Origin of the sequence: Shewanella livingstonensis, assembly GCF_003855395.1 — a bacterium.
Classification (GTDB): Bacteria; Pseudomonadota; Gammaproteobacteria; order Enterobacterales; family Shewanellaceae; genus Shewanella; species Shewanella livingstonensis.
Genome location: NZ_CP034015.1, coordinates 2,994,526 through 3,109,868, shown reverse-complemented (window position 1 = coordinate 3,109,868; position 115,343 = coordinate 2,994,526). Strand labels below are relative to the sequence as shown.

Genomic DNA, 115,343 nt, shown 5'->3' with positions numbered 1-115,343 from the left:
ATTTACAAGTCGATGGTTACGCGGCTTATCAGCAGGCAAACAATAAACTGGTCGGTTGTTGGGCTCATGCGCGGCGTAAATTCAAAGAAGCGCTAATAGCACAAGGCAAGCCCAAAGTAGGCAAAATCAGTAAAGCGGATATGGCGCTGAGCATGATAGCCAAGCTGTACCGTATTGAAACCCAAATACAAGCACTGAGCCTGGAAGAGCGATTGTATTTTAGGCGCACCCACTCACGTGCTCAGCTGGGGTTATTTAAGCAATGGTTGGATAAATCAGTGCTGCAAGTATCAAAGGAAAGTCCGCTAGGCAAAGCCATCCATTACAGCCTCAATCAATGGTCAAAGCTGAGTTGTTACACGCAAGACAGTCGCCTCAATATCGACAACAACCGCGCAGAGCGGGCAGTAAAACCGTTTGTGATAGGGCGTAAAAACTGGCTATTCAATCACAACCATCGCGGCGCTGAGGCGAGTGCAATTTTGTACAGCATCATAGAAACGGCTAAAGCGAATGGACTCATCCCGTTCGATTACATCGAACACTGCTTAGAACAATTATCCTACCCTGATTGTGACCTCAACAGTCTCTTACCCTGGCAGGTTAAGCTAGACAAGGCGTAGTTCGCCGGACGCATACAGTGTTGCAGCTGAACAGTGTCAAAAAAGTTTAATTAATGCTCCCGAGAAGCTTGAACTCTGGTGTGAAAAAGCCATTGGTATGGGGTATTGGAGAGGTTTGGTTCCACTTAGTTTGCACACAGGTAATGGTGTTCGGTTAGTTAAGGAAGCAACAAAAAGAGTTAATGAAAAAGACCCTATGGCATACTCTACACTAGCTTGGCTATATGAAAGTGGTATGTTTATAGCGCAAGATATTAATCATGCTATTTCACTCCATAAAGAGTTTTTAGCATTGGATGTTGAGCTACCTAAATCGTCAGTTACTGCTGCTCATGAAGAGTTAGCAAAGCTGTATAAAATACAACAGAATTGGCTAGCGGTTAGTGATCACGCCCAGTACGTTTTTGATAATACTACGTTTGAGTTTAATAAAAAATATGCTGCTCAATTGATTAAGATCGCACAAGATAAATTAGTCGAGGAAGGGCATTCTAAGCATTAATAAAAAACAAACTTATTGATAGGTGTATATGAAGTTTACATTAATTATTTTTGCAGTCTTATTATTGACAGCGAGTCATTTTGCAGTTGCTTCTGATTGTATTCAAATAAAAGTGATAAAGCCTATAACAGTTCAATTTAATAGTGATGATGTTAAGTCAAAAAGGTTCGATGAAGTTAAACTTTTACATGAAGATAAATCGGGTATTTGCTTACCGACGCTTGATACCTATGTTTTAGCATATGATATGGGCTGTCTCTTGATCAGATCTCATAAGCTCTCGCCATCAGCAATCATTTCTTTCGCGACTCGGTAGCCTACAACATGAGACTGTAATGTACTCCAACCTTCCCAAACCGCCGTCCAGCTTGCGATCCCTGTTCGTTTGGTATCGGTGAAACCACCCAGCTTTGCGATTGATTGATACGCCCACTTCAGACTCGGCGCTCCTTTATCTTTATGCCCTCTAGGCTTATTAAACCGCATTAGCACCTTCCATTCATCTTCTTCGAGCACCGTGTCACAGCGTTGAGCCTCCACTGCTTTGGCCTCCTCAAGCAGCCCTTTTTTACGTAAATAATAAGGGAGGGTGATGGCTTCTCTGAGTTGCAGTAAACGGACGCCGATAAACGCTAAGATTGAAACCGCTCTTTCTAAATTCTTAGGCTCTGTCATTCTTTGGCGCTCAGCTCCTGCACCCGTTTTCCATGCTTTATGAAAATCTTCAATTCGCCATCTTGCGGTGTAAATATCAATAATATGAAGTGCTTGAATTAACGTATCGATTGGCTCTGTTGTTAATAACACCCAGCGCAACGGCTCGGTCACGTTTTTTGATGTTTTTTCTTGAGCGTACACCACATTGACAGGCTGAGTTTCACCTTTTGCTTTGAAGGTAACCTGTGCCACTTTAATTGTTAGCTTGGCTTTTCTGGCTACGCGGTTTACAGGCTTCCCTTTACTATTTTTTGTCCCTTTCTGGGCGATATCTATAGTGTATTCACCCAGTTCTGCTTGTGACTCAAGGTGTTCAAATAACTTAGGTCCTGTCTCAACCAGTGCTCTTGAATGTTTCGCTCGAACAACGAAACGTTCATTATGCTTCTGCTTATCTTGAATATAACTCAATATATCTGCTTCTCTGTCACACACTGAAATGACCCGTGACATGATGTCTCCCAAGCGTTGACGGCAGAAATAGGACGCTTCTGACCACTTACCACTTTCTTTTTCGTCAGCATCTTCAGGGTTATTAGGACGAAGCCAGTATTCTTGATGAATAAGCCCGATAGTCTGAGTCGTGAAGCTGTCTAATAGCAGGGTTGAATGAACCCACCAACCACGTGATTTATCTGTCGTCGTCCCAAGTTTGCCAAGCTCTTGTGCTACTTGGTGTTTGTAACTCAACGCAGTGGTGTCATCAATGGCTAATATCTCAGCATAGGGCTGGGCAAGCTCTGCAGTATGTTGAAAACCAGAAGCTCTAATCACTTCTGGAGAAATGTTGTCATTACGGATCAATCGATAAGCCCCTTCAACTTTAGCTTCATTACCTCGACATGATAAAGCGATTGACTTACCGCTACAACGCGCCATGTCGGCAGCAACTTCGATGACACGGTCAGTGCGACGTGAGTCACCAAATGAACCGTTTTTAAAGTGATTGTATGACCATTGCTCTGCGTTGAAAATAGACATTATTAATCTGCAAATTGATTGAGTTACCAGATCTGATCATCGATTTGTCACAAAGTTCATTTTGCTTCAGATTTGTGTAGAAGAGTCAGTGATATGGGTGTTCCGTATATTGCTGCTCGTTTGAAGGGGCATACACCAGACATCACATTAATAAAAAAAGATGAAATAGAGTATGTTTTGATTAAATATCATACTGGAAATAAGCTTCAAGTATTGAAAGGATACCAATATATTGACTCTACTCTAGTTGAAATCCCAAACTTGACGTTAAGTAGTAATTTAAGCGAAATCAATATCGTAAATGGAAGCATTGAAGTTAACAATAGCGAATTTGTTAAAGATAAGGTGATAAATAAATTGTCGTACTATGATTTTGATTTAACTGGCATACATAAAAAACATTAACAGAATATCCTTGCTAATCACCTCAGTGGTTATGCTGTCCAGGTTAACCGTATGAGTTTGTTTTTTATTCACAATAAATGATTACAACACTCATTTACGTCCAATGAATCATTAAGCGATTACTTACTGAAAAATTCAGTTTTAACAACATACTATAAGTGTAACGGTTCGCAGTACAAACAGAATAAGTATGATGTTAAATTGCAGAAGGCATTTGAAAAATATGACAAAAAGTAAATTCTCTAACGCTTTGTGGGTTTTACCCTTTTTTTTAGTTGCATCGTGTAGTGCTTCTCAGCTTGATAAGGCAGAAATTATATTTAAATGCCACGCTGATCAGCCTAAATCGATAGATGTTGTTATTAGTAAAATGGATAACTCGTTTAAATTAGCGCAATTCAATATTGAAAATTCAAAGTTTACTAATGCAGCATTAATTAGTGATATGAGTAAATCGAGCTACCATCGCTCTTTAGTTACAGAGCACAGTATGACTTTCACACACGGCGACAGTGAAGTTATCGTGAGTGACTACTACAGCGAAGAACTTAATATGATTACTAAAGAAACATCAGTAACAATACAAAAAAATGGTAAAAAAGAATATTGGCTTTGTGATGAGTCAGGTTTTAGTCAGTTGGGGTCTATTGAAGATTTCTAGTAAATTCAAATAGTAGTTATGATGTTTTTATTCGTTGGCCATAATTCTAAAGGTATAGGTAAAACAGTTATACCTTTAGCATTAAACATCTTAAACCAGACATCACATTAATAAAAAAGACGGAATAGAGTATGTTTTGATTAAATATCATACTGGGAATAAGCATCAAGTATTGAAAGGATACCAATATATTGACTCTACTCTAGTTGAAATCCCAAACTTGACGTTAAGTAGTAATTTAAGCGAAATCAACATCGCAAATGGAAACATTGAAGTTAACAATAGCGAATTTGTTAAAGATAAGGTAATAAACCAATGGTCATACTATGATTTTGACCTGACGGGCATACATCAAAAGCATTAACAGAATATTCTTGCCAATTACCTCAGTGGCTTTGCTGCCAGCCAATAAGACCGGTTAATGAAAGAGCATGGTGAAACTGAGATACACTATTGTTCGCTAAGATGATATTTCTTAGTATCACTGTTGTTCGCAAGGGGTGATTATTTGTTTAGTACCAGTATTAACTCAATAAACTTATCACTATAATATCTGACGCCTAATTTTATACCGAAATTAGCCTAAATCAACACCATCAACAACGTAAAGGAATACTATGCACGATATATTTGGCGAAATTAGACGCGAATTTTACACTCAAACAATCAAGGAGTGGTTAGGTTGGATTGTGGGGACATTTTTGCTAGTTGTGGTAATTAAATGGTTTGCTCAGCAATATGACGTTCCAGAATTTGAGTTTCATGTTTGGGTTTCAGCGACTCTTTATCTCTGGTATGTCTCTACTATTAGCTTATTAATCGGTAGTACCTACTTTATCGCCCGTAATGCTCAAACTATGTTAGAGAGGCGAGCCACACACCCTCAAAAGCCCGACAGTATAGATTTAACCAATGATTTAGTCAGGGTTAAAAAAATCAAGATTAAAGCCGCTATTATTGCCGTAGTTGCGCATCTTATTAATGCTAGTCTTGTTTACTTTATCACAGGCCACGTTCCAGGCATGACGTCTGAATATCAATTGTATGCTGTGATAGGTGTGTTTGCGATAGCTGCCATTAAACCTGCGATGTTAGCGGTAAATGCGGTTCGGATGGAGATTTTTGGCATGATTGAAGAAGCGGATTACCCACAACAATCTGTTGCTGATTTATGGCGAGTGGTGAATGACTTTACCGATTATGAAGATCGATTAGAAAAAGTATTTGAACGTGTAGAAGAGGTTAAGCAGGAGTTTAGCAGTGAAAAAGAGATTGCGATTGCTGATATTGTTGAAAAATTAACAGTATATAAAGCAGAATTACACGGGGTATTTGATGAGAAAATAACACTTTTCTCATCATCAGATAGCGCAAGAGAAACGGCTTATCATGCGTTAAAAGAAGCGCAGGCACCACTCAGTAAAGAAGTCTGTAAAATATTGGCGGAACTACAAAACTTACAAGGCTTTGTGATTGATTTACGTGATAAAAATATCAAGGGAGAGCAATTGATGTCAGCATTGAAAGAATTTGGTATTGAGTCATTGGCTGATTTAAATGTGAGCTTTCAAAAATCGATAGTGACGCATAATCCTCCCTTACGAAGTGTCCTATCGCCAATAGTAGATGAAGACATACGCAGCTAAGTGTTGTTTGGTTTTACTATCGACTTAGTGATGATGGACCACGGTACTTTACTCTAAAAATTGAATAACTCCTTAGTATAGAGAACATTTTGAGTGTTAATTCGATAATATACCTAATGGTTTTTTGCGAAATACGTTGTTAGTAGTTTAATAAATGGATAATCAAAAAGCAGGTAAATTACCCGTTAATGCACCTGCTTTTTCTGTTGGTCAAGTATTGCTTATACCCTAGACAATATCTTTATCTAAGGATTTGCCCTAGTGATTGAAGCTGGTCATATTCCACCTCATCCCTAATGGTAAAATAGTTTTTTCATTAATAACTTGTTATTGTTCTGTTTGGCTTGAATAAGCTTTTTATCGTGTAGTTTGCGACGGTTGATCTATGGTTTATTAATGGCATATGTGGATATTAGATGATAGATGCGGTTTGCACTTATGGTGGCGAAAGACATATATTCTCAATTTTAAAATTTCAGACGTTATCTGAAAGTGAAATTGAACAGTTTAGGCCGTTTTTAATGTGTCCTGTGTGTAAAGGCAAAGCGTATTATCGTAAGAAAAGCTCAGACGGTAAAGCAGCATGTTTTGGATCTCGATATCACATTGCAGGATGTGATGAAGGCTCATTATCTACTCAGCGGGAGCGGGAAGTTAGCCATAGTCGTGAAGTGAATCAAATCATTGCCAGCGCTGATGTGATTAGTATTGATTTCCTACTGTCAAAATCGATCAAACAAACTAAAGATAGGCCAAGCCGCGATAAGCAAATCACTGCCGTTGCGCTAAATCCAAAAGCCTATTCTAACCTTAAGCCTGAAAACATAAATCAACTAGACGCTAAAGCAAAACCGGCAAGTAATATTAAGACGTTAGGTTTAGATAAAATACTGAATAGTCTAATGCGCGGTAGCGATTTAGCCCAGTCTACAACCTTGATTGAACTTGATGTGGGTTATACATTCAAAGCCAAAAATTTGTTTGTTAATTTTGCTGATGCTGAACCTTGTGACAGTGTAAAACAAGCTAAGCCTAAAATGTACTGGGGTACTATTTCGCATCTCGACAAAGAGCTTGATTGGTTAAACCCATCTGATTGCAACGACGTTGGTATACTTCTGTCCAAATATAAATCAGCAATATTATCTCATTTCAACATATCAGAACCAAGACAGTTGGAAGGCGCAGGTATTATTGTATTCGGTAAGTGCTTTTGGAATGCCAAGAAAACTCGCAAAATCATTGAACTGTGGAATGCGGAGCGAATATTTATTTCAGTATTAGAAGAATGATTCAATAACCTTTATTTTTATCTTCTCTTCCCCTCCGCGTTATGCACAATTGATCAAAAGAAGCCGGGGTGCTTATCGCCATACCACTATGTGTTGCTGACAAAAATGAATTAACTTAATGATGAATAAAACTTTATTGTGTCCGGTCATACTTACAGGTTTTAGTTGTGGAATATTGCGTTGAGCTTTTAGTTTATGTTCTCTTATTTATCGCCGATCATCAGCGTGATTAGCGACGTGTGAAATTTTTTTTGGCTAATGTCATGCTAGCTATAGAGCTGCAAAAATGCACTTTGGATGTGGCTGCAACTAGATTGGTTTTGGTTGAACTGCACATAGTAATTTACTTTTATTCAAAGGTTATTGGTTACTTAATAGACTTGGCTTGGCAGAATCATATTTCACAGGAAGAGATATTAAGGTTAAAGACTATGATTTTGATTACTTAATATGCAGAGGTTCTGGCTATTATCTAAATATAAAAAAGCCCCAAGCGGCATCACTTTGGGGCTTTAATCGTGCTAGTTGAGGACAGGTTTAACTTGCCAACTCTAACCTTGTTTAAATACGTACCATACGTTTAAACATTAACAACCATAATATAGGCAGTAGCAAGATATAGAAAAACATTGCTTTAGCGCCGATATCGCCATAAAACAAGGTGTTGTTAATAAATCTCACTATACCCATAGGATCCCATGGCATGTAATGGATATTACCGTGTAAGAACATGGTAGCCACAATCATAATCGTAATAGCTATCCATTGTCTTGCTGGCTCATAACTGCGCACTACAAAAGTAGGAATGAATGCCGCTAGGCCAATGCTAATAAAGTTTTGCGCTAAGTGCATTGCGGTAGGATATTGACTACTATTAAACCACCACAATAGATTACCAGCAGCAGACTGACCAATTGCTATAATAGTTAACGCATAATAACCAATGCTAATGCACAGGCTGAACAGTACTAGTTTAATAAAATTCATTTAATTCCCTTAATCTAACATTCCATACAAATATTTATTGGCTGTATTTAAGCTTAAGCTACTGATTAATTACCGCATTATAACGCTCAAATGCAGCATCTAGATCGGCGATTAAGTCATCGGCATCTTCAAGCCCAATATGCAGGCGCAATAATGGTTTACTACTATCCCATTGGGTGGCGGTGCGGATATTGTTAATGCCAAATACGCCTAAAATCAAGCTTTCGAACCCGCCCCATGAAAAGCCCATTTTAAAATGAGCCATGTTTTCTACAAAAGCGGTCACTGACGCTAAGTCGCCTTGCTTAAGTACAAACGAGAATAAGCCATTACCACAGCTAAAGTCGCGTTTAAAAAACTCATGCCCAGGACATGTATCAAATGCAGGGTGGCGAACGTGATCGACTTCTGGACGAGAGGCTAACCAATTAGCCACTTTTAGAGCATTTTTGTTATGCTGCGCCATACGCACACCTAAGGTACGTAAACCGCGAGCGGCTAAATACACATCATCTGGTGAGGTGGTTTGGCCCATTACGTAACTATTTTCGCGAAGCTGCTCCCAATATTGCTCATTGGCTGTAGCTGTGCCCATCATGACATCGGAATGGCCAACTATGTATTTAGTTGCTGCTTGAATAGAAATATCGACACCCATATCAAAGGGGCGAGAATTAATCGGCGATGCCCAAGTATTGTCTAACATAACAATCATATTATGTTGGTGAGCAATACGACTGAGTGTCGGCACATCTTGCACTTCCATAGTGATTGACCCAGGTGATTCTAAAAATAACACTTTAGTGTTTGGGCGAATTAATTGGCTAATGCCAGCGCCTATCATGGGATCATAATAGGTAGTTTCGATACCAAAGCCCGCGAGCATTTTATTGCACAAATCGCGGGTGGGTTCGTATGCCGTGTCGACCATTAATAAGTGGTCGCCACTTTTTAAGAATGACAGTAAGGCGCTGCTAATGGCCGCTGCCCCAGAAGGATATAATGCGGTACCGGCGCCGCCTTCAAGTTCGCATATTGCTTGTTGAAATGAAAAATGGGTTGGGGTGCCACGACGACCGTAAAACATTTCACCATTAGTTTTGTTTTTAATCGCAAAACGCATTTCGTCCATGGTGTCGAATACCACGGTAGAGGCACGAAACACCGGCGGATTAATAATGCCTTTGGTAAATTTTTTATCACGCCCTAGGCTAACAATTTGGGTGGCGAGTTTATCGTCTTTGCTCATATCGTTTTATTTCCATTTTTAGCAGAGTTTATGCAGGTATTTTGGCTAAATATCATTGGTTGAATATTATTAATTAAATGTTATTCGCCAAATATCAATGGCATGGATAAATGCGCTGCAGTAAATTATTTGCGATTGATTGTTATCCTAGCACCAACACGCACAAATAAAGCGCCTAAATGTTGAGGTTGATTATTTTTCATCACTCAATGGTAAACTCAAACAAATTTCTACCCCTTCAACACCATTATCGATGATGTTTATAGCCTTAATAGTACCATGGTGAAAATCAGTGACTAACCGAGCAATATAGAGGCCTAAGCCCAGATGTGGCTTGCCGTTAATACCTTGTGGCCTAATTGACACCATAGATTCAAAAATTTGGCTGTTCATGTCTTTAGGCAGTAAAGGACCAATGTTACTAACCTTTAATAACGCTTGTTTTTGATATTGATTCAGGGTGACTGTAATAGCGCTAGCGGGTTGACTAAATTCGATAGCGTTGTTGATCAGCTTATCCATTAACTGGGCAATATATTCAGGCACACCGTCGCAATACATCGTTTTATCTTCTATGTGGACGGTAAATACTTGGTCTGGGTAGGTAATCTGATAGCCTTGCATACAGCCGCTAATGACTTTTTTTAATGAAAAGTGGCAGCTTTCTGCTTGTGTTAAACTGGCTTCTAAACGGGTTGCTTCGCTTAAGTTATTCAAAATAAGGTGCAAGCGACTAACGCCTTCTTGTGCGCGATTAACATACTTTTGCGATTGTTCATCAAGCTGCTGCAAGCCTAAATGTTCAAGTGAGCTACGTACTACGGCTACGGGGGTGCGCAGCTCGTGTGACAAGCGTGACGACATGTTTTCTAAATAATGTGTGTATTGACCTAGGCGGCTAACAATATTTGAAAAACTGCGCGATAAGTCGCCAATTTCATCACGATTTTTTGAGGCAATAATTTGTTGTTTTACACGTCCTTGGCTGTCGATGGCTAATTCTGCCTGATCGCGCAGACGACGTATCCGACTCGAAATACTCGAAGCAAAAATAAACAAGGCTAACGTGCCCATGCTCATAATGGTTAAAATGACGTTAAACAGTTTTTCTAATGCGCGGTTACGTAAACTTCGAATACCGTGAGTGGTTTCTTCTGCTATCACCACGCCCATTACCTTGTCGTCAATCCAAATAGGGCTGGCCGCAGCGAGTACTACGGCTTTATTGTCTGGCGTTAAGCGCCATGTAGATCCTTGCTTACCGCTTAACGCTTTTTCTATGTGGCTGCCAGTAAGTTCGGTTGAATCTTGCAGTGAATCGATAAAATCTTGTGGTGGACGAGTTAATATTTTGTAGTACAGCGGCAATATGTATTGCTGCTTAACGTGCTGCCAAAGCGTATCAGATTGATTGACGTCTAGGTCATCTGCCCATGTATTGGATGATGAACGAATATCACCAGACTTTGCTAATACACGGCCATGATTGTCGACGACCCAAATACGAGAGCTGTTGTGGCTCATGCCTTTAATGATGCTTTCAATTTCAGGCGAGGGCACCAGTACTGTGCCTAAGCTGGCAACTGAATCAGTGGCAGATGTGCCGATAATATTAACTAATTGCCTGGTTGTTTCATCGTTAACATTATGAATAGCAAAGCCTAATTTACTGCCGACCATTTCCAGTGGTAGCCTGAATTCAATATTGTAACCCTGGTCTGTTTTTAGCCATTGGCCTTGAATACGAGATTCTGGGGTAACTGGCATGGATTGGCTCGGATCGGCGGGTAATTCAAATGCACTTAGCCAGCCACTTTGTGTGTTGGCAATAATATAGCGTCTAAATTGCCCATCTGGCGATTGAGTGGCCATGACCAGGTGATCATTTCGGTCAATTCGCAAACTTTTACGGCTACGAAAAATAAGGTTTTGATCCGTGACATTAAAAAACCCATAAAGATACCCACCGTATTTACCCACCATATGGTTAAAACTAATATCGACTGGCTCGATTTCACTGCGTTGATAAAGCACATGTTCATTGGAGTAATTTAGGGTGCGATGTTGATATAAGTCCCAGTCACCTAGTTTGCCATCAAGTTGAATCGCGCCTGCTAATGGGTAAGCGTATAAGTCGCGACCTTTTTCAACTTGGTTTAAAAAGCTGGCTTGGTTATCAAATAATTTCGGCCGTTCATGCAGTGCGGTTGCAAGAGCTTGGGTGGTACCTTCAAGAGTCTTTTCTTGGCCATAGCGTAAGTACTTTTCCATTTCCCAGACATATTCATACCCAAGCCAAGGTAGGCAGAGTAGAAACAGCGACAAAATGACAACTTTGGCCCGCAGCCCTATGGGTAAATTCATCGATTAAATATTGTCCCAGCGATAACCCATACCATACACGGTATCGATACAGTCAAACTCAGTGTCGATAGCGATGAACTTTTTACGAATACGTTTTACGTGCGAAGTAATAGTACTGTCGTCGACGTAAATTTTGGCTTCTTGCATTAAATCTTGCCGACTGCGGACATGGCCAGGATGTTTTGCCATGGCGTGTACCATCCAAAACTCGGTAACGGTTAGTTCTATTGGTAGCGACTTCCAATATACCTGAATACGATTGCCATCAATAGTGAGATGGCCGCGCTCAAGTAAGTTGTCTTCAATTGGGCTTGAGCCGATTAATTCAGAACGACGAAATAAAGCTGCAATACGAGCTAGAAGGTGAGGAAAACTGACATCTTTGGTTAAGTAGTCATCCGCGCCTAAACGTAGGCCGCAAACGGTGTCAAAATCACTGTCTCTGGCGGTTAAGAAAATAATCGGCAAGCTGCTCGACATCGCCCGTAGTGACTGACATAAAGTAAATCCACCGTCAATTTCATGCTCTAAACCAATATCAATAATAGCTAAGTCAGGTAAACGTGCATTAAAGGCTATCATCGCGGCGGGTCGATTAGCGTAAGCTTGCACGCTATACCCTTGCTGTTGCAGGACATCTTTATAGTTTTCGCGGATAGCGGCTTCGTCTTCAACAATGGCAATTCGTTTCATGGGATGATTTCAATTAATTGGCTGATAAATAGGTACAGTGCTGACTATACAGGATTTTTTGGCCCAAAAAAGCCGTAAAAGGTAATTGCCATATTGTTGCCACATTTGATCGCCACATTGCCATTTTTGCTCCCCAATAAAGCCACCTATGAGGTGTTTAATAGCGACATAGAGTTAATCACCGCACATTAACTCATGTATTGATGATGACATTCATTTTTAAACTACCGCTTAAAGGGATTCTTTATGAAAAAGCAACTTATTGCCGCAACAATTATTTCTACCATGATGATTTCAAACGTCAGCTGGGCAAGTGACACGACGATGGCTGATGAACGTGAACACACAGAGGAGCTGGTTGGCTTGAGCTCAGGGATTATTCTTGGCGCTGTAATTGGCGGACCCGTAGGTGCTTTTATTGGCGCGTTAGCCGGCACCTTTGTGGGGAAATCTGTCGGTGACGGTGCAGAGTTAAGTGAGCAGAAACAGCAATTAGTGGAACAAGAACAACAATTGACTCAAACCAATGAGCAATTAATGGCCATGAGCACTAAGCAGCAATCGTTAGAGCAGGTGTCTGAAAAGTATTATCAATTACAGTCAAATCTAGCAGAGCAAAAAGCGAATCAACTGCAAACACTTAATGAATTAACCATTGGTATGAATGTGCAGTTTAAAACCGGATCGAGCCATATTGAGCCGTTATTTGAACAACAATTAGATAATGTGGCTTACATGATGAGCTTATCACCAGAGTTGACTATTGATTTAACCGGTTATGCCGATCGCCGTGGCGATAATGATTTTAATCAAGCATTGTCTGAGCAGCGTTTGGCTGAAGTAACTCAATACTTGGTTGTACAGGGTATTGAGCGAGAACGTTTGCACGGACAAGCTTATGGCGCGACCTTACCAATGCATCAAGAGCAAAATTTTGAAAATGACTTTTTTGATCGTCGCGTGACGCTCAAGTTAATGGCGCCAGGCTCTGAGCTCGCGGCGAACTAAATTCAAGGTTCATTATCTTTAAAAGTCGTTTTTACCTTTTTTGTTTATCATTTATTCATGTAGGCGCAAACAATGATGTTGTCGTTTACATGGGTAAGGAGCCACTATGCGCCCGTTTTATTTGATGCCACATGTTTCTGTAAAGCATATCTATAAATTACTGTGTTTCGGTTTACTATTTGTCATTTATGCCTGTATTACAAAGGCATTTGCATCACCGTCTGGATATCAAGATAACGATATCACTCAAGGTACCTTAGTGTATTTTACGCAAAACCAGGTGGTACAAGCCTTAGCACTTGATACACATGTGAGTATGGATGTGTCGGGTTTACTCAATCGCGTCACAGTTAAGCAAGTGTTTATCAATGATTCTGATCAGTGGGTTAATGGTCGATACCTATTTCCGCTGCCAGAAAATGCAGCAGTTGATAGCATGACGTTGCGTATTGGCGACAAGGTGATCGCTGGTCAAATTCAATCTAAAAAGCAAGCATTACAAACATTTGAAACTGCTAAAAAACAAGGCAAGCAAGCGAGTTTGTTACAGCAACAGCGACGTAATTTATTTTCTTCTGATGTTGCCAATCTTGGTCCACACGAGCAGTTAGTGGTTGAAATTAGTTACCAGCAAAAGATTGAATACCGTGACGGGTTATTTAGTTTACGTTTTCCATTAGCGATTACGCCGCGCTATACACCACAAACGGGACATGACTCAGAGCCGGCGCAGCCGCAAACTATGCCGGCTAATCACAATCAGGTTATGTCTAATGTTCAAGCTCATCCTCAATTAATGGTTAATATGCGAGTGAGTATTGATGCAGGATTTGAACTGAGCTCGTTAGATAGCTTGTATCATCCAATAAAACAGTCTAACAACGGTCATCGTTATAATGTGAGCTTTGCCGGTAAACACATTGCCGATCGTGATTTTGTGCTGCAATGGCAGGCTAATGTAGGTGCATTACCGCAAGCTGCAACGTTCTATCAAACGGGCAAAACCCACGTAGCTGACAATAATATTGGTCTTAAAGATACCGCTAATGTTGTAGGTACTGAGCAAAGGCAAGTGAGTTCCGAAGATAACAATTTGTACTCGTTAGTGATGTTAATGCCGCCCAGTGTTGAGGTGAGCGAGCAACATCTTATTGCTAGAGAGCTGATTTTAGTTATTGATACTTCAGGTTCTATGTCCGGTGAATCAATCTCGCAGGCCAAACAAGCGTTACAGTTTGCACTTGCCGGTCTGCGTGATATCGACAGCTTTAATATTATCGAATTTAATAGTGACGTGAGTATGCTGTCTGCAACACCATTGGCTGCTAATAGCCGTAATATTGGCCGAGCTAATCGTTTTATTCAGTCATTGGACGCTGATGGCGGCACCGAAATGCGCAGTGCATTACAAACTGCGCTGGTGGACAGCGTACAGCAAGATGCAGATCAAACCGATGCTCACAGTGAAATATTACGCCAAGTGATTTTTATGACCGACGGTGCCGTTGGCAACGAACAAGAGTTGTATCAGCTTATTAACGATCAGTTAGGTGACAGCCGATTATTTACCGTTGGTATTGGCTCAGCGCCTAATTCTGACTTTATGCGCCGAGCTGCGACTATGGGGCGAGGAACATTTACCTATATTGGCGATGCGACTGAAGTACAGCAAAAAATTGAGCAGTTGTTACATAAAATTGAGCAACCAGTACTAACCAATATTGGCCTATATTACCTTGATGGCAGCGTACCGGATTACTGGCCAACTACCATTAACGATTTATATCAAAACGAGCCACTTTGGGTGAGTATTAAATCGGCGTCACATCAGCAACAACCGATTATTGTCTCTGGTAATATTAATGGCCAATATTGGCAGCAACAACTTGATTTTGACGATAACCAAGCAGCAAAAGGCATTGATCTTTTGTGGGCGAATGCGCAAATCACCTCACTAGAGCTGTATAAAGACAGCAGTAATCGCCAGCGTGTTGATAAACAGGTGGAAGCGTTAGGTATCTTGTACCATTTAGTGACCAGCCAAACGAGTCTGGTTGCAGTGGATGTTACTCCGGTAAATCCATTAATTGATAACCCTATTGATGTTCAGTTACAAAATCATCTGCCTCATGGTTTACAAGCGGCACCGTCGTCGCAAGTGTTGCCACAAACGGGCACCGCCAGTCGGTTATGGTTATTAATTGGTTTTAGCTTATTGAGCTTAGGTTTATTGCACTATTTATGGTTAAGACAACGCTTGCCAGGTCAAGTTTTAGTGATTGAATCAAATGAATAAACAGGAGCATATTGATGTCGCAAACCATATCATCGACCAAACATTGGGTTGTTATTGTGCTCATGAGTGTATTGGGATGTGGACTATTAATGCAGGGAGGTTATATGCAAGCTAAAGCCCATTTTGCCCAATTTTTGATTGAACGCGCTTTTGAACAAACCTTGGTTGATAACCAACCTCATAAACCTTGGTCTTGGGCTGATACTCATCCGGTCGCTAAAATGCGCGTATTGCAGCAGCAAACAGATGGTTTACAACCTTTAGGTAGTGATTTGTATGTGTTAGCAGGAGCCTCTGGGCGTAATTTAGCCTTTGGTCCGGGATTGATGTTAGGTGGTGCAGCGCTCGGTGAGCAGGGACATACTATTATAGCAGGCCACCGAGATAGCCATTTTATGCGTTTACAACATGTTAAATTGGGCGATATCATCGAACTTTATAGTACAGAAGGGGAGCGGATGTTGTATCAAATAACCGCCACCCACGTGGTTCATGAAACAGACCTTGAAGTGCTTGCCCCTACGGCAGAAAAACACTTAACCTTAATAACCTGTTATCCGTTTGATCAGCTCTCTGGCAATGCCGAGTATCGTTACATTGTGGAGGCTAAACCAATCGATAAAAAACCACGATACAGGGTGAGTTAGCTATTTATGGCCACTTGTCTTAATTGCTAATAAAAAAGCAGAGTCCAATAGGGCTCTGCTTTTTTTCAGATAACCTGTGATTAGGCTCTCATTGATTTTTCACCCCGAGCTAAACCCACCACACCAGAACGTGATATCTCAATTACTTTGGTCATGTCGGTAATAGCATGGATAAACGCATCAATCTTATCGCTGGTTCCGACCATTTGGATCGTATAAATATTGGCGGTAACATCAACGATTTGACCACGAAAAATGTCCGCGGTACGCTTGACTTCTTCACGTTGATCGCCTTGGGCTTTCACTTTAACTAAGGCAATTTCGCGTTCAATATAGGCTGATTCGGTAATGTTAGCCACTTTTAGAATATCGATAAGTTTGTGCAATTGTTTTTCAATTTGCTCAAGAATATTGGCATCAGCAATCACGGTAATATTTAAGCGTGACAGGGTCACATCTTCAGTAGGTGCGACGGTTAAGCTTTCGATGTTGTAACCGCGCTGAGAAAATAATCCCACCACTCGTGACAAAGCGCCCGGTTGGTTTTCAAGTAACACAGAAATAATACGACGCATTAGCTTTTCTCCGTTTTGCTTAGCCACATTTCGTTCATCGCGCCGCCGCGAATGAGCATCGGGTACACATGTTCAGTCTCGTCTACGCTGATATCGACAAATACTAACTTATCCTTCATTGCCAATGCTTCAGCCAGCTTAGACTCTAATTCATCTGGATGGTTAATGTTCATTCCCACATGGCCATAGGCTTCAGCAATTTTGGCAAAATTAGGTACAGAATCCATATACGAATGTGAGTGACGACCTGAATAAATCATGTCTTGCCACTGTTTTACCATGCCAAGAAAACGGTTGTTCAAGTTAATGATTTTAACTGGAGTATCGTATTGCAACGCGGTTGAAAGCTCCTGAATATTCATTTGGATAGAACCATCACCTGTAACGCACACCACGGTAGCTTCAGGGAACGCCATTTTAACGCCCATTGCGGCAGGCAAACCAAAGCCCATAGTGCCTAAACCACCTGAGTTAATCCAACGACGAGGTTTATCGAATGGGTAATATAAGGCGGCAAACATTTGATGTTGACCCACATCTGAGGCCACATAAGCGTCACCATTAGTGAGTTTGTACAAGGTCTCAATCACTTGTTGGGGCTTGATTCTATCGGTTGTGCGATCAAATTCTAAACTTTTACGTGATCGCCAAATTTCAATATCGCTCCACCATGCTGCTATAGCAGTAGCATCATTAGTATCGTTAGACTCATCAAGTAGCTCTAACATGCTGTCTAAAATATTGTCGGCAGAGCCTACTATTGGAATATCGACCCTAACAGTTTTAGAAATAGAAGAGGGATCAATATCAATGTGTAAAATGGTAGCGTTAGGACAATATTTTTCAACATTGTTAGTCGTGCGATCGTCAAAGCGGACCCCGATGCCAAAGATTAGATCGGTGTTATGCATCGCCATATTGGCTTCATATAATCCATGCATTCCTAGCATACCTAAACTTTGCTTATGGGTACCAGGAAATGCGCCTAATCCCATTAGTGTGCTGACTACGGGGATGTTTAAGCGTTCTGCAAGGGCAAGGATTTGTGCATCACAACCGGAAATTATTGCGCCACCGCCGACGTATAACACCGGTTTTTTAGCGGCTAATAGAGCGTGCAAGCCGCGACGAATTTGGCCTTTATGGCCAACGGTAGTTGGGTTGTATGAGCGCATTTTAACGCTGTCTGGATAAAGGTAATCATGCAGTATATCTGGACTTAAACAGTCTTTTGGTAAATCAATAACCACAGGACCAGGACGACCAGTGGCGGCAATGAAAAAGGCTTTTTTGACTGTTTCTGGAATGTCTTTCGCATCGGTTATCAAAAAGCTGTGTTTTACGATAGGTCGCGAAATACCAATCATGTCACATTCTTGGAAGGCGTCATTACCAATCAAGTTACTTGGTACTTGACCAGACAATACAACCAGTGGAATTGAATCCATGTACGCGGTGGCAATACCGGTAATCGCATTGGTAGCACCAGGCCCAGAGGTCACTAACACTACGCCGACTTTACCCGTAGCACGGGCGTAACCATCTGCCATGTGCACTGCAGCTTGTTCATGACGGACTAAAATGTGTTCAATGCCGGATATTTTGTGCAGAGAATCGTAGATGTCTAGCACCGAGCCGCCGGGGTAACCGAAGATATGGCTGACACCTTCATCTATTAATGAGCGCACGATCATACTCGCGCCAGAAAGCTTTTCCATGAGTTAAATCCTTGTTAAGTTACCGTATGGTAAACAGTATCTTGTATACAACGACGGTAATCGTTTTAATCAATAAGTTTGAAGGGTAATTCAAACTCGAAGATTGAATATTGCTGTCGTAATATTCAATGGCTGGTTTCATCGTTACTGAAAAAGTAATTAGCCTCCATCTTATGTAAATTTATTTTTACTGCAACCCCTTTGGTTAATTATTTTTCTAGGTTGAAATAGTTTCATGTTTATGAGCTTGTTTTGTAATATTTGAAAGCCGTGAGGGTTTATCAGTAAATTTCTGCAGTATTTATAACCAAGTTAACATTTGAAATTAATGGTTTAGTATTCTGACTAGAAGGTTGAATAGGTAATCGCAGCAATATAATGAAGTGTATGGACATGAAGCACGAGTGCAATTAAGTTTCAGCTCTTTCATGAAAATAGTTTGTTTGATCAGCCTTGCGTTTGCCGGTGTGATGACGATTTTGCTTCGAGCCGTTGTTATCATCGGGGCTGAACCGGGTATTGATGAGTTAACATTCAGTACTTGGATAATGGGCTATATGTTGGGTGGTATGTTTGGTGGTTTTTTTATTACCAGTTGGATGAGTGCTGCGATTTCCTTTGGTGTTTATTCACTAATATGTAACAAACAAAAAGGTCAAAGGGTAACTGGAAAATTTGCAGTTTTAGTAAAAAGCGCTAGCAAGGCAATCTAAATTAACAGTATTCCTAAGTCGTTTAAGCGAAGGGCTGCGTTGCTTTGGCTTTTATGATGAATAAAGCTATCAATATCAATATCAATAGCTTTGTTCATCATAAGACTCTGTGAGTTAGATGGTATTGTTTTTCGATAGGGTACTTTGAAAGAACTGACACAGGCCAACTAATAATATTGCGCCAAGCATCAAGGCTGCAAAAGGTATTGCGCTACCGTCATAAAAATATGCCAGTAAAGGTCCAGCAACAGCACCAAAACCAAATCTTAGGGTGCCGATAACGGCAGTTGCGGTGCCAGTTTCTTGTTTAAACTTCATTAATACGATGGCGTCAGCATTGACCGACATCACCCCTAATGAACCCATTAATGGGATAAGCATTAATACGGTAAAGTGATAACTTAACTCAAGTAAATTAACCGAGAGCAAGCCCGTTGCGGCAATAATCCCAAAAAATGTCGCCACATGTAACATGCGTTTTGAACCGAACCGAGTCACTATTCTGGAGTTTACAATATTGGCGAGCATTAAAGCGCCCACATTGGTGCTAAATAAAATGGCAAATAAGGATTTATCTAAATTAAACACTTCCATGTAAATAAAGGGAGAGGCTGTTAAGTAGCAAAAGAAGGCAAATGAGGTTAACACACCACTGGATAAATTTAGTTTGACCCCATTTCGAGCAAATACAGTGTAGTACCCTCCTAAAAATGACTTTTGGCTACGACTACCTAGGTCTTTATCGCTGGGCATTTTGAGCTTAAATAATACTAAAGCTAATAAGGTAATGGCATAACAACTTTGGCTTAAAAAGATCAGGTGCCAATCGCCTAACTCCAAGATTAAACTGCCTAATGTGGGTGCTAAAAGCGGCGCTAACATCATAATAAGACTGACATAAGACATGCCTTTGGCGGTATTGTCGCCATAAATTTCTTTGATGTAACCGGGTACTACAACGGTGGCAGCAGCACCAATGAGAGCTTGTGCAAAACGTAATATCAAAAACTGTTCAATACTGGTACTGAGTGCAATCAATAAACTAATAATGGTGAAACCGAGTAAGCCAAAAATAACGAGGGGTCTTCGACCAATTTTATCGGCCAGTGGGCCAAAAATTAGCATGCCTAATGCATAGCCCGCCAGATAAATACTGAGTGATTGCTGCACTGTGGTGATGTCGGTATCAAATCCTAGCGCCAATATAGACATTGCCGGTAAGTACATGTCGATAGCTAAAGGTGTAATGGCGACAATAGCAGCAAGCATGGGGATTAGCATCGCTAAGTGGGGAATACCCACTGAAGCTGGAGATAAGTCTGACTTTGATGACGATACCACTTGGACCTCGTGTGCTGTAGGTGTAACTGCAGAAGATGTTAAATTAAGCAGACGCTAGTTTAGCATGATACAAGGCAAATATTGACGTTGATTTTGTAATGAATAATGTGTGCGGATAGTGGCTAAAAAAAGCTAAGTGATGAGTTTACCTGCATACATTTGACAAGAATTATATTACCAAATGTATATTCTAATAGCCTTATTCGTCATAGGAGTAGGCTGAGTTTAAGTCGTATTGATTACTTTTTTAGCATAAATATTTATTTATAACTCGTGAATGTGTCGTAATTATTTTGAAATAAAACTATGATAACCCCCTATATTATTGCTATTGAGGTTGTTGTGTTACTGAGTCGGTTGTATGAATTTATGCCTGGTCTAGAGACTTTTTCTCGTTACGAGCGAAACTGGCTTAAGGATGATGTACGTGCAGGTTTATCTGTTGCTGCAGTCGCTTTACCCGTGGCAATTGCTTATGCGCAGTTAACCGGCGTGAATGCCGCGGTAGGGTTATATTCATGCGTGTTACCGATGCTAATTTACGCCTTATTTGGCACCTCACGACAACTCATTGTTGGCCCTGATGCTGCAACTTGTGCGGTTATTGCTGCCGTTGTGACCCCTTTAGCGGCCGGAGACAGCCTTAAACATTGGCAATTAGTCATGACCATGACCGTAATGACCGGTTTTTGGTGTTTAATTGCCAGTCGATTTAAATTAGGTGTATTAGCTGACTTTTTATCAAAGCCTATTCTAATGGGGTTACTCAATGGCGTCGCGATTACCATTATTGTTGGTCAATTCTCAAAAATATTCGGTTTTACCTTTGATGAGAAGTACCTGCTTGAGCGCCTAGGTGGTGCACCGAATTATCTATCGCAAACCCATGTCCCCACACTCTTGATGGCTATCCTCACGGTGATTGTCTACTTTGTGATGAAACGCTTAAAACCGACTTGGCCGGCCTCAATGTTTGCTATCGCAGTGGGCGGTGGATTAGTGTGGCTTTTTCACTTAACCGATTATGATATTGCTGTCATTGGTAGTGTTGCAGGCGGTTTACCATCATTTCAAGCTCCGGTGTTTAACCTTGGTATTGCACGTGAATTAGTTATGCCTGCACTCAATTTAGCCATGGTGAGCTTTGTGAGTATGATGCTAACAGCCCGTAGTTTTGCGGCTAAAAATGGTTATGATATTGATGCAGACAAAGAGTTTAAAGCGTTAGGCTTAGCCAATATTGCTTCGGCTTTATCGCAAGGCTTTGCTGTTAGTGGCGCAGATTCTCGTACCGCAGTTAACGACGCTAATGGTGGCAAAACCCAATTAGTGTCAGTGATTGCTGCGGTATTGATTGCCATTGTTGCAGTCTTTTTAACTGCGCCGTTAGAGTATATTCCCAGCGCAGCATTAGGCGTTGTGCTCGTTATTGCGTCGGTACACCTTATCGACTTAAAAGCAATTTGGGGCTTACGTTTACGTGATCGCCAAGCTTTTTACTTAGCGTTGACAACTTTTCTTGCTGTACTGTTTATAGGGGTTATCCCTGGGATTACCCTAGCCGTTTTATTAGGCTTATTTCAGTTCCTTAGAACCGTTATGCGACCGACAGATCAAGTGTTGGGACTGGATGGCAAAGGTATTATTCGTAGTTTAGACAGCAGTGATAAAGCCGCATCTGTGCCTGGGGTGTTTATTTATCGGTTCAATTCTCCGCTGACCTATTTTAATGCTACCTATTTTAAGCGCCGTCTACTGGAGCGCTTTGCTCGGCAGAACCAACTTGAAACGGTTGAATGTGTGATTATCGATGCGGTTCCATGCTTTACCCATTTAGATATAAGCGTGATGGCAATGTTAACCGACATAGATGTGTTGTTTAAAAAGCGTGGGGTTAGCCTAGTGTTGGCTGGACGTAAACGACAGTTAATTAGCTGGTTTGAGCAAACCGATATGGTTTCAGGAGAAGAAGGGATCACCATTCGTTCAGACTTATATTTAGCATTAAAAATGCACCAAAGTCATGTTGCAGCTTATGAGGCACAATTGATCGATGAGAATCATGATGCCGAATCCACTGAAGCGGTACTCACACACAGTCAGATTTAACCTTTGGGTTAAGAGTTATTATGTACTAGCTTTAATTAAGCTTATGAATTTTAATGCTTTTAATAAGTGTTGTTCACGGCGGTTTTATTCTATAGAATCGCCGAAAATAATCAAGGTATGGCAATCATACTTTGTAATGACGCCTCCTCGAAAATCAGGCTCTTAATTTTCTTTCAGAGCCCTTGAGTAAAGTAAAAAGCGTAGTCTTTCTGTTGGATGTGGCATATATGGTTTCGCAAGTAAGTGAAGCAATGCTGGATGTGATCGCAGATGCGTTAGTCGATAAAGGGTATATCCTTTTATCTGATATCATTCCCGATTATCTAAGTTTAGCCTTGCTTGAAAAAATGCAAGCTGAGCAAGATATTGATTTTAAAAAAGCGGCTATCGGTCGAGGTCTGGAACAACAAATCAATGCCGAAATTCGTTCAGATAAAATTAGTTGGTTAAATAACCAAGATCATATTGACCGTGAATACCTATCGATTATGAGCCAATTAAAAGATGGCCTAAATCGTCGTTTATTTATGGGGTTATTTGATTTTGAAAGCCACTATGCAGTCTATGAACCCGGTGCATTTTATAAAAAGCATCTCGATGCACTGCACGGTAGCCAAAACCGTATTTTATCGACCGTTTTTTTCTTAAACCCTGACTGGCAAGAAAACGACGGCGGTGAATTAATTATTTATGATGAGTATGATTTACCATTAGAAGTCGTTAATCCACACATTGGTACCTTAGTGTTATTTTTAAGTGAGCGTTTCCCTCACGAAGTCAGGCCGACGATGAAAACTCGTAATAGTATTGCTGGATGGTTTAGAGTAAGTAATGCTAATCACGGTTTTTAATCATACTGGCTGTTGAACGCCATACTGAGCAAGTATTTTTGGCAATAAGCCTTAGCGACAATATTAAACTATATTTTGGGGATATGTTTTTAGGATATGAAGAGAAACATTGCCTCTGTTGGCTATAAATCTATATGCAGTTAAGGTAATGTAGTCTTTCAATAAAAGAAGTATTACCTTAAGCTTGGATTATTGTTACTTCATTACACATTTAATCCCTAGAATGCCATAGCGGTTGAACGCAGAACTGATTGGTATAATCATGTTTGCGAATGCGATTGAGTGCTAAGTAAGATGGCATTCTACGCAATCACAACACTTAGGTTGTTAGTACTGTTCGAGACAGTTGTATTTTCGATTATTGAAGCACAATAGCCTAGAGTTGAGCCATTTTTAATCTCTTTTTAGCGCATTATCAATCATTAACTTTATCTCCAAATTTCTAAAAACGAAGGGAAACAACCATGAACAAATCTGCTATGTGGGTTTTAACATTATCGGCACTGTGTGTCAGTATCACTGCACATGCAGAAGATGCTGCAGAAAAGGCATTTACTGATGAACTGCTTGAATGTGCAGCGTATTATCAAATTAGCTCGGAAGCGATTGCTGCGATGAATGCCCCGCAAATGAAAGCGGTGGGTGAGCGTTTAAAAACCTCCGCAATTGATGCCGTGGCGATAGCGGGTAAGTACCGTGCCCCTGAGCAAGTTGAAAAAGATGTTGTTGCAGCTAAACAAAAGCAAATTGATAAGTTAGCAGGGTCGAATAACTTAGGCGCATTGATGTCAAAGTACAAAGACTCTTGCAAATCAATTGTAACAGACCCACAGAAGCGCTTAGATTATTGGATTATGGCAACCATGTAATGGTTTGTTAGATGTAACGTAACCACGTAGAGGCAACTCTCGTGGTTATTTTTTTAGCCATCGTCCTTGTGGCGTTTGGATCATATGCCCAGGTTCAGCCGCTTCCATCACCTTTTGCGCCGCAAGAGTCGCGACTTTATCAAGGCTAATATCATGTCTTTTAGCGATGGTTTGATAGTAGTGTTTACGTTTTGCATTAATCGATAGTACTAACTGTTGTGTTTCGGGTGAGCTTATTACCATGCCTAAATAACCGTTTGTTTGCTCACCTACTAGTCTGGCTGTTTTGGCTTCTTGTAATGTCATTGCCCAAGCTGTACTACTCCATAATAAACTGGTTAAGCATAGTACGGTGGCTAAAGTGAATGTCGATTTCATCTTGATAACCTCTGCTTAAAATAACTCATCATTTTCAAGTAGATTATTGAGCTCTTTTTCTACTTTGATTTTTATTTCATGTTCGATTTTAACATTTAAGTTAATGACAATTGGTTTGTCTGGAGGCTCTATCTTAACGGTGGGTGTGCAGGCTGATAACCATAATGATGTCATTATGGTGCTGATGCTAATTACATATATCGATGAATGTTTCACGTGTATTATCCTTTTATGCTGCTATTGGACTTTTGCTTCAATTTTGTTTTGTAGCTGAACGCCTATCTGAGTGCTTTTGTATAATTGCATTAAGTTTTCTTGGTGAGTGTAATTGAGGTGAACAGGTCGCTCAATGCCGCGGCTATTACCTTTTACGCTAAGGTTAATTACGGCATCTCCGTTGGTTGTCATGTCAAACGAGCTTGATAATTCACTGTAGTTAAGATGTTCAAGTGCGGTAAAGACTAATCCAAGGTAGGGTTGAGATAATTCTAGTTGATCAATGGCTGGATTTCCGGCTACTTCAATTAATCCTTCCGGGCTTCCGTGCCGCGAGTTTTCCACCTGTTATAGTTACTTTACCGTCAACGAGTTTTGCAGGTAATACACCATCAAATAAGCCATTGGCTTTAACACCCACTTGCGGTTGCTCTTCTAAGAACTTTTCTAGACTCAACCCTTGTAATAATAAATATCCATAAGATTTATCATGCAGTTTTAACACAAACTCAGGTAATAAAAAGCGTCCATCAAGCATGTCGCCGCTGGCGGTAAGGTTGATATTAGTTTCGCTTAACCCTGTCACTTGCTGTAACCAATTAGTCGGTGTTTTGTTGCCGTCTTTGTTAAGTTCGATATCTGCATTCAAATTCAAATTTGTTAGTGACAAACCAAGTTTAGCTTGCTGTAAACTGATTGCCGTTTGTGGACAGACTAATTGACTGTGGGCAAAGTGTTTTTCGACTGCTGGCGTATTGGGACCATCGTGAGTTTGTTGCCAGTTAAATTGGCATTGAGCAAACACGTCACCGCCATTAAATGATTTATCCTGCCATTGACCAGACAAGGATGACAATTGCTGTTGAATTTTCATTTCAAACTGACTGGTGTTGCCTATTTCGCTTAATGCAAAGCCTGCTATCACCTTGCTATAACCTTGAATAGAAACATCACTGGGCAAGGGTTGAACTTTTTGTAATGTCTTCAGAGCAGTTTCAATGTCGGTATTAAATGTCCATTGTCCAGCTAATGATAATGGGCTTTTTTTATCAGCAAATTTAAGTAAGTGATAACTGCCTAATGTGAGAGTGTCGAGTTGCCATTGCTCACTACCGACCAGTAACCCTTTAGATAAATTGAGTTGCTGAGTCACCGTAATCTTATCCAGTGCAAGTAGTGGTTGGCGGCGACTTTTTCCTAGTTGCTTGGTGATATCGAGTTTATTGATACGCCAAGTGATGTCGTTGGTTGCAGGGGTTTGTAACCAACGTTCTAGCGACTTGTCGATAGGCTCATTCTGAAGTAACGCTAGGGTTATGCCTTGATTGATAGCAATATCGGTTTTTTTAACCGAGGCTAGTGTAGTCGATAGCTTACTGTTTTCCACTTGGGTAGCTTGCTGAGCAATGAGTTGGCCAATTTGCAGCGTTAACGGAGATAGATTGAGTTGAGTCTTATTTGGTTTGAATGACATGGTCGAGGCGTCATTTAGTACAAGCCCGAATGATCCTAATTGTGCTGAGGTTTTTTTTGTCTGCTTGGTATGTTGTTCATTCTCACTGTTAATACTGCGCAATATACTTGTATTGTTGACAGCTAGGCTGGAGCTTGGCAGTAATGATAGTTCGAGTTGATTTTGTTGCCACTGCGATATTTGACCGACTAGACTCACTTTCGCATCAGACAACGACAACAGTTCTAACGGGATCTCAGGGAATAAGGCTTTGATATTAATAAGACTTGGAGCCGTTGTGGTTACAGGTGTTGGTTCGGGGATATTCTCACTGGTCGTTACGGTTATGTCGTTTGTGGCGAGTGTATTGATTGACTGTTGTTGTGTCTTATCAGTTGCTTCCAGAGACGACAATGCCATATCCCAATCGAAATAACTGTTAAATTGTTGATGACTGTTGAATGTAGTGTGCGTCAGTGTTAATTTGCTTTGGAGCAATAACCCTTCAATGCTGACGCTTAGGTCAGGAATTGACACTTGCATTGGTAGATCATCATTTTGTAGCGGGATAACGACTTCAATAGAATAAGCCATATCGACATCGATACTGGCTAGCTGAGAAGTCGATTTAGGGGTTAGTTTGTCAATAATATGAATTATTTGATTGGCACTATCACCCGTTAACAATGTAATTAATTTACTTCTGTCATCTTGTGAGGGCGACAGCTGATAATTTAGCGGCGCAATACCTAGCTTTATCGCGAAGGCATCCGTGGTTTTACTGTTGTCTAGTGAGCCGGTTACAGGATAATTGCCCAAATTCAGCATTGCTTTAATGGGTTGTTGCGGCGAAAAATAAACACTGGGCCACAGTGGAGAATGCAATGATAATCCATCTATCGATTGTTGACTGCTCATCTCACCGCTGATTAAGTCAATTTTACTATTTGCAGTCCATTGCCCTTCGATGGTCAATTGCTGCTGACGAATGGGTTGCAATATTTGTGATAATTGTTTGTGTAAACCGTGAAGCATATTATTAGTTTGTGCTTGTTGTTTGCTATTTAGTAAGTCTAAATATTGCTCCAACGATTCAAGACCCTTATAGCTTAATCCTAGATCAACTAAGGTATTAAATTGCCATGCACGTTTTTCTAAGGTGGCATCTAGACTAAATAATGGAAAATCATTAAAGCGCCATAGCGTATTTAACTGACCTTTTTGGGTTAGCGTAAGTTGGTCCATTTTTAAGGTATGTTGTTGCGGATCCTTTTTATCAAGTACTGGAAGCTTAATATTGATTTCACCGAGTTCAATCATCGGTAATTTAGCTAGGTTGAGCTGTAATGCCGCTGGATTTTCTTCTGTTTGCTGAGATTGGCGGATAAAAAAACTATCACCTAAATCAACATAAACACTTTTTGTTTTGATACTAACAATATCGTCAGCGCTAATCTGTTGGTTTTTAAGAATCTGCAGGCTGTCTCGTAGTTCAAGGTTAAAATCTTGGATCGCGATATGACTGTCTTCAATTTTTAACACCAATCTAGGTATACGGATGTGATTAAACGACACATATTCGGCATCAAAATTAAGCACTTCTATATGGTTATCGGCTAATAAGTTGTTGAGTATTTTGACCGTAAGAGGCTTGGCATTTTCGATAATGGCCCACACTAACGCGACCGTAAAAAATACGACAAGGAGTAAGATCTTGTTAAAGGTCGATATTCGCAATAGTGACTCGCTTTACGTTTGCTTGTTCATCGATAACGATATGGTCGTTAATAATGTGTTGTTATATATGTCAAAAGTGAGTGCCTGTCATAATAATGCTATTGATCATTTGATCTCCTGACGACATAAATTTCTTATTTAGCGCAACTTAAAGATGGAATCTTATCAGAAGATAAAAAACTCAATAAGCAAAATAAACCATAACTTTTAAATGCTATAACCTAGAAGACGATTAATGCTAAGACCACAAAAATCAATCAAATACGAGTTAGCTTAGCATGGTATTAACAGCAGATTGTTAAAGTATAATACATTATTAATCTAGGGTTAATGTAGTATTAATCCTAATAAAAAAGGCGCTGATTAGCGCCTTTTGTTTGTTAGAACAGACTTGTTATCATTTTTAGATAATAAGTTTACGGTTAGTTATCCAAGCAATGGCTCTACAACAACATGTTGTAGTTCAATTGGTGCTATTGCATGCAGAGCATCCATAGCCGCACCCACTAAGCTGATTTTGCCAACAGATGATTCCGCTAATACAGCACGTTTAATTTCGCTGTATTGGCGGTTATTACGAATAAGGTTGGATAATGCCATTTGCATAGGTTGCATTGATGGATTAAATGCCGCGTTTTCAGCATAACGGCCGCAGAAAGTGGCTCCGTCGTTAGTTTCTAGTACCACTGCCGCATTGCAATTGGTATAGGGAGCATAACTTAGTCCCATTTGGTCAATGGCTTCGATGATCATCGGATCATCTGAATCACAGCAAAACTCTTGTTCTCGTTTGCATAATAGTGGCACCGTAATGCCTAAGTCGGCAGGGCTAAACCCATAGGGTAAATAATGCGCCAAGGTTTGAATTTCTTGTTGGGGCAGATGGATTTTAATCTTACTGCCGTTGAATAATTCATTCATAAATTGACGACAGTGGCCACAGGGACTGTAATTAATAATAATATCTAAAATTTCTGTTTCGCCGCTTAACCATGCGTGACTGATGGCACTTTGTTCAGCATGTACACTGTGAAATAACGCTTCACCGGGTAATTCTAAATTAGCACCCATGTACAAGTCACCGCTGGCACCTTTTACGATAGCACCAACATAAAATTCACTGATAGGAGCAATGGCTAGTGATGCCGCTATGGGCAATAGCGCCATAACCACTTGCTGTTCTGTTTGACCACTTGCTTTCACAAGACTTTGAAATTGTTCAGTAGTAATATGACCACAAAACTGCTCATCTAGTAATGGCACAAGTGCTGTAGCCAAAGGTTTATCTAGTTGAGTAATGCTGTCTAAAAATCTATTTTGCATTCCCTTAATCCTTAAATGAAATAAATTGGGCAAAGTGAAAATTCACTATAATGATTGTAAATATTGATATAGGGCTTTTAATAGCTTTTGTTTGTGTTCATTCTCGCTGGTTTCTTCAACCAGGTTTTCGAGTTTAATCACATAATCGGCATCCGATAAACGTTGTTGACAGAAATCTCGCCATTTACGGGCTTCGCTATCACTTAATGTTTCAGGATAGTTACGAGCCCTAAACCGAAATAACATTTCAACGATCCGCGGATCATCAAATTGTAATGCTAATGCCGCTAAATTATGTGGTGCAGTATGGCAAATAATGTCCATTTTTGACTTATCTGCATGACTAAAAAAACCACCGCTATAGAGCATCAAATCAGGATCGGTAATCGGTTTACGATCTGATTCAAGTTCAAATACTTGATTAAGTTTTTCTCGCAATTCGGGGTGGTTTTTTAAGCGTTTATATTGTTCACGTGCAAATGCTTTATCAAACTGTAATTTTGCAGCCACCTCGTCGTCAAGTAATTTTGGTGAACCGATAAAAGGACACTTGTTTAGATGGATTTGTTTCAGTGGTATCGCAAGCTCATTTTCAGCTAGATCTTGACGAGAGGTATACATTCGGTCATTGATTTCTTGAGCCGACAATGTTAAGAGTGGTGAAATATCCATCGCCAAATTAACACAAATGACGGCATTTTTATTGGAAGGATGATAAGCCACTGGAGCTATCATCGTAGTACAACCTTGGAGGGCACTAATTTTTGAACTGACATGAACCAAAGGCTGCATTTTTAACACATCAATATGATCAGCAACCGCTTGTTTTCGTCTTAAATTAAAATAATATTCGTACAATTTAGGCTGTTTTTGCTTAATCAGTTTAGCCATGGCAATGGTGGCATAAACATCTGACATAGCATCATGCGCTTTTTCATGACTTAATCCATTAGCTTGGGTGAGTAATTCCAGCTTAAAACTGGGTGAGCCATCTTCTTTCTTTGGCCAGTTAATGCCGTCTGGGCGAAATGCATAGCAAGCTCGAACTAAATCAATGATATCCCAACGTGAATTACCGTTTTGCCATTCTCGTCCATACGGGTCTATAAAGTTACGATAAAAACCATAACGACTGACCTCATCATCAAAGCGTAATGAGTTATAGCCCACCACACATGTGTTATGCTGGCTAAATAACGCATTGATGCGCTTCATGAAATCTGCTTCTGGCATGCCTTTAAGATTAGCCAGTTGTGGGGTAATACCCGTAATGAGTATGGCTTCAGGAGACGGTAAATAGTCAGGCGCAAGTTTGCAATAAAATGTTTCAGGTTCACCGATAATATTCAACGCTAAATCGGTTCGTATTCCCGCAAATTGTGATGGACGATCTTTGCTTGGGTTTGCCCCGAAAGTTTCGTAATCATGCCAGAATAAAGTGGGTTGAATTGCGTTAGCCATAGTAAATTTAAGATCCTTTTCGCGATTAAAATCATGTTAACATTTATCAGCATGAAAAAATGATAATGAGGTAGAGTTCAATAAAATTAATTCTAAAATTGACTTGTTTACTAATGATTAATGAGGGTTTTCTGGTTAAAAATTAACGACGTATTAAAGGAATATTCTATGCATCATCATGTATTTACTCAACCTTGCGTTAGTGAAATAGTGCAACCGACTGCGTTAACACTTCGCTTACCTGACACTGTGAGTGATTTATTAGTATTATCTGCGATGAATAATCCTTTAGTTGAGTTTGTTGTAAGCCAAGTTAATCATACTCAAGCGACACTTATTATTCGTATACAGCCATTTTTGACCTTTACTTTTGAACCTATGCAACGGTTATTAGAAACACCTATTCAACGTAGATGTTTAGGGCAGGGGATTAAGTTGTATCCTTCAATGGGCGTGGCGCCTCGAGTGTGTATTGAGCAGCTAAAAAAGGGTATAACCATTAATCTTAATACTGATGGTGACGTGTATTTTAGCTTATCAACTGAATCTCGTTTTGAACTGGTAACCTTAGAAAATGACTTACGAATTTTGAGTGAACCTCAAGCTTTAGTGATGGCTAAAGCGATATTAGGACGTAAGTTCGATTATAATGAGCCCTCGAATATGCTTGCTGTTCATATTAGTGAATTAGAGCAGGTTCGACGAGAGTTACGTGATTACCTTGGTGGTGAGTTGGGTAAAATCCACCCAGGTGTTTCAACCGAGCTATTAAAGCTTGATCATTTATTGCAAAATAAGCACCAATGGTTGTTGCGGTCGTATCATCAGTCATTAGAGCGGACTAATTTAGGCCGTTCGTCAAATGAACAACTTTTTAATAATGAACAATTACAACGTAAATTAGATTTTTTCGAACTATTAGCTCCTAAAGACGTGTCGGAAATGGTCAATAGGCTGTGTGAAGACGATCTTTAATTTTTCAGTAACTCTAGAGTCCCATCCATGTCTTATATTTGCCCTATTTGTAACGCCCCGTTAGTAGAACAACAAAATGCTTGGCAATGTGAACAACGTCATCAATTTGATTGTGCGAAAGAAGGTTACGTTAATTTATTGCCAGTACAAAAAAAGAAAACTAAAGATCCTGGCGATAACAAAGAAATGATGTTTGCTCGACGAGAGTTCCTTAATCAAGGTTTTTATCAACCGTTGAGCGACAAGGTAAATCAGTTAGCGCTGGAGTATGCTACAGAGGCTAATCAGATACTCGACATTGGTTGCGGCGAAGGCTATTACAGCCATCGATTATTTCAAACATTACAATCTGTCACTCAAACTAACTGTGAACTCTATGGACTTGATATTTCAAAGTCTGCTATTCGTTATGCGGCCAAACGGTATTCAACACTGCATTTTTGCGTTGCAAGTGCGTTTGAAATGCCATTTGCAGACAATAGTGTTGATTTAGCTATTCGTATTTATGCCCCCTCTAAAATTGAAGAATTACAAAGAGTGATAAAACCTGGGGGAGTATTAATTACCGTTTCACCGGGACCTATGCATCACTATGCGTTAAAAAAGAAGATTTACAGTGAGCCTAAACTCCACTCTGAAGAGTCTATAATTTTAGATGGCTTTAGATATTTGGCACATGAAGCACTAGGCTATTCTTTGTCGTTAACGCGAGCTGAAGATATCGATCATTTTCTTAATATGACTCCTTATGCTTGGAAGTTGAGTGACTCGCAGAAATCGCAGATAATAGAGCAAGGGCTTGAGTGTGAAATAGATTTTAAAATCGAAATTCACCAGCGCGAACAATAAACAATCAGGTCATTGATATAAATAACTATCTGATGCTCAAAGATAAACCGTTTTGTTAAGTCACCAAATAATTACCATTGTTTAGTTGATGTTTGTTGACTTATTTTTTAAATGGTTTATAGTCTACTCAGCTTGAAGGTTGGGCTTATATTTATCAATACGACAAGTTTCGTCCTGTGAACATAAGTAATACCGGCATTTTCCAGCTTTACCGCCGTTAAGGCTTTAATTATTTTTTTACAGGATTTATATTATGTCTCAAGTTACTGGTGTTGTTAAGTGGTTTAACTCTGATAAAGGTTTCGGATTTATTGAGCAAGAGTCTGGTCCAGACGTATTTGTTCACTTCCGTGCTATCAATTCAGACGGTTTCAAAACTCTTGACGAAGGTCAGAAAGTGTCTTTCACTGTGACTCAAGGTCAGAAAGGTCCTCAAGCTGAGAACGTTTCAGTAGTTTAATTTTTAGTTTAAACTAAAAGTTAGGACTTAAAACTGTAGCATTTATGCTGCAGTTTTTTTTGCATTTTATTCTATAATTTTGCACTGTACTTATATTGTTATCATGCCAATCACCAATCACCAATCACCAATCACCAATCACCAATCACCAATCACCAATCACCAATCACCAATCACCAATCACCAATCACCAATCACCAATCACCAATCACCAATCACCAATCACTACCCATATCAATCACTCTGCCTTCTATTAATCTCTATTGTTCATCATTTTTAATTACAGCTACACTCAGTGATATCTATCCCTTATTGACGCTGAAACAATGGCAGACCGCATTAGAATTTGCTCTTTTAGCGAAAATTATCAGTGCGGTATTCGAGGTAGCCTTTTGAAGACATAGTCGTTCTCGGCAACGGCTCCTGCATTGCTCTACCTCCTGCATCCATCAATGCAGTCGTACGTTAAGAAAGGCTAACAAAGAAGACCTCGCTAATAAGTTCGCCCTTCGGGGCAGTGTCACAACCCCCATTACTGCTTCAAATGACTTTGCTGTAGACGACTAGACCTACAGTCATTTTCATTGTACTGGGCCTAGTGACGTAGCCTAAATTAGATCATATTCTAATAAGGATTGGTATAAATAGAATAAACAATTTAGTTATCACTGAGAGAATAAAAATGAATCAAAGGAGTTAGGAGTTAGCCGAATTGTTTGCCTAACATACACCCACTTTTGGATATCTTTCGTTAAATCTATTATTTCGCTTAACTCGCTTGAGGATGCTAGAGCGAATGACAGTCTTAAGGGCGTTGTTGCTTAGAACGTGAAAGGCCACATGGTGTGAGGTTTAGTTGTTGATTGCTGTTACTGAAAACTAAATAAATAAAATTTTACTGGTTCAAGCACTTATTGATTAACTGGGCCGATTGATCCCAAATTAATCAACAAAGTGATTGTATGTGCTATTAAAATGACAGTTTATGAGTCATTTTTTGATTGTGAGCCATATCAATGAATATGAGTAACACACTCATTGATATTTATAGGTTAAGAAAATAAGGTCTCTTCTAGGGTTCGACCTTTCAGCAATGATTTATATTGCCACTGGTTAGCAGTAAATAGTTCAAATAACTGTATTTCAATGGCAAAGCTGGATTGCTTCTGGTACTCGATAACATATTGCTCATCACCGATACGCCTTACTTCAATAATGTCATTAAGTCCCAATAATTGCTGATGAAGGCTATCCATATCACACTGTTTCATTGTCAGCGTGATAAAGTCAGTCGCTTGACTGGCTTTAATTGATACAGATTGTTGTAGCTTGCCGTGTTCAAGATAGATCACTTGATCACATAACTTCTCTAGTTCGTCGAGGTTATGTGAACTGATCACAAATGTGGTGTTGCCTGATAAATCTTTAACTATTTGGCGAATTTTTTTCGCATTAGCAGGGTCAAGACCCGCAGTTGGTTCATCGAGTAAGACAATCTTGGGAGAACCCATTAACGCTTGCGCTATTGAAACCCGCTTGCTCATGCCGTGGCTTAAGCTTTTAGGTTTAGCTTCAGCGGATTCGGTTAAATCAACAAGAGCAAGTACTCGTAAAGCTTCTGTCTTGGCCGCCTTTACTGTCATGCCTTGTAATTGAGCAAAAAACTGCAGTTGTGACACTATAGTAAAATTAGGATCTAATGCAGCATCTTGTGGTAGTGCCGATAATAACCCTTGCAACGCTTTGCTACCGGGTTTATGGCCTAAAATGCTAATACTGCCACTAGTTGGTTGGATATAACCGCAGAGTAAACTGAATAGCGTTGTTTTACCGGCACCATTGGGGCCAACTAATGCTATAGGAGCGCCTTGTGTAAGCGTTAACGATACCGTGTCGAGCGCAAGTTTATTACCGTATTGTTTAGAAAGGTTGTCACATTGAATGATACTCATAGCGCACTCCTACTCATTAAGACTTTACCAGCAAATAAAATAACCACCGTTTGCAGTAATGGAATGGGAGCGTATACAAATGAGCCTAATCCTTGAGTATTAATCAAATTGCCTATTTGCGAACCAGGCAGTATCCAGTTCAACCAGCTTAATTGGGGGAAATTCATATTAATTAATGCAATAAATATTGATACTACAGCCCACAAGATAACCGCAAAAATACTGGCTTGTCTTGCTGAGTTTGCATGTAATGACAGCACAGCCATAGCAGCAGTGTAGGGTAATAATACGATTACTAGGTTAACCATTACGATTAAGCTAGTTGTTATTGATGGCAATAACAAAGATATATCACGAGATAATGCTAATGCGATGGTTGCCAATAACGTTAAGATGATCAACATCAATTGGATAAACATTTGCCCTAAGAAACGACCAAAAAATAAACTTGAACGACTGACTCTTAAGGTTAGAAATCGCAAACTACCACGTTGTTTATCTGAACTAAATTGATCTGCGGCGATAAAAATACTGAACATGGGAAAAAGGTACAGTGCAGTTAACCAGAACACGGCAAACTCTTCAACTGGCCATTCGAACAGATGGCGCAAACTTCCTGGTCCAAAGAGGGCTTCAGTAAAGTCTTTAAAGTTAGGCTGCATAATAAATTCAGATGCACTCTTGATAGGGTACAACAATAAAATAGCCCAAATTAACATAAAGGCGATTAATGAAATCATGCCGCTTTTGTTAGTAAAACGTTTGGTTAACTCATATTTTGCTAATAACCAAATATGAGTCAGTGTCGATGGAGAGGTGGTACTGTCCATAATAATATCCTTGCTTAACCGATTATCGGTAAGCATAAATTAGTTTAATAAACTTTCTAGTTGTGCGAATTTTTGTTCGAGTAATTCGACTCTTTGTTCTAATTCGGCAATCCGAGAGTCTTTTTGTAACGTTTGCTGAGTGTGAGTAGAGATCAAAACGACATCACTATTGTTGACATCATAGTCGTCAACATTGCCACTAAAGCATTCAAGGAAGCGACAATCACGTTTATTCGCTTCTCTAACAAGTTGTACCACTAATGGTTTCTCACGCTGGCTTAATCCGAGTAATGCCGTTTCGACTTGAGATACATCAGTAAATTCGTGAAGTCTATTAGCGCGGGTTTTAAGTTCGCCTGGCGTTTGTGGACCACGTAATAACAAGACACAAATTAATCCGACTTCAGCATTGGTGAGCTGCAACTCACTGAATTCAGTATTACAAAAACGATGCTTATATTTTACCACGCGGCTACCAAATCCTGATTGCTCACTGATTAAGCGTTTTTTGGTCAGGTCATCTAATACTGTTTGTACTTGAGATTCACTCAATGACATAACCGGTTCACGGCTACTTTTTTGATTACAGGCTAAGGCAAGTGAGTTTAATGACAGGGGATATTGATCAGGAGTTGTGAGTTCTTTTTCGAGTAAGCATCCGATAACTCTAGCTTCTAGCTGGGTTAATTCCATACACAGTATCCTTTAAATAAAAAGCATGATTCTATTACTTTTATAACAGAGCCATGCTTTTTCTCAAAGGATTGCACTAGTTTATCTAGGTTAATCGATTATTGTTCACACAGTTAAGCGAATACCATCACTTTCAATAGTGATTTCACCTGCTTTAAATAAGCCACCAATTGATTTTTTGAAGGCTTTCTTACTCATGGCAAGTTTGTCATAAATAACATCAGCATCAGTTTTGTCATGTAGTGGTAAAAAACCATTAGCGCTGCGCAGTTTATTGATGATTAAGCGAGCATTTTTATCTAACTCGTCTTTATCGCCTTTTTGCAGCACTAAATCAATCTTGCCATCGCTGCGAATCGTTTTAATAAAACCAGTGACCTTTTGACCGAAGCGAAGTTTCTGAAATACTTCATTTTGGTATATCACGCCCCAATGCAGATGATTAATAATGGCTTTATAACCTAAATCTGTGGTGCCACCAATGATCAAGTTAACTGGTTCACCTTCGGTATAGTGAGCTTCTGTTTTGTCGACAAACTTGTCCAGTTTAGACGATGCCATAATGCGTTCATCGGCATGGTTAGCATGTACATAAACTAAGTATGAATGACCTTCCTCAGCCGGTTTATGTTGCTCACCAAAGGGTAATAATAAATCTTTGTCTAATCCCCAATCTAAAAATGCACCAAATGGGCCAGTGGCAATTACTTTCAAATAAGCATATTCACCTACTTGAGCCAGCGCTTTTTGGGTGGTGGCAATCACAATGTCTTCAGAGTCTAAATAAAGAAACACATCGACCATATCACCGACATTACAACCGGTAGGGACAAATTTATTAGGAAGCAAGACTTGTCCAAGCTCTTGAGCATTTAGATAAACCCCAAAGTTAACTTGTTTAACGACTTCTAATGAATAACGTTTACCGATTTGTATCATGAATGACTCTACTTTAATTAAAATGAAAAGATGATCTTAGAAAAAACACCTAATTATACACGTAAATTTAGCTCACGTTGTGTCAATTAATCGCTATCGAAAATCATTTGTGCTTATCGTCTGGTTTATTGCCGTTTTTGACATTGATTGTGGACGAAATATTATGGTAATTAATCGGTAATTTGCTTGCATTACACGTCATTGCAGGTTTTAATTGCGCCGTTTTTATCAAGGTCGAAAATGTTGCTAGTTATCCATTATAAAGTGAACTAATAACAAGTTTAATCAGTAAAATACTTGTTACAGCTGTGTGCCCATTTTCAGCTAGCAAAATTTGCATGCTTTATGAATATCCGCGTAAGATGTTCAATATAAAAGATGCGAAAGACGATAAAAAAGACGATATAATAGCAGGCAATTTTATAATGCCTTTATTTTGTCCGTCACAGGTTTTTCAGCCTCAATGAACGTGCTGGATAAACCATTATTCTATCTAAGATAATCATGTTGTATTATCTAGATTTTAACTGGCAGAAGCCACCTTAGGCGGCGCTGCTAACTTTGATACAAATACGGAAAATAATTATGTCTGATTGGTCTATCGAAGATGCTCGCTCGGGTTATAACGTGACTCACTGGAGCCAAGGTTTTTATGGTATTCGTGAAGATGGCGAAGTGACTGTGTCACCTAACCCACAAAATCCTGATCATAAAGTTGGCTTAAATGAATTAGCCAAAAGTATGGTAGAAGCTGGCGTTTCGTTACCGGTATTAGTCCGTTTCCCGCAGATTTTGCACCATAGAGTGGAAAGTTTATGCGAAGCATTTAATGATGCAATTAAGAAGTACGATTATCAAAATGATTACTTGTTAGTTTACCCAATTAAAGTAAACCAACAGAAAACGGTAGTTGAAGAGATTTTAGCTAGCCAAAAATCGAAAGAAGTCCCTCAGTTAGGACTTGAAGCCGGTAGTAAACCAGAGTTAATGGCTGTACTTGCTATGGCACAAAAAGCCAGCTCGGTGATTGTATGTAATGGTTACAAAGATAAAGAATATATCCGTTTAGCGCTTATCGGCGAAAAGCTTGGACATAAGGTTTATATTGTTCTGGAAAAAATGTCAGAACTTAAAATGGTCTTAATCGAAGCTGAAAAGCTTGGGATAACGCCGCGTTTAGGTTTACGTGTGCGTTTGGCTTTCCAGGGTAAAGGTAAGTGGCAAGCCAGCGGTGGCGAAAAGTCAAAGTTTGGTTTGTCTGCGGCACAAGTGTTGAAAGTTATTGCTGAATTGAAAAGTGCAAATATGCTTGATTCTCTGCAGCTATTACATTTTCATTTAGGTTCGCAAATTGCCAATATTCGTGATATCCGCCAAGGCGTAAGTGAAGCCGGTCGTTTTTACTGTGAATTACGCCAACTTGGTGCCAGCATTGATTGTTTCGATGTCGGCGGTGGGTTAGCGGTTGATTACGACGGTACTCGTAGCCAAAGCAATAACTCAATGAACTATGGTTTAAATGAGTATGCTAACAATATCGTCAACGTATTAACCGATTTATGCAATGAGTACGAGCAACCAATGCCGCGTATTATTTCTGAATCTGGTCGCCATTTAACGGCACATCATGCGGTGTTAATTACTGATGTTATTGGTACTGAAGCGTATCAACCTGAAAATATTCAAGAACCAAGTGAAGATGCGCCGCAATTGCTCCACAACATGTGGCAATCTTGGTTAGAAATCAGTGGTCGATATGATCAACGTGCGATTATTGAAATTTATCATGATAGTCAGAGTGATATTTCTGAAGCACACTCATTGTTTGCTGTGGGTCAATTAAGTTTGGCTGACCGAGCTTGGGCTGAACAAGCTAATTTACGTGTTTGTCATGAAGTGAAGGGATTATTAAGTAACAATAACCGTTACCACCGCCCAGTGATTGATGAATTAAATGAAAAGTTAGCCGATAAGTTTTTCGTTAACTTTTCTTTATTCCAGTCATTACCTGATGCTTGGGGTATTGATCAAGTGTTCCCTGTGTTGCCTTTATCTGGTTTAGATAAAGCACCAGAACGCCGTGCAGTAATGTTAGATATAACTTGTGACTCAGACGGTATTGTTGATCAATATGTTGACGGTCAAGGAATTGAAACTACATTACCAGTACCAGCATGGAGTGCAGATAGCCCATACTTAATTGGTTTCTTCATGGTTGGTGCATACCAAGAAATTTTGGGTGATATGCATAACTTGTTCGGTGATACTAACTCTGCGGTTGTGCGTATCGATGAAGATGGATTAAGCCAGATTGAATCTATTTTAGAAGGTGATACAGTCGCTGACGTTTTACGTTATGTGAACTTAGATGCGGTTGACTTTATGCGCACCTATGAAGAACTTGTGAATCAGCATATTGTTGAAGAAGAGCGGGCTAGTATTCTAGAAGAGCTACAGTTAGGGCTTAAAGGCTATACCTACTTAGAAGATTTTTAATCGACTCGACTAAGTTAACTTGTTATCCAAAAAGCCTAGCGACCTCAGGTTGCTAGGCTTTTAAGTTGCTAAGATGTTTTTTGAAGGTTCAGAGAAAAAGTTAGAGATAATTGTTAATATAGCCGCGCCTAAATTACGGTCTTTAGATCGAACCTTTTGGCTGGGGCTTGTTGCTGCCTCAAATGCAGACATTTTATCTAGCATAAGTAATGATTATTGTGATGCTTATTTATTGAGTGAATCGAGCTTATTTGTTTGGGATGACCGTATCGTTATGCTCACTTGCGGGGCGAGCACTCTGGCAGAATCAGCCTGCTATTGTATTGAACATATTGGTGAGCAAGCGATTGCATATGTGTGTTATCAACGTAAAAATGAATACTATGCTCATTTACAAGCCAGCTCTTTTAGCGATGATGTGGTTAAATTAAGACATTATATTGCGGGGCAGGCCTATCTGATGGGCCATTTAGACAGCCATCATCACTATATCTTTACCACCGACAAAGATTATTTGGCCAGCAAATTTGATACTACCAATGAACTGTTGATGTATCATATTTCGGGTACAGTTGCAGATTATTTACGCGGCCAACAGCAATCAACTATTCAAATTAGTCAGATGTTACAACTAGAACAGTTGTTTAATGGTTTTAGTTTTGATGAGCATTTATTCAGTCCGTTTGGCTATTCTATTAACGGTATTCGAGGCACTGAATACTTTACAATACACATTACACCACAAGAAAATAGCTCTTATGTGAGTGTTGAAACCAACATCGATATAAGCTCAACTCAGGTTGATATTTTTGCTGAGCTGGTCAGATTATTACAGCCTAATAGCTGCGACGTTATTGGTTTTAATAGTCATATTGCCAATAAGCCTTTCTCAAATTATTTGTGTTTAAGTCATTGCGCGATGACAATCGAGCAAGGTTACAACATACACTTCAGTCACTATCAACAAGATTGCGTGGAAATACTGGCCCCTACTTTATTGTAATTATCGGCAGTTGCCATATCTGGTATTGTCTAAAACAACTTTCGCATAAAAATCTGATTATTCGCTTTATTCAAACGTATTTGGCTATGTACACCAACCGCTTAATGTTAAACCAATTGAATCAGCCGCTGATGTTGTAGTGATTGGTTAACCTTTTGGCATGGCATGGCAGAGGCTCGTTGGTCTTGGAATTTCAGTTTATGTAAAAGTATTAGTGTTGTTGTTTTTAATGCTCACAGATACTTATGACTAAGGCGCTAAATAAGGCCTGATTCGATGTTTACCATGCTCCACGTGAAAGATTAATTGATGTTGATCATTTAATCTAAATGGGCATTCGCAGGGAATATAGCAAAGAATGCTATTATTTTAAGGTGATTGATGCCACTAACGTCAAATACTTAACCGCGCAACAGATTGTTGAGCAAGTACTTGCTCGTGTTGGTGATATGCCTTTATAGATTGCGTTTGATATTTATTTTGTCGAGCTCGCTTTCGCAGCGGTACGAGTACACCACTACGTACTGGTTTAACCCGTGATAAAATGATGCAAATTATTCATGGATTACACGGTATTAATGTTGTTGGTATCGAAAGGGGTGAAGTGACACCATCTATGATTGTGCTGTAATAACGACCTTGCACGTGCTATACCGGGCCTTGAGATGCTGCATGTTTGAGCAGATGGTAAAGGCTTAATTAAAAAGTAATTTCAACTTTGTAATTAAACACATTAGCCAACGCGTTGACGTTAGCTTTTTTATGTCTGCTCAGCGTAGAATAGATCCAGCAAGCTTTAATGAGGAGCCAATATGAGTGATTTAAGTGATATTCGCCGTGAATATACCCAAGGTGGATTAAGAAGAGCTAATTTGCCTACTAACCCAATGGATCTATTTGAACAATGGATGCAACAGGCTAAAGATGCCCAACTTTCCGATCCAACCGCCATGTGTGTCGCCACGGTTGATGAAGATGGTCAGCCATTTCAACGTATTGTGTTGCTAAAGAAATTTGATGATAACGGGTTTGTATTTTTTACTAATCTAGAAAGCCGCAAAGCAAAACAGATAGCGGTTAACAGCAAAATTAGCTTATTGTTTCCCTGGCATCCACTAGATCGTCAAGTAGCTGTATTAGGTCAAGCAGAGCCGTTATCTATGTTAGATGTGGCGAAATACTTTATGTCTAGACCCAAAGACAGCCAAATTGCCGCATGGGTATCTAAGCAATCTAGCAAAATTAGCGCAAGGCAGGCGTTAGAAGGCAAATTTGCCGAAATGAAAGCTAAATTTGCTCAAGGTGAAGTGCCTTTGCCTAAATTTTGGGGTGGATATTTAATCCGTCCAGCCAGTATTGAGTTTTGGCAGGGAGGCGAACATCGGTTACACGACCGATTTATTTACACTAAAACCGATGCGGATTGGAATATTGATCGGTTGGCACCTTAATGAGTGTTAATGAAGTGGAGCATTTAGCGGTGATAACCAATAAAATCTGGGTTGATGCAGATGCCTGCCCCAACCCTGTCAAAGACATGTTGTTTCGGGCATCTGAGCGTAAATCAATTCAGCTGGTATTAGTGGCTAATCAAATGATTAAAGTGCCAATATCACCATTAATTAGCATGATCAGAGTTAGTTCAGGTTTTGATGAAGCAGACAACTACATTGTTGACCAAGTCGTCAAAGGGGATTTAGTTATTACTGCTGATATTCCTCTGGCATCAGATGCTGTAGATAAAGGCGCGCTGGTATTAAACCCTCGTGGCACTGTATATACAGTTGAAAATATCAAACAGATATTAACTATGCGCGACTTTATGGAAGAAATGCGCAGCAGCGGTATACATACTGGTGGTCCGAATAGTTTTTCGCAAACGGATAAGCACGCGTTTGCACAAGCGTTAGACAAATGGCTGGCTAGATTGATCCCCAGCAAGATATAACCACAGATTACTCTATACTTAATCTGACTTTTTATACAAAGGACTTTATGATGAAAAAATGGTTACCTTTTTTAGCCGCGAGCTTGTTAAGTACATCTGTAATGGCAGGCGATTGGCAAGTCAATCAAGATCACTCTCGGGTGAGCTTTATTTCTATTAAGAAAGCAGATATTGCCGAAGTGCATCATTTTAAACAAGTTGCAGGTTCATTAACTGATGCAGGAGCATTTTCTTTATCGATTGACCTTACCAGCGTTGATACTGGTATTGAAGTTCGCGATCAGCGTATGCAGACCGTGTTATTTGAAGTTGCCCAGTTTCCAAAGTTAACCTTAGACGCGGTAGTTAATCCTAAATTGCTTGCAGGATTAAAAGTGGGTGACACGTTAACCACCCAAGTTGAAGCAACCATTAAATTACATGGTCAGAAACAGCAAAAGAGCTTTGATGTATTAGTGGCTAAATTGTCTGACAACAAAATGGTGATCTCAAGCTTAGCGCCAGTGATTGTACAAGCAAATGAATTTAACCTCGTATCAGGTGTCGAAAAACTTAAGGAAATGGCGGGGTTACCGAGTATCAGCTTAGCGGTGCCAGTGTCATTTGTGCTAACCTTAGCGCAATAGTTATTAGTGTTTAAAATGGCTTTCGATCATAAAGATTGACCGCCATTTTAGTTAAATCGATTTAATAAAGGTGAGACAAAATGGTTACTGACAAAGACGGGTACATACATTTAATTCAGTATTTAACTGAACATTTAGGCTTATTTGAGGCCTCTGAGAATAATGTAGCTGCAACGGAAACTGTCATGGAACTGTTTGAAGAGCAATTGTCTGCTCAGATCATTATGGTATGTGGACAAAACCCGCAATTATCATTTGCTCAGCGTAATATGGTGATCCGTGAAATTGATGCAATAGTGTATGACTTAGAAGAGATTTTAGCCTCAGTAGCTAATCAGCTAGCCACCCCAGAACAAAGTATCTTTATTACTGAGTTTTCAGGTTTAATTAAAAATTTATTTGATCAAGAAGTTGATCATTTATTGCGATAAACGCACATGAACTGACCGCTATTAAAGTGGCTTGTGGATTTTTTGGAATTGATCATGTTTAAAAGAATTGCGATTTCAACTGTATTATTTTTTCTTTCTATATCTGTGTTTGCGAGTGATAAAATTGTGTTAAATCAGGTGGAAACCCTGACAGTTGCTAAGTCTGGACTACTGTATAAAGCCCGCATTGATACTGGTGCCGTTAATACGTCGTTACACGCGGTTGATTTAGACATTATTGGCGGTGAATCCGAAAAAATGAAAAGTAATGTCGGTAAGATTGTTGAATTTACCACTGAAAATGAACGTGGTGAGAAAAAACGCATTCAAGCTGAAATTGTTAGTACATCAACGGTGAAAAATTCTCAAGGAATTGAAACCCGTTACATGGTGAAGCTTGATGTCGGCTTTTCCGATAAGTTGCACAATATTCATGTTAATTTACGTGATCGCAGCCATATGAATTACAAGTTACTTATAGGTCGTAATTTTTTAAAACGTAATTATATAGTGGATGTGTCAGAAAAAAAGACTATTGGTCCTTTAGCTGAGTTGAGTGTTAAGCAAACAGGTTTAATGTACAACACACGTATTGATACTGGTGCTGTAGAGAATTCATTGCATGCTGTTAATATTAGAGTTGAGAAAGAAGACACCATAAATATTGAAAACAACATAGGTAAGATGATTACGTTTACTACGGCCAATGAAAAAGGTGAACAAGCCGACGTACGCACCAAAATTAGGGGTACTTCGTTAATTCGCAATGCACAAGGTACCGAAAGGCGTTATATGGTGAGGTTAAGCGTTGGAGAACCTCGTCATGAGTTTGTCGTTGATGTAAATCTCAAAGACCGTAGTAAAATGGGTTACAAATTGTTAATTGGACGAAATTGGTTACAAGGCCATTATATGGTTGATGTATCTAAAAAACATTAACTGCGTTTATGCTAAATTATCTGTCTATACCGCTCGCATTGAGCGGTATTTTTTTATGTTTTTTTCTCAAATTCTGCAACATAATTGCAACCTAACTGTCATCGGTTATCGATATAGTAAGACCCGATTTAGGATATAAATTTATAAAAAGATGTTAACGATATACATCAGTTAACGAACATTATGGATAATAATAAGGGTCTAACATGTTAAGTAATAAAACCTTGCTTGCGGCATCAATTTCAATATTGATGGCCTTTCAAGTCAGCGCACAAGATTTACTTATCTCAGAATATGTCGAAGGCAGCAGTAATAACAAAGCCATTGAGTTGTATAACCCAACAGATGCCACTATAGCGTTAAGCGATTATGTATTATCATTTTATTTTAATGGCAATACTACAGCGACAAGCAATATTACCTTGAATGGTAATATTGCTGCTTATTCAACATTTGTTATTGCAGATAATGACGCTTCAGCAGAGATCCTCTCAATTGCTCAACAGATTAGTACAGCGAGCTTTTTTAATGGTGACGATGCCATTGTGCTAAGCCATAACGCCAATGTTGTTGACTCGTTGGGCCAAGTCGGTGTTGACCCTGGATCTGAGTGGGGCAGTGGCAACTTATCAACTCAAAACAATACTATTCGACGTGACACACATAACTTAACGCCAGATCAAGTGATTGACGATGAAATCACGTTAGCGGGTTGGCAAGGTTTTGCTCAAGATGATATTAGTGATTTAGGTCAATTTTCTGCTAATGGTTCAACGGACCCTATAGATCCCATAGACCCTGTTGATTCGGTGGAGTTTGTTTGTGGCCAATCTGCTGTTGCCATTCACGCAATACAAGGCAATGCCGAAGCTAGTATTTTAATAGGCCGTTCTGTGGTCGTTGAAGCTATCGTTACTAGCAATCAGCAAGTGGGCTTAAAAGGCGTATTCTTGCAAATGACCGATGCAGAAGCGGATGGTGACATAGCAACTTCGGAAGGCATATTTGTTTATAGCGGTAATCAACCTCTGGATGTAAATGCTGGTGATAGAATCCGTTTGCAAGCCTCAGTTGCAGAATACCAAGGCACAACTCAGTTAGCTAATATCACCCAGTTTGCTTTATGTGGTACAAATCAGTTATTACCAGTTGTGGCTAGCATTAACTTACCAATAGCAGACAATCAACAACTTGAACGTGTTGAAGGTATGCGAGTGTATTTCGACCAAGCATTAGTGGTCAACGAGGTATACAACTTAGGCCGCTACGGTGAAATCTTATTAGGCAGTAGCCGCCATTTTATTGGAACTCAAGTAGCTAATCCAGGAGCTGATGCGCTTGCTGTGACTGCTGACAATGCCCGTGACAGCATTATTTTAGATGATGGCAATACTAGCCAGAATCCGGAGGTTATTGTGTATCCTGCACCAGGATTATCTGCCGATAATACCATGCGGGTCGGTGATAATATCACTGCACTTGAAGGTGTGATGCATTATGGTTTTAATCAGTTCCGCATTATGCCTACCAGTTTAGTCAACGTTATCCAAAGTAATCCACGTCAAATGGCGCCAGAAATTGTGGTCGATGCTGATTTACATATAGCCAGTTTCAATGTGCTCAATTACTTTAATGGCGTTGGTGATGGTAATGGTTTTCCTACCGCACGCGGTGCAGATACTATTACTGAATTTGAGCGTCAACGTGCAAAAATTATCAGTGCAATGCAAATCATTAATGCTGATGTGTTTGGTTTAATGGAAATTGAAAATGATGGCTATAACACCAACTCAGCCATTAGCGATTTAGTTTCAGGTTTAAATGTGGCAATGGGTGCAACAATTTATGCGTATGTTGTTCCTAGCGTGGCACAAATAGGTACGGATGCGATTACCGTAGGGATGATTTATCGCACTGATAAACTCGCTCTTTCAGGTGATGCTCGTATATTATCTTCAGTCAACTCTCCAACCGATGATAATGGTACCGCATTGTTTGACGATGGTAAAAATCGCCCAATGCTAACCCAGCAGTTTATGATTAAGGGCTCTGAAGAAAATGTGGTGGTTGCTGTTAATCATCTTAAATCCAAAGGCAGCAACTGTGATAGCCTGAACGATCCTGACTTGCAAGATGGCCAAGGTAACTGTAATCAAACTCGTACACGGGCAAGTGATGCAATTGGCCAATGGTTAGCCATGCAATATCCCGACAGTAAAGTGTTAGTCATGGGTGATTTAAATGCTTATGCTAAAGAAGATCCGTTAACCATGTTAGCAAGTCATGGTTATAATGAATTAGCCCACTATATAGGAGCGCCAAAGCCATACTCATATGTGTACTCAGGCGAGTCTGGCCAGCTTGATCATGCCTTGGCTAATAGTGCATTACTCAGCAACGTTGTGGGTATTACTCAATGGCATATTAACGGCGATGAGCCTAGTGCACTTGACTACAACGAAGAGTATAAATCGGCAATGCAACGACAAGAATTGTATCAAGCTGATGCATTTCGCTCCTCTGATCACGACCCTGTGATTATCTCATTCAAATTTACGCCATCAAATGTGTTGCCTGTGGCCAGTTTTGAGCAACAATTAAGCGCCGGTGTATTGCAGGTTCAGTCAACATCAACCGATAGTGATGGTCAAATTACCCAGTATCAGTGGGACTTTGGTGATGGTGCTGTGGAGTCAGGCATGACGGCTTCACATCAGTATTTGCAGTCAGGCGATTACCAAGTACAGTTAACTATTACCGATGATAAAGGTGCGGTGGCAACCAGTATTCGCACCGTCAGTATTGTAGTGGAGGCAGTAAATTTAGTACCCATAGCTCAAATTCAGCGAGTGAATTTATGGTTTATGCAGTTGTTTATTTCAACAAGTTATGATCAAGACGGTGTTATTAAACATCATCAATGGTTATTTAATAATGGCCGTAAAGCGCGTGGGCCAGTGGCATTTAGTTTTAGTCGCCGTGAGCATGCCGTAGCGTTAACTGTAGTTGATAATGATGGCGGAAAAGGCTCTGTATCTGTGCATTTTAGATAATAAATATTGCCATAGATTCAGTCATTTTTATCTGATTTGGTATAAATCAAACGGCGCATAATGCGCCTTTTTTATTGCTCAATTATGTACGTTGAATTGTGACTTGCAGACAAAAATTCCCTTGCTGTTACTAAGAATGATGCATGATGTGCAATCATGACCAGCCTACAAGACGAAATTGTAGGTAAATACAACTATTTGGCATTAAAAAGTCCAATAATGACTAGTAAAATGGCAGTCGCTAACGTAAAATTTCACTCTTTATTTTTAAGCTTAGTTTTAGCTCTTTGTGGCTTTTGACAAGAGTTAAGCTACCGCGTCGTCACTATCGATTTTACGCTAGTCGGCCAGACGCCCAATCGCATTGATATGCACAAATGCAGTGGATGATAACATGCAGCAGTTAACCGAGATCGTAGAACAAGCCTTAGAGGTCATCGACAAGGCCAGTGATCTAAAGACATTGGATGATATCCGTGTCGATTACCTTGGTAAAAAAGGTAAAATCACTGACATGATGAAAATGATGGGGTCATTAAGTGCAGAAGAAAAACCTGCCTTTGGCGCCGCCGTCAATCAAGCAAAGCAAGCCGTTCAACAACAGTTGACTGAGCGTATCGATGGATTGAAAGCATCAGAATTAGAAGCAAAATTAAGTGCTGAAAATATCGATGTGACTTTACCCGGTCGTACCTTAGATATTGGTGGCTTACATCCGGTTACGCGTACTATCGAACGTATTGAAACATTCTTTGGTGAACTCGGCTTTGTTGTTAAGCAGGGCCCTGAAATTGAAGATGATTTCCATAATTTCGATGCGTTAAATATTTCAGAGCATCATCCTGCTCGTGCCGACCATGACACGTTTTATTTTAACCCAAAAGTAATGTTACGCACGCAAACATCGGGTGTGCAAATTCGCACCATGGAACATGAAAAACCACCTTTGCGGATCATTTCTCCAGGCCGTGTTTATCGTAACGATTACGACCAAACTCATACGCCAATGTTTCACCAAGTTGAAGGCTTAATGGTTGCTGAAAACGTTAATTTTGCTGAGCTTAAAGGTATTTTACATGACTTTTTACGTAATTTCTTTGAGCAAGATTTAGAAGTGCGTTTCCGCCCATCTTATTTTCCATTCACAGAACCTTCTGCCGAAGTAGATGTTATGGGTAAAAACGGTAAGTGGTTAGAAGTATTAGGCTGCGGCATGGTACATCCAAACGTTCTGCGCAGTGTAGGTATAGACCCTGAAAAATACTCTGGTTTTGCTTTTGGTATGGGCGTTGAGCGTTTAACCATGTTGCGCTATGGCGTAAACGATTTACGTGCCTTCTTCGAAAACGATTTACGTTTTCTTAAGCAATTCAAATAACGGAGCTAAAATCAGATGAAATTCAGTGAATCTTGGCTTCGTGAATGGGTTAACCCATCAGTAAGTCGTGACGCATTATCACACCAAATTACTATGGCCGGTCTTGAAGTTGACGGTATTGATGCTGTAGCCGCCGATTTTAGCGGCGTGATCATCGGTGAAGTGGTTGAATGTGGCCAGCATCCCGATGCCGACAAATTACGCGTCACCAAAATCAATGTTGGCGGCGATGAGCTCATCGACATTGTTTGTGGTGCACCAAACTGTCGTTTAGGCTTAAAAGTTGCTGTAGCAATGGTTGGCGCTGTGTTACCTGGCGATTTTAAAATTAAAAAAGCCAAGTTGCGCGGTCAACCGTCAATGGGCATGTTGTGCTCGTATGGCGAGTTAGGTATCGACATCGAAAGCGATGGCATTATTGAGCTACCGATTGATGCACCAATCGGTGTCAATGTGCGTGAATTCTTGCAATTAGATGACGCCATTATTGATGTTGATTTGACGGCTAACCGCGCTGATTGTTTAGGCATGGCAGGACTTGCACGTGAAGTGGGTGTATTAAATCGCCAAGCAGTGACAGAACCTTCTTGGGACGCGGTAACGGCCACGATTGACGCGCCATTTAGCATTAATGTTGTTACACCAGATTTGTGCCCACGTTACTTAGGCCGTGTGGTTAAAAACATCAATGTTAAGGCTGCTACGCCATTATGGATGCAAGAAAAATTGCGTCGCAGTGGTATCCGCTCAATCGATCCGATTGTTGATATTACTAACTTCGTATTGATTGAATTTGGTCAGCCAATGCATGCGTTTGACTTAAATACCTTAAACGGCGGTATTACCGTTCGTTTAGCTGATGGTGTTGAAAAGTTAACTTTGCTCGATGGTAACGAAATTACTGTACCCAGCGATACCCTCGTGATTGCCGACGACAAACAAGCTGTTGCACTTGCCGGTGTTTTTGGTGGCGAAAGTACTGGTGTGAATAAAAACACCCAAGACATTCTTTTAGAATGTGCTTTCTTTTCTCCATTAGCGATTATGGGTAAATCTCGTCGTTTAGGCTTACACACAGACGCGTCACACCGTTTTGAGCGTGGGGTTGACCCTGAGCTACAACATAAAGTAATGGACCGTGCTACCCGTCTTGTATTAGATATCTGCGGCGGCGAAGCTGGCCAAGTGATTGAAGCGGTATCGGCCGAGCATTTACCGCAAGCGGCAATCATTACGTTACGTCGCAATAAATTAGATAAAACCTTAGGTCACTTTATTCCAGACACTGATGTGGTTGAAATTCTAGAGCGTCTTGGTTTTAACGTGAACGTTGACGGCAATGATTGGGTGGTTACCACAGCAACATATCGTTTTGATATGGCGATTGAAGAAGATTTAATCGAAGAAGTGGCCCGTATTTACGGTTACAACAACATTCCTAACATTGCTCCAATGGCTGCGTTAAGTATGCCAGATCACCAAGAAGCTGATATTTCGCTTAAACGTGTTCGCAGCATATTTGTTGCTCGAGGTTTCCAAGAAGCGGTGACCTACAGTTTTGTTGATCCTAAAATGCAAAATATTGTTCATCCAGGCGAAGAAGCCATGGTGTTGCCAAACCCGATTTCAGTCGAAATGTCAGCCATGCGTTTATCAATGTTTACTGGTTTATTGACCGCAGTAGGTTATAACCAGAGCCGTCAGCAAAATAGAGTGCGTTTATTTGAGACCGGTTTACGCTTTGTTCCTGATGCACAAGCAGATTCTGGCGTTCGTCAACAAGCCATGCTGGGCGCGGTCATTTCAGGTACCCAAAACGAAGAACATTGGTCAATGGAGTCGAAAACTGTCGACTTCTTTGATTTAAAAGGTGATTTAGAATCAATAATCGGCTTGACAGTTGCCTCTACAGAATTTAGTTTTAGAGGGGCAACACATCCTGCGCTGCATCCAGGTCAATGTGCTGAAATATTACGAAATAATCGAGTCATTGGTTACATCGGTGCTATCCATCCTAGTTTGGAAAAGCCGTTTGGCCTCAATGGCAAAACAATTGTTTTTGAGTTAGAACTGGATGCATTATTGCACGCCCGTTTGCCGCTAGCCCAAGCTGTATCTAAGTTTCCTGCTAACCGACGCGACATCGCAGTGGTAGTAGATGAAGCTATTTCGGCAACTGATGTTATGAATGTGATAAGAAAAGTTGGCGAAAATCAGTTGGTTGGCTTAAACTTGTTCGATGTATACCAAGGTAAAGGTGTTGAGCCGGGTAAAAAGAGCCTAGCCATCGCACTTACGTTACAAGACACTACTCGTACACTTGAAGATAAAGATATTACTGAGACTATGGAATCAGTAGTATCGGCTCTAAAGACCGAGTTCAACGCATCGTTGAGGGATTAAAGTATGGCACTTACCAAAGCCGAAATGGCAGAACATCTTTTTGAAACATTAGGCATTAACAAACGTGTGGCTAAAGAGATGGTCGAGTCTTTTTTTGAAGAAATTCGTGAAGCACTCGAAAGTGGTGAGCAGGTCAAGTTATCTGGCTTTGGCAACTTTGACCTTAGGGACAAGAATCAAAGACCGGGAAGGAACCCGAAAACTGGTGAAGATATTCCGATTTCTGCACGTCGTGTTGTTACCTTCCGTCCTGGACAGAAGTTAAAATCACGAGTTGAAGCGGCAAATTCGGGTAAAAAATAATTCACTAGTTAATACGCCAATCCGATCGGATCTGTATTACGAAGGGCCACTCTTAATTGAGTGGCTCTTTTGTTTTTGAGTTTGGTGAATATACCGTTTGTATAATACCCAGCTTATTTATATTGTTATTTTCATATCGAACAATGTGTACTAAAACCATATTATAAATAAGGATACGGAACTGGGTTGCACTGTTTTTTGCAGTTGTCTTTTATAATTTTTTTTTCGCACTTATTAATCGCTAGGGGCTGTTGATCTTTCAAGGTTATTTTTGCAGCGAATTATTGGCCATTACTCACATTTACAACTGCGCGGCAGAGACTTCGAGGTGTAGTTATTCTACATAAAATGTCGATAACGCAGTAAAAATGGCCAACAAACGCTGCCCGGAGGGTTCGGCTAAAAACGTTTTACTCTTTGTTGAATGAACTTTGCTTAGATGACTAGGCATCAATCCATTCGCCTCGATTAAAACGTTTTTAACTCGAACAAAATTCAACCAGCAAAGATCAACAACCCCTAGTATAATACCACTGTTATAATATAATTTTTCGCCGTGGTTCTCGGTCTGTGTATTTGGAGTTTCTTTTGGCACGACAAGCAAAATATTTTGATACTCGTTTTAATAAATCACTGTTGCATCCTCGTTACTGGGGAACATGGTTAGCTATCGCAGTGCTGTTTCTATTTGGCGTGTTACCCGCAAGTGTTAGAGATCCCATTGCTAGGTTGTTAGCTCGTGTGGTAATGAAAGTGGCTAATAAGCCAATACGGATTGCAAAGATAAATATTACGCACTGCTTTCCAGATAAGTCTGCTGCAGAGGTAGATGAGTTAGTGAGACAGAATGTTGAGACATTTGTGATTACTTTATTGTCGCAATCTGAGCTGCTTTTTCGTTCTAATACCCACTTAAAACGCCGCATTCAACTTAATGGCTTTGAAAATGTAAAGGCGGCTCGAGATGCCAAGCAACCGATTATTTTTATCATGCCTCATGTCTGGCCGATGGAGTACGCAGGTCTGAGAATTAACATGGAAATTCCGTTAGTGACTATGGCCAAAGCGCATCGCAACGGACTATTTAACTGGTTTAGTAATCGGATGCGCAGCAGTCAAAATGGCCGTGTGTATATGCGCGAAGCAGGGATCCGAGCTTTGTTAGCAGAGTTAAAGAATGATAATAGTTTTTTCTATTTACCTGATGAAGACTTAGGTCCAGATCATAGCGTATTTGCGCCTTTTATGGGCACCGTTAAAGCCACTTTACCGGTAGTAGGGCGGTTAGCTCAAGCCGGTAATGCCCAAGTTATGCCCGTTAAGATAGGCTATAATCAGCAAGCTAAGCAATTTATTATGACGGTGATGCCTGCGATTAACCCAGATGAGATGATTGGCAAAGAGAACGAGGCTATTGCGTTAAATAAAGTAGTCGAGGAAGTGATTAATGCCTACCCAGAACAATATATGTGGTTTTTGAAATTACTCAAAACCCGCCCTCCAGGCGAACCCGATTTTTACTAGAATATAACCATTACCTTGGTGTGAACACAATAATAATAAGAGGTTTATATGGATTTTAATCAAATGTTAACGGCCATGTCTTTTGTGGTATTTACATACGATGATAGCCCAATCACTTTACTGCAGTTGTTACAAGTGCCTTTATACATATTTTTAGCTTGGTTTATTATCACTCGTGCAGGGCGATTGATCGTGAGTGCATTAAAACGCCGTAATGTTGGCGCAGATGCCATCCACTTATTCACTCGGATGTATTTTATTATCAGTATTGCCGTATTGGTGTTCACCAGTATGGAAATTTTAAATATTCCCTTAACCGCGTTTGCATTTGTGTCGGGTGCGATAGCGATTGGTGTCGGTTTTGGTGCGCAGAACATTATCAATAACTTTATCAGTGGCTGGATTTTAATGTGGGAGCGTCCCATCCGCATTGGTGATTTTTTAGAAGTAGGAGAGGCGCGTGGGGTAGTAGAGTGTATTAACACTCGCTCAACCTTGATACGCCGTAATGACGGAGTGCACATGTTGGTGCCAAACAGTCAGCTGCTTGAAAATACGGTGACTAACTGGACCTTGATTGATAAGAATGCCCGTACCTTTATTCGCGTTGGCGTGGCTTATGGTTCCGATGTGATCAAAGTGCGAGATTTGATTTATCAAGTCATTGGCGAGCGCGATGATATTTTACCGCAACCTAAACCCTTGGTATTGTTTGAGGACTTTGGCGACAATGCGTTAATTTTTGATTTAATTTTTTGGGTAAGCGCCGTATCTGAAACCGATATTCGCCGTCGTCGTAGTGAAATTCGTTTTAGAATGTATGAGCTGTTTAACGAGCATAATGTGGTAATCGCTTACCCACAACGCGACTTGCATGTGGACGGTAATTTAACGATTACTCAAAGTCCTAAAAACTAATTCAGCACTATTTTGCACGACTAAAAAAGACGCCGCGGCGTCTTTTTTAGTCACTTAACTTAACCAACATAAACGTTATTGACTTGAACCAGATCCGTTGGCTTTGGTGTGACGGTCTAACAAATTCTTATTAATATCTGCCATCGACAAACCCTGATCTTCAAGTAACACAATTAAGTGATACATTAAATCAGAGGCTTCGTTGACTAACTCTTCTTTATCATGGGTTGCTGCGGCAAGGGCGGTTTCTAAGCCTTCTTCGCCAACTTTTTGCGCCATGCGTTTAGTACCACTTTCAAATAGCGACGCGGTATAGCTTGAATCTGCACTTTGCCCTTTACGTGAAATAATCAACTTAGTCAGATTGTCGATAAATGGATGGGCGTTACCATCTGGCCAGCAGCTTTCTGTACCTGTGTGACATGTTGGACCGTTAGGAATGACTTGTACTAAAAAGCTGTCATTATCGCAGTCTTTATCGATAGCAATAAGATCAAGAGTATTGCCAGAGGTTTCGCCTTTGGTCCATAAACGCTGTTTTGAACGACTAAAAAAGGTCACTTTGTTAGTGGCTAAGGTTTTCTCTAAGGCTGCTTTATCCATGTAACCTAGCATAAGCACTTTACCGGTTAGGTGGTGCTGTACAACTGCTGGGATTAACCCTTGTTGCTTGTCCCAATCTACGCTTGTGCTATCAAATATTATGCTTGTCATGTGTTATCTCTTACTGGTAATAACCAAAATGTATGTATCTTATAAACGAATTGCGATGTTATTGGTATGCAGGTATTGCTTGAGCTCACCAATATCAATAATGCCTTTATGAAATACGCTTGCCGCTAATGCCGCGTCAACCTTGGCAAGTTCAAACACTTCTTTAAAGTGCGCCATGGTGCCTGCACCGCCAGATGCAATTAACGGTACATCGCATATTGCCCGCACCATGCTTAATTGCTTGATATCGTAGCCGCCGCGCACGCCGTCTTGGTTCATGACGTTAAGTACTATTTCACCACAGCCTCGCTTTTGCACTTCTTCAACCCAATCTTGAGTATACCAATGGGTGTCTTTAGTGGCGGCTTCATCACCGGTAAACTGTTTGACTTTATAGCTGTCACTGGCAGCATCGTAAAAAGAGTCGATACCGATAACAATACATTGGCGGCCAAACTCGTCTTGCAACCGTGATATTAAGCTAGGATCACTTAATGCCGGTGAGTTTATCGATATTTTATCGGCACCAAATGCCAATTTTTCACGCGCTTGTTCGATGGTTTTAATTCCACCAGCAACGCAAAAAGGGATGTCAATTTGCTCCGCGACGCGGCTGATCCAAGACTTGTCGATCACCCGATCGTGAGCACTGGCAGTAATATCATAAAAGACTAATTCATCAGCACCTTCAAGGGCGTAACGAGCCGCCAGAGGCACTATGTCACCGACAATTTCGTGATTACGAAATTGTATTCCCTTAACCACTTTACCGTCGCGTACATCAAGACAAGGAACTATGCGTTTGGCCAGCATTGGATTGCCTCCTTAACGGTAAATTGATTAATGAGCAGTGCTTTACCGATAATGATCCCCGATGCTTTACTGTCGCGCACCGCTGCTACGTTATCCAGCGTTGCAATACCACCAGAAGCTTGCCAAAGGATGTCTGGATAAGTAGACGCAAGCTCAGTATAGAGTTCAGTGTTCGCGCCTGTTAGGGTGCCATCACGGCTAATATCGGTGACTAAAGCATGTTTAAGGCCGACAGTTTGAAATTCAGCCACCAGTGATTCTAGCGACTTACCGCCGCCAGACTGCCAGCCAGAGACCGCAACAATTTTTTCCCCCGTGTCACTGATATTGACATCTAGGGCTAAGCAAATCGCTTCGCTACCGTATTTCATAAACCAGCTCTTCACTAATTCAGGCTCTTTAACCGCTAATGAGCCAATTACCACACGGGTTACGCCAATATCGAGCAGCTCGACAACTTGTTCCTCGGTGCGAATGCCGCCGCCGACTTGAATCTCGACATCAAGTCCTGCAGCTAATTCACTTATCAGCTTAGTTTGACGTTTATTAGGATCTTTAGCGCCGGTTAAGTCAACAATATGCAGTAATTTAGCCCCTTGAGCTTGATAAGACTGCAATTGCGCCAATGGGCTTAAGTCAAAGGTGGTCTGCTTGTCGTAGTCACCTTGGTATAAACGCACCACTTGGCCGTCAATTAAATCAATGGCAGGAATAATCACTGTGGTGTCCCCATATGTAAAAAGTTTTGTAAAATCTGCGCACCTACTTTGGCGCTCTTTTCTGGGTGAAATTGCACCCCAAAAAAGTTACCTTTACCAATGGCTGCACTGAATGACTCGCCATAGGTGCTGCTGGCTAGCGTGTATTCACTGATTGGCGCGCGGTAGCTGTGAACAAAATACACGTAGCTTCCATTTTCAATGCCAATAAATAAAGGATGGTCGCTGACCTCAATTTGATTCCAGCCCATGTGAGGTAAAGGCAGTCCTTGGCTGTCTAAGTCACCAATATCAGTGGGAACCAGGCCTAAGCAAGTAATACTTTGCTCGCTGCGACCGCCATGTTCATTCGATATTGATGCCAGCATTTGCATACCAAGACACACGCCCATTACTGGTTGCGTTAAGCTTTTTATTAACTCGACTAAGTTTTTTTGTTTTAAGGCGTCCATGGCCGCGCCTGCGGTGCCAACACCGGGTAATACCACTCGTGCTGCGCTGCGAATAACGTCAAAGTCCGCACTGACAATGACATTAGCGTTAAGGCGCTCAAAGGCAAATCGTACAGAGCTTAAATTAGCACAGCCAGTATCAATAATAACCGTAAGGTCATTGGCCGTGCTGGTAGAAGCCGTTGTCGAGTTAGCTGAAGAAACTGATAGTGCTGTCACATAAACTCCTTACAGTACGCCTTTGCTTGATGGCAGTATGTCGCCTTCAACTTTCACCGCTTGGCGAAGCGTACGACCTAGTACCTTAAACAATGCTTCTACTTTGTGGTGATCGTTATCGCCATTAGAGCCAATATGCAAGGTGCAGCGCAGGCCGTCAGCAAACGAGCGGAAAAAGTGTGGCACCATCTCAATGGCCATTTCGCCAACCATTTCACGCTCAAAATCAGCATTGAACTTTATAAATGGGCGACCTGAAATGTCCATCAGGCATTCACCGCTGGCTTCATCCATTGGTAAGCTAAAACCGAAACGGGCAATACCACGTTTATCACCTAATGCTTGGCGAATAGCATCACCAATAGCCAGTGCCGTGTCTTCCACGCTGTGGTGGTCGTCGATTTCTAAATCGCCATCAACGTGCACGTCCATTTTAAAATTACCGTGGGTTTGAATTTGATCGAGCATGTGGTCAAAAAAGCCTATGCCTGTGTCAATTTCGCCTTTGGTTTGACTGTCGAGATCGATAGTCACTTTAATGTTGGTTTCTTTGGTGGTTCGTACCACAGTGGCAATACGGCCTTTGCTCAATAACGCATTAGCAATGTCGTCCCAGTTTAGCTTTTGACGATCGTATTTAAAGCTTTTAATGCCCATGGCATTGGCAAGCTCAACGTCGGTTTCGCGATCGCCAATCACCGCTGAAGTGGTAAAGTCCACTTTACCTTGGGTTAAGTAGTCTTTTACTAGCCCCAGTTTTGGCTTACGACAACTGCAGTTTTGATCGTTAAAATGAGGACAAATCACCACATCGTCAAACTTCACCCCTTGGCTAGCAAAAATCTGCATCATCATGTTATGCGGCGCATCAAAGTCGGCTTTTGGAAACGAATCGGTACCCAGGCCGTCTTGATTGCTGACCATAACCAAGCGAAAACCTGCATTTTGTAATTTAAGTAACGCTGGGATTACTTGTGGCTCAAACACCAGTTTAGCCAAACTATCGAGTTGCTTATCGATTGCCGGTTCCTCAACTAGGGTGCCATCACGGTCGATGAATAATATGTTCTGTTTCATGTTCAATGCCTTCAATAGGGTATAATTTTATTAGTATTAATCTGTCTGTTTATCAATCGGTTGGTAACTATGTCTGTTAAAGTCACTTGTCGCAGGCTTATGCTAACGACTCCGACCGTTTTTATTCAAACAAAGCGATAATTAAATTAGTTTGTTGTTCATTGGTAAAACTAAAGCGAATGGCATCTGCAAGGCGCGGGTCTTTATAGGCTCGTGCAACAACGCCGGAATCACTTAAGCGTTTAGCGGCAGCGCTAACATCGTTAAATTTAGCCAGTACATAGTTACCGTTTGCCGGTAACACTTTAGCGCCATAGGCTGTAAGTGCAGTGCTTAAGCGTTTGCCTTGCTCAACTAAGCTCGCTACTTGGGTTTGCATTGTATCGATGCCAGCCGCGCTCAAGGCTTTCACTGCAAGTTCAGACACGGGTAATGGCACTGGATAAGGCGCGATAACCCGCATAACTAAATCGATAATGTCGTCACTGGCGAGCATAAAACCACAACGGGCACCCGCTAAGGCAAATGCTTTTGATAAGGTGCGTAGCACAACAAGGTTAGGGTACTTGCCCAGTAAATCGGCCACGCTGTAGTCAGGGCAAAATTCAATATAGGCTTCGTCTACCACCATAATTGAATTTGGCGCCGCTTGAATCGCTTGTTCAATTTTGCTTTTAGCTATTACAGTACCCGTTGGGTTATTTGGGTTACAGATAAACACAATTTTGGCATTGCCGATTTGTGCTGGCCAATCTTGAGGTAACTGATAGTCATCGGTTAAGCTCAGTGCATTGACGCCAACATTAAAGGTCGCCGCGCTAATGGAGTACATGCCGTAAGTCGGTCCAAAACACGCAATGCTGTCAACACCTGGAATACAAAAGGTGCGGATCAGTAATTCAATCGCTTCATCAGCACCACGACTGGCAATAATGTTGCTTGCTTTTACGCCTGAATACTGGCTGTAAGCATTGATGAGTTCAGGTGGCTGACATTCAGGATAACGATTCACTTTATCTAGCGGACTATTATTAAATGGTGATTCGTTGGCATTGATCCAAATATCACCTCTGCCGCCGATACGTCTGGCACTTTGATACGGTGTTAACGTCAGTAACTCGGGTCTGGCCAACGTGTTTGGATCAAAAGGCGCTGCTTGGGTCTGACTCATGGCTGTGTTCTCTACTTTCTATCGATAAAGGTGTTAATTCATCACTTCAGATTTGATTGAAGCATAAACAATAACAACTACTGCAAACTGGCTAAACGAATGGCGATAGCATTTTTATGCGCATCTAACAGTTCATTTTCAGCCAATACCATCACAGTTTGGCCTAAGGATTGTAGTCCTTGCTTGCTGAGCTCTTGCACCGTAAAACGGCGGCTGAAATCAGCCAATGACAAGCTTGATACTGAACGGCTATAGCCATAAGTCGGTAACACGTGGTTGGTGCCACTGGCATAATCACCGACAGACTCTGGAGTGTATGCACCTAAAAACACCGAACCCGCACCGCGCACTTGCTTAAGTACGTCACGAGGCGCCGCCGTTTGAATAATCAAATGTTCTGGACCATATAAGTTAGACACCTTGGCGGCTTGCTCCATATCACTGACAAGAATACTGCGACTGCATTCTAGTGCTTGTGCGGCGATGTCTTTACGGCTCAATTGTGCTAATTGTTCAATTAATGCTTGGTTTACTTGCTCTGCTAGTGCTAACGAATCAGTGACTAACATCACTTGTGAATCAACACCGTGTTCAGCTTGTGAGAGTAAATCGGACGCCACAAAAGCAGGATTTGCATCTTTGTCGGCAATCACTAGTACTTCAGACGGGCCTGCTGGCATGTCAATAGACACGCTAACACGGCTGTCTTGTGACACTAATCTTTTTGCTTCGGTGACATAGCGATTACCCGGACCAAATATTTTATCGACGTTTGGTACAGATTCAGTACCAAAAGCCATTGCCGCAATAGCTTGCGCGCCGCCGACTTGAAAAATATCAGTAATGCCGCACACATTGGCTGCATAAATAATTGCATCATTAATTGGCGGTGGGCTAACCAATACACGTTTGCCACAACCGGCGATTCTTGCTGGTAGCGCGAGCATCATTACAGTTGAGATTAATGGTGCAGTGCCGCCAGGAATGTATAAGCCGACACGTTCAATAGGTTCGCTTCTAAGCTCACAGCGAATTCCCGCTTGAGTTTCAATATCTACACCCTGAAACACTTGCGCCTTGTGAAAGGTTTCAATGTTATTGACTGCTTGCGCCACAGCTTGCTTAACGTCATCACCCACTCGCGCACAAGCGGCGGCAATAGCGTCAGCTGATAACGCTAACTCTGCCAGTTCAACACCGTCAAATTGTTTGTTATAAGCTAATAACGCGCGATCACCTTGAGCATTAACTTGCTCAATAATGTCGCGAACTCCTTGCTCTACACTGGCATCACCAATCAATGGCGAGCGTGCTAAAGTTTGTCGTTGCTGCTTGGTAGATAAAGAAGCCCAATCGAGAATTTGCATTTGTGTTACCCCATCATTTTTTCAATAGGCATCACTAGAATTGAGCTTGCACCGAGTGCGGTTAACTCTTCCATTGTGTCCCAGAATAAATCTTCAGTGCTCACAACGTGAATAGCCACACGATTAGTGTCGTCATTGAGTGGTAATACTGTTGGGTTTTCAGCACCTGGGAGTAGGGCAACGATTTGGTCTAAGGTTTCAAGTGGCGCGTGTAATAAGATGTACTTACTTTCGCGGGCACGAATAACACCATTAATACGTGATAAGATTTTATTTATTAATGCTTGCTTTTCAGTCGATTGAGTTTTGTTTGATTGGATAATACACGCCATTGAGCGGTAAATGACTTCGGTTTCATACAAACCGTTTGCTTCAAGGGTGGCACCTGTTGAAACTAAATCACAAATACCGTCTGATAAGCCTGCTCGTGGCGCAACTTCTACTGAACCTTTAAGCATACAATCGCTGTAGTTAATGCCTTTTTCTTGCATAAAGCGGCGCAGTAAATTCGGGTAAGATGTCGCAATACGAAGACCTTCAAGTGAGTTAGCATCTTTATATTCAAACTCATTAGGTACCGCAAGCGATAAGCGACATGAACCAAAATCTAACTCACGTAATTTTGTAAACTCAGCCGGCTTGTTGGCTAGTTGGCGTTCAAGTTGCTCTTCTTCAAGTACGTTTTCACCGATAATGCCTAAATCAACAACACCGTCCATTACCAAGCCTGGAATGTCATCATCACGAACTCGTAATAAATCGATTGGCATATTGTCTGCGTGGGCAATTAAGCGTTGCTCATTAACGTTAAATTTAACGCCACAGCTTTTTAGTAACTGTTGAGACTCTTTAGATAATCGGCCAGATTTCTGGATGGCAATACGTAAACGTTTTGATTCACTCATGTGATACTTCCTTAATGTATTAAATATAAAATAGTGTAAATTTAACAGTTTAAATAAAAATTCAATAAAAACTTCGATAAAATATAAATTTAGAACAACAAAAAACCCCTGAAATTCCTTCCAGGGGTTTATGTGAAATATTGTTCACCACCAGAAGGATAACGTCCTTCGGCAGTAAGCATCCGAAGGCTACTGCAAATGGTGATGATGGTGGAATGTAGTCACTTGGATGTTCATGGTTGTTCTCTTTATATAATCTGGTTAATCGTTTAGTTTAATCAATTTAAATGAGGATTTATGCACTCATTTATTGTCGTGTTTATCGACTTGCAGTTAACTTAACCGCATTTATCCTTGTTTGCAATAGCGGACAAAGTATTATTGTCATTTTATGACTAAATTTTTTGCATAAGATATGCATTGTTGCTTGATATGTTTAATAAGGTCGACTATTGGTGCTTGCCGACACTAACATAAATGTTTGCTGATACATTAAATGAGTCGTTATGATTGAATAAAATACATCCATTCCAGTCTAGGATCAGCTGGCTTGAATATTAACATTATAATCTTTTTGAAATTCAAGTACCTGAAACGCTAGATATCATTTGGCTGTTTTATAAGTTAATTAAATAGATCGACTACACTTCAGATTAATGAACGTTTACATTTTTGTTTTATCCAAGTGCTATGATCAAATGATATTTTATAAGCCATTGAGGTTAGTTCACACTGCTTGTAAGCTAGCATGTATTACCCTTCCGTAATATAACGAGTAACTCGAGGTGCATATTTGTATGAAGACCTTTGATTTAGTGGCACTTAGAGATGTTATGGATCTAATGCTAGATGCCGTGTGTGTGGTCGACAAAAAAGGTAACTTTGTGTTTGTCAGTGCAGCATTTGAAGATATTTTTGGTTACGCCCCAGATGAAGTCATTGGTAAGCCTATGATTGATCATGTCTATCCCGATGATGGTGAAGTCACGCTTAATGTTGTGCAGGGGTTACTAAACGGAAATCTTCAACCTCGTTTTGAAAATCGTTGGATCCGAAAAGATGGCAGTATAATTCACGTATTGTGGTCTGCTCGTTGGTCTGAGGATCACCAATTTAGAATCGCTATCGCTCACGACATTACTGAACGTAAACAAATGGAGCAGCAACTACATTACATTGCAGGACATGATCCATTAACCGAATTACCTAATAGAGCATTGTTATTTGGGCGTTTACAAACCTCACTCGGATTAGCGCGCCGTGAAGGCACTGATCTTTCGTTGTTATTTATTGATATTGATGGTTTTAAACATATAAATGATAATTATGGCCATCTTGTCGGTGACAAGCTACTGAGGCATATAGCGCAACGTTTACGCGATTGTATTCGCAAATCTGACACCGTTGGGCGCTTTGGTGGAGATGAGTTTTTAGTTGTGTTAAATGGCATAGACTTATTTGATGATGTGCTTATTATCGCAGAGAATATTCGTATTGTACTTGAGAAGCCTTATCAATTTGATGGTTTTAATTTACAACTTTCACCAAGTATAGGTGTAGCTCGCTATCCCGATAACGGAGACGATGAGCAGCAATTAATTAAGTATGCTGATCAAGCAATGTATCGAGCCAAAAATGCTGGAGGTAATAGAGTTGATGCCAGTTGAGACCCTCTGCAATAATATTGCTATTTAGCCACATGATAATCCTAACAACCTTCATGCTATCGATAATCTGATCATAGTCTACTTTTAATTTCAAAAACGATTGTCCATTGTTTTTGATTGCTTGATAACGCCTATTGACTTAAAAAATGATTAAAAGTATCGACCTTTCAAATTAGTTCGCCAATCATAAATCGTTATTTACGGATAGATAATATTCGATGGTGTTAGCTGTAATTGTATTTGACTGCTTATTTCGGCTTTTTGGCTGGTCGATAATTGGCTCGAATTATCAATGGCTGTCAACGCCGCTCGTTTGTCGAAGCCACTCCATACATTGATGGTACTTGAGATTGATTCCAGGCGGGTTGTTGGGTCATTAATCCGTTCGGCGACATTAAAAGCTTGTTGCGGATCCGTTTGACTAAGCTGAGCAGAACGTTGATTAAAAGCGATATCCTTGTTGTCATTAGACAATGAATTAATAACTTGCAAAAAATCAGTTTCAGAATGGTCTGCCAGAGCATAGCTGGCATTAATTATAATATCGCGCTGCACGCTGGTCTCATAGTTCTCTATTCGCGCTAACATCATGTTGGGTTCAACACTGGCGATTTCTGCTAATGCACTATTGAAATAGTCTTGATTTAAGTCGTAGGCTTGTTTTTGATTATTTAAAAATACTAAAGCAGCTTCAGGATCGGTTTCAGCCATTTTACGTGAAATAATAAATACACCGCTGGCACGTTGCTCAACTGCAATACCGTCCAACCAATCAACGGCTTCTTGAATATTTTTTTCAACTAACTGATATACCATTGAGGTGATCAAATAATTAGTTGACTCATTTAATGGTAGCGATGAAATAAGATTCGCCGCTTCATTAGGTGACTGCTCAATGTAATAATACATGGTATTTAAGTACATTTTTAATGTCGATTGAGTTTCAGGTTGCATTTTTAACCATTCAAATGCGGCGATTGCATCAGAGCTAGCCCATGAATCAACAATCGACATCATGATCGATGACTTCATTGGTTCAACTGCCAATAACTCAATATCGCTTAACGCCTGTTGTGGATTTACAGACGCTAAACCGCGCAAATAACTGTCGAGTAATGATTCATATAGGTCGGTTGACTTTTGCTCTTCTAACCATGATATTACGTTTGAAAACTGCATTTTCCCGGCTATTTCCAAAATTAATCCATATAAGTCTTCATGCTGAGTTTCTTGTGCTACAAGTAATGCTTCAAGAGGATCTTGTTCGGCCAGTTGCATGATACGAAAAATTGACATATACGGTGTTTCATCAGTGTTTAATGATGCCTTAAAGGCCTCTCGGTCGTGAACGTTTTGGCTAGAAGAATTTACAGCGACCAGAGTCGATTTATCTGTTGATATTGAGTTGGAATTGCTGGTTTGTGGTATTTTGCTGAATCCCTCCCGAATTTCAGGCAGGTTTATGGTGTCACTAGGCCAGATCAGTGGATAACTGATAAACCCTACACACCAACTTGTTACTACCACGATTAACCATTTCATTATTGCTTTTCCTTAAGCTTGCTAAGTTTGTTCAAATCACTCTCATTGTGGTTACGTTATTATGATGCTAATAACATTGCAATGAATTGTTCAGTAATTGATGTGATAGGATCGTCGTTAACTTATTAAATTTTATAATGAATTAACTCTTTATAATGAATTTTACATTAGTATTTTAGGCTTATGTGGCCAAAAGCGAGTAATAATGCGTAAAACTGATAAAAAAATAGACAATCAATTAAGAGTGGGATTAACTGCGGTGTGCGAACATGCATTGGTCGCTTACTCTGGTTTTGCGTGGATTACCCATATTGTTGATTATGAAAAGTATCCTAAAAGTTTACGGATTGTTTGTATATTTGATACTGAAACACAACTGAGTCAATTTAAGCAAAGTGGTGATAAAGCGGTATTGGTAGCCTTAATTCAACACACCCTAACTCATGAGGGGATTGAGATCAAAGATGCCTATCAACATGTTAGCTTTGACACTGAAAGCGCCTGTGAGCAGCAACATAACGGTAACTGGGCATTACGATTAAGTGAGAAAAACCGTCGTACCAAATTGTACTAAGTTTTTATACTTACTGATTTTTTCGGTTAATACTCATGTCAAATAATGATGTTATCTTTAATGGCAATTGATCACATCGCCTCAAATTATAAGTATGCTTACTCTGCTGGTTACGTTGATTTCTACTGTCCACCTAAAGCGAGAGCTAGCTCTTATATTGCACCTTAAAAAAACGCTATCGTAAGGTTATGATGTTTATCGAGCCATAACTTATGTTTCAGGTATTTTCAGATTTTGCATCTTGGTTTATATACAGTTTATTGGGGTTCTCGCCAGAGACCAAACTCGGTGATGCTCTGCATTTTTTTGTTGAAGATGTCACTAAAATTTTTGCTTTACTTCTGGTCATGATTTATTTCATCGCCCTAATGCGAGCATCATTAAATGTTGAGCGGGTGAGGGATTACTTAGCAGGGAAACACAAAGGGTTAGGTTACTTAATGGGATCTAGCTTTGGCGCCATAACGCCATTTTGTTCTTGTTCGAGTATTCCCGTGTTTTTAGGCTTTACCTCTGCGGGGATCCCGTTGGGGATCACCATGAGCTTTTTGATTACTTCTCCCTTAATTAACGAGGTGGCAATATTATTGCTAATGAGTTTATTGGGACTTAAGTTTACCTTGTTGTATATCGCGGTCGGCATGACCGTTGGCATGTTAGGTGGTTTATTTCTCGACTGTATTAAGGCTGAGCGTTGGTTACAATCGTTTGCGGCTGAAGCGCTAAAACGCGGCCAGAATAAGACCAGTGCTAATACGATTGATAATGGCGCGAATGTGGAAAAACTGTCGTTGCCACAACGACACCAGTTTGCAAAAACTGAAATGTTGGATATTTTTGGTCGAGTATGGAAATGGGTCATTATAGGTGTCGGCTTAGGCGCAGCATTACATGGTTTTGTACCTGACGGTTGGATTGAAGCCCATTTAGGTGACGGACAATGGTGGTCTGTACCTGCTGCAGTAGTACTTGGTATTCCGCTGTATTCTAATGCAACGGGAGTGATTCCAGTGATGGAAAGCCTGATTATGAATGGTCTACCTATTGGGACCACATTAGCTTTTTGTATGAGTACCGTTGCAGCCAGTTTTCCAGAGTTTATTTTATTAAAACAAGTCATGCAATGGCGTTTGTTAGCGATATTATTTTGTCTATTATTAGTCGCATTTACACTGGTAGGTTGGATTTTTAATGCGCTAGCGCCAGTATTGTAATTTCAATATAAACAATCAATAAGGATATAATATGAAAATAATTAAAGTCTTAGGTTCTGGCTGTAAAAAATGCCTTGAAACCGCAGAACTTGCTCAAGCTGTTGCAGATGAAAAGGGAGTTATAGTAAAAATAGAGAAAGTGACCGATATGGCGCAAATTATGGCATATGAGGTTATGAGTACGCCTGCTGTAGTGGTAGATGAAAAAGTGGTACACAAAGGCAGTAAACCCACCAAAGCACAAATGGCAATGTGGCTATAGTTTGTTGCAATTATTTAGCGAGTGTAAGCTATTGGATGTCAATAACCGAATAACGACCTTGTCATTACCTTGTAACCATATTCGCTAAAGGCCTTTGATATGTAAACTCTGTTTATAATGCCTGTTATCTTCAAATTTAGTGAAAAGTTATTTATTTAACTGCGTCAAATTTTAGTGTCATCACTAGGGCCTGTTGATCTTTGCTGGTTGAATTTTGTTCGAGTTAAAAACGTTTTAATCGAGGCGAATGGATTGATGCCTAGTCATCTAAGCAAAATGCATTCAACAAAGAGTAAAACGTTTTTAGCCGAACCCTTCGGGCAGCGTTTGTTGGCCATTTTTACTGTGTTATCGACTTTTTATGTAGAATAACTACACCTCAAAGTCTCTGCCTTGTACAAATGGCCAACAATTCGCTGCAAAAATAACCAGCAAAGATCAACAGGCCCTAGCATCGAAGGATAGATTGCTGACACTATTTTTAACTGAAATTCGTTAATATTTACATGATATATTTGGCGCTTTAATAGCCGTCTATTTTGTCTCTGAATGATGTCTCAACCCCTTCTACTAAGCTTGCAAACGGCACCGTTAAAGTTATCACGTTTATCATATCCATTACTTTTGTGATTTTTCTGCATAATTTCTGCACTTTGTCTCTATATCATCGATAGGCAATTAAGTATCTCCTTGATTAAACAACTTTACGATCCATATAAAGGAATCGATGACATGAAATTATCTGTAAAACATCGTCATTTTACTCAATCAATATTGTGTACTTTGGTATTAGCAGGTTTATTAACGGCCTGTAACAGCAGTGATGAAAACACAGTGATAACCGATGACAGTACCATTGTGATCGATACAAGCATAGATAATGGTGTAAGTACTGATGGCACCACCGATGGTGTGTTATGTGACTATACCTATAGCGAATTTAATGATTCTGATTCAGTGGGGTATAACAGCGAGTCACAATGGACTTGTGCTGATGATATGCGCAATTTAGTGGCGAACGGTATTCCTGACCATGCAGTTGGCACTTTTCCCAATGATGGCAATCCAAACATGATCACCGAGCAAGACATTACAGCAAGTATTACTTTGCAGCCCGTTAAAACCGATGTGGCTACAGAATTAGGTGGCCCGTCAGGCCCACAGGGATATGTGTTAAATGGAGTGAAAATTGATGCCAGCACCGGCGGCACTTGTGATGACTCAGGTTTAATTTGCGACCCAGGTATGAATGTCGGCAACTGGAATATTGAGGCGTTAGGCCAATCCAGTTTTGATTTTGGAACCGATGACAATAATGCCCATGTTCAACCAAACGGTGAATATCATTATCACGGTATGCCAGAAGGTTTTATTACGCTACATGGTGGTAGTAGCAACACCATGACCTTAATTGCATGGGCATCTGATGGATTTCCGATTTACGCTCGTTACGGTTATGCCACAGCCGATGATGCTACTTCAACACTTAAAGTGCTAACTGGCAGTTATCAGTTAGTCACAGCAGTAAGTGATAGCAGACCATCAACGGATTTATATGCTTTAGGTACCTTTAAACAAGACTGGGAATATGTAGAAGGCTCGGGCGACTTGGATGAATGTAACGGCCGCGTTGGGGTCACGCCAGAGTTTCCAAATGGCATTTATCATTATTACGCAACAGATAGTTACCCGTTCTTTCAACGATGTGTTAAAGGTGAAGTTGAAGCAGCAGGCCAATTACCTCCACCTCAATAATCAACTATATGGCACTTAAGGGGGACATCGAATGCACGTTCTGAGACATAAGGTGATGGCGGTTATTTTTATGATGAATTTATTGATGGTAACAGAAGCTGAATCGCACATGATGGTTGCTCAACATGGCACTATTAATATGGTCAATAATGGTGCATTTATGGTGTTGTCATTACCGATTAGTGCATTTAATGATATAGATGATGACATTAATGGCCATTTATCAACGGTTGAATTTAACTCTCATCGTGCAGAGATCATCACTCAAATATTGGCTAAAGTAAAATTGACAGATAAAAACGGTTTGCGCCCACTAGAGGGGTTAATGTTTTCATTGGGTGATGATCATCATGATGCTGATACGGCAACTCAATTAATTGTCATGGGGCGTTTTGCTATTGATGTTAAAACGACTGATTGGACATTGTCATTTGACTTGTTTGGTCAGGCGGCGGCAGAAAAAGTAATGAGCATGAGTGTTAAACGCAAGGCTACTAATCAACAGGTGGCGTTTGAACTCACCCCAGAAAACCATGTTCAGAAGGTGTTCTCTCAATAAGTTACAGATTAGTAATGGATTGAAATTATAAGAGTCAAAAAATGCTGTGTCACGCTGGTGGCCAGCATTTTTTGGTTATGGTTGTCAGTTTAATCAGCCAGATAATCGATATTGCTATCACAAATGTCTTTACAGTTTTGGCGATAAACAGTTGGAAGATGAAGCCGTTATAAGCATAATAGCCTAAACCATATTTCATCAGCATTAGCGCAATAATTTGAGGATACTTTGAGCTCGACACTGACCCAATCTGTTATCCATGAATTTAGCGAGCGCGGTGCGTTAGCAAAACATGTACACAACTATCATAACCGCCAAACTCAAACCGATATGGCTGTGGCAGTAAGTGACGCGATTGCTAAAAAGCACAATCTCATTTTAGAAGCGGGTACAGGGGTCGGTAAAACGTTTGCGTATTTAATTCCGGCACTGCTTAGTGGTAAACAAGTGGTGGTAAGTACCGGCAGTAAAAATCTGCAAGAACAGTTATTCCTCAAAGACTTACCTACATTATTAACCATGCTCGATATCCATGTGAAGGTTGCATTACTTAAAGGGCGCAATAATTATTTGTGCCAATTACGCCTCGAAAAACAAATGCACATGGCCAGCCAGTTTACGGAATATTATATTGATGATTTATTAAAAATTAATCAGTGGGCACATTTAACTAAAGATGGCGATATTGGTAATTTAACCTCGGTTGCTGAACATTCCGAGGTGATCCCAACGGTTGTTAGTACCAAAGAAACTTGTACTGGGAAAAAATGCGACCATTATGATGTGTGTTTTACCCGTAAAGCGCGCATTAAGGCAATGGATGCTAAAGTGGTAGTAGTTAATCATCATTTATTTTTTGCTGACCGATTACTTAAAGATACAGGCTTTGCTGAGTTATTACCCGATGCCGATGTAGTGATTTTTGATGAAGCGCATTTGGTGCCCGATATTTGCATCAACTATTTTGGCAGCCATATTTCCAGTCGTGAAATCGATCTGCTATTGAATGGCATCATCAAAATACACAAAGCAGTTATTCGCGACAGCATTCAGCTAGAGCAATTGTCGCAACGTGGCTTATTGGCCTTAAGTGACTGGCATAATGCCATGTACGAAAATCAAGTATTTGATTGGCGTAAAGTGCTTGCTAATAAGCACTTGGCTACAGTGTCATGGACATTACAACAAGCGCTCATCGATCTGGCTAATGTCATGCGTCATCATCTTGGCCGCGATGATCAACTCGACTTAGCCTTTGAACAATTACATGAATTAGCTGAAAAACTACAAGATTATTTTGAATGCAAAGACATACAAGCGGCCTACAGCGTAGAGTTAGGTCCACGATTTGTGATGTTAAGGCTGAGCCCTATCAATGTGGCTAAGCAATGTCAGCAGTTATTTGATGCCAGTACTCGGTGGATTTTCACCTCAGCAACCTTGCAAGTAAACCGAAGTCTGGGGCATTTTGCGACAGAGCTGGGCTTATCATCAGCGCAACAAATTATTTTAGACAGCCCATTTGATTATCCTAACCAAGCAGTATTTTGTGTGCCGCGTCATTTAGGTAAGGTAGGGCAGTCGGAGCATACGGTGAAGCAATTGGTTGAGGTCTGTATTCAAGCAATCAATGCGGCACAAGGGCGTACGTTTATTTTATTTACCAGTCATCAAATGCTCGCACAAGTTGCTTCAGCTTTACAAGGTAAAGTCGCTTATCCTTTACTGGTACAAGGCCAAGCCAGCAAGCAAAGCTTATTAAATAAATTTAGACAGTTAGGAAATGCAGTTTTACTCGGCACGAGTAGCTTTTGGGAGGGCGTTGATGTTCGGGGTAAATTACTCAGTTGCGTGATTATCGATAAATTACCATTTGTATCGCCAGATGATGCCTTATACAAAGCCCGGGCGGCAAATGCCGAACGTCAGGGGCTTGACCCTTTTACCCACATTTCTTTACCTCAAGCGGTGATAAGCCTTAAGCAAGGTGTTGGTCGACTCATTCGCGACGAAAAAGATCGCGGAGTGCTTATTTTGTGCGATAACCGTATTGTTAATCGTGCTTATGGCCAAGCGTTTATTAATTCTCTACCGCCAATGCAGCGCACACGTGACTTAGACCGGGCATTACAATTTTTAAAACAAATCCCTTAAGCTTTTTAAAACGCTGCACATCAGTTATCATATTGAGTATATTTGATGTTTTTTTACTGGGTAACCCATCATAATGCCAAAGCCGTTAACCATCCTCGCTCTTGATACTTGCACCGAAACTTGCTCTGCCGCATTAACCATTAATGGTAAGGTGTTTGCACTTATTGCTGATGCTCCACGTGAACATAGCCAACGTTTATTACCTATGGTTGATGAAGTACTGGCCCAAGCCCAAGTGACATTGGCTGATGTAGACATGATTGCCTATGGCCGAGGCCCAGGTAGTTTTACCGGTATACGTATTTGCACCAGTATGACTCAAGGCTTAGCTTTGGGTCTTGATTTACCGGTTATTGGTCTTTCAACATTAGCGGCAATGGCTCAATTAGCGATTACAGAGCTCGGGGCAACGCAAATTTTGTGTTGTATTGATGCCCGCATGAAGGAAGTGTATTGGGGCCAATACATTGCCAAAGACGGCATTGCTACCTTAGTGGGTGAGGAACACGTAAGCTTGCCTGAAGCGATAGAATTGATTCTCGATACAGAGCAAAATATTAGCGTTTGTGGTACAGGCTTTGAAGCCTATCCACAGCTGTTGACTATCGCGCCAAACATCACTTTGTGTAGCCAAGCCACTTATCCAGATGCCAAGGCGATGTTAATTCTTGCTCAGCATGGATACCAACAAGGTTTACACACCACAGTCGACGAGCTTTCGCCTGTGTACCTACGAGATACCGTTACATGGAAAAAACTTCCGGGTAGGGAATAGCCATTCAAGGTTATTTGACATAAAGTAGAAGATACAACGAAAGGTAAACGGTGTCGTTAATGGCGATAAATCCAGCATTATCAATGGCAAATAATCAATCAGGCCCTATCAGCCTGAGCCAAGCTGTAGCTGGAAATCGGCCAATAATAGCGGCCCGTGAACCAACTATTGTTAATGCTTCTATCTTGGACCAAGACGTTCAAGGTATAGAAACTCGTAACATAGCCATTGTTGATGATCCAACCTTGTCGGCTAAACAGCAAGCACGTGTTGAATATGATCGTGATACTCATAGTCAACGTGGTGCTATTGCACAATATTTATCGACTCAGCATTCTGCTAAACGAGACGAAATTCAACAAATGGTTGGTATTGATTTATATGCCTAATGTGCCGTTGTCTGCCACACCCAGTCGTAGCCGTTTTATGATTGAACTATTGCTGGCTTTTCTACTGACGCGATTCCCCTATGTCTCTATTCCTTTTAAATGGTTTGAAAGTTATTTTCACGAATTATCTCATGGCATCGCGACTTTATTTACCGGTGGCTCAGTGAGTCATATTCAATTATTTCCAAACGGCGCGGGCTTTTGTTTTAGTCAAGGTGGTAGCAGTATATTAATTGCTTATGCAGGCTATTTTGGCGCCGCACTGTGGGGGTATGCGATATTTCTAATGGCAACTCAAAAACAAACCATTAGATTTACGCTGACGTTATTAGCGCTTACTGTGGCGGCTTCGTTACTTTTCTGGGCTCGTGACGTGCTAACGATTATTATTTTTAGCGTATTGATAATACTTTTTTTGTTACCACTTAAATTAAAAAATAGTAGCCTGCTAAATACCTTACTGCGTATATTAGGTCTAATGATTATTTTAAATGCCATGGCTAGTCCGATGGTGTTATTGGGGCTAAGCGGCCAAGGTGATGCGGTTATGTTAGCCAAAATGACTTGGCTACCCGCATGGTTGTGGATAATGACATGGCTCGCATTTAGTGGGTTTATGTTGTGGCTCTGTTGGCTAAAAGTTGATCGAAAAAAGGGAGTGTTAAAATGAAACGTAACATGATGTTAGGGGCTTTAATCGGCTTATCAAGTTTAGGTATGTCAACTGCAATATACGCTGCAGATAGTATGCACGATAAACACGTTATTGCGCCGCAGGTTAATACTGCGCTAGCGAAGGCTGTTGCCAGTGAATTTCGCTCTACAGAAAATAAACTGCGTGACCAATATCGCCATCCAGCCGAAACATTAGCCTTTTTTGACGTAAAGCCAGAACAGACCGTTATTGAATTATGGCCTGGTGGCGGATGGTATGCTGAAATTCTTGCGCCTTATTTAGCTGAAAAAGGTCAGTATGTTGCTGCTAATTTTGAAACTAATCCTGCAACAGACACTAATCAAAGTGCTTATTATAAATCTGCAGGTGTTAAATTTGAAAAATGGGTGAGCGACAACAAAGCCAGTGTTGGTAATGTTCAGTTTGTTACTCTTGATCCACCGGCTAAATTTTCATTAGGTAAAGATAACTCTGCTGATCATGTATTAACGTTCCGTAATTTGCATAATTGGGCCATGAAAGGTGAGTTAGAAGGTGTGTTCAAAGCGGCCCATGACGTATTAAAGGTGGGTGGCTCACTAGGCGTAGTTGAACATCGAGCTAATGTTGATATGGCTGCTGAAAGTGGTTATATGGAACAAAATCAGATGGTTGAACTTGCCAATAAATACGGTTTTGAGTTAACGGCTAGCTCTGAAGTAAATGCTAATCCTAAAGACACTAAAGATTACCAGAAAGGTGTGTGGACCTTACCACCACGTTTAGCGATGGGCGATCAAGACAAACAGAAGTATCTTGATATTGGTGAAAGTGATCGTATGACACTTAAGTTTACCAAAACAACCGCTAAATAATTTTTGTAAAGTGAGCCAACAATGTTGATCGTTAACGTAGAAGAAATTCAATTGCCGTTGGCTCATATTACGCTTGCTGCTAAACGTTATGGCCAAGCCGATAAGCCAATGATATTGGCTTTGCATGGTTGGCTTGATAACGCAGACAGTTTTATCCCTCTAGCGCAGGCGCTCGATCAGCAAAACATATTCAATAAATTTCAATTACTGTGTATTGATTGGCCTGGGCACGGATTGTCAGATCATCGCCCGGGTCGTTATCCATTACATTGGGTTGATTATATTTATGATCTGCAAGCCGTAATTCATGCTATTTCACAAGATACAGGTCCAATTATACTACTTGGACATTCGCTTGGCGGTATTATAGCGTCGGCTTATAATGCCTGTCTTGCCGAAAATATTCACAAACTGATATTAATCGAAGCCCTATCACCTTTATCAGAGTCTGCCGACCAAGCAAAAGATCGCTTACGCAAAGGCTTATTGCAACAGCAACGCTTTAATCGACAATTAGCCAGACCCACGCCAACTTACTCTTCTATGAATATTGCTATTCAGGCCCGTCATCAATTAACTGGATTGGCATTACCGTGGTGTGAACTTATAACTAAACGTAATATGGCGGTTACGGATGGACAATACCATTGGCGAAGTGACCCGAGATTAAAATTAGATTCGCTTAATCGATTTACGTTTGAACAAGTTGACGCACTTATGACCAACAGCGATACCCCTTGTTTGCTTATTGTCGGCCATGATGGCTACAAACAATTAACCGCATCAACAGAGCAAGCCTATAAATGGTTTTCCAATATTAACATCATTGATTTACCCGGAGACCATCATCTTCATATGGGCAATGCCCATCAGGTAGCAGAATCAATTGGAGCATTTATTCTAAATAGCCGTTAGCACTGGCTGAAATCGCTGTTATTTTTAGTTTATTTATGTGATTATGGTCAAAAATTAAAACACTTGTATGATTTAGTTCACTACAAGCATCATAATAAAGCCTGCGATAACAATATTAATGATACGCAGACAATAAAATATTTTACCACTGACGGGGAATGCACGTCTTAGCACAGTGGGCATTATTAGGAGACACTTGTGGACCAGCCTTGGATTAATAATTTACCTGAACATGTTCCGGCCGAAATCGACCCATCTCAATTCAGTTCTTTAGTACATATGTTTGAAGATTCAGTAGCTAAATATGCTGATCAGCCTGCATTTATTAACATGGGTGCGACGATTACTTATCGTAAACTTGAAGAACGAAGCCGAGCATTTGCCGCTTACTTACAAAACGAACTGCATTTAAATAAAGGTGACCGTGTTGCCATTATGATGCCAAATCTACTGCAATATCCAATTGCTTTGTTTGGTATTCTACGCGCAGGTATGGTGGTTGTTAACGTTAATCCACTTTATACGCCACGTGAATTAAAGCACCAATTAGTCGACTCTGGTGCTAAAGCCATTATTGTGGTGTCAAACTTTGCTAACACTCTGGAAGAAGTGGTCGACCAGACACCAGTCGAGTCGGTGATTATTACCAGCCTTGGTGATCAGTTAAGTGCACCCAAACGGACTTTAGTTAACTTTGTAGTAAAGTATGTCAAAAGACTGGTACCAAAATATCATCTACCACATGCATTATCTTTTCGCGATGCGCTCACTAAAGGGCGTCGTTTACAATATATCAAAGCAGATATCCGCGGTGATGATTTAGCCTTTTTACAATACACTGGCGGAACAACGGGTGTGTCTAAAGGTGCAATGCTAAGCCATAAAAATGTTGTTAGTAACGTCCTGCAAGCCAGTGGCGCCTATTCTCCAGCGCTTGATGATGGCGCTGAGTTTGTGGTGACAGCTTTGCCGCTTTATCATATTTTTGCCCTTACGGTTAACTGTTTGCTCTTTTTGCATAAAGGTAGCAAAAATTTGCTGATTACTAACCCTCGCGATATTCCAGCCTTTGTGGCTGAATTGAAAAAGTACCCGTTTACCGTATTAACTGGTGTTAACACCTTGTTTAATGCCTTGGTTAATAATGAAGAATTTACTCAACTTGATTTTTCAGGTTTAAAACTGTCAATTGGCGGTGGTATGGCGGTGCAACGCGCAGTCGCGGACAAATGGCAAAACCTTACCAAGACACGTTTACTTGAAGGTTATGGTTTAACCGAAGCCTCACCATTAGTTACATGCTGTCCGTATAACCTCAGTGGTTATAATGGCTCTATTGGTTTTCCTGCACCGTCTACCAATATTCAAATTCGCGATGACGATTCAAAAGTCTTAGCCCAAGGCGAAACTGGCGAGTTATATGCTAAAGGCCCACAAGTCATGCAAGGGTATTGGCAACGTCCAGAAGAAACTGCCAATGTTATTGATAAAAATGGTTGGTTAGCCACTGGTGATATTGGTTATATGGATGAGAAAGGCTTCTTTTTCATTGTGGATCGTAAAAAAGACATGATTTTAGTGTCTGGTTTTAACGTATTCCCAAATGAAGTGGAGGAGGTGGTAGCTCTGCATCCTAAAGTGATTGAAGTTGCTGCTGTTGGGGTTCCAAATGATGCCAGCGGTGAGTTAGTGAAGATTTTTGTGGTCGCAAAAGACAAGTCATTAACCGAAGAAGAGCTGATTAAGCACTGTCGTCATCATTTAACGGGATATAAAGTTCCTAAACTGGTAGAATTTAGAGACGAATTACCGAAAACCAATGTGGGTAAAATTTTACGCCGACAACTTCGAGATGAAGTTAACAAAGCGTAAAATCATAGCCGGCAACTGAGCCGGCTTTTTTATGCTTGGTTGTTATCAGCTTATCGTCTTGCTCACACCTTTTTTTAGCGGAGCCTATTTTGTTAACGTTTGAATATATCAGTGATGATGCCAGTCTGTTGTCATTAGTTGAACAATACCAACAAAGTACCTTATTGGTGCTTGATACTGAGTTCGTCCGCACTCGAACCTATTATGCTAAATTAGGTCTTATTCAAGCCTACGACGGCAGAACCTTAGCATTAATTGATCCGGTTGCTATTACCGATTTAAGCCCATTTTGGCAATTATTAACTGACCCCAACATTGTTAAGTTAGTGCATTCATGCAGTGAAGATCTTGAAGTTTTTGCTCATTATGGTGAATGCCAACCTAGCCCACTATTTGACAGTCAAATAGCCGCCAGTTTTGCTGGTTTAGGTCATGGTTTAGGATACGCCAAGCTTGTTGATGCATGCTTGCAAGTTGAGATCGATAAAGGTGAATCCCGCACCGATTGGATGAATCGTCCACTTTCTGATGCGCAATTACAGTATGCGGCTAATGATGTGTTTTATTTATATCAATTATATCCACAGTTGCACCAGAAGCTTGCTGCAGACAATCGTCTTGAATGGTTGTTTGAAGAGGGACAGCGCATGACCGAAGGGCGATTGTCATTGCCAGAAGGCGACAGCGTCTACCTTAAAGTTAAAAATGCCTTTCAACTATCGAGTCAGCAATTAGCCTATTTAAAAGTATTGGCAAAATGGCGTTTAGCCAAAGCAGTCAGTCGTAATCTTGCGTTAGGTTTTGTTGTTAAAGATCATGCATTAATTGCATTAGCAAAAAAACAACCGACCACATTAGCAGAATTGAACAGTTTAAATGATTTAACTGATCAAGAGAAACGCATACACGGTAAAGATTTATTAGCAGTGATGGCGACAGCTGATTTAACTGATTTACCTGAAGAAGTTGATGTTGTTGCGCTTAAGTCTGGTTATAAATCTGCTTTTAAAGAAGTTAAAATCGTATTAACAGAATTATGTGAGCGTGAAAACGTTGCATTAGAATTTGTCGGTTCCAAACGTCATATTCATGAGTTTCTACTATGGTTGTACAACAACAAGCAAACAGCTAAACCAATACTGTTAGTGGGTTGGCGTGGACAACTAGTGGGTGAGTTACTCGAACAAGTTCAGTTTAATTAATTTAGCATAGCTTCAATACAATCATTAAACAAAAAAGGATACCTGCAGCAATGCCAGTATCCTTTTTGTGATGAGATATCGAGTGACTTAATCCCAATTCAAGAGACAAAAAATTGTCCCAAGTTGAGTTTACTTACTATCAGGTAAAGTAACGTTCAGTTCTAATACTGATAAATTGTCATCGTTCTGGTCTAACTGTACAGAGACTTGGTCATCTGATATTTGCACATATTTACGGATTACTTCGATGATTTCTTGTTTCATCTTTGGGAAATAATCTGGTGCACCGCGTTCTCCGCGCTGATGAGCCACAATAATTTGTAATCGTTCTTTTGCCAATGATGCGGTATTGGGCTTTTTACTGCTTCTAAAATAATCAAGTATCGACATAATTAGCTCCCAAATATCCTTTTAAGGAATCCCTTTTTTTCTTCTGTAATAAACCGAATCGGTACATTGTCGCCTAATAAACGTGCAACGGTATCGCCATACGCTAAACCGGCATCACTTTCTTGATCAATAATAACCGGTACACCTGAGTTTGACGCTTTCAGAACCGATTGAGATTCAGGGATAACGCCTAGTAATTCAATAGCCAGAATATCCTGTACATCTTCAACACTGAGCATTTCACCTGTTTTGACTCTGGCAGGTGAATAGCGAGTTAACAATAAATATTCTTTAATCGGTTCAAGAGACAATTCAGCTCGACGTGAGCGACTCTGGAGCATACCTAAAATACGGTCTGAGTCACGCACTGAGCTAACTTCTGGATTGGTAGTCACAATCGCAATGTCAGCAAAGTAAAGGGCCATCATTGCACCTTGTTCAATACCCGCTGGCGAATCACACACAATATAGTCGAAATCTTTGCCTAAATTTTCAAGCACTCTACCCACGCCTTCTTTAGTGAGCGCATCTTTATCGCGTGTTTGAGAAGCGGGTAATATAAACAATTTGTCGCAGCGTTTATCTTTAATTAACGCTTGATTTAAATTGGCTTCACCATTAATCACGTTCACGAAATCATATACGACCCTGCGTTCACACCCCATAATTAAATCCAGGTTACGTAAACCAATATCAAAGTCGATAACGACAGTTTTCTTTCCTTTTAAGGCCAATCCGGTGGCAATTGCTGCACTGGATGTTGTTTTACCCACACCGCCTTTACCTGATGTGACAACAATAATTTGTGCCATTTATATTTATATCCTTGTATTTGCCGGTTATTGGGGCAATGATTCAACAGTAAGGGATGCGCCCTCAAGGCGAATACAACCTCTTTGGCTTAAGTCGTATTGTTGCAAGTGTTCAGTCAACCAATACTGTCCAGCAATCGATACTAATTCTGCTTCTAGCGAGTTAGCGATAATCACACTTTGAATATCTCCCGCAGCACCCGCCATGGCTTTACCACGAAGAGCACCATATATATGAATGCTACCATCAGCAATGACTTCGGCGCCATTACCAACCGCACCAAAAATGATTAAATCAGCATTTTGTGCGTATATTTGTTGTCCAGAACGCACATTTTGCTTAACAACTTTCGTTGCTCGCTCAGGCAGCTCCGCTTTACGCGCTTGCTTGCCTGACTTTACCACTGCAATACCCATGAGTTTTGCTTGTTCAACTTGATCTGGACTTGCATCGGTAATGCCAACAATAATAAGATTTCGGTCAATTAATAATTGCTTTAGTGCATTAAAGTCAATCTTGGCATGCTGAAGGGCTGATAAATTTAATACCAACGGAGCGCCCAAAAAAAACTGAGGCGCTTGAGCCAACTTGTTGTCTAATTCAGCCGCAATGATATCGAGATCGTGATGATTAATATGCAGCACTGATAATGTAAAAGACGTGGCCTTTAATTCGAGATTTTGTTTAGCCATCCCGGCGTGATTCTCCAATACTTCAGCGGTAAACTGATTTACAATTATTTTCTTGTGTCACCATGTTATAGTGTGCTTAGTTGACTATCAAGTTTGAATCTTTGGAAATTTACACTAAAATGATAAGTGCAGTATATAAAAGCGGTCGAAGAGCGGATACTTACCTTTTTGTCAAAAAACGTGATGTTTTTGATGATGTTCCTGAACCATTAATGGAAATGTTTGGTAATCCTACACTCGTGATGATTGTTCCGTTATCTAAACGAGCCCACCTAGGTATCGCTGATATTGATAAAGTAAAGTCTGCACTAGTAGAGCAGGGCTATTATTTACAAATACCGCCACCGCAAGTGAATTTACTCGAACAACATAAACAAGAATTAGCTCTTAAGAAATAAGCTCATTCTTAGAGGAGTAATTAAGACGAATATGATTCAAAAAATCATTTTAAGCGTATTTTTTTACTTTTTTTGTTCTCATTTCGTGATGGCTGAAGACAGCCATCGTGAATTTACCGACTATCTGTTATCACTGCAACAAAGTGCTATAGCAGCAGGTGTTAATCAACGTACCGCTGAACGTTATATTGCTAAGATTAAAATATTCAAGAAAGCCAACCTCGACCCCCATTTAGGCCAATCGATATCATTAGAAGATTTCATTCCTCAAGCTGTGCCAGAAATAACCGTGAGTACTGCCAGAGCGATATTTCAACAACATGAATTACAAATAGACCAATTGAGCCGCAAATATCAAGTTCAGTCACGTTTTTTGATGGCGTTATGGGGTATGAATTCCCGTTTTGGCGAACGCCCTGGTCGTTTCCCTGGATTATCAGTACTCGCTTCACTCGCCTATAAAGGCGACAAAGAAGCGTTTTACGTTAATGAGTTTATTGCCGCGCTTAAGTTAATCGACCAAAAAAGCATTAGTGAAGATGTGTTGCGAAGCTCCTCATCGGGGGCGATGGGACAGATGCAAATGATGCCGAGTCAATTGTTACAATACGCTATAGATGCTGATAATGACGGTAGCATTGATGTGTGGAACAGTATGAATGATGCTTTTGCATCGATGGCGAACATGTTGCATCAACAAGGATGGCAATACGATGCAACATGGGGCCGACAGGTAAAAACGACGATGATGTTAGATCCTAACTTGCTTGGCTTACAGTCACATCATACTTTTCCACAGTGGCAAGCCTACGGTATTAGGCGTTTTAATGGTAATGATTTACCACAACGTAACGACATTGCGGTGTCATTGATTGCGCCAGATGGACCCAAAGGGCGTTTTTACTTGATTTATAATAATTTTCGTTTATTAGATCAGTTTAATGACTCCCTGCACGACACCTTAGCGATAACCTATCTTTCTGAGAAAATTAAACAATAAATTGAACTGTATTCAGTGTAAAATGCAATCAAATTTCTATAAAAAGCTACATTAGACATAAAATGACCACTCAGTTTTGGACCACTACGCCTTTAGACAAAATGACATCTGAGCAATGGGAGTCGCTTTGTGACGGCTGCGGTAAATGTTGCTTAAATAAAATTATCGATGATGAAACCGATGAACTTTATTATACGAATGCAGCATGTCATCTATTAGACGACAACAGTTGCGGTTGTCGTCGTTATCCAGATCGTTTTACTTATGTTCCTGAATGCACAGCAATTACCCCAGATAATATTGCTGAGTTAACTTGGCTACCTAATAGCTGTGCGTATCGTCGTCTGCACGCCGGCAAAGGTTTACCGAGTTGGCATCCATTGCTGACAGGAAATAAAGATGCCATGCATGCGGCAGGTATTTCGGTACAAGGTAAAACGGTTAACGAAATGAAAGTGAAGTACTTAGAAGACTGTATTGTATTGTGGCCGATGTTAGATGCCGAATAACTGCACATTAATATAATGTCAGTATTACTTTAATAATCTGATGTTAACTCCGGTTTTATCTATGAACCTGAGTGGGACTTACGAGCTCATAAATATAAAAAAGACCTCAATGAGGTCTTTTTTATATTTAATTATTACCCACAAGTGCCGGGGTTATTTTGTAGACTTAAGTGTCGGTATCAACATCAATAACCACATCACAACATAAAGCACAAAGCCAACCATCATCCACTGTGCCATACTGACTGATAACCACGACCATGGCGAGTCGCTGCACATACCTGTAGGCGAAAATACTGCAGGTAACCAAGTGTCTAATGGCATAAAGCTTGGGAATTCAGGGTAAAAAGAACACGTTGCAAAAGGCGATGGATTCACTTGCATTTCATTCAGTTCATAGGCTAATTTAAATCCCCAAACCGCAGATACTACCCAGATAGCCAGTCCAACTAAGCGTATAAACCACATCTTTGGTTGTAGCATACCCACAAGCCCTGCCAGAATAATACCCAGTACAGCAACACGAATGTAAATGCACATTACACAAGGAGCGAGATCCATACCATATTGAAAAAATAGTGCCGCTAACTCTAGCCCTATTGCGGACAATAACAATAACCCCCATGAAAGACGGCTATGACAAAACTGCTGTAATTGCGACAATTTTAGTTCCTAATAAAAGTACTAACAGATAAAAAAACACCCTCAAATGAGGGTGTTTAAACAAATTATAGAGACTTTAAAATAATTTATCTGCTAAGTCCAATAAGCTGATGTAATTAATGGCCCATTGACGCGCCACCCAAGTCTTTAGCCGAGTGGTGAATAATCAGTTCCGTTTCGTACAGCGTGTTGGTCATATCTGTTAAGAAGCCGGTTTCTATTGCCATCACACCCACAATCGATAACACAATAGTGTATGGCAGCGCCATCCACACCATTCGACCATAAGACAAACGAATAAGCGGAGCAATAGCTGACGTTAACAAGAACAAAAACGCAGCTTGACCGTTTGGTGTCGCAACAGATGGTAGGTTAGTACCGGTGTTAATTGCTACGGCAAGTAAGTCAAATTGGTCGCGAGTGATTTGACCGCTCATTAACGCAGCTTTAACTTCGTTAATGTAAACAGTACCCACAAACACGTTGTCACTCACCATAGACAACAAGCCGTTAGCAATGTAAAAAATCACTAGCTGCATATTGCCTTCATAACCTAATGCCCATTGGATAACTGGAGCAAACAGTTCTTGGTCTATAATTACACCAACAATGGCAAAAAATACTGCTAAAAGTGCAGTGAAAGGCAAGGCCTCTTCAAACGCTTTACCTAGTGAATGTTCGTCTGTTATGCCATTAAACGCAGTCGCTAGAATAATGACCGATAAACCAATGAGACCAACAGAAGCTAAGTGGAGCGCTAAACCAGCAATTAACCAAACTCCAATAAGGGCTTGGACAACCAGTTTCATTTTATCTTGGTTAGTTCTATGTGAGTCTTCATGCGTTGCATAATCAGATAATATACGATGTACTGCATCAGGTAATTGTGCGCCATAACCAAAGACTTTGAATTTTTCCACAAGAAAACAAGTGAATATACCGGCAACTAATACCGGCATAGTCACTGGTGACATACGTAAGAAAAACTCACCAAATTGCCAATGGGCTTGCGCCGCAATGATTAAGTTTTGTGGTTCTCCAACCATAGTACATACACCACCCAGTGCAGTACCAATACCTGAATGCATGAGTAAGTTACGTAAAAATGCGCGAAATGATTCTAATTCGTCGTTGTTTAACTGTTCCGTAGTTTCAGAGGTATGATCATGACCATCATTAAAATTCTTCCCTGATGCTACTTTGTGATAAATAGAATAAAAACCTACTGCAACAGCAATGATCACCGCTATGACGGTTAAGGCATCTAAGAAAGCTGATAAGAATGCCGATGCGGTACAAAACATCAAAGAGACAATAATTTTTGAACGTACCTTAGTGATCATCTTGGTAAATACAAACAGCAATAGCTGTTTCATAAAGTAGATACCCGCGACCATAAATACTAACAAGAGTAGTACTTCTAAATTAGCTTCTATTTCGTGTAGTACTTGCGAGGGCGAGGTCATTCCTATGACTACCGCTTGAATGGCTAAAAGACCACCCGGTTGAAGTGGATAACACTTTAATGCCATCGCTAAAGTGAAAATAAATTCCACTACTAGCACCCATCCAGCGACAAATGGATTTACATAGAAAAAGAGCAGGGGATTAATGACTAAAAATGCCAAAATTGCGTATTTGTACCACTTAGGTGAATTACCTAAAAAGTTAACAAACAGCGCCTGACTTTTGGTTGCCTGCATAGCAGCCTCTCCGATATTGTTATTGTTACAGTATTGGTACCATTTTTTGATGCTAGCAACACATTATGATTTTCAACAGATTTGGGAGAATAGAAGTAACTTCATATTAAAAACTTGATGGAAATCAACTTTTCATTAATTTGCGCTAAATATTCTAGCGATACAAATTGAAAATCACGGTCCATTTATTGTTGTTAAATTATAGTGTCTTTATATAGCAAACAATGTGTTAGCACACATATTTATGCGGCAAACTCTATATGGCTCTTGTATTTTCGCTGCTAGTGTAGCGTAAACAAAATCGAATTGTAATATGGATATTTCTTCCCCAAATCACCACATCTAACTAACAAACTAGCTACATGAGTATATACTAAACTTGTTTTATTTTATCGATATTAATCCACATATGTACATGATTTTAGTAATTTAATGTGACTTCTATTCAATTATTGAAGTTTGAATAGAATACTGATGGTTAAAATTTAGTCGTTATGAGGGTTGAGGATAAACAATGGTTTTTATTTTCCACCGCTCTGGTATGATCAGTGCAATAGTTCCGCCATTGTTTAGCAATAGGATATGAAGGCTAATGATCATCAATGCCAAAGGGCCAGCGAGTTTTGCCGAGAAATATATTGTTCGTTCCATTTGGGAAAACAAATTTCCACCAGGATCAATTTTACCTGCTGAACGTGAGCTGTCTGAACTTATCGGTGTTACTCGCACGACGTTAAGAGAAGTATTACAACGTCTTGCTCGAGATGGTTGGTTGAAAATTCAACACGGTAAACCTACCCAAGTGAATAATTTTTGGGAAACGTCTGGGTTGAATATTTTAGAAACCATTGCTGATTTGAATCCTGATGGTTTTCCATTATTAGTCGATCAACTAATGGCTGCTCGCGGTAACGTAAGCAATATTTATTTCCGTGCTTCAATTCGCCACAATCCTGAAAAAGTGGTTGAAGTATTGGCTGGTATTAACAATTTAGAAAATGATGCAGAATCGTATGCTGCATTTGATTATAAGCTGCATCATACATTAGCATTTGCCTCAGGTAACCCTCTGTATGTGTTGATTTTAAATGGGTTTAAAGGTCTTTATAATCGAGTGGGACGTTACTATTTTTCAAGCCAAGAAGCGCGCGAATTAACCATGCGTTTCTATCTAAAACTTGAAGCCTTAGCGAAAGATAAAAATTATACTGATGTGCCTTCGCTTATGCGTATTAATGGCATCGAAAGCGGTAAAATGTGGCAAAAGCTACGTGATGATTTACCTGCTGAAATGGGGCATGACAAATCTTAATGAGTCGTAAATAATGATGTATCAATAGTTATTCCAATAATTATTCACAATAATACTGTTTAATTTATTGGCTTGGAATATCAACCCATATCTAAAAACCAATCATAATGATTGGTTTTTTTATGTGGCCAATGTTGAAGAAATAACATTGTTGAGCCTGAGTGAGTTTTGGGCGAGTTGATAAGCTAGGGGATTTTGAGTGTTGAATAAAGCAATTAACAGGGAACAAACGTGGCGAATGTAGATAAAATAAAAGCTAGATAAAGAGTCGCATCTTTGGTGGGTAAACACCGAAAAAAAAGGAGCCCAGAGGCTCCTTTAGTTTTTGCAGTTAATCGAAATTAAGCAGCAAAGTTCTTATTAACAAATTCCCAGTTAACAAGCTGCCAGAAGTGAGCTAAATACTCTGGACGTGCGTTACGGTAATCAACGTAGTAAGCATGTTCCCATACGTCTACTGTTAATAAAATAGTAACAGATTCATCTGTTAACGGTGTAGCTGCATTGCTAGTGTTAACAATTGCTAATGAACCATCAGCTTTTTTCACTAACCATGTCCAAGCGCTACCAAAGTTATTTACTGCAGAATCAGTAAACTTAGCTTTGAATTCTTCAAAAGAACCAAAAGAAGCGTTGATAGCAGCAGCGATATCGCCAGTTGCTTCGCCGCCAGCATTCGGTGCTAGACAGTTCCAATAAAAAGTGTGGTTCCAAACTTGAGCCGCGTTGTTGAACATACCACCAGTTGAAGTTTTAACCACTTCTTCTAGTGTTTTGCCAGCAAACTCAGTTCCTTCAACTAAACCGTTTAGTTTTACCACATATGTGTTGTGATGCTTACCATAATGGAACTCAATGGTTTCTTGTGAAATGTGTGGTTCAAGTGCGTTCTTTGCATAAGGTAATGCTGGTAGTTCGAAAGCCATTAGTATCTCTCCATGGATTCAGGTTATCGTTTTGTTTACCAATCAGGTAACATTGCTCTACTGCTATTGTACTGATTATTTTTGTGATGTGAATCATTGTTTAGGGAATTATGTGGATTGCAGTAATCGAATTTATGGATTTTAGATAAACCCTACAAACTGTGGCATTTTGTTCTTTGTCTAGGTGTCGTACAATAGGCATAATGTGTTCAGTCGTCATACTTAGGAAATCAAATGGAAACTGTAGAAAAGATTAAGCAGCAAATTAGCGAAAACCCAATTATCGTGTACATGAAAGGTTCACCTAAGCTACCTAGCTGTGGATTTTCATCTCAGGTTGCTCAGGTGATGATCAATTGTGGTGAACAATTTGCATTCGTAGATATTTTACAGCACCCAGATATTCGTGCTGAATTACCAAAATTTGCTAACTGGCCAACATTTCCACAATTATGGGTTGAAGGCGAGTTGATTGGTGGTTGTGACATCATCACTGAAATGTTCCAAAAAGGTGAACTTCAGCCAATCATCAAAGCGACTGCAGATAAATTTCGTACTGAAGATGCAGCAGAATAATGACATATAATTGAGTGCCTAAGGCACTTAATAAAAAGCCCCAAGCCTAAAGGTTATTGGGGCTTTTTTATATCGTTTTAAAACGATCACTTACAACGCAGTGTTACTTCTTGCGGTTACATAAAGTTACTTTTCTGCTTGTGGTTTTTTCACGGCAGGTAAGATCAAGTTCATCAAAATAGCGACAATACCGCACAAACTGATCCCGGTTAAACTAAACGAGCCAATACCAAAGGCCATTCCGCCAATACCAAATACCAACGTTACCCCGACAATACTAAGATTACGAGGTTCAGATAAATCAACTTGATGACGAATTAAGGTATTTAATCCCACTGCTGCAATTGATCCAAATAGTAAACACATAATGCCGCCCATTACGGGTACGGGGATAGTTTGCATCACAGCGCCAAGCTTGCCAACAAAGGCTAATGTAATTGCGGTGATAGCTGTCCACGTCATTATGCGTGGATCAAAACTTTTAGTCAGTGTCACTGCACCTGTTACTTCGCTATAGGTAGTATTAGGGGGACCCCCCAATGCTGCCGCTGCAATGGTGGCAATACCGTCACCGGTAAGGGTGCGATGCAAACCGGGCTTTTTAAAATAATCTTTGCCTGTGACATTAGATATAGCCAAAATATCACCAATGTGTTCAACGGCTGGCGCAATAGCCACAGGGATCATAAATAAAATCGCATGCCAATTAAACTCAGGGGCGACAAAGTTTGGCATGGCTAACCAAGCAGCTTGGCTTACAGGGGTAAAATCAACAACACCAAAAGCTAAACTAATGCCATAGCCAACTAAAATACCAGCAAGGATGGGCATTAAACGTACTAATCCTTTAGCAAAAATTGCTACTATTATGGTGGTCATTAATGCACAAAGAGAAATCGTTAGTGCAATATTTTGTTCAACGATGATTAAGCTACCATCACCACTTTTGCCTAATGCCATATTGACTGCAACTGGCGCTAAGCCCAAACCAATAATCATAATCACGGGGCCAACAACAACAGGAGGTAATAGCATGTGGATAAACCCAGTACCACGCAGTTTTACGGTTAAACCCAGTAGCATATAGACCCCCCCGCCGCCATTAAACCGCCCATGGTGGCTGGAATACCCCATGTTTGTACGCCATATAAAATGGGGGCAATAAAAGCAAAGGAAGAAGCAAGAAATACAGGGACTTGGCGTTTAGTGACCAATTGAAACAGAAGGGTACCGAAACCGGCAGTAAATAAGGCAACACTTGTGTCCAAGCCGGTTAAGAGCGGCATCAACACTAGCGCACCAAAAGCGACAAATAACATTTGTGCGCCTTGAAGCGGAATTAACACGCGTTTCATATTGTTCTCCATCAGTATTTAGAAAGTTAGCGTGTGATTAAACGGCGCGAATTGTCACATAAAAGCGATCATATGCATAACAACTTTGAGGACGCTGTAGCGATTATTGTTATTTGATATAGCTACAATAGTGAGGGCTTGTTAATCGGTTGCTGTAAATATTGATTTGAGATAAACCGGCCTGTCCTTGGTATAAATTGCTGCATCTTTGCTTACTCATTTAGCATCGCTAAATGCCATCATCACTGTCTTGAATAAAACCGCAGTAAACGCCTGAACATTTAATGTGAAAAATCAACGCATCTCCTTCAATATATCGATACAAAAAAGAGTTTGCGTTATCCATTACTCGATAGAAATTTATTATGATATAATTTGATTACTTTTATTTGCTGCGTTTATGTTATCAGATGCTGAAAAAACTAATTAATCTCATTGCTTTACCATTGGTTGCACTCATTACTATTGCGACTGTACATGCTGCTGAAGTCGGTAAGCTCGATGAAGCCGATATTGCGGTGAGTTCACGAGCGAACGATGTTAAAAATAATGCCCTTAAAGAGGCTCTAGCTGCCGTTTTTTTAAAAAACTCTGGTCTGCCTAGTGTGGTGTTAAACCCATTAGTTAAAGCTCAAATTAATACTCCTGAAATTATTTTAACGCAATATGGGTATTATGAACAAAATGGTGAGCTAATGCTAAAAGCCAGTTTTGATCACCAACGGGTGATTTCAACGCTACGTCAAGCTGGCTTACCTGTGTGGGGCAGCCAACGCCCATTAACGTTATTATGGATGTCTGTTGATGAAAATAATGAACCCACTATTCTAGCTGATGGTTCTGCAGCAGATATTCGTGCTGAATTAACTCAAGAGTCTAATAACAAAGGCATTCCATTATTACTGCCTATTATGGATTTAGATGATGTTATGCAAGTGAGTATCAATGATGTGCGAGGGATGTTTACTGATGTGTTAGCTAAAGCATCAATGCGTTACCAAGCGGATTACTTTGCTATTGCTAACGTGGACACTCAAGGCGGTAATCTACATTACACGCTTAAATTATTTGATAAAAATACAACCAATGGTGTGTTACAGGCTTTAATTTCACAACAGGGTGACGCTGCTGATTATCAGCAAGCAACTAAGCGTATGATGAACATTTTGGCTGATTATTATATTAGCCAGTTTGCTATTGCCTCTACTGGCAGTGATGTTGCGACACAAGTTAGTTTTACGGGCTTAAATAATATGACTCAAGTAGTACATATTGAAACCTACCTTCGTCAACTCAGTGCCGTAAAGTCGATTAACCTGAGTCAATTTAAAGGTGACTCTGCCACTTATACTTTAGAGCTATTCAGTAGTGTAGATGATTTGCAACGACTGCTTAATATTGATAGTCGTTTATCGCAATTAGATACTGTTGGCAGTGTAGATTCATTTTATGAAGCTAAAACCAGTGATAGTAAACCTAAATTGATTTATCAATGGTTAGGCCAATAAGTATTATTAACCAGTGCGCTGTACAGCGTTAACGTACAGCGTAAAATGCTATACCAAGACGGTCTTTATGTCGGTTTTTTACCTAAACTCGCATAATAGAATCACTTAGGTATAATGACGTTAGTCCGTTTATGATTTTGAGACCTATCTGAGTGACACAAAACTCACCAAGACAATTATCTTTACCCGTTTATTTACCTGACGATGAAACTTTTCAAAGTTATTACCCTGCTTCGGGTAATGACGAATTGATCCAGAAACTTCAAGCTAGTGCTGAAGGGAATTTGGCTTCTTCTTTATATCTCTATGGTCCTGAAAAGTCAGGCCGTACCCATCTAATGCATGCTGCTTGTGCTCATGCCAATGATTTAGAACGTCGTACTTTATATATCCCACTCGGTATCCACGCGAGTATTTCACCGGCTTTATTTGAGGGTCTAGAATCCCTTGACTTGATTTGTATTGATGATATTGAAGCGATAGCGGGTCATCCTGTGTGGGAAGAGGCCATTTTTCATTTATATAACCGTATTGCGGAACAACAGGATTGCCGTTTGATTGTTAGCGGTAAAGCTTCACCATCTGAAACCGGTTTTTTATTACCCGATTTAGTTTCTCGTATGCAGTGGGGATTAATTTATCAACTGCAACCAATGGCTGATGATGAAAAACTACTTGCGTTGCAGCGCCGAGCGGCAATGCGTGGTTTGCAGTTGTCCGATGACGTCGGACGCTTTTTGCTGACGCGTATGGCGCGTGATTTACGCACCCTGTTTGATGTACTCGATAAACTTGATAAAGCTTCTATGGTACATCAGCGTAAACTAACGATTCCGTTTATAAAAGAAATGCTGAGGTTATAAAGTCAATCTCGATTTCTTAGCCTTTGAATCAATTTTAAATATTAGCTTAAGAACTTGATTTCGGAAGCGGTAACTCACTAAGCCAAATCAAACACAATAAAAAACGCCAAATGAATTCATTTGGCGTTTTTGTTTATCTAAGGGAGTGACTAATGTGCATGTTGGTCGCCACTAAACTGCAATGGTCGATTATCAATGACAGTGTCATCAGACTGGTTAGAGACTTTTTGTAGCGATTTAGACTGATCCGCAGTTAAGACTAAATTTTGTGCCCAGGTTTGGCCTTTCACTAACGCAGCAGGCTCCGGTAAACCGTCCATCACGAGTTGGGTGTTAATATCGGGCATCATTTGTCCGAGAACGTAGCTGGCGCGATCGCGCAATTCAGCCTGTCCAATTCGGCCGCGCACTCCCCATTCAACAGTAATGGTTGAGCTTGTTTGTACTTCTGGTTTATCTGTAATGGCGATATCACGTAAAGTGTCATAGCGATGGCTCATCATTATTTCTTCAAACAGCATGGCAACATCTTCACGTTTTGACGAGTAAGCATAATCATCATTGGCTAAATCATTAGCAAAAAATTCAGCGACATCACTGGGACTAAACGCTTTTTGAGTACTGTTTGCAGATTCCCCTAAGTGTTGAACCTTAGCAAGGCCATACATTTCATCACTGAGTAATGGATAACGGATGTTAAGTTGATCAGACGTCATTGCATTATTTTTTTCACGAAGATTAAATTCGTCTTTTAATGTTGGCCCTTGAATATTGGCATGCATGCTTTGCGGGTAATAGTCATTTGCATGAGCCAGTTCGTGGTACATGAGCCTTGCTAGATTAGAAGACATATTATCCTTACTGCGGTTTATACGGTTTCCTTTTTCTATATATTCACTTGCATACGCATTATTTTTAACATAACGATATGGAGATAAGTAATTCAAGTCTTCACCAAAACTGCTGCGATAGTCTGGTGTTTCGTTAATGGTGTCACGTTGGGCAGACGTCAGCCATAAATATTCAGGGTCGAGATATATGGCTCCGATATAACCCGAATAATAAGCCGGCCTGATATCGTAACTAATAATGACTGCAGTCACTGATTGTAATAGCTCAACAAAGTCAGTGTTTGTTTGTGCACGAAGGTAAGTTTCAAAATTCTGTCCCATCCAGTCGTGGGACACTACGACTCTGTCCATTATGGTATCAATCGGGTCTGGCTGACTGTCTTGACTAATAAATGGCAGTTCGTTGAGGATGTTACATGGGTCAATTTGCTGGTTAGAGTAAGTACAGTTAACAAGGTTATCGGCATAAGCTGAATCTGCTTTGTAGGGATGTACTCGTGCGAGAGGGTAATTATAGTAAGCCTTCGATGGGATAGCTTGCTCTTTTGTGACAAGTAAATGTACATCATCACTGACTGTTTGGCCGTCAAAGGTTGCTGTGGCTTTTAGGCTAATAAGTTGGTCGCTGTTTACGTCTGGTGCGTTAAACAGTGGTCGATTAAGGTCAGTTAAATCGACACTATTAAAACCAACGTTGTCGATGTTTGGGTATATGCACCAGCTGATATCTGTGGGTACTTGGCCATTTATATTTTGAATTCTTAAACTAGCATCTATATTTGCCACCATTTGATGGTCATTGTTAATCCGTAAAATATTATCTGTAGAGTCAGCGGTTATTGACACTACCTCTTCATAATTGCTCGAACCGCCTGTTACCGTCACTTTAAAACTGTAGTTATCGTTACTGCTGGGTGTAAAGGCTAATACTGGGCTATTCACTGAGGCTAACTCAAGGCTAGGACCTGAGACTTGTTGCCATAGAAACGTACGGCCGGCACTATTTTGATCGGCTATTGACGCGGTAATACTGCCAGGTCTATTGGCGGCATAATTTTGTTCAACGATAAAAACCAGTTCAGAATCGGTGGATACTAAATTTTTGCTTGAATTGTCACTGCAGATCTCAAAAGCTGAAGAGGATGGTATTCCAGAATTATCATCGGAAGAGTCACTGCCACACGCACTGACTAATATGGTACTGGCTATAAGACTGTAAAAGCCTACATTACGCGATGCATTCATTAAACGACTCCATGTTTATTTTTTTAGAATTATAAAATACACTTATATAACATCTTGTTAACACACCAACCTAACACGCACTGTTTATTAAATGCAATAAACAAAAAAGCGCCATAAGGCGCTTTATATACAATCAATTAAACAGGCATTAATATAGGGGGTGTTGATCTTTAAAGTTTATTTTTGCAGCAAATTGCTGACCATTTTTAACATATATAACAGCGAGGCAGAGACTTTGAGGTGTAGTTATTTTACATAAATAGTCGATAAAGCAATAAAAATGGTCAACAAATGCTGGCCGAAGGGTTCGGCCAAAACGTTTTTCTCTTTGTTGAGTGCATTTTGCTCAGATGATTAGACATCCATGCATTCGCCTCGATTAAAACGTTTTAAACTCGAACTAAACTCAACCAGAAAAGTTCAACATACCCTATTGTTGTTCAGACTTTTTCTTCAACCCTAATCCTAGCTCCCGGCCGCGTTTACGAGCATAGAATGGAAAACTCACCAACAAAGCACAAATCAATACTGATTCAATCAGTGCAAATACCAACGCATCAGTGGTGACATAAGCAAGGGTTAATCCATGCAATAAATACACACACAGAACAAAGCTAGCCCAGGCATAGGTATATGGATTGCCAGTTAACACACCTTTGAGTGGCAACAGTAAAGGCACAATCCATATTAGGCTGAACCCAAGCGAGTAAGTCCCGTTGATACCTTGTTGGATAAACCAGCCGCTAAGCAACAGGAGTAACGCAAGGTAACCGATACGGCTAAGTTGAAACAAGGTTTGAGAAGTCATTGTTTTACTCGTTACAGAATAGAAAGAACATTTTCAGGTGGACGACCAATGGCAGCTTTATTATTTGCTAACACGATAGGTCGTTCGATTAATTTAGGTGTTGTCACCATAGCCGCGATAAGTTGATCTTCAGATAATGATGTATCAGCTAAGTTTTGAGCTTTATATTCATCTTCTTTAGTACGCATTAACTGGCGAGCTGTTAAGCCTAGTTGTTGTAATATCGTTTGAATTTCAGTGGCAGAAAGGGGCGTCTTTAAATATTCAATGATAGTGATATCGACGTTATTTGCTTGCAGTAATGCTAACGTTTCACGGCTTTTTGAACAGCGTGGGTTATGGTAAATTGTCGTTTTTACTGTTTTCATAGTCAAAGTCCGTCATTAAAAAATGGCAAACAATAAGTTGATTTATTGTTTGCCATTATTCTATCAAAGAATCACTTATAAGGTTAGATAATCACGGCTATTTTAATTCTTCCATTGCCCTATCTGCTTGTCTAAATTGCCTTATTCTCGCTTCAATTCGTGCCAGTTGTAACGTTTGGCCGTTAGAGTAGCGATAAGCATAATTGAGTTGGTCGATTGCTCCTTTATAGTTAGCAGATAAGGCCATGAGTTCAGCATTGCTATAATACTCAAGCGCTTTATTGTCCAATTTACGGTATGCGTCGGCCATAATTTGATATGGCAGCATATTCTGCTTATCAAAAAATATTAGTTCTTCTAAAAGTGGGATGGCTTTATTAGGCTGATCAGCCTGAACATAAATATTAGCTAAGTTTGTGTTGACCACTTGCGAGGTCGGTTTCAATTTTCGCTGAGCTTCTAATAATGCTATTGCGCCTGCAAAATCTTTTTTCTGATCTAACAAATCTGTTTTGGTGTCGATGTAGAACAGATTATTATCATCTTGTTTTAGTAAATCATCAATAATCACTTCAGCTTGAGCAAATTTTTCTAACCGGAAAAGGGCTAAGGCTTTGCCATAAAGAGCGGCCTCTTTGAAAGAGTATTCGTTCTTTTTCAGCTGTTGTTCAAATAAAGATAACGCGGCATCATCACTAAAACTGGAAAAACGCACTTGAATACGCGCTTTTGCTAACTGAAAGTTTAAACTGTTAGGCACATTATGTTTAGGGTACTGAGCCGCACGGTTACGCGCCTCGGTAATACGAGACTCTGGCAACGGATGTGTCAGTAACATTTGCGGTGGCGTAGTGGTAAAACGATAGCGAATAGCCAGTTGACCAAAAAAAGTGGCGGCAGCATTGGGATCAAATCCCGCATCAACAAGAATTTGCATTCCAATACGGTCTGCTTCTTTTTCATGTAAGCGGGTATAGTTGATTTTTGATTGCGTTGTTAAAGCTTGGGTGGTGGCTAATGCCGCCATACCGGCTTGAGGCGCTGCTATGGTTAATAAAATAGCCCCTAGCATGCCCACAATGGTAGCAGTCGAACTCTTTTGTTGTGCTTCTAGTGAGCGAGCAAGGTGTCGTTGGGTTACATGGGTAATTTCGTGTGCGAGCACTGATGCTAATTCACTTTCAGTGTCGGCATTTAAAAATAAGCCAGTATGCACGCCAACATGACCACCGAAAAATGCAAAGGCGTTAATTTCATCATTGCGCAATAAAAAGAAATAAAACGGCGTTTTTACGCCAGTGGCATTAGCAACTAGCTTATTACCTAGTTCTGATAGATATTGGCTTAGCACCGGATCACTAAGAACGGGTGCAGAAGAGCGAATAACGCGCATATAAGCGTCACCGTAAACGGTTTCTTTTTCTAAACTAAAAGTATTGACCGCTGCGGTGCCAAGATCCGGTAGATCATTATTAGCAAAACTGTGGCCAATACTGGCGGCAAATAACACGCTTATAGCGCTAGCGGCCAGTGTTTTTGAAAAGGTCGATAATGATAATTTGCTCAAGCGAAACCTTTAATGATGATTGAATCGAAAATTTAAGCTTAACCAATAAGTTTGCTTAAGTTACATTGCTTGTGGTTTATTGTCCAAGCTAGGATAATAGCCCTAGATTGTTTAAAGCAAGTTGATAATGATTTTAATTGATTTAACACCCTATGTTTGTCCTTATCCTTTGGTAAAAGTAAAACTTTTATTGAAGCAAATGGATATGGATGAAAAATTACATGTTCTGTTATCAGACCCCGGTTCGCGCCGAGATGTTCCCTTGTTGATAAAAAAAATGGGTTTTGGTATTGAAATCATTGCAGATCAACCGCATTGTTTATCATTTATCATCACCAAAAGAAATTGATATTGTTCATATAAAAGGTTTTTTAATGCTGGAATTTTTAACTGATTGGTACAAAACCCGCTTTAGTGATCCACAAGCCATAACGTTAATGTTTATCATTATTGGGATCGGTCTTGCATTGTACTTTGGTTCCGGATTGCTTGCGCCATTGCTGGTTGCTTTAGTATTAGCCTTTTTACTCGAATGGCCAGTAGCACAAATGTCGCGCCTGGGGATAAGTAGAACGATGGCGGCTTCGATTGTGTTGGTAGTCTTTTTAGGCTTAATGATCATTTTGATGTTTGGCTTGGTACCGAGTATTTGGCGTCAAGGGGTGTCATTGGTCACCGATTTACCCTCAATGATCGATAAGGGCATGTTAATCGTTAGAGAGTTTAGTGCCGATTACCCTCAATTTGTAAGTGCTCCGCAACTTGATTCGATGATGGAAGAAATCAACAAGATGCTTGATACTCAGCACCTTATTGATTTAGGTAAACAAATTTTAGGTTATTCTGCATCATTATTAGTGCTGATGGTGTACGCGATTTTAGTGCCTTTATTAGTCTTTTTCTTTTTAAAGGATAAAGCGTTTTTGCTCAATGGCAGTAAACGTTTTTTCCCAACGAACCGTGGTTTAGCACGCAAAGTATGGTTTGAAATGGATCAACAAATTTTTAACTATATTCGTGGCAAAGTGATTGAAATTGTTATAGTTGGAGTAGCCAGTTATATCTTTTTTGCCATCATGGGACTTCGGTATTCTGCCTTACTCGGTGTACTGACTGGTTTGTCTGTTTTAATCCCTTATGTTGGTGCTACATTGGTGACATTACCCATTGCCTTAGTGGCTTTTTTCCAATGGGGATTTAGTGCTGAATTTGGTTACCTAATGTTAGGTTATGGAATTATTCAGGCATTAGATGGTAATGTGTTGGTACCGCTATTGTTCTCTGATGCTGTTGATTTACATCCGGTAGTTATTATTGCTGCAGTATTAGTCTTTGGTGGTTTATGGGGCGTTTGGGGCGTGTTCTTTGCCATACCGCTAGCATCGCTAGTCAAAGCGGTAATAAATGCTTGGCCAAATAACCAAGAGCAACAACAAATTAAGTTCGACTCTGAGTAGCCGTTGTATGTTGTCTTAGGCAGGTCTGGAGGTATATAAATCAAAGCTAACGCCATCGTGGTGTTAGCTTTTTTATTATGCGGTTAGGGCTCTGCATCGCTTGTTGCGGGAGTAGCGATATGTAATGAGATAAAACACCTAAATGAGTGCTATATAAATAACAATAACTCAGTACGCTGGCGCACTTATATAATAATATCGTTGCAGTGATTACCGGGATAGATGATCTTCGGCAATTATAGTGTGTTGTGTTTATTCTCTTTGTCGTCTTCTTTAGAAGGTTGTTGATTAAGTTCCTCAGCAGGCTGTTCTGAACTGCTTTTAGGTTCCACTATACTGGCTTCGTCTTTATGCTCACCAAATTGAGGCATTTTAAACTTGGCCGAATATTTCAATACCGCAATATTACTCGCAATAACGCCGAGGACTAAAATAATGATTAGCCATACTTCGTAGCCTTCTAAACTCATGGTAAACTCCTGTTTAACCTTGGTATTATTTAAGCTTGGTATTGTCTAGCCGTGTTGCTGGGCAACTGCGGCTAGATTAACACATGTTAGTTAGTCAACGGCTAAGCGTAGCTCACACTTGCGAATATCTTCAGGGGTATCGACTTCTGGAGAGTCAAATGCACTGATCGCAATTTTAATTTTGTGGCCATATTCAAGAGCGCGTAGCTGCTCTAATTTTTCGAGATCTTCAAGTCTGCCTAAAGGTAACTTAGCAAATGCATTCACAAAACGCTTAGTATAAGCATAAACACCTAAGTGTTTATAAACTGGATAGTCATTAGTATCACGGCCAAAGGGAATACGTGCTCGTGAGAAATACAATGCATTATAGTCATTATCGAACACCATTTTAACGTGCATCGGATCGTCTAATTCGCGTTTATCAACGATTTCAAATCCTAAGGTCGCCATTTCGAACTCACCAGGGTGACGTTCAAATAGGGTAATGATTTGCTCAATTGAAATGGGATCAATCAGTGGCTGATCGCCTTGTAAATTAATCACTAAATCGTCATCACTCAGACCCAGTTGCTCAATGGCATCATTAATTCGGTCGGTACCTGAGGCAGCATCTGGGCTGGTCATTACCACTTTACCACCAAAAGATTCAACTGCATCCTTAATCCGGTCGTCGTCAGTAGCGACATAGATATTATCGACGCCTTTGGCTAAAGAAGCGCGTTCATAAACGTGTTGGATCATGGGTTTACCATTAATCGGGGCTAGCGGTTTGCCCGGGAAACGGCTTGAACCATAACGTGCCGGGATTAATAGAGTAACATTCATTAATATGACCTACTTGTGGTTGTGACTATAATATAGACAATAAATAAAAGGGCTCATAAGAGCCCTTTATGACGTAATATACCGTTTATTATATACGACGGAATAACTTAGTCAGCATTTCATCGGTAACTTTCTCTTCCCAGCCTTTACCATACACGTTGTCCCAAAGTGGGCCCATGCTCTTAGTAACAGCAACCATCTTAGCGATGGTTTCATCTGGTAAGTCTTTACAGATATTTTTAGGTAAAGTGATGTTATGAATTTTCATCATTTTACGGAACTCAGTTACACCTTCAGGATAGAATTCTTCAAGTACGTCAAAAGCTAAACAGTTACCAATACCATGGTGATATCCCAACACATAACCTAAACCGTAAGAGACTGCATGACATGCTCCAACTTGGCTATAAGCAATGCTCATACCGCCCATGTAAGATGCCATCATTAACTTGTCATCTTTATCTGCGTGGTCGTCTAAGAACACCTGACGACATAAATCCATTGATTTTTCTGCAAATGCTTTAGCAAATTCGTTTAAATAAGTACCTTGCAATGATTCTACACAGTGAATAAAGCAATCCATTCCGGTATAGAACCACTGATCAGTTGGAACCCCTGCAATTAACTCAGAGTCCATAATAATTTGATCAAACACAGTGTAGTCAGAGTTTAGTCCTAGTTTACGAACTGGCCCACACAATACCGCAGTACGTGATGCTTCTGCACCAGTACCTGATACTGTTGGAATACCTATGTGGTGAACCGCAGGATGTTTAATTAAATCCCAACCTTGGTATTCAGAAGAACTACCAGGGTTAGTTAGCATTAACGATACAGCTTTGGCCAGGTCCATCGTTGAGCCGCCACCTAAACCCACTACGCTTACTGGTAAGGTAGTGTTAAAAGCGTTAACTTGCGTGGTTAACGCATCAACTTGTTCAGTTGTTGGCTCATCATCTACGTTGACGTAAATCAGTAGGTCGTGTGCTTTAGTGGGTACACGGTCTGCCAGAGGCTTGCCTTGGTGTACATCATCAACTAGAAAGACCACAAAATCGTTAGCCTGTTTACGTTCTTGACCTAACACAACATCAAGTTGCACAAACGAGCCACGGCCGAAGATCATTTTTGGTACACATTTAAAATTTTTAAAACTCATTACAACAGTCTCCATTGAGATAAGTACTGTAAAAAGTGCTCTGAGCCATTACTGGCACAGAGGCATTAAGACTAGGCAAAAGCACGTTTGATGTTTTCAATACGCTCAGCAATTTGCTCATCTGTCCAAGATAACTTGATCAGCATCGAAATTGTACGGCTCATGATAGCGTCAGATTTAGGTGTCAGTACCTTAGTGTAATCTGGACGATCGGCTATTAACATAATCGGTAACGCTGCAGGAGCTTTGAGCTCTTGAATGTGCTTCCAATTTTTAAGGTAATGCCAGTTGTTAATATACCAATAAAAACAACCATCAACTTTGTTGGCAGCCAGCTTTTTATTAATTTCTTGAGCACGGGCTTCTGTTGGCATCATAAAGGTTAAGAAGCCAGCTGAGTCGCCTTCTGGATCAGGAATTTCACGGAAAGTAATTTCAGCAATAGATGCCATAGCATCTTTAATGGTTTTTTTGTTTTTACGCTGAATAGCAATGATTTTATCAAGCTTACGTAATTGTGCTAAACCCATTGCCGCATTCATTTCAGAGATCCGGAAATTCAAACCCATAATAGGGTGTGATTCTGCGCCGCGATCACTACCGACGTGGTCATGACCATGATCTGAAAACATGTGCGAATGATTATAGATTTCACTGTTGTTAGTCACAATTGCACCACCTTCACCACAGGTGATGGTTTTAACTGAGTCAAAAGAGTAGCAACCCACGTCACCAATAGTGCCTAATGCTTGGCCTTTATAACTGCCACCGATGGCTTGACATGCATCTTCTAAAATCAGTAGATTATGCTTTTTACACACCGCTTTGATTTCGTCCATTTTAGCCATAGAGCCACACATGTGGACTAGGTTTATCGCCTTAGTACGCGGTGTAATAACGGCTTCAATGCCTTCTGGCGATAAACATAATGTTTCATCAATTTCAGCAAAAATAGGTATCGCACCGGCCATAAACACGGCTTCAACAGAGGCGACAAAGGTAAAAGGAGGAACAATAACTTCATCGCCAGCACCCACGCCCGCTGCTGCCATAGCAGTTTGTAATGCCGCTGTGCCACTTGATACTAAATGAGCGTGTTTTACGTTCATTTTTTCGCAAAGCAGTTGCTCCATATCGCGGGTTTTCCAACGATCATTGCGCATATGGTCGAAGTTATAACGGAAGGTAAAACCGTTCTCCATTACGTCAGCAACTTCCTGCTTCTCTTCAGGACCAAATAATTCAAAACCAGGCATGGAAATAATCTCCTAAAAATTCTGCGCATAGTAGCGCTAAATAAACGCGATGATTATAACGTTCTTCAGTGGTGGTTCGCGACTTTTATTGCATATTTTTAATGACAACAAACAAAGACCTGTTAAATAACAGGCCTAATAAAAGTGTAAGCGGAGATAGAATGAACAGTTATACAAAAATTCGGCCATGAATACGGTCAATGGTTACATCTAAATCTGTGAGTAATCCATTATTAATCCCGTAAATCCAACCATGTATTGCTACCTCTTGACCACGATCCCATGCTTCTTGAACGATGTTGGTCGATACCACATTTGACACTTGTTCCATTACATTAAGCTCACATAGGCGATCAAAACGTGCTTGTTCACTCATCGATTCAAGCGCGTCTTCGTGAATACGATATATGTCACGTAAATGGCCAAGCCAATTATCAATTAACCCTAATCGCTCTTTATTCATTGCTGCTCGCACACCACCGCAACCATAATGTCCAACCACCATAATATGCTTTACTTTCAGCACATCGACAGCGTATTGCAGCACAGATAAGCAGTTTAAATCAGTATGGATGACCATATTGGCAATATTACGATGAACGAAAACTTCACCGGGTAACAAGTCGATAATTTGATTAGAAGGCACCCGGCTGTCGGAACAACCAATCCACAGATATTCAGGGTTTTGTTGTTTGGCTAATTGTTCGAAAAAGGTTGGATCTTCTTTATTGATCCGTTCAGCCCAACGGCGATTATTATCAAATAATGGTTTAAGAAGTTTCATTGGTGCTCGAATTAGGTCGTTGTTTGCCTGTAAGGAATTACAGCCAATATGTCATTTTGTACGAGTATATCAGCTATGTTGGCGTATCTGGTCTATCCATTGGCGTGATTAATTAAAATTAATTTTATCTAAAAAATCAATAAGATGCTGATTGAAAAGGTTGGATTTTTCGATGTTAGCTAAATGACCAGCTTGTTCAATATTCAATAATTGGCTGCCATCGATTGAGTCATGCATTAAATAACTTTCAAGTGCGGTACGTAAATACCCCCTCAAACTCGCAACAACTAAGGTGGGTAAGGTGAGAGCCTCAACAAATTCGAGAGTGTCACGTTTAAAAATAGCCATATTCGCAAATTTAAGTAACACCGTTATTTGTGCGCTTGAGTAAGTGGTTAATTCAACTCTGAATTGCTCTACCACGGCATCAAGCTTCGCGTCTTGGTCAATTAACTGTTCAATGTCTTTACTAAAAAACAACGGGCTAATAATGTGTGCAAGCGCTGTTGAAATGGTTTGCTCGTTAGCAATTTGCGCCATTAACCCTTGGTATTTTACGCAATTAACTTGCGGTTCGAATCCGACAAAACTGTTAAGCATTATCAGCGCATTAATACGCACCGGTGCGTATAAAACAAGTTCTGCAGCAATGGCTCCGCCACTACCATGACCTATAATAGCGGCCGATTTGATGTTAAGCAGATCCATCAAGGTTAATACCTGTTGTGCTACATCTTGTAAATTTTGAGTGGTCTCTGGAATAGTGGTGGTTTGACCATGACCCCAAAAGTCGATGGCGATACAACGGTACTGTGATGATAACGTATTGATTTGTGAACGCCACATAGTGCTACTAGTGAGTAAGCCATGGCAGAAAATAATAACAGGCCCGTGGCCTTCATCTGAGTAATATAAAGGTTGGTTATCAATTATTTTATGGAGCATTAAAGTAGGCATAACAGACTCATATAAAGGAATGTACGCGCAGACATTAAGTCGGAGAGGGCGCAACAAAGAAAACGTAATGATTAACTAACTCGGTTAGTCGTTCAAGTAATGGTGATTTTAATGATATTTCTGCAGCAGACAATACTTTTGCTAATTCCACTGCGCTAAATTGAGCTAACAATTGATTAGCGACTGGAAAATAGCTCATATGCCAAGGTTCTGGGCTCACACCGCTTAAATGCGGTTGATAAGGAAAATAAAATCCAAATTTAGGCGCATGTATACCAAGCCACTGATGCAATGGAGCACAAGGGCCATCATTTGTGTATTCTGCAGTAATTAATTGTAATTTTTTTTGATTAATACAATTAGCATCATATACATCAATGTCTGTTCCCCAATGATGCCTAGATGCACCGGGTAATGCAGACCATATCAAAATTGTATCAATCAGTTTTTGGGGCGTGAGCGCAGCAAACTCCAACGGATTTGAAGTGCTATCAAGTAACGGACGTTGACCACTTGCTTTAGCATTCCAAATACTCAATTGGCGATCAAACGGCCGATATGCCGAACATATTTGCACATCAAATCCTGCCACTAATGCAGCATTTTGTAGTTGTGTAAATGCAACTGCAGTACGTTGTTCAAGTAAATACTGCCCAATGGTAACCAAATGGCGGTCACCTAAACCGTACAGTTGAGCTTGTTCATTTGGTATATCAACTATGGGTTGTTGTGGGTTTATTTGCACAGAAGCTTTTCCAAAATGCGTTCATAGCAGTTAGCTAATATCTCTAAGTCGGTCACGTTGACACACTCATTAACTTTATGAATCGTGGCATTTACCGGGCCTAATTCTAATACTTGCGCACCAGTTGGCGCAATAAAGCGTCCATCTGAAGTGCCTCCAGAGGTTTGCGGATCGGTTTCATAACCGGTCACTTCGCGAATCGCCTCGCGCGTGGCATCAAGGAGTGGGCCATCACCCGTTAAAAAAGGTAAGCCATTAAAAACCCAATTGATATTGTAATCTAAGCCATGGGCATCAAAAATACTCACCACTCGCTTAATGAGATCTTCTGCGGTGACCTCTGTAGAATAACGGAAGTTAAACATCACTTGTAACTCGCCCGGGATTACATTTGATGCCCCCGTACCGCCATTAACATTAGCTATTTGGAAACTGGTTGGTGGGAAAAACTCATTACCGCTATCCCAATGCATTTGCGCCAGTTCTGTTAATGCTGGCATAGCTTTGTGGATTGGGTTGTCGGCAAGATGAGGGTAAGCGACATGGCCTTGAATGCCATTAACGGTTAAGTTGCCCGTTAAGCTTCCGCGGCGACCATTTTTAACCACATCACCCAACTTGTGTGTTGAGGAAGGCTCGCCTACTAACGCCCAAGTTAGTTTTTCATTTCGTGCTTCGAGGGTATCAATAACGCGAGTGGTACCGTTAATAAACGGACCTTCTTCATCACTGGTAATTAAGTAAGCGATAGAACCATTGTGATTGGGGTGTTTAGCGATAAATCGTTCGGTAGCCACAATCATTGCCGCTAACGATCCTTTCATGTCTGCTGCGCCGCGACCATGAAGATAATTATCAATAATGGTTGGCTCGAACGGAGGGGTGTGCCAGCGGTTAAGGTCGCCAGTAGGAACAACATCGGTATGGCCTGCAAAACAAAAAACAGGATCGCTATTTCCCCGTCTTGCCCACATATTGGTGGTGTCTTCAAACACCATAGGTTCAATATTAAAACCAATAGCAGCAAGTCGATTGGCCATTAAATTTTGGCAACCTTCATCTAACGGTGTTACCGATGGACGTGATATCAGATCTTTTGCTAATTCAACTACATCATTATTCATTATGCGAACCACGCTTGGTATTGAGCTAGGTTAAAACCAACCAGTAATTTATCGTTGTTGACGAGGACGGGACGCTTAATCAATGTTGGATGTTGCACCATTAAAGTAATTGCTTTGTCTTCTGATATATCAATTTTTTCGGCGTCAGTTAACCCCCGAAAACTGGTACTGCGTTTGTTAAATAAGGTTTCCCAACCAACGACATTAGCCCACTGTGCAACGGTTGCTTCGCTGAGGCCGTCTTCACGGAAATCATGGAATGTGTATTCAATTTTTTCGGCTTCAAGCCATTTGCGCGCTTTGCGAACGGTATCGCAATTTTTTATGCCATATAAAGTCAAAAGAGTACTCCATTAATGTCTATTGGATTGTAACGTTAAGATTTAGCTCTCAAGATGAGCCTGAAAAAGCAGCCTTAGTTAACCGTGATAATATTAACATTGTGGCATTGTGAAGCGGCTTGAACAAGCTGAAGAAGGTGTTTTGAAAAGATTTCATAATATGCAACCTAGGCTAACTTAAGCCTGAGGTTGCATATTAATGTGTCGCTAAGCATTGGCAATAACCACTGGCTATACGAGGTAAATAAAGTGGTTAATTATGCCCCACAAATAGAGTTACTCTGAGTAAAATTACATTTGCACGGTAAAAATAATATCTTTACCAGCAATGACACTACCCTGAGCCTTATCTAATTGTTTAACATCTTCCATATTGGCCAGCACCACAGGGGTTAACAGGCTGTCAACTTTACCGCGTAAATAAGCCAAATCAAATGATAAGATAGGTTCACCCGCTTTAACTTGTTGGCCTTCTTCGGCTAAACGTTTAAAACCATTGCCCCTTAGCTCAACAGTGCCAACACCAAAATGAACAAACAATTCTAGTCCTTGCGGTGATTCGATGCTAAATGCGTGATTAGTTTCAAAAATTTTACCGATAGTGCCATCAATTGGGGCGACAATAAATTCGCCTTTAGGGTCGATAGCAATGCCATCACCAACAATTTTCTCAGCAAATACTACGTCGGGTACTTTTTCTATTGCAACAATATCACCCGATACGGGGGCATAAATAGCGATACCCCCTGTTAATGGTGGTTGACCTGAAATAAGTCGTCGAATACGGCTTAAAAATCCCATAAGAACTAGCCTCTTTTATTAATATTTTTATGCGGTTAATTGTAAACGGCTCTGCAAACTTTACCAACTTTATTCGTGAGATTAATCACCATCGAGTGCAAAAACGTTAATGGCTTTACGAATATCAGTAATACGAGTTAACAAAGCGATGTGTTGTGCATGGTTAACAAATTTAGTGTAATTCCCTTCAATCAGAGCCACTTTTACATCTAATAAATTAGCCGGATTAATACTCAACTCATCAAGTCCAAGTCCAACTAATAGAGGTAAGACCTGAGGATCGCTACCAAGTTCACCACATAAAGAGACCTTAACGTTAGCCTGTTTACAGTGATTAATGGTGATGACCATTAATTGGATAACAGCGGGTGACAATGATGGGTATTGCTTTGCTAAATGCGGATTAGTGCGGTCTGCAGCTAAAGTATATTGGGTCAAGTCATTGGTGCCAATACTAACAAAGTCAAGCAGTGGCAACATACTTGGTAGGTTTAATACAGCAGCAGGGGTTTCAACGACAATACCATAACTCAGATTACCAAAGCCTTTTTGTTGTTGATTTAACTCTGCTTTAGCATGTTCAATTAGTAAAAAGGCGGCCTCAAGTTCTTCTACCTGACTAACCATGGGGAACATTAATCGAACTTGGCCATGCTTAGCTGCCCGAAGTATTGCTTTTACTTGAGTGATAAAGGTGTCTGGATTCGCCAAACTATAGCGAATACCACGGATGCCGAGTGCGGGGTTCTCTTCGTTGTTTTGCGCCAAGCAAGGTATTTCTTTATCAGCGCCAATATCAAAGGTGCGAATGGTCAGTATTTCACCTTGTAAGCTATGAAGCGCATCGCTATAGAGTTTATATTGTTGCTGCTCATTTGGTAGAGCTTTGGCATTCATCAATAAGAATTCGGTCCGAAACAGGCCAATGCCTTGAGCACCCACATCGGTTACATGAGATATTTCATTCAAGTTGCCCACATTGGCCAGCAAAGTGACTTGATGACCATCACGCGTTTGGCTGGGTTGATCTTTATAAATCATTAATGCCTGGCGACGCAGCAATTCTTGTTGTTGTTTTTGCTTTAGTTGATCAAAAAGTTGAACTGACGGGGCAATATGTAACTCACCAGACATCCCATCTAAAACGATTTGTGTACCATCTTCAATCGCATCTTTTATTTGTGAGAATTGGTAATTAAGTAATGCTGGTATACCTGCCGCTCGAGCCAAAATAGCTGTGTGACTTGTTAAGCCGCCCGATTCGAGAATAAGCCCAGTAATGTGAGTTAATGGTAATATGGCAAATTCAGCGGGAGTTAGGTCATCAGCCAGTAATATGGTGTCTTCTGAAAGGGTAGATAAATCCCATTGTAAATGGCCATGTAATGCACTCGTTAAGCGCTTAGCTAAGCAAATAATATCGCCGCTACGATTAGCCAGATAAGGATCATCTAAAGCCGACATTTCTGCTGCATGCTGATTAAAAATCCGATCAACCGCAACGGCGGCACAGACTCTAAATTGACTTATGTGTTGATGTAGTTGCTGTTGTAGTTCCTCATCTTCGAGCAGCATTATGTCGCTATCAATAAGTTGGAAATGATCACAATCTGGACACAGATGATGTTGGCAATGTTGTAAATGAGCAACGAGATGAGTAATGGCTTGTGTTAGCTGTAGTTGCTGTTGGTCAATTTGTTCAAGAGAAAGCAGTTTAAAATCCAGTGGTGGTAGTTGGGTGGTGATAGTCAGTGCTTTACCAAAAGCGATGCCAGCAGATACAACGATTCCATTGATTGACATAACGTTGTCCTATTAACGATGGCTGTGCTAATTAATGATCAGCCTAATATTACCAGTCCTAATTATCGGTCCTAACTATCGATCCTAATTAATGATCTTCATTAACTGAGCGTAATCAGCAGTGAGGCGATTTTATCAACGGCTGCTTGGCCATGTTCACCTGAAGCAAATACCGTTACAGATACACCTTGATATAAGCCTAATGTTTGTAATTTAAACAAACTTTTAGCACTAGCTTGCTTGCCATTACACTCTACCATAACGTCACAGGCAAATGCTTTAGCTTCTTTGACTAATAAAGCAGCAGGACGAGTATGAATGCCATGAGGGGCAACAATGGTAACCGTTTTTTGATACATAGATAAAATACTCAATAACGAATGACAACTAAATACTTATATATCTAAACAGTTCAAATAGATGCCTAATAAAAATCACCATAAGGCACAGTCATATTTGGGCTAAATCGTTCAGGTATTTAATCCGATGAGCACAATATACCCTAAAGTGAACATTGCTAAAAGTGATGCTAGAGGCAAAGTTTTTACCTGCTCGGATATTTACCTTTTCACATATTCATCCTTGCAACAATGCACCAAGGCAAAAGGCGACATTACCTCTTAGCGCCAATTATCATTAACCGGCACTAAGAGTAAGATACATTAGATTTTAAACTGCCTTAACGTTTGGCTCATATCAACACTAATTGTTTGTAATGATTGCGCTGCTTGGCTATGGGTTTCATTGGCCGTTAACGACAGTTCGGTGAGTTCAGAAATAGTATTAACGTTGACATTAATGTCTTCGGTGACTAATGCCTGTTCTTCGGTAGCGCTAGCGAGTTGCGCTGTCATGCTACTGATATTATCGATAAGGATTAAAATTTCGATAATAGCATCACTAGATTGCACAGCTTTAGATTGCAGCTGAGCAGACTGTTGTTGTGTGTTAGTAATACTGCTGATAACCGATTGAATACCCGTCTGAATTAGGCTAATAATTTTATTAATTTCATTGGTAGACGATTGCGTTCTATTGGCTAATGCACGTACTTCATCAGCCACAACCGCAAAGCCTCGACCATGTTCACCTGCTCGAGCAGCTTCAATGGCAGCATTAAGTGCAAGTAAGTTAGTTTGATCTGCAATGCTACCAATAACATCTAGAATACTGCCAATCTCAGAAGATGATTGACTCAGGGTTAACGACACTGTTTCTGCTTGATGTAATTCCTGGACTAAATCTTCTGTTTGCTCCACTGTTTGTTGCATCAATTGTTGATTTTTTTGGGCTTGATGTTTCACATTGGTAGCGCCGTCAGCCGCATCTTGAGTGTTACGGGCCATTTCTTGGCTGGTGGATAACATCTGGTTAATTGCAGCTGCAACGCTTTGGGTTTCACTGTGTACTTGATTCGCGCTTTGATTTGATAATTTAACGGTATCTAACAAATGCATCGCTTCATTGCTTAAGGTATGCCCAAGAGGTTGCAAAGTGGCAACCATATTGGCAATTTTAATCACAAATTGATTAAACGCATGTGCCAATTTTGCCACTTCATCATTGCCTTCAGTCGATAAACGCTGGGTCAGGTCGCCTTCACCTTTGGCTATTTGCTCCATAGCATCAATAGTGACCTTCAGAGGCTGGGTGATAGAATGATTAAGCAATAAAAAGAACGCAAAAATAGGCACTGAAATAATCATCATAATAATAAAGTAATCAATAATGATACCCATCATGCTGTTATTCACGGCGTTAACGTTCACTTGGGTGATTAACGTCCATTCCAGTGTCGGATAATATCGTGCCGCCGCCAGAACGGTTTGCGATTGATTTTGATGATCGACTATCGCGAACTCAGCTTGGTCGGTTTGATGTTGTTTGGCCGAGGCAATAAGTGGTGGGTAAGGTGCTGAACCATCAATGGCCATTAACGTGTTTATCGGTTTACCGATTGAAGCTTGGCTTAGTGGATTAACAATAATGCTATTTTGATTATCCACAATAATAAAGGCTTGATGTTCAGAGACCTTAATGTTGCTTACAAACTGGCTGATTGCTGTGGCTGTCGCGTCAGGATTAGCAAGCTTGAAGGCATCTAGCGTGTTACCTAATAGATTAACTTGCCCGGTAACCTGTTTAAATTGTTGTTCTATTAAATGATTGTATTGTTCTTTTATCGAAAAAGAGCCAAAAACCACAGTGCCTACAGCAGCCAAAGCTAACATAATGAATAAACGCTTTAAAATGGTTAAGCGTCGTAATAATTCAATCATTACCTGTCCTAGTTCAAAATATCCTATAAAAGTTAACAAATTATAATGAATATAATAAAAAAAATAAGCTTAAAAGATTGTTTTTGTGAGCAGACAGTACATTTTTTACATTTGTAAGTGTGATGTTTGTTTTTAGTAAAATGTTTTGATTATCAATTGATTAGTGTAGCCTTGAGATTAACCGATTAATTAACATGCTAATTGGTTGTTTTAATTTTGATTTTTTTTCGATTTACCCGCAAGATTAGCTTAATTAATGGATAAGGTATCAACGTTATGAATTCATCTTCTACAGTCAAAAATGACGACATTTTACTTAAGCTTTGTCATTCAGTTTCTCATGTTCTTTCTAGCACTAGTGCGAGCCATGTTAGTCATGCTGGGATGGTTCAAAGTATTTCTCGTACCCGTTTAAAACCTGATTTGGCTTGTTTCTCTATTTTTGACGGCGGCTTTTCTGGTTTAGTCGTGATCAATTTTTCTGCTGCAGCAGCGATTGAAATTTATCGCCGTTATATGCTCAATATGGGCATGCCTGAAGCGGAATTAGCGTTTTCGCATACCTCTGATGATGTCAGTAATGTGATGGGCGAATTAATGAACCAGATTTTAGGTGATTTTATTGGCAAAATATCAAAAGAGTTACAAACCTCAATTAGCCAAAGTCAGCCAAAAATGTTGGTAATTAATAAAGAGTTGACCATTTCAGTTGATACTAATCTCGATAATGCAGTCGCTAGGAGAGTGTCTTTTAAAACTGAAAATAATCATATTTTCTACCTTGAATTCGCCATGGATAAAACCGAGTTTATTCGTTCGGCAGACTTTGAAATGGACGAGGAGTTTGATTTAGATTCGTTAATTGAAACTCATGGTAAAGCAGCGCAAGTTAACACTGCTAAATCAAAAGATGTATTAAATGATCCCAATATTAAAGGCATTGTTGTCGATGACGCTGATGACTTGCTTAGTGAGCTTGGATTATAAGTAATGCAGATTGAGAGAAATAACCAAATAAGCAATTCATCTTGGTTGTTTCTCTCGATTTAGACCATCTTGGTTGTTAATTTCTTTATTGAAGCTCTTTAAAGAAATTCAACTTATAGCGTTATGATCTTATCACCAAAAAAAATTTATTGTTTATTATTTAAGAAGTGACGGTAGACCTTTTCATCTAGGCCAATTGTTGGACACGTTAACCCTTTATCTCTTACAGTTGAAGCAGTCATCTTGCCATCAGTGATAAACACTGCTTGTGATTGTAATGAGCATTTATCAATCGCTTTCACTTGCCATCTTTTGAGTTCATCTAAAGCTGCAGGCGCACCAGCAACAATATAAACTTTCACATTATTGTATTGATAAAAATAACGCCCATCGTCATTAACCTTTACGAGAGAACATGGTGTTTTTAATTGTAAAGCAATATGTTGAGTATCTTTATCGAAAACGCATTGCCCTGAATCATCGTTCAAACTGACATGAGCGTTAGCACATGACATTAACAATAATGATCCGAGTAAACCAAATGGTCGAATCATGCTGACATTTCCCAGAACCATATTTGCTCTCCTAAATTAAGCCAGTCAGGATCTCCAGCCTTTAAATATTCACCATCCCATAAATCAATATGATCAGTATTTCCCCAACCATTCATTATAAAAACAATGCCTTTTTTATCTTTTAAAACAGATAGAGCATCGTTTTTAAGGACTTGTTAGTTACCAACAAATGTACAGTTAGCAGAGTCAATCCAATTTGCAAGTTCTTGTGCAGCAAGGATATGCCTTGGTGTATGTTTTAAACCAGGATAACAGCGACGTTGAGGATACATTTTATCAAAAGATGAAATATCGATTCCAGACGCTTCTAATGACACACCCATACGGATAGCACATTGATTAGCGAATAATGTTTTGTCGTAAGGGTTGCTGGGATAAGGATGGTTAACCCATAATTTATTAAATTGCATAAGCATGTTACTAAGTCCTTTTAAATGAATAATTAACAATACCACCTTCGTAATGTTAAAAAAATTACCCATAGTAATTACTGATAACATAACTTAACATATGATAATAGATACCTAAAACCAAAGTAAATGATGTAGTTAACTCCCCCCATTTACGTATTCAGCTAGCTTAAGTTGGCTCATTACTATGAAATGATAGAATTATGAATAAATATTTTAAGCGAATAAACTACAATATTTATAAATTTCATAATAGTAGAGGCTAACTATTTTTTTAAATCATTATTAAAGGCAATATGCGGGTACTTTCAGTTTCAAACCTTCACCCATTAACTACAGGCGATGCAGAGAAATGACATCTAAAGCGACTTCTATTGATATAGCTTACCGTGCAGGCGTGTCGCAATCGACTGTGTCTCGTGCGTTAAGAAACAGTCCGTTGGTAAATTTAGAAACACGACAGCGTATCCAAGCCATTGCAAAAGAACTCAATTATAAAGTCGATAAAAATGCCAGTAACTTGCGCATGCAAAACAGCCATACGTTAGCATTGCTAATTTGTGAAGATCCAACTAATGATGAGTCGATGATTAACCCATTTTTCCTCTCTATGTTGGGTTCGATCACTCGAGCAACCGCCCGTCAAGGTTATGATTTATTGGTGTCATTCCAGCAGCTTTCAACTGATTGGCATGCAGATTATGAAGACAGTAATAAAGCCGATGGTATTATTTTATTAGGTTATGGTGATTATGTAGACTATGCCCATAAGCTAGATAAGTTAATCGAGAAAGAAACTCACTTTGTTATTTGGGGGGCGGAGCATAACAACAAGGCGGTATTATCGATTGGTTGTGATAATCATCAAGGCGGTGTTATTGCTACGGAACATTTACTTGGATTAGGCCATAAAAATATCGCGTTTTTAGGTGATTCCTCTAGTCGCAGCCCTGAGTTTAGAGACCGATACTTAGGCCATGTTGATGCTTTAAAAGCTGTCGATATCCAAGTTGATAAACACTTACAACATGACGCCATTAATACTGAAGCTTCTGGCTATAATGCTGCCAACCTATTATTAGACAGTGCTGTGGCATTTGATGCCATTTTTACCGCCAGTGACCTTATTGCGATAGGGGCGATTCGTGCACTAAAAAAGCGTGGTGTTTCTGTGCCAGAGCAAGTTGCTGTGGTGGGATATGATGATATTCCAGTGGCAAGTTTTTCTAATCCACCGTTAACAACTATTAAGCAAGATACTCAGTTTGCTGGCGAAATACTGGTAGAGAGTGTATTGAAGTTAATCCGTGGTCAAGAAGTGAGTCAGCGGTTAATCAAAACTAATTTATTGGTACGTAGCTCGTGTGGTGCAAATGTTGAAGAGAATTAATGCATTAATATAAAATGTATTAATCTACTATGTTACATAACAACAACTACTATTAACTATTGTTTTTAAAGGATAAGACTATTTATGGCCGGTGCCAGTTTATTAACTCTCTTAGATGATATTGCCACTATTTTGGATGATGTGGCGGCAATGAGTAAAGTGGCAGCACGCAAAACAGCGGGCGTCTTGGGTGATGACTTAGCGCTAAATGCGCAGCAAGTATCAGGTGTTGCCTCTGAGCGAGAATTGCCAGTGGTGTTTGCGGTGGCCATGGGCTCGTTTCGCAATAAAGTCATTTTAGTACCGATGGCCATGCTCATTAGTGCATTTATTCCCTGGGCTATTACACCGTTATTGATGTTTGGTGGTTTATTTTTATGTTATGAAGGCTTTGAAAAAGTTTACCATTCAATAACCCACAAGAAGTTACCCGTCGCCGATGACAATACTATTATCGCTAAAGCAAAAACCGATATTGACGATTTAGCAGCATTTGAGAAAGAAAAAATCAAAGGCGCTATTCGCACCGATTTTGTTTTATCGGCTGAAATCATCGCGATTAGTTTAGGCGTCGCAGCCCACATGGATCTAATGGGTCAGTTTTTAACCTTGTCGGTTATTGCCATTGTGATGACGGTCGGGGTATACGGTTTAGTGGCTGGGATTGTTAAAATAGATGATCTGGGTTTATATCTAGCTCAGCGAAAGCCTAGTGGAATGGGGCATAAATTAGGACTAGGTTTAGTGTCTGCGGCACCTTATTTAATGAAAACCCTTACCTTTGTTGGCACAATTGCGATGTTTATGGTTGGTGGCGGTATTTTAACTCATGGTATCCATGTGGTGTTTGAATGGATTGAACATGCACAAACAATGGTTAATCAAGTCAGTGTAGTCGGTGGATTTTTAGGATTGTTAACCCCAAGTGTACTCAATGCATTATTTGGTGTGATTGCGGGTGGTTTGGCGGTGTTAGTCATCAACGGTGTGACCAAGTTAATGCCTTCTAAAACATAAATTAATATCAGTTAAGCTGTAATAAAAAGAGCATAGTCAGTGACTATGCTCTTTTTTATTTAGCGATGTTAACGAGTTTGATTAGTCGCGTCTAACTAAACGGCTAAATTGTCGTTATCACCAAGACTGGGTTCTGCCTTTGGGTTTGGGCCGTATTCATTGTCTTCTTTACTGTTAAAGCACATCACTACCAAAAGAATTAATACTCCTAGCAATGGAATAAACATTAACAACAGCCACCAAGCAGAATGGTCAGTATCGTGTAGGCGACGTGCACTCACGGCGATACTTGGGATCATTATGGCAAGTGAATAAATAGAGCTAAATAACCCTGCGCCATAAAGGTCATTGTATAAACCCACGCCCATATCTAATAAGGTCAGCACAATACTAATGATCATGCTGACAAGTCCAAACATCCAAAATTCTTTACGGCGTGCTCGGCCGCTAAAATCAAAGTACTGCTTCAATACTTTTACATACCAATCCATTCGTTATTCCTTAACATTAACGTTGTTTAATCCGTTGTATTTGTAACAAAATAGTGTTGAATTAACAAGGTTTTGTTTTAAATGATAGATAAAAATAAAGCCATTATTACAATGGCTTTATCGAGCAAGTAATCACATAGATGTTACTTGGTGGGGACTTAGGATGTTTATTGCGCTAATTGCTGTTTTACCACAGGGTAAAAGTCCCACACTTGTTCGTCGGTCATCGAACGCACCAATTTAACGTATTCGGCATGAGTCCACGCAAGCGGTGTGGCAGAGTTAGTGCCTTGACCCATTTTGTAGTCATATGGAGTGGCATTACCGATGCCATCCCAGGCTTGTTCTGGCAACATTAACCCTTGGTTGGCAAAGGTTTCCATGCCCTTTACATAGGTGTTGATAAGCGCTTGTTTAGTGTCAGCCGATAATGTGCCATTAGCCTTGGCTAGGGCTAATTCATAATGGCCGCGCTCGCCGGTAAAAAATGGCCAAACACGTCCTCGTTGGTCTACTGTATTGCCTTTTTCCGCATAGCTA

At 40.2% G+C, this 115,343-nt stretch carries 112 protein-coding genes and 1 pseudogene (2 of these 113 only partly in view); 58 read left to right on the top strand and 55 right to left on the bottom strand.

Annotation, left to right across the window (positions count from 1 at the left end):
* A protein-coding gene (tnpC, locus tag EGC82_RS13440) for an IS66 family transposase (RefSeq protein ID WP_425272633.1) crosses the window boundary here: on the top strand, positions 1–623 show its 3' portion. The gene continues 637 nt to the left of window position 1, outside the view; only the last 623 of its 1,260 coding nucleotides appear in the window; its start codon lies off the left edge, out of view; its stop codon occupies positions 621–623.
* Between the two features lie 97 nt (positions 624–720).
* Positions 721–1,125 carry a hypothetical protein gene (locus EGC82_RS13435; RefSeq protein WP_164839135.1) on the top strand — a complete coding sequence of 135 codons (405 nt, stop codon included), beginning with the start codon at positions 721–723 and terminating at the stop codon, positions 1,123–1,125.
* A gap of 270 nt (positions 1,126–1,395) precedes the next feature.
* Here the strand turns inward: EGC82_RS13435 and EGC82_RS13430 are convergent, their stop codons facing one another.
* Entirely contained in the window at positions 1,396–2,823 is a 1,428-nt protein-coding gene (locus tag EGC82_RS13430; protein ID WP_124731116.1) for an IS4 family transposase, read from the bottom strand.
* 93 nt (positions 2,824–2,916) lie between these two features.
* Between EGC82_RS13430 and EGC82_RS13425 the strand changes: the two genes are divergently transcribed.
* The 5 genes from EGC82_RS13425 to EGC82_RS13405 all read left to right on the top strand — a co-directional run bounded on the left by EGC82_RS13425 (position 2,917) and on the right by EGC82_RS13405 (position 6,827).
* Positions 2,917–3,228, top strand: a complete 312-nt coding sequence (locus EGC82_RS13425; protein ID WP_124731212.1) for a hypothetical protein — start codon at positions 2,917–2,919, stop codon at positions 3,226–3,228.
* Between the two features lie 126 nt (positions 3,229–3,354).
* Positions 3,355–3,465: an N-acetylmuramidase domain-containing protein gene (locus tag EGC82_RS21855; RefSeq protein ID WP_124732654.1), complete on the top strand. Its 111-nt coding sequence runs from the start codon at positions 3,355–3,357 to the stop codon at positions 3,463–3,465.
* Positions 3,452–3,889: a hypothetical protein gene (locus tag EGC82_RS13415; RefSeq protein ID WP_124731211.1), complete on the top strand. Its 438-nt coding sequence runs from the start codon at positions 3,452–3,454 to the stop codon at positions 3,887–3,889. The genes EGC82_RS21855 and EGC82_RS13415 overlap by 14 nt, the downstream gene beginning before the upstream one ends.
* Before the next feature lie 617 nt (positions 3,890–4,506).
* Complete coding sequence (locus EGC82_RS13410) at positions 4,507–5,535, top strand: hypothetical protein (RefSeq protein ID WP_124731210.1); 1,029 nt, start codon at positions 4,507–4,509, stop codon at positions 5,533–5,535.
* A gap of 416 nt (positions 5,536–5,951) precedes the next feature.
* Complete coding sequence (locus EGC82_RS13405) at positions 5,952–6,827, top strand: hypothetical protein (protein WP_124731209.1); 876 nt, start codon at positions 5,952–5,954, stop codon at positions 6,825–6,827.
* A gap of 561 nt (positions 6,828–7,388) precedes the next feature.
* On the opposite strand, the gene EGC82_RS13400 is transcribed toward EGC82_RS13405, so the two are convergent.
* From EGC82_RS13400 to pdsR, 4 genes are all read right to left on the bottom strand, one after another.
* Positions 7,389–7,814, bottom strand: coding sequence for a hypothetical protein (locus EGC82_RS13400; RefSeq protein ID WP_124731208.1), 426 nt, complete (start codon positions 7,812–7,814; stop codon positions 7,389–7,391).
* A gap of 58 nt (positions 7,815–7,872) precedes the next feature.
* Positions 7,873–9,063, bottom strand: coding sequence for a cystathionine beta-lyase (locus tag EGC82_RS13395; RefSeq protein ID WP_124731207.1), 1,191 nt, complete (start codon positions 9,061–9,063; stop codon positions 7,873–7,875).
* A gap of 192 nt (positions 9,064–9,255) precedes the next feature.
* On the bottom strand, positions 9,256–11,427 hold the full coding sequence (gene pdsS, locus EGC82_RS13390; RefSeq protein ID WP_124731206.1) for a proteobacterial dedicated sortase system histidine kinase: 2,172 nt from the start codon (positions 11,425–11,427) through the stop codon (positions 9,256–9,258).
* Between the two features lie 3 nt (positions 11,428–11,430).
* Positions 11,431–12,120, bottom strand: coding sequence for a proteobacterial dedicated sortase system response regulator (gene pdsR / locus EGC82_RS13385; protein WP_124731205.1), 690 nt, complete (start codon positions 12,118–12,120; stop codon positions 11,431–11,433).
* Between the two features lie 246 nt (positions 12,121–12,366).
* Here pdsR and pdsO point away from each other — a divergent pair, with 246 nt between their 5' ends.
* The 3 genes from pdsO (at position 12,367) to EGC82_RS13370 (ending at position 16,071) form a co-directional block, all read left to right on the top strand.
* On the top strand, positions 12,367–13,128 hold the full coding sequence (gene pdsO, locus EGC82_RS13380; RefSeq protein WP_124731204.1) for a sortase-associated OmpA-like protein PdsO: 762 nt from the start codon (positions 12,367–12,369) through the stop codon (positions 13,126–13,128).
* Positions 13,129–13,234: 106 nt separating this feature from the next.
* A complete protein-coding gene (locus EGC82_RS13375; protein WP_124731203.1) occupies positions 13,235–15,424 on the top strand; it encodes a marine proteobacterial sortase target protein in 2,190 nt (729 codons plus the stop codon).
* 14 nt (positions 15,425–15,438) lie between these two features.
* Positions 15,439–16,071 (top strand): class GN sortase, encoded by a 633-nt coding sequence (locus EGC82_RS13370; protein ID WP_124731202.1) that lies wholly within the window; start codon positions 15,439–15,441, stop codon positions 16,069–16,071.
* Between the two features lie 80 nt (positions 16,072–16,151).
* Here EGC82_RS13370 and ilvN read toward each other — a convergent pair whose 3' ends face one another.
* Positions 16,152–16,646 (bottom strand): acetolactate synthase small subunit, encoded by a 495-nt coding sequence (gene ilvN / locus EGC82_RS13365; protein ID WP_101087532.1) that lies wholly within the window; start codon positions 16,644–16,646, stop codon positions 16,152–16,154.
* Positions 16,646–18,364, bottom strand: coding sequence for an acetolactate synthase 3 large subunit (locus EGC82_RS13360; RefSeq protein WP_124731201.1), 1,719 nt, complete (start codon positions 18,362–18,364; stop codon positions 16,646–16,648). Before EGC82_RS13360 ends, ilvN begins: the two co-directional genes overlap by 1 nt.
* A gap of 404 nt (positions 18,365–18,768) precedes the next feature.
* Between EGC82_RS13360 and EGC82_RS13355 the strand changes: the two genes are divergently transcribed.
* Positions 18,769–19,077: a hypothetical protein gene (locus EGC82_RS13355; RefSeq protein ID WP_124731200.1), complete on the top strand. Its 309-nt coding sequence runs from the start codon at positions 18,769–18,771 to the stop codon at positions 19,075–19,077.
* 114 nt (positions 19,078–19,191) lie between these two features.
* On the opposite strand, the gene EGC82_RS13350 is transcribed toward EGC82_RS13355, so the two are convergent.
* Positions 19,192–20,358, bottom strand: a complete 1,167-nt coding sequence (locus tag EGC82_RS13350; RefSeq protein ID WP_124732653.1) for a multidrug effflux MFS transporter — start codon at positions 20,356–20,358, stop codon at positions 19,192–19,194.
* A gap of 366 nt (positions 20,359–20,724) precedes the next feature.
* On the opposite strand from EGC82_RS13350, the gene EGC82_RS13345 reads away from it, so the two are divergent.
* The 3 genes from EGC82_RS13345 (at position 20,725) to EGC82_RS13335 (ending at position 24,247) form a co-directional block, all read left to right on the top strand.
* Complete coding sequence (locus tag EGC82_RS13345) at positions 20,725–22,527, top strand: SulP family inorganic anion transporter (protein WP_415837626.1); 1,803 nt, start codon at positions 20,725–20,727, stop codon at positions 22,525–22,527.
* 227 nt (positions 22,528–22,754) lie between these two features.
* Positions 22,755–23,378 (top strand): 2OG-Fe(II) oxygenase, encoded by a 624-nt coding sequence (locus EGC82_RS13340; RefSeq protein ID WP_124731199.1) that lies wholly within the window; start codon positions 22,755–22,757, stop codon positions 23,376–23,378.
* A 479-nt stretch (positions 23,379–23,857) separates the two neighbouring features.
* Entirely contained in the window at positions 23,858–24,247 is a 390-nt protein-coding gene (locus tag EGC82_RS13335; protein ID WP_244212590.1) for a hypothetical protein, read from the top strand.
* A gap of 45 nt (positions 24,248–24,292) precedes the next feature.
* Here the strand turns inward: EGC82_RS13335 and EGC82_RS13330 are convergent, their stop codons facing one another.
* From EGC82_RS13330 to sbcB, 6 genes are all read right to left on the bottom strand, one after another.
* Positions 24,293–24,625, bottom strand: coding sequence for a YdbL family probable chaperone protein (locus tag EGC82_RS13330; protein WP_124731197.1), 333 nt, complete (start codon positions 24,623–24,625; stop codon positions 24,293–24,295).
* 15 nt (positions 24,626–24,640) lie between these two features.
* Positions 24,641–24,799, bottom strand: coding sequence for a YnbE family lipoprotein (locus tag EGC82_RS13325; RefSeq protein WP_124732651.1), 159 nt, complete (start codon positions 24,797–24,799; stop codon positions 24,641–24,643).
* Positions 24,800–24,862: 63 nt separating this feature from the next.
* Positions 24,863–25,186, bottom strand: a complete 324-nt coding sequence (locus EGC82_RS13320; RefSeq protein ID WP_124731196.1) for an intermembrane phospholipid transport protein YdbH family protein — start codon at positions 25,184–25,186, stop codon at positions 24,863–24,865.
* Positions 25,146–27,971: an intermembrane phospholipid transport protein YdbH family protein gene (locus tag EGC82_RS13315; protein WP_164839134.1), complete on the bottom strand. Its 2,826-nt coding sequence runs from the start codon at positions 27,969–27,971 to the stop codon at positions 25,146–25,148. The genes EGC82_RS13320 and EGC82_RS13315 overlap by 41 nt, the downstream gene beginning before the upstream one ends.
* Positions 27,972–28,457: 486 nt before the next feature.
* Positions 28,458–29,354: a cytidine deaminase gene (gene cdd, locus EGC82_RS13310; protein ID WP_124731194.1), complete on the bottom strand. Its 897-nt coding sequence runs from the start codon at positions 29,352–29,354 to the stop codon at positions 28,458–28,460.
* A 45-nt stretch (positions 29,355–29,399) separates the two neighbouring features.
* Positions 29,400–30,815, bottom strand: a complete 1,416-nt coding sequence (gene sbcB, locus EGC82_RS13305) for an exodeoxyribonuclease I (RefSeq protein ID WP_124731193.1) — start codon at positions 30,813–30,815, stop codon at positions 29,400–29,402.
* 168 nt (positions 30,816–30,983) lie between these two features.
* Here sbcB and EGC82_RS13300 point away from each other — a divergent pair, with 168 nt between their 5' ends.
* From EGC82_RS13300 to EGC82_RS13290, 3 genes are all read left to right on the top strand, one after another.
* Positions 30,984–31,790: a hypothetical protein gene (locus tag EGC82_RS13300; RefSeq protein ID WP_124731192.1), complete on the top strand. Its 807-nt coding sequence runs from the start codon at positions 30,984–30,986 to the stop codon at positions 31,788–31,790.
* 27 nt (positions 31,791–31,817) lie between these two features.
* Complete coding sequence (rlmA, locus tag EGC82_RS13295; protein WP_124731191.1) at positions 31,818–32,639, top strand: 23S rRNA (guanine(745)-N(1))-methyltransferase; 822 nt, start codon at positions 31,818–31,820, stop codon at positions 32,637–32,639.
* Positions 32,640–32,892: 253 nt separating this feature from the next.
* A complete protein-coding gene (locus tag EGC82_RS13290; protein WP_124018113.1) occupies positions 32,893–33,099 on the top strand; it encodes a cold-shock protein in 207 nt (68 codons plus the stop codon).
* Positions 33,100–34,151: 1,052 nt separating this feature from the next.
* Here EGC82_RS13290 and EGC82_RS13280 read toward each other — a convergent pair.
* From EGC82_RS13280 to EGC82_RS13265, 4 genes are all read right to left on the bottom strand, one after another.
* Positions 34,152–35,051, bottom strand: coding sequence for an ABC transporter ATP-binding protein (locus EGC82_RS13280; RefSeq protein WP_124731190.1), 900 nt, complete (start codon positions 35,049–35,051; stop codon positions 34,152–34,154).
* A complete protein-coding gene (locus EGC82_RS13275) occupies positions 35,048–35,881 on the bottom strand; it encodes an ABC transporter permease (RefSeq protein ID WP_124731189.1) in 834 nt (277 codons plus the stop codon). The genes EGC82_RS13280 and EGC82_RS13275 overlap by 4 nt, the downstream gene beginning before the upstream one ends.
* Positions 35,882–35,920: 39 nt before the next feature.
* Positions 35,921–36,574, bottom strand: coding sequence for a YceH family protein (locus EGC82_RS13270; RefSeq protein ID WP_124731188.1), 654 nt, complete (start codon positions 36,572–36,574; stop codon positions 35,921–35,923).
* Between the two features lie 105 nt (positions 36,575–36,679).
* Positions 36,680–37,513, bottom strand: coding sequence for a CvfB family protein (locus tag EGC82_RS13265; protein WP_124731187.1), 834 nt, complete (start codon positions 37,511–37,513; stop codon positions 36,680–36,682).
* A gap of 585 nt (positions 37,514–38,098) precedes the next feature.
* Between EGC82_RS13265 and speA the strand changes: the two genes are divergently transcribed.
* The 15 genes from speA to EGC82_RS13190 all read left to right on the top strand — a co-directional run bounded on the left by speA (position 38,099) and on the right by EGC82_RS13190 (position 54,535).
* Positions 38,099–40,009, top strand: a complete 1,911-nt coding sequence (gene speA / locus EGC82_RS13260) for a biosynthetic arginine decarboxylase (protein ID WP_124731186.1) — start codon at positions 38,099–38,101, stop codon at positions 40,007–40,009.
* A 73-nt stretch (positions 40,010–40,082) separates the two neighbouring features.
* On the top strand, positions 40,083–41,012 hold the full coding sequence (locus EGC82_RS13255; protein ID WP_124731185.1) for an adenosylmethionine decarboxylase: 930 nt from the start codon (positions 40,083–40,085) through the stop codon (positions 41,010–41,012).
* A 329-nt stretch (positions 41,013–41,341) separates the two neighbouring features.
* Positions 41,342–41,473 (top strand): hypothetical protein, encoded by a 132-nt coding sequence (locus EGC82_RS21745; protein ID WP_279630002.1) that lies wholly within the window; start codon positions 41,342–41,344, stop codon positions 41,471–41,473.
* Positions 41,474–41,556: 83 nt separating this feature from the next.
* Positions 41,557–41,643, top strand: coding sequence for a hypothetical protein (locus EGC82_RS21850; RefSeq protein ID WP_425272667.1), 87 nt, complete (start codon positions 41,557–41,559; stop codon positions 41,641–41,643).
* Between the two features lie 181 nt (positions 41,644–41,824).
* Positions 41,825–42,463, top strand: coding sequence for a pyridoxamine 5'-phosphate oxidase (gene pdxH, locus EGC82_RS13240; protein WP_124731184.1), 639 nt, complete (start codon positions 41,825–41,827; stop codon positions 42,461–42,463).
* Complete coding sequence (locus EGC82_RS13235) at positions 42,463–42,960, top strand: YaiI/YqxD family protein (RefSeq protein ID WP_124731183.1); 498 nt, start codon at positions 42,463–42,465, stop codon at positions 42,958–42,960. Before pdxH ends, EGC82_RS13235 begins: the two co-directional genes overlap by 1 nt.
* Before the next feature lie 50 nt (positions 42,961–43,010).
* Entirely contained in the window at positions 43,011–43,586 is a 576-nt protein-coding gene (locus EGC82_RS13230) for a YceI family protein (protein ID WP_124731182.1), read from the top strand.
* A gap of 80 nt (positions 43,587–43,666) precedes the next feature.
* Entirely contained in the window at positions 43,667–44,017 is a 351-nt protein-coding gene (locus EGC82_RS13225; protein WP_124731181.1) for a DUF3802 family protein, read from the top strand.
* A 54-nt stretch (positions 44,018–44,071) separates the two neighbouring features.
* Positions 44,072–44,956 carry a putative ATP-dependent zinc protease gene (locus EGC82_RS13220; RefSeq protein WP_124731180.1) on the top strand — a complete coding sequence of 295 codons (885 nt, stop codon included), beginning with the start codon at positions 44,072–44,074 and terminating at the stop codon, positions 44,954–44,956.
* A 206-nt stretch (positions 44,957–45,162) separates the two neighbouring features.
* On the top strand, positions 45,163–48,009 hold the full coding sequence (locus EGC82_RS13215) for an ExeM/NucH family extracellular endonuclease (protein WP_124731179.1): 2,847 nt from the start codon (positions 45,163–45,165) through the stop codon (positions 48,007–48,009).
* 394 nt (positions 48,010–48,403) lie between these two features.
* On the top strand, positions 48,404–49,387 hold the full coding sequence (gene pheS, locus EGC82_RS13210) for a phenylalanine--tRNA ligase subunit alpha (RefSeq protein ID WP_124731178.1): 984 nt from the start codon (positions 48,404–48,406) through the stop codon (positions 49,385–49,387).
* A gap of 15 nt (positions 49,388–49,402) precedes the next feature.
* A complete protein-coding gene (gene pheT / locus EGC82_RS13205) occupies positions 49,403–51,790 on the top strand; it encodes a phenylalanine--tRNA ligase subunit beta (RefSeq protein ID WP_124731177.1) in 2,388 nt (795 codons plus the stop codon).
* Positions 51,791–51,793: 3 nt separating this feature from the next.
* A complete protein-coding gene (gene ihfA, locus EGC82_RS13200) occupies positions 51,794–52,093 on the top strand; it encodes an integration host factor subunit alpha (protein ID WP_011637176.1) in 300 nt (99 codons plus the stop codon).
* A gap of 588 nt (positions 52,094–52,681) precedes the next feature.
* Complete coding sequence (lpxM, locus tag EGC82_RS13195; protein ID WP_124731176.1) at positions 52,682–53,617, top strand: lauroyl-Kdo(2)-lipid IV(A) myristoyltransferase; 936 nt, start codon at positions 52,682–52,684, stop codon at positions 53,615–53,617.
* Positions 53,618–53,665: 48 nt separating this feature from the next.
* Positions 53,666–54,535, top strand: a complete 870-nt coding sequence (locus tag EGC82_RS13190) for a mechanosensitive ion channel family protein (RefSeq protein ID WP_124731175.1) — start codon at positions 53,666–53,668, stop codon at positions 54,533–54,535.
* Positions 54,536–54,610: 75 nt separating this feature from the next.
* Here the strand turns inward: EGC82_RS13190 and hisIE are convergent, their stop codons facing one another.
* The 8 genes from hisIE to hisG all read right to left on the bottom strand — a co-directional run bounded on the left by hisIE (position 54,611) and on the right by hisG (position 61,972).
* Positions 54,611–55,249, bottom strand: coding sequence for a bifunctional phosphoribosyl-AMP cyclohydrolase/phosphoribosyl-ATP diphosphatase HisIE (hisIE, locus tag EGC82_RS13185; RefSeq protein WP_124731174.1), 639 nt, complete (start codon positions 55,247–55,249; stop codon positions 54,611–54,613).
* Between the two features lie 39 nt (positions 55,250–55,288).
* Complete coding sequence (gene hisF / locus EGC82_RS13180) at positions 55,289–56,062, bottom strand: imidazole glycerol phosphate synthase subunit HisF (protein ID WP_124731173.1); 774 nt, start codon at positions 56,060–56,062, stop codon at positions 55,289–55,291.
* The gene (gene hisA / locus EGC82_RS13175; protein ID WP_124731172.1) at positions 56,044–56,781 is read right to left on the bottom strand and encodes a 1-(5-phosphoribosyl)-5-[(5-phosphoribosylamino)methylideneamino]imidazole-4-carboxamide isomerase; all 738 of its coding nucleotides are present in this window, start codon (positions 56,779–56,781) and stop codon (positions 56,044–56,046) included. Before hisA ends, hisF begins: the two co-directional genes overlap by 19 nt.
* On the bottom strand, positions 56,778–57,452 hold the full coding sequence (gene hisH / locus EGC82_RS13170; protein ID WP_124731171.1) for an imidazole glycerol phosphate synthase subunit HisH: 675 nt from the start codon (positions 57,450–57,452) through the stop codon (positions 56,778–56,780). The genes hisA and hisH overlap by 4 nt, the downstream gene beginning before the upstream one ends.
* A gap of 9 nt (positions 57,453–57,461) precedes the next feature.
* Positions 57,462–58,529 carry a bifunctional histidinol-phosphatase/imidazoleglycerol-phosphate dehydratase HisB gene (gene hisB / locus EGC82_RS13165; protein WP_124731170.1) on the bottom strand — a complete coding sequence of 356 codons (1,068 nt, stop codon included), beginning with the start codon at positions 58,527–58,529 and terminating at the stop codon, positions 57,462–57,464.
* 121 nt (positions 58,530–58,650) lie between these two features.
* Complete coding sequence (hisC, locus tag EGC82_RS13160) at positions 58,651–59,700, bottom strand: histidinol-phosphate transaminase (protein WP_124731169.1); 1,050 nt, start codon at positions 59,698–59,700, stop codon at positions 58,651–58,653.
* Between the two features lie 77 nt (positions 59,701–59,777).
* The gene (hisD, locus tag EGC82_RS13155; RefSeq protein ID WP_124731168.1) at positions 59,778–61,067 is read right to left on the bottom strand and encodes a histidinol dehydrogenase; all 1,290 of its coding nucleotides are present in this window, start codon (positions 61,065–61,067) and stop codon (positions 59,778–59,780) included.
* Between the two features lie 5 nt (positions 61,068–61,072).
* Positions 61,073–61,972 (bottom strand): ATP phosphoribosyltransferase, encoded by a 900-nt coding sequence (gene hisG / locus EGC82_RS13150; protein ID WP_124731167.1) that lies wholly within the window; start codon positions 61,970–61,972, stop codon positions 61,073–61,075.
* A gap of 797 nt (positions 61,973–62,769) precedes the next feature.
* On the opposite strand from hisG, the gene EGC82_RS13145 reads away from it, so the two are divergent.
* Positions 62,770–63,639 (top strand): diguanylate cyclase domain-containing protein, encoded by an 870-nt coding sequence (locus EGC82_RS13145; RefSeq protein WP_124731166.1) that lies wholly within the window; start codon positions 62,770–62,772, stop codon positions 63,637–63,639.
* 198 nt (positions 63,640–63,837) lie between these two features.
* On the opposite strand, the gene EGC82_RS13140 is transcribed toward EGC82_RS13145, so the two are convergent.
* On the bottom strand, positions 63,838–65,181 hold the full coding sequence (locus EGC82_RS13140; RefSeq protein ID WP_124731165.1) for a hypothetical protein: 1,344 nt from the start codon (positions 65,179–65,181) through the stop codon (positions 63,838–63,840).
* Positions 65,182–65,386: 205 nt separating this feature from the next.
* On the opposite strand from EGC82_RS13140, the gene EGC82_RS13135 reads away from it, so the two are divergent.
* The 13 genes from EGC82_RS13135 to rnd all read left to right on the top strand — a co-directional run bounded on the left by EGC82_RS13135 (position 65,387) and on the right by rnd (position 78,382).
* Complete coding sequence (locus tag EGC82_RS13135) at positions 65,387–65,755, top strand: Fis family transcriptional regulator (protein ID WP_124731164.1); 369 nt, start codon at positions 65,387–65,389, stop codon at positions 65,753–65,755.
* Between the two features lie 212 nt (positions 65,756–65,967).
* Positions 65,968–66,969 (top strand): permease, encoded by a 1,002-nt coding sequence (locus EGC82_RS13130; RefSeq protein ID WP_124731163.1) that lies wholly within the window; start codon positions 65,968–65,970, stop codon positions 66,967–66,969.
* A 31-nt stretch (positions 66,970–67,000) separates the two neighbouring features.
* Positions 67,001–67,231 (top strand): thioredoxin family protein, encoded by a 231-nt coding sequence (locus EGC82_RS13125; RefSeq protein ID WP_124731162.1) that lies wholly within the window; start codon positions 67,001–67,003, stop codon positions 67,229–67,231.
* Positions 67,232–67,963: 732 nt separating this feature from the next.
* The gene (locus EGC82_RS13115; protein ID WP_124731161.1) at positions 67,964–68,986 is read left to right on the top strand and encodes a YHYH protein; all 1,023 of its coding nucleotides are present in this window, start codon (positions 67,964–67,966) and stop codon (positions 68,984–68,986) included.
* Positions 68,987–69,017: 31 nt separating this feature from the next.
* Entirely contained in the window at positions 69,018–69,545 is a 528-nt protein-coding gene (locus EGC82_RS13110; RefSeq protein ID WP_124731160.1) for a hypothetical protein, read from the top strand.
* 228 nt (positions 69,546–69,773) lie between these two features.
* Positions 69,774–71,699 (top strand): DNA repair helicase YoaA, encoded by a 1,926-nt coding sequence (yoaA, locus tag EGC82_RS13105; protein ID WP_124731159.1) that lies wholly within the window; start codon positions 69,774–69,776, stop codon positions 71,697–71,699.
* Between the two features lie 73 nt (positions 71,700–71,772).
* Positions 71,773–72,474, top strand: coding sequence for a tRNA (adenosine(37)-N6)-threonylcarbamoyltransferase complex dimerization subunit type 1 TsaB (tsaB, locus tag EGC82_RS13100; protein ID WP_124731158.1), 702 nt, complete (start codon positions 71,773–71,775; stop codon positions 72,472–72,474).
* A gap of 59 nt (positions 72,475–72,533) precedes the next feature.
* Positions 72,534–72,863 carry a hypothetical protein gene (locus EGC82_RS13095; RefSeq protein WP_244212467.1) on the top strand — a complete coding sequence of 110 codons (330 nt, stop codon included), beginning with the start codon at positions 72,534–72,536 and terminating at the stop codon, positions 72,861–72,863.
* A complete protein-coding gene (locus EGC82_RS13090; RefSeq protein WP_124731157.1) occupies positions 72,856–73,533 on the top strand; it encodes a M50 family metallopeptidase in 678 nt (225 codons plus the stop codon). Before EGC82_RS13095 ends, EGC82_RS13090 begins: the two co-directional genes overlap by 8 nt.
* A gap of 77 nt (positions 73,534–73,610) precedes the next feature.
* The gene (locus tag EGC82_RS13085; RefSeq protein WP_244212589.1) at positions 73,611–74,393 is read left to right on the top strand and encodes a class I SAM-dependent methyltransferase; all 783 of its coding nucleotides are present in this window, start codon (positions 73,611–73,613) and stop codon (positions 74,391–74,393) included.
* A gap of 21 nt (positions 74,394–74,414) precedes the next feature.
* Positions 74,415–75,308, top strand: coding sequence for an alpha/beta fold hydrolase (locus EGC82_RS13080; protein WP_124731155.1), 894 nt, complete (start codon positions 74,415–74,417; stop codon positions 75,306–75,308).
* 198 nt (positions 75,309–75,506) lie between these two features.
* A complete protein-coding gene (gene fadD / locus EGC82_RS13075) occupies positions 75,507–77,180 on the top strand; it encodes a long-chain-fatty-acid--CoA ligase FadD (RefSeq protein ID WP_124731154.1) in 1,674 nt (557 codons plus the stop codon).
* Positions 77,181–77,269: 89 nt separating this feature from the next.
* Positions 77,270–78,382: a ribonuclease D gene (gene rnd / locus EGC82_RS13070; protein ID WP_124731153.1), complete on the top strand. Its 1,113-nt coding sequence runs from the start codon at positions 77,270–77,272 to the stop codon at positions 78,380–78,382.
* A gap of 129 nt (positions 78,383–78,511) precedes the next feature.
* On the opposite strand, the gene minE is transcribed toward rnd, so the two are convergent.
* From minE to minC, 3 genes are read right to left on the bottom strand one after another with little or no spacing between them, the layout of a single operon-like run.
* Positions 78,512–78,772: a cell division topological specificity factor MinE gene (gene minE, locus EGC82_RS13065; protein WP_011637201.1), complete on the bottom strand. Its 261-nt coding sequence runs from the start codon at positions 78,770–78,772 to the stop codon at positions 78,512–78,514.
* A gap of 2 nt (positions 78,773–78,774) precedes the next feature.
* Complete coding sequence (gene minD, locus EGC82_RS13060) at positions 78,775–79,584, bottom strand: septum site-determining protein MinD (protein ID WP_124731152.1); 810 nt, start codon at positions 79,582–79,584, stop codon at positions 78,775–78,777.
* Between the two features lie 27 nt (positions 79,585–79,611).
* Positions 79,612–80,277, bottom strand: a complete 666-nt coding sequence (gene minC / locus EGC82_RS13055) for a septum site-determining protein MinC (protein ID WP_124731151.1) — start codon at positions 80,275–80,277, stop codon at positions 79,612–79,614.
* 119 nt (positions 80,278–80,396) lie between these two features.
* On the opposite strand from minC, the gene EGC82_RS13050 reads away from it, so the two are divergent.
* From EGC82_RS13050 to EGC82_RS13040, 3 genes are all read left to right on the top strand, one after another.
* A complete protein-coding gene (locus EGC82_RS13050; protein WP_124731150.1) occupies positions 80,397–80,675 on the top strand; it encodes a YcgL domain-containing protein in 279 nt (92 codons plus the stop codon).
* Between the two features lie 31 nt (positions 80,676–80,706).
* Positions 80,707–81,675, top strand: coding sequence for a lytic murein transglycosylase (locus tag EGC82_RS13045; protein WP_124731149.1), 969 nt, complete (start codon positions 80,707–80,709; stop codon positions 81,673–81,675).
* Between the two features lie 62 nt (positions 81,676–81,737).
* Positions 81,738–82,184: a YcgN family cysteine cluster protein gene (locus tag EGC82_RS13040; protein ID WP_124731148.1), complete on the top strand. Its 447-nt coding sequence runs from the start codon at positions 81,738–81,740 to the stop codon at positions 82,182–82,184.
* 153 nt (positions 82,185–82,337) lie between these two features.
* Here EGC82_RS13040 and dsbB read toward each other — a convergent pair whose 3' ends face one another.
* Positions 82,338–82,847, bottom strand: coding sequence for a disulfide bond formation protein DsbB (dsbB, locus tag EGC82_RS13035; protein ID WP_124731147.1), 510 nt, complete (start codon positions 82,845–82,847; stop codon positions 82,338–82,340).
* 116 nt (positions 82,848–82,963) lie between these two features.
* On the bottom strand, positions 82,964–84,550 hold the full coding sequence (gene nhaB, locus EGC82_RS13030) for a sodium/proton antiporter NhaB (protein ID WP_124731146.1): 1,587 nt from the start codon (positions 84,548–84,550) through the stop codon (positions 82,964–82,966).
* A gap of 592 nt (positions 84,551–85,142) precedes the next feature.
* Here nhaB and fadR point away from each other — a divergent pair.
* Complete coding sequence (fadR, locus tag EGC82_RS13025) at positions 85,143–85,862, top strand: fatty acid metabolism transcriptional regulator FadR (RefSeq protein WP_124731145.1); 720 nt, start codon at positions 85,143–85,145, stop codon at positions 85,860–85,862.
* Between the two features lie 341 nt (positions 85,863–86,203).
* On the opposite strand, the gene sodB is transcribed toward fadR, so the two are convergent.
* Positions 86,204–86,788 carry a superoxide dismutase [Fe] gene (gene sodB / locus EGC82_RS13020; RefSeq protein ID WP_011637213.1) on the bottom strand — a complete coding sequence of 195 codons (585 nt, stop codon included), beginning with the start codon at positions 86,786–86,788 and terminating at the stop codon, positions 86,204–86,206.
* A 234-nt stretch (positions 86,789–87,022) separates the two neighbouring features.
* On the opposite strand from sodB, the gene grxD reads away from it, so the two are divergent.
* Positions 87,023–87,364, top strand: a complete 342-nt coding sequence (gene grxD, locus EGC82_RS13015; RefSeq protein WP_011637214.1) for a Grx4 family monothiol glutaredoxin — start codon at positions 87,023–87,025, stop codon at positions 87,362–87,364.
* A 126-nt stretch (positions 87,365–87,490) separates the two neighbouring features.
* Here the strand turns inward: grxD and EGC82_RS13010 are convergent.
* Positions 87,491–88,650, bottom strand: a pseudogene (locus EGC82_RS13010) (uracil-xanthine permease family protein).
* A gap of 479 nt (positions 88,651–89,129) precedes the next feature.
* On the opposite strand from EGC82_RS13010, the gene EGC82_RS13005 reads away from it, so the two are divergent.
* The gene (locus EGC82_RS13005) at positions 89,130–90,227 is read left to right on the top strand and encodes a DUF2066 domain-containing protein (RefSeq protein WP_124731144.1); all 1,098 of its coding nucleotides are present in this window, start codon (positions 89,130–89,132) and stop codon (positions 90,225–90,227) included.
* 152 nt (positions 90,228–90,379) lie between these two features.
* Entirely contained in the window at positions 90,380–91,090 is a 711-nt protein-coding gene (gene hda / locus EGC82_RS13000) for a DnaA inactivator Hda (RefSeq protein WP_124731143.1), read from the top strand.
* Positions 91,091–91,239: 149 nt separating this feature from the next.
* Here hda and EGC82_RS12995 read toward each other — a convergent pair whose 3' ends face one another.
* The 4 genes from EGC82_RS12995 to bepA form a co-directional block, all read right to left on the bottom strand.
* Positions 91,240–93,186, bottom strand: coding sequence for a hypothetical protein (locus EGC82_RS12995; protein WP_124731142.1), 1,947 nt, complete (start codon positions 93,184–93,186; stop codon positions 91,240–91,242).
* A 430-nt stretch (positions 93,187–93,616) separates the two neighbouring features.
* On the bottom strand, positions 93,617–93,994 hold the full coding sequence (locus EGC82_RS12990; RefSeq protein WP_124731141.1) for a DUF2069 domain-containing protein: 378 nt from the start codon (positions 93,992–93,994) through the stop codon (positions 93,617–93,619).
* Positions 93,995–94,005: 11 nt separating this feature from the next.
* Positions 94,006–94,362 carry an arsenate reductase (glutaredoxin) gene (arsC, locus tag EGC82_RS12985; protein WP_124731140.1) on the bottom strand — a complete coding sequence of 119 codons (357 nt, stop codon included), beginning with the start codon at positions 94,360–94,362 and terminating at the stop codon, positions 94,006–94,008.
* 97 nt (positions 94,363–94,459) lie between these two features.
* A complete protein-coding gene (bepA, locus tag EGC82_RS12980) occupies positions 94,460–95,893 on the bottom strand; it encodes a beta-barrel assembly-enhancing protease (RefSeq protein WP_244212588.1) in 1,434 nt (477 codons plus the stop codon).
* Between the two features lie 163 nt (positions 95,894–96,056).
* Between bepA and EGC82_RS12975 the strand changes: the two genes are divergently transcribed.
* Together EGC82_RS12975 and EGC82_RS12970 are read left to right on the top strand one after the other, a co-directional pair.
* Positions 96,057–96,278 (top strand): sulfurtransferase TusA family protein, encoded by a 222-nt coding sequence (locus tag EGC82_RS12975; RefSeq protein ID WP_124731138.1) that lies wholly within the window; start codon positions 96,057–96,059, stop codon positions 96,276–96,278.
* 25 nt (positions 96,279–96,303) lie between these two features.
* Positions 96,304–97,386, top strand: a complete 1,083-nt coding sequence (locus tag EGC82_RS12970; RefSeq protein WP_124731137.1) for an AI-2E family transporter — start codon at positions 96,304–96,306, stop codon at positions 97,384–97,386.
* A 236-nt stretch (positions 97,387–97,622) separates the two neighbouring features.
* Here the strand turns inward: EGC82_RS12970 and EGC82_RS12965 are convergent, their stop codons facing one another.
* The 13 genes from EGC82_RS12965 to EGC82_RS12905 form a co-directional block, all read right to left on the bottom strand.
* Positions 97,623–97,856 (bottom strand): DUF2897 family protein, encoded by a 234-nt coding sequence (locus EGC82_RS12965; RefSeq protein ID WP_124731136.1) that lies wholly within the window; start codon positions 97,854–97,856, stop codon positions 97,623–97,625.
* A 90-nt stretch (positions 97,857–97,946) separates the two neighbouring features.
* Positions 97,947–98,684: an 8-amino-3,8-dideoxy-manno-octulosonate cytidylyltransferase KdsB gene (gene kdsB / locus EGC82_RS12960; protein WP_124731135.1), complete on the bottom strand. Its 738-nt coding sequence runs from the start codon at positions 98,682–98,684 to the stop codon at positions 97,947–97,949.
* 88 nt (positions 98,685–98,772) lie between these two features.
* A complete protein-coding gene (gene kdnB, locus EGC82_RS12955) occupies positions 98,773–99,843 on the bottom strand; it encodes a 3-deoxy-alpha-D-manno-octulosonate 8-oxidase KdnB (RefSeq protein ID WP_124731134.1) in 1,071 nt (356 codons plus the stop codon).
* Positions 99,844–99,914: 71 nt separating this feature from the next.
* Complete coding sequence (kdnA, locus tag EGC82_RS12950) at positions 99,915–101,099, bottom strand: 8-amino-3,8-dideoxy-alpha-D-manno-octulosonate transaminase KdnA (protein ID WP_124731133.1); 1,185 nt, start codon at positions 101,097–101,099, stop codon at positions 99,915–99,917.
* A 169-nt stretch (positions 101,100–101,268) separates the two neighbouring features.
* The gene (can, locus tag EGC82_RS12945; protein ID WP_124731132.1) at positions 101,269–101,883 is read right to left on the bottom strand and encodes a carbonate dehydratase; all 615 of its coding nucleotides are present in this window, start codon (positions 101,881–101,883) and stop codon (positions 101,269–101,271) included.
* 108 nt (positions 101,884–101,991) lie between these two features.
* Complete coding sequence (locus tag EGC82_RS12940; RefSeq protein WP_124731131.1) at positions 101,992–102,840, bottom strand: alpha/beta fold hydrolase; 849 nt, start codon at positions 102,838–102,840, stop codon at positions 101,992–101,994.
* A 34-nt stretch (positions 102,841–102,874) separates the two neighbouring features.
* On the bottom strand, positions 102,875–103,585 hold the full coding sequence (locus EGC82_RS12935) for a M15 family metallopeptidase (protein ID WP_124731130.1): 711 nt from the start codon (positions 103,583–103,585) through the stop codon (positions 102,875–102,877).
* Positions 103,576–104,709, bottom strand: a complete 1,134-nt coding sequence (gene dapE, locus EGC82_RS12930; protein ID WP_124731129.1) for a succinyl-diaminopimelate desuccinylase — start codon at positions 104,707–104,709, stop codon at positions 103,576–103,578. The genes EGC82_RS12935 and dapE overlap by 10 nt, the downstream gene beginning before the upstream one ends.
* Positions 104,709–105,050 carry an ArsC family reductase gene (locus tag EGC82_RS12925; protein WP_124731128.1) on the bottom strand — a complete coding sequence of 114 codons (342 nt, stop codon included), beginning with the start codon at positions 105,048–105,050 and terminating at the stop codon, positions 104,709–104,711. The genes dapE and EGC82_RS12925 overlap by 1 nt, the downstream gene beginning before the upstream one ends.
* Positions 105,051–105,341: 291 nt before the next feature.
* Complete coding sequence (gene crr / locus EGC82_RS12920) at positions 105,342–105,851, bottom strand: PTS glucose transporter subunit IIA (protein ID WP_101087606.1); 510 nt, start codon at positions 105,849–105,851, stop codon at positions 105,342–105,344.
* Positions 105,852–105,932: 81 nt separating this feature from the next.
* Positions 105,933–107,654 (bottom strand): phosphoenolpyruvate--protein phosphotransferase, encoded by a 1,722-nt coding sequence (ptsP, locus tag EGC82_RS12915; protein WP_124731127.1) that lies wholly within the window; start codon positions 107,652–107,654, stop codon positions 105,933–105,935.
* Positions 107,655–107,755: 101 nt separating this feature from the next.
* The gene (locus EGC82_RS12910; RefSeq protein WP_124731126.1) at positions 107,756–108,013 is read right to left on the bottom strand and encodes an HPr family phosphocarrier protein; all 258 of its coding nucleotides are present in this window, start codon (positions 108,011–108,013) and stop codon (positions 107,756–107,758) included.
* 303 nt (positions 108,014–108,316) lie between these two features.
* Positions 108,317–109,933 (bottom strand): methyl-accepting chemotaxis protein, encoded by a 1,617-nt coding sequence (locus tag EGC82_RS12905; RefSeq protein WP_124731125.1) that lies wholly within the window; start codon positions 109,931–109,933, stop codon positions 108,317–108,319.
* Between the two features lie 276 nt (positions 109,934–110,209).
* On the opposite strand from EGC82_RS12905, the gene EGC82_RS12900 reads away from it, so the two are divergent.
* Positions 110,210–110,920 carry a DUF3334 family protein gene (locus tag EGC82_RS12900; RefSeq protein ID WP_124731124.1) on the top strand — a complete coding sequence of 237 codons (711 nt, stop codon included), beginning with the start codon at positions 110,210–110,212 and terminating at the stop codon, positions 110,918–110,920.
* A 146-nt stretch (positions 110,921–111,066) separates the two neighbouring features.
* Here EGC82_RS12900 and EGC82_RS12895 read toward each other — a convergent pair whose 3' ends face one another.
* Positions 111,067–111,474: a hypothetical protein gene (locus EGC82_RS12895; protein WP_059745331.1), complete on the bottom strand. Its 408-nt coding sequence runs from the start codon at positions 111,472–111,474 to the stop codon at positions 111,067–111,069.
* A gap of 176 nt (positions 111,475–111,650) precedes the next feature.
* Entirely contained in the window at positions 111,651–111,911 is a 261-nt protein-coding gene (locus EGC82_RS21885) for a T6SS effector amidase Tae4 family protein (protein ID WP_164839133.1), read from the bottom strand.
* 346 nt (positions 111,912–112,257) lie between these two features.
* Here EGC82_RS21885 and EGC82_RS12880 point away from each other — a divergent pair, with 346 nt between their 5' ends.
* Together EGC82_RS12880 and EGC82_RS12875 are read left to right on the top strand one after the other, a co-directional pair.
* On the top strand, positions 112,258–113,295 hold the full coding sequence (locus EGC82_RS12880; RefSeq protein WP_124731121.1) for a LacI family DNA-binding transcriptional regulator: 1,038 nt from the start codon (positions 112,258–112,260) through the stop codon (positions 113,293–113,295).
* Positions 113,296–113,379: 84 nt separating this feature from the next.
* Positions 113,380–114,312 carry a DUF808 domain-containing protein gene (locus EGC82_RS12875; protein ID WP_124731120.1) on the top strand — a complete coding sequence of 311 codons (933 nt, stop codon included), beginning with the start codon at positions 113,380–113,382 and terminating at the stop codon, positions 114,310–114,312.
* 95 nt (positions 114,313–114,407) lie between these two features.
* Here EGC82_RS12875 and EGC82_RS12870 read toward each other — a convergent pair whose 3' ends face one another.
* Together EGC82_RS12870 and EGC82_RS12865 are read right to left on the bottom strand one after the other, a co-directional pair.
* Positions 114,408–114,803: a DUF805 domain-containing protein gene (locus EGC82_RS12870; protein ID WP_124731119.1), complete on the bottom strand. Its 396-nt coding sequence runs from the start codon at positions 114,801–114,803 to the stop codon at positions 114,408–114,410.
* Between the two features lie 167 nt (positions 114,804–114,970).
* Positions 114,971–115,343, bottom strand: the final stretch of a protein-coding gene (locus tag EGC82_RS12865) for a glucan 1,4-alpha-glucosidase (RefSeq protein ID WP_124731118.1). The gene runs 2,111 nt beyond the window's last position; only the last 373 of its 2,484 coding nucleotides appear in the window; its start codon lies beyond the right edge, outside the window; it ends in the stop codon at positions 114,971–114,973.

Bases quoted from the DNA above. Each gene is read 5' to 3' on its own strand.
- EGC82_RS13270 (WP_124731188.1), bottom strand. From the start codon at position 36,574: ATGGAATTAACCCAGCTAGAAGCTAGAGTTATCGGATGCTTACTCGAA.
- EGC82_RS13190 (WP_124731175.1), top strand. From the start codon at position 53,666: ATGGATTTTAATCAAATGTTAACGGCCATGTCTTTTGTGGTATTTACA.
- EGC82_RS12975 (WP_124731138.1), top strand. From the start codon at position 96,057: ATGATTTTAATTGATTTAACACCCTATGTTTGTCCTTATCCTTTGGTA.
- hisD (WP_124731168.1), bottom strand. From the start codon at position 61,067: ATGCAAATTCTCGATTGGGCTTCTTTATCTACCAAGCAGCAACGACAA.
- sodB (WP_011637213.1), bottom strand. From the start codon at position 86,788: ATGGCTTTCGAACTACCAGCATTACCTTATGCAAAGAACGCACTTGAA.
- EGC82_RS13410 (WP_124731210.1), top strand. From the start codon at position 4,507: ATGCACGATATATTTGGCGAAATTAGACGCGAATTTTACACTCAAACA.
- EGC82_RS13400 (WP_124731208.1), bottom strand. From the start codon at position 7,814: ATGAATTTTATTAAACTAGTACTGTTCAGCCTGTGCATTAGCATTGGT.
- EGC82_RS21745 (WP_279630002.1), top strand. From the start codon at position 41,342: ATGGGCATTCGCAGGGAATATAGCAAAGAATGCTATTATTTTAAGGTG.
- EGC82_RS13290 (WP_124018113.1), top strand. From the start codon at position 32,893: ATGTCTCAAGTTACTGGTGTTGTTAAGTGGTTTAACTCTGATAAAGGT.
- EGC82_RS13415 (WP_124731211.1), top strand. From the start codon at position 3,452: ATGACAAAAAGTAAATTCTCTAACGCTTTGTGGGTTTTACCCTTTTTT.
- EGC82_RS13370 (WP_124731202.1), top strand. From the start codon at position 15,439: ATGTCGCAAACCATATCATCGACCAAACATTGGGTTGTTATTGTGCTC.
- arsC (WP_124731140.1), bottom strand. From the start codon at position 94,362: ATGAAAACAGTAAAAACGACAATTTACCATAACCCACGCTGTTCAAAA.
- grxD (WP_011637214.1), top strand. From the start codon at position 87,023: ATGGAAACTGTAGAAAAGATTAAGCAGCAAATTAGCGAAAACCCAATT.
- EGC82_RS12970 (WP_124731137.1), top strand. From the start codon at position 96,304: ATGCTGGAATTTTTAACTGATTGGTACAAAACCCGCTTTAGTGATCCA.
- EGC82_RS13040 (WP_124731148.1), top strand. From the start codon at position 81,738: ATGACCACTCAGTTTTGGACCACTACGCCTTTAGACAAAATGACATCT.
- minE (WP_011637201.1), bottom strand. From the start codon at position 78,772: ATGTCGATACTTGATTATTTTAGAAGCAGTAAAAAGCCCAATACCGCA.
- EGC82_RS13345 (WP_415837626.1), top strand. From the start codon at position 20,725: ATGATAACCCCCTATATTATTGCTATTGAGGTTGTTGTGTTACTGAGT.
- speA (WP_124731186.1), top strand. From the start codon at position 38,099: ATGTCTGATTGGTCTATCGAAGATGCTCGCTCGGGTTATAACGTGACT.
- ilvN (WP_101087532.1), bottom strand. From the start codon at position 16,646: ATGCGTCGTATTATTTCTGTGTTACTTGAAAACCAACCGGGCGCTTTG.
- hisIE (WP_124731174.1), bottom strand. From the start codon at position 55,249: ATGACAAGCATAATATTTGATAGCACAAGCGTAGATTGGGACAAGCAA.
- EGC82_RS12870 (WP_124731119.1), bottom strand. From the start codon at position 114,803: ATGGATTGGTATGTAAAAGTATTGAAGCAGTACTTTGATTTTAGCGGC.
- EGC82_RS13300 (WP_124731192.1), top strand. From the start codon at position 30,984: ATGCATCATCATGTATTTACTCAACCTTGCGTTAGTGAAATAGTGCAA.
- hisF (WP_124731173.1), bottom strand. From the start codon at position 56,062: ATGCTGGCCAAACGCATAGTTCCTTGTCTTGATGTACGCGACGGTAAA.
- EGC82_RS13335 (WP_244212590.1), top strand. From the start codon at position 23,858: ATGTGGGTTTTAACATTATCGGCACTGTGTGTCAGTATCACTGCACAT.
- EGC82_RS12895 (WP_059745331.1), bottom strand. From the start codon at position 111,474: ATGATTCGACCATTTGGTTTACTCGGATCATTATTGTTAATGTCATGT.
- sbcB (WP_124731193.1), bottom strand. From the start codon at position 30,815: ATGGCTAACGCAATTCAACCCACTTTATTCTGGCATGATTACGAAACT.
- EGC82_RS13405 (WP_124731209.1), top strand. From the start codon at position 5,952: ATGATAGATGCGGTTTGCACTTATGGTGGCGAAAGACATATATTCTCA.
- EGC82_RS13220 (WP_124731180.1), top strand. From the start codon at position 44,072: ATGTTTAAAAGAATTGCGATTTCAACTGTATTATTTTTTCTTTCTATA.
- EGC82_RS13330 (WP_124731197.1), bottom strand. From the start codon at position 24,625: ATGAAATCGACATTCACTTTAGCCACCGTACTATGCTTAACCAGTTTA.
- EGC82_RS13005 (WP_124731144.1), top strand. From the start codon at position 89,130: ATGCTGAAAAAACTAATTAATCTCATTGCTTTACCATTGGTTGCACTC.
- EGC82_RS13350 (WP_124732653.1), bottom strand. From the start codon at position 20,358: ATGCTAATCCCCATGCTTGCTGCTATTGTCGCCATTACACCTTTAGCT.
- EGC82_RS21850 (WP_425272667.1), top strand. From the start codon at position 41,557: ATGATGCAAATTATTCATGGATTACACGGTATTAATGTTGTTGGTATC.
- EGC82_RS13375 (WP_124731203.1), top strand. From the start codon at position 13,235: ATGCGCCCGTTTTATTTGATGCCACATGTTTCTGTAAAGCATATCTAT.
- EGC82_RS13140 (WP_124731165.1), bottom strand. From the start codon at position 65,181: ATGAAATGGTTAATCGTGGTAGTAACAAGTTGGTGTGTAGGGTTTATC.
- EGC82_RS13360 (WP_124731201.1), bottom strand. From the start codon at position 18,364: ATGGAAAAGCTTTCTGGCGCGAGTATGATCGTGCGCTCATTAATAGAT.
- kdnA (WP_124731133.1), bottom strand. From the start codon at position 101,099: ATGCCTGGTTTTGAATTATTTGGTCCTGAAGAGAAGCAGGAAGTTGCT.
- EGC82_RS13265 (WP_124731187.1), bottom strand. From the start codon at position 37,513: ATGATACAAATCGGTAAACGTTATTCATTAGAAGTCGTTAAACAAGTT.
- EGC82_RS13425 (WP_124731212.1), top strand. From the start codon at position 2,917: ATGGGTGTTCCGTATATTGCTGCTCGTTTGAAGGGGCATACACCAGAC.
- pdsO (WP_124731204.1), top strand. From the start codon at position 12,367: ATGAAAAAGCAACTTATTGCCGCAACAATTATTTCTACCATGATGATT.
- pdsR (WP_124731205.1), bottom strand. From the start codon at position 12,120: ATGAAACGAATTGCCATTGTTGAAGACGAAGCCGCTATCCGCGAAAAC.
- EGC82_RS12900 (WP_124731124.1), top strand. From the start codon at position 110,210: ATGAATTCATCTTCTACAGTCAAAAATGACGACATTTTACTTAAGCTT.
- EGC82_RS12905 (WP_124731125.1), bottom strand. From the start codon at position 109,933: ATGATTGAATTATTACGACGCTTAACCATTTTAAAGCGTTTATTCATT.
- pdsS (WP_124731206.1), bottom strand. From the start codon at position 11,427: ATGAATTTACCCATAGGGCTGCGGGCCAAAGTTGTCATTTTGTCGCTG.
- minC (WP_124731151.1), bottom strand. From the start codon at position 80,277: ATGGCTAAACAAAATCTCGAATTAAAGGCCACGTCTTTTACATTATCA.
- EGC82_RS13095 (WP_244212467.1), top strand. From the start codon at position 72,534: ATGGCGATAAATCCAGCATTATCAATGGCAAATAATCAATCAGGCCCT.
- tsaB (WP_124731158.1), top strand. From the start codon at position 71,773: ATGCCAAAGCCGTTAACCATCCTCGCTCTTGATACTTGCACCGAAACT.
- EGC82_RS12990 (WP_124731141.1), bottom strand. From the start codon at position 93,994: ATGACTTCTCAAACCTTGTTTCAACTTAGCCGTATCGGTTACCTTGCG.
- EGC82_RS12880 (WP_124731121.1), top strand. From the start codon at position 112,258: ATGACATCTAAAGCGACTTCTATTGATATAGCTTACCGTGCAGGCGTG.
- EGC82_RS13045 (WP_124731149.1), top strand. From the start codon at position 80,707: ATGATTCAAAAAATCATTTTAAGCGTATTTTTTTACTTTTTTTGTTCT.
- EGC82_RS12965 (WP_124731136.1), bottom strand. From the start codon at position 97,856: ATGAGTTTAGAAGGCTACGAAGTATGGCTAATCATTATTTTAGTCCTC.
- EGC82_RS12940 (WP_124731131.1), bottom strand. From the start codon at position 102,840: ATGCCTACTTTAATGCTCCATAAAATAATTGATAACCAACCTTTATAT.
- EGC82_RS13110 (WP_124731160.1), top strand. From the start codon at position 69,018: ATGCACGTTCTGAGACATAAGGTGATGGCGGTTATTTTTATGATGAAT.
- EGC82_RS13135 (WP_124731164.1), top strand. From the start codon at position 65,387: ATGCGTAAAACTGATAAAAAAATAGACAATCAATTAAGAGTGGGATTA.
- EGC82_RS13275 (WP_124731189.1), bottom strand. From the start codon at position 35,881: ATGGACAGTACCACCTCTCCATCGACACTGACTCATATTTGGTTATTA.
- EGC82_RS13395 (WP_124731207.1), bottom strand. From the start codon at position 9,063: ATGAGCAAAGACGATAAACTCGCCACCCAAATTGTTAGCCTAGGGCGT.
- hisG (WP_124731167.1), bottom strand. From the start codon at position 61,972: ATGAGTGAATCAAAACGTTTACGTATTGCCATCCAGAAATCTGGCCGA.
- EGC82_RS13255 (WP_124731185.1), top strand. From the start codon at position 40,083: ATGTTTTTTGAAGGTTCAGAGAAAAAGTTAGAGATAATTGTTAATATA.
- EGC82_RS13230 (WP_124731182.1), top strand. From the start codon at position 43,011: ATGAAAAAATGGTTACCTTTTTTAGCCGCGAGCTTGTTAAGTACATCT.
- EGC82_RS13115 (WP_124731161.1), top strand. From the start codon at position 67,964: ATGAAATTATCTGTAAAACATCGTCATTTTACTCAATCAATATTGTGT.
- EGC82_RS13225 (WP_124731181.1), top strand. From the start codon at position 43,667: ATGGTTACTGACAAAGACGGGTACATACATTTAATTCAGTATTTAACT.
- ihfA (WP_011637176.1), top strand. From the start codon at position 51,794: ATGGCACTTACCAAAGCCGAAATGGCAGAACATCTTTTTGAAACATTA.
- EGC82_RS13130 (WP_124731163.1), top strand. From the start codon at position 65,968: ATGTTTCAGGTATTTTCAGATTTTGCATCTTGGTTTATATACAGTTTA.
- EGC82_RS12875 (WP_124731120.1), top strand. From the start codon at position 113,380: ATGGCCGGTGCCAGTTTATTAACTCTCTTAGATGATATTGCCACTATT.
- hisB (WP_124731170.1), bottom strand. From the start codon at position 58,529: ATGAAACAGAACATATTATTCATCGACCGTGATGGCACCCTAGTTGAG.
- pdxH (WP_124731184.1), top strand. From the start codon at position 41,825: ATGAGTGATTTAAGTGATATTCGCCGTGAATATACCCAAGGTGGATTA.
- kdsB (WP_124731135.1), bottom strand. From the start codon at position 98,684: ATGAATGTTACTCTATTAATCCCGGCACGTTATGGTTCAAGCCGTTTC.
- EGC82_RS13090 (WP_124731157.1), top strand. From the start codon at position 72,856: ATGCCTAATGTGCCGTTGTCTGCCACACCCAGTCGTAGCCGTTTTATG.
- rlmA (WP_124731191.1), top strand. From the start codon at position 31,818: ATGTCTTATATTTGCCCTATTTGTAACGCCCCGTTAGTAGAACAACAA.
- nhaB (WP_124731146.1), bottom strand. From the start codon at position 84,550: ATGCAGGCAACCAAAAGTCAGGCGCTGTTTGTTAACTTTTTAGGTAAT.
- EGC82_RS13235 (WP_124731183.1), top strand. From the start codon at position 42,463: ATGAGTGTTAATGAAGTGGAGCATTTAGCGGTGATAACCAATAAAATC.
- can (WP_124731132.1), bottom strand. From the start codon at position 101,883: ATGAAACTTCTTAAACCATTATTTGATAATAATCGCCGTTGGGCTGAA.
- EGC82_RS13080 (WP_124731155.1), top strand. From the start codon at position 74,415: ATGTTGATCGTTAACGTAGAAGAAATTCAATTGCCGTTGGCTCATATT.
- EGC82_RS13145 (WP_124731166.1), top strand. From the start codon at position 62,770: ATGAAGACCTTTGATTTAGTGGCACTTAGAGATGTTATGGATCTAATG.
- EGC82_RS13085 (WP_244212589.1), top strand. From the start codon at position 73,611: ATGCACGATAAACACGTTATTGCGCCGCAGGTTAATACTGCGCTAGCG.
- EGC82_RS21885 (WP_164839133.1), bottom strand. From the start codon at position 111,911: ATGCTTATGCAATTTAATAAATTATGGGTTAACCATCCTTATCCCAGC.
- pheT (WP_124731177.1), top strand. From the start codon at position 49,403: ATGAAATTCAGTGAATCTTGGCTTCGTGAATGGGTTAACCCATCAGTA.
- EGC82_RS13125 (WP_124731162.1), top strand. From the start codon at position 67,001: ATGAAAATAATTAAAGTCTTAGGTTCTGGCTGTAAAAAATGCCTTGAA.
- EGC82_RS13280 (WP_124731190.1), bottom strand. From the start codon at position 35,051: ATGAGTATCATTCAATGTGACAACCTTTCTAAACAATACGGTAATAAA.
- EGC82_RS13215 (WP_124731179.1), top strand. From the start codon at position 45,163: ATGTTAAGTAATAAAACCTTGCTTGCGGCATCAATTTCAATATTGATG.
- cdd (WP_124731194.1), bottom strand. From the start codon at position 29,354: ATGCAAAATAGATTTTTAGACAGCATTACTCAACTAGATAAACCTTTG.
- EGC82_RS13325 (WP_124732651.1), bottom strand. From the start codon at position 24,799: ATGACATCATTATGGTTATCAGCCTGCACACCCACCGTTAAGATAGAG.
- EGC82_RS13435 (WP_164839135.1), top strand. From the start codon at position 721: ATGGGGTATTGGAGAGGTTTGGTTCCACTTAGTTTGCACACAGGTAAT.
- dapE (WP_124731129.1), bottom strand. From the start codon at position 104,709: ATGAATAATGATGTAGTTGAATTAGCAAAAGATCTGATATCACGTCCA.
- EGC82_RS13050 (WP_124731150.1), top strand. From the start codon at position 80,397: ATGATAAGTGCAGTATATAAAAGCGGTCGAAGAGCGGATACTTACCTT.
- EGC82_RS12995 (WP_124731142.1), bottom strand. From the start codon at position 93,186: ATGAATGCATCGCGTAATGTAGGCTTTTACAGTCTTATAGCCAGTACC.
- ptsP (WP_124731127.1), bottom strand. From the start codon at position 107,654: ATGTCAATCAATGGAATCGTTGTATCTGCTGGCATCGCTTTTGGTAAA.
- hisC (WP_124731169.1), bottom strand. From the start codon at position 59,700: ATGAGTCAGACCCAAGCAGCGCCTTTTGATCCAAACACGTTGGCCAGA.
- EGC82_RS12910 (WP_124731126.1), bottom strand. From the start codon at position 108,013: ATGTATCAAAAAACGGTTACCATTGTTGCCCCTCATGGCATTCATACT.
- kdnB (WP_124731134.1), bottom strand. From the start codon at position 99,843: ATGAGTTTTAAAAATTTTAAATGTGTACCAAAAATGATCTTCGGCCGT.
- fadR (WP_124731145.1), top strand. From the start codon at position 85,143: ATGATCATCAATGCCAAAGGGCCAGCGAGTTTTGCCGAGAAATATATT.
- EGC82_RS13340 (WP_124731199.1), top strand. From the start codon at position 22,755: ATGGTTTCGCAAGTAAGTGAAGCAATGCTGGATGTGATCGCAGATGCG.
- pheS (WP_124731178.1), top strand. From the start codon at position 48,404: ATGCAGCAGTTAACCGAGATCGTAGAACAAGCCTTAGAGGTCATCGAC.
- crr (WP_101087606.1), bottom strand. From the start codon at position 105,851: ATGGGATTTTTAAGCCGTATTCGACGACTTATTTCAGGTCAACCACCA.
- EGC82_RS13430 (WP_124731116.1), bottom strand. From the start codon at position 2,823: ATGTCTATTTTCAACGCAGAGCAATGGTCATACAATCACTTTAAAAAC.
- minD (WP_124731152.1), bottom strand. From the start codon at position 79,584: ATGGCACAAATTATTGTTGTCACATCAGGTAAAGGCGGTGTGGGTAAA.